The sequence below is a fragment of the Dyadobacter sp. CY356 genome (genome assembly GCF_021440195.1).
Classification (GTDB): domain Bacteria; phylum Bacteroidota; class Bacteroidia; order Cytophagales; family Spirosomataceae; genus Dyadobacter.
This window is the reverse complement of record NZ_JAJTSZ010000013.1, coordinates 57,672-161,943: the sequence shown is the minus strand read 5'-3', so window position 1 is coordinate 161,943 and position 104,272 is coordinate 57,672. Positions and strand designations below refer to the sequence as shown.

General features: G+C 40.4%; 80 protein-coding genes and 1 riboswitch (1 of these 81 running past the window's edge). Of the genes, 50 read left to right on the top strand and 30 right to left on the bottom strand.

Annotation, left to right across the window (positions count from 1 at the left end):
• Nucleotides 1-360: 360 nt before the first annotated feature.
• Complete coding sequence (locus tag LXL81_RS28475; protein ID WP_234651441.1) at nt 361-1,131, top strand: glycerophosphodiester phosphodiesterase family protein; 771 nt, start codon at nt 361-363, stop codon at nt 1,129-1,131.
• Nucleotides 1,132-1,205: 74 nt separating this feature from the next.
• Here the strand turns inward: LXL81_RS28475 and LXL81_RS28470 are convergent, their stop codons facing one another.
• The 5 genes from LXL81_RS28470 to LXL81_RS28450 form a co-directional block, all read right to left on the bottom strand.
• The gene (locus tag LXL81_RS28470) at nt 1,206-1,970 is read right to left on the bottom strand and encodes an SDR family NAD(P)-dependent oxidoreductase (RefSeq protein WP_234651439.1); all 765 of its coding nucleotides are present in this window, start codon (nt 1,968-1,970) and stop codon (nt 1,206-1,208) included.
• 94 nt (nt 1,971-2,064) lie between these two features.
• Nucleotides 2,065-2,799 carry a helix-turn-helix transcriptional regulator gene (locus tag LXL81_RS28465; protein ID WP_310589615.1) on the bottom strand — a complete coding sequence of 245 codons (735 nt, stop codon included), beginning with the start codon at nt 2,797-2,799 and terminating at the stop codon, nt 2,065-2,067.
• Nucleotides 2,800-3,006: 207 nt separating this feature from the next.
• On the bottom strand, nt 3,007-3,786 hold the full coding sequence (locus LXL81_RS28460) for a M48 family metallopeptidase (RefSeq protein ID WP_234651437.1): 780 nt from the start codon (nt 3,784-3,786) through the stop codon (nt 3,007-3,009).
• A gap of 162 nt (nt 3,787-3,948) precedes the next feature.
• On the bottom strand, nt 3,949-5,001 hold the full coding sequence (metX, locus tag LXL81_RS28455) for a homoserine O-acetyltransferase (protein ID WP_234651450.1): 1,053 nt from the start codon (nt 4,999-5,001) through the stop codon (nt 3,949-3,951).
• 76 nt (nt 5,002-5,077) lie between these two features.
• On the bottom strand, nt 5,078-6,382 hold the full coding sequence (locus LXL81_RS28450; protein WP_234651436.1) for an O-acetylhomoserine aminocarboxypropyltransferase/cysteine synthase family protein: 1,305 nt from the start codon (nt 6,380-6,382) through the stop codon (nt 5,078-5,080).
• A gap of 186 nt (nt 6,383-6,568) precedes the next feature.
• Nucleotides 6,569-6,678, bottom strand: a riboswitch (SAM riboswitch).
• Nucleotides 6,679-6,883: 205 nt separating this feature from the next.
• On the opposite strand from LXL81_RS28450, the gene LXL81_RS28445 reads away from it, so the two are divergent.
• The 3 genes from LXL81_RS28445 to LXL81_RS28435 all read left to right on the top strand — a co-directional run bounded on the left by LXL81_RS28445 (nt 6,884) and on the right by LXL81_RS28435 (nt 9,030).
• The gene (locus tag LXL81_RS28445) at nt 6,884-7,210 is read left to right on the top strand and encodes a DUF721 domain-containing protein (RefSeq protein ID WP_234651434.1); all 327 of its coding nucleotides are present in this window, start codon (nt 6,884-6,886) and stop codon (nt 7,208-7,210) included.
• Nucleotides 7,211-7,278: 68 nt separating this feature from the next.
• Nucleotides 7,279-8,214 carry an LD-carboxypeptidase gene (locus tag LXL81_RS28440; RefSeq protein ID WP_234651431.1) on the top strand — a complete coding sequence of 312 codons (936 nt, stop codon included), beginning with the start codon at nt 7,279-7,281 and terminating at the stop codon, nt 8,212-8,214.
• A gap of 15 nt (nt 8,215-8,229) precedes the next feature.
• A complete protein-coding gene (locus tag LXL81_RS28435; protein ID WP_234651430.1) occupies nt 8,230-9,030 on the top strand; it encodes an SDR family oxidoreductase in 801 nt (266 codons plus the stop codon).
• Nucleotides 9,031-9,260: 230 nt separating this feature from the next.
• On the opposite strand, the gene LXL81_RS28430 is transcribed toward LXL81_RS28435, so the two are convergent.
• Nucleotides 9,261-9,800, bottom strand: a complete 540-nt coding sequence (locus LXL81_RS28430) for a hypothetical protein (protein ID WP_234651428.1) — start codon at nt 9,798-9,800, stop codon at nt 9,261-9,263.
• A 60-nt stretch (nt 9,801-9,860) separates the two neighbouring features.
• Nucleotides 9,861-11,165, bottom strand: coding sequence for an amidohydrolase (locus LXL81_RS28425; RefSeq protein ID WP_234651426.1), 1,305 nt, complete (start codon nt 11,163-11,165; stop codon nt 9,861-9,863).
• Nucleotides 11,166-11,372: 207 nt separating this feature from the next.
• On the opposite strand from LXL81_RS28425, the gene LXL81_RS28420 reads away from it, so the two are divergent.
• The 9 genes from LXL81_RS28420 to LXL81_RS28380 all read left to right on the top strand — a co-directional run bounded on the left by LXL81_RS28420 (nt 11,373) and on the right by LXL81_RS28380 (nt 30,148).
• On the top strand, nt 11,373-14,474 hold the full coding sequence (locus tag LXL81_RS28420) for a SusC/RagA family TonB-linked outer membrane protein (RefSeq protein ID WP_234651423.1): 3,102 nt from the start codon (nt 11,373-11,375) through the stop codon (nt 14,472-14,474).
• Nucleotides 14,475-14,498: 24 nt separating this feature from the next.
• Entirely contained in the window at nt 14,499-15,881 is a 1,383-nt protein-coding gene (locus LXL81_RS28415) for a SusD/RagB family nutrient-binding outer membrane lipoprotein (RefSeq protein ID WP_234651421.1), read from the top strand.
• A gap of 912 nt (nt 15,882-16,793) precedes the next feature.
• The gene (locus LXL81_RS28410) at nt 16,794-19,964 is read left to right on the top strand and encodes a SusC/RagA family TonB-linked outer membrane protein (RefSeq protein ID WP_234651419.1); all 3,171 of its coding nucleotides are present in this window, start codon (nt 16,794-16,796) and stop codon (nt 19,962-19,964) included.
• 38 nt (nt 19,965-20,002) lie between these two features.
• On the top strand, nt 20,003-21,568 hold the full coding sequence (locus LXL81_RS28405) for a SusD/RagB family nutrient-binding outer membrane lipoprotein (RefSeq protein WP_234651417.1): 1,566 nt from the start codon (nt 20,003-20,005) through the stop codon (nt 21,566-21,568).
• 11 nt (nt 21,569-21,579) lie between these two features.
• Nucleotides 21,580-22,488 (top strand): DUF1735 domain-containing protein, encoded by a 909-nt coding sequence (locus LXL81_RS28400; protein WP_234651415.1) that lies wholly within the window; start codon nt 21,580-21,582, stop codon nt 22,486-22,488.
• Between the two features lie 614 nt (nt 22,489-23,102).
• On the top strand, nt 23,103-26,387 hold the full coding sequence (locus LXL81_RS28395) for a SusC/RagA family TonB-linked outer membrane protein (protein WP_234651413.1): 3,285 nt from the start codon (nt 23,103-23,105) through the stop codon (nt 26,385-26,387).
• Between the two features lie 9 nt (nt 26,388-26,396).
• Complete coding sequence (locus LXL81_RS28390; protein ID WP_234651411.1) at nt 26,397-27,854, top strand: SusD/RagB family nutrient-binding outer membrane lipoprotein; 1,458 nt, start codon at nt 26,397-26,399, stop codon at nt 27,852-27,854.
• A 94-nt stretch (nt 27,855-27,948) separates the two neighbouring features.
• Nucleotides 27,949-29,193, top strand: coding sequence for a pyridoxal phosphate-dependent aminotransferase (locus tag LXL81_RS28385; protein ID WP_234651401.1), 1,245 nt, complete (start codon nt 27,949-27,951; stop codon nt 29,191-29,193).
• 160 nt (nt 29,194-29,353) lie between these two features.
• Entirely contained in the window at nt 29,354-30,148 is a 795-nt protein-coding gene (locus LXL81_RS28380; protein ID WP_234651398.1) for a queuosine precursor transporter, read from the top strand.
• Between the two features lie 70 nt (nt 30,149-30,218).
• Here the strand turns inward: LXL81_RS28380 and LXL81_RS28375 are convergent, their stop codons facing one another.
• A complete protein-coding gene (locus LXL81_RS28375; RefSeq protein WP_234651396.1) occupies nt 30,219-30,725 on the bottom strand; it encodes a hypothetical protein in 507 nt (168 codons plus the stop codon).
• A 201-nt stretch (nt 30,726-30,926) separates the two neighbouring features.
• The gene (locus LXL81_RS28370; RefSeq protein ID WP_234651394.1) at nt 30,927-31,682 is read right to left on the bottom strand and encodes an RNA methyltransferase; all 756 of its coding nucleotides are present in this window, start codon (nt 31,680-31,682) and stop codon (nt 30,927-30,929) included.
• On the opposite strand from LXL81_RS28370, the gene LXL81_RS28365 reads away from it, so the two are divergent.
• The 6 genes from LXL81_RS28365 to secG all read left to right on the top strand — a co-directional run bounded on the left by LXL81_RS28365 (nt 31,682) and on the right by secG (nt 38,955).
• Nucleotides 31,682-34,150 (top strand): BamA/TamA family outer membrane protein, encoded by a 2,469-nt coding sequence (locus LXL81_RS28365; protein ID WP_234651391.1) that lies wholly within the window; start codon nt 31,682-31,684, stop codon nt 34,148-34,150. The two genes, LXL81_RS28370 and LXL81_RS28365, sit on opposite strands and share 1 nt — an antisense overlap.
• Before the next feature lie 195 nt (nt 34,151-34,345).
• Entirely contained in the window at nt 34,346-35,803 is a 1,458-nt protein-coding gene (gene miaB / locus LXL81_RS28360) for a tRNA (N6-isopentenyl adenosine(37)-C2)-methylthiotransferase MiaB (protein WP_234651390.1), read from the top strand.
• A gap of 67 nt (nt 35,804-35,870) precedes the next feature.
• The gene (locus LXL81_RS28355) at nt 35,871-37,169 is read left to right on the top strand and encodes a sigma-54 dependent transcriptional regulator (protein WP_234651388.1); all 1,299 of its coding nucleotides are present in this window, start codon (nt 35,871-35,873) and stop codon (nt 37,167-37,169) included.
• A 9-nt stretch (nt 37,170-37,178) separates the two neighbouring features.
• The gene (gene lptE, locus LXL81_RS28350; RefSeq protein WP_234651386.1) at nt 37,179-37,760 is read left to right on the top strand and encodes an LPS assembly lipoprotein LptE; all 582 of its coding nucleotides are present in this window, start codon (nt 37,179-37,181) and stop codon (nt 37,758-37,760) included.
• A gap of 59 nt (nt 37,761-37,819) precedes the next feature.
• Complete coding sequence (locus LXL81_RS28345) at nt 37,820-38,497, top strand: hypothetical protein (RefSeq protein ID WP_234651384.1); 678 nt, start codon at nt 37,820-37,822, stop codon at nt 38,495-38,497.
• 62 nt (nt 38,498-38,559) lie between these two features.
• On the top strand, nt 38,560-38,955 hold the full coding sequence (gene secG / locus LXL81_RS28340) for a preprotein translocase subunit SecG (protein WP_234651382.1): 396 nt from the start codon (nt 38,560-38,562) through the stop codon (nt 38,953-38,955).
• Nucleotides 38,956-39,136: 181 nt separating this feature from the next.
• On the opposite strand, the gene LXL81_RS28335 is transcribed toward secG, so the two are convergent.
• Nucleotides 39,137-39,844, bottom strand: coding sequence for a hypothetical protein (locus tag LXL81_RS28335; RefSeq protein ID WP_234651379.1), 708 nt, complete (start codon nt 39,842-39,844; stop codon nt 39,137-39,139).
• Between the two features lie 232 nt (nt 39,845-40,076).
• On the opposite strand from LXL81_RS28335, the gene groES reads away from it, so the two are divergent.
• Complete coding sequence (gene groES / locus LXL81_RS28330) at nt 40,077-40,373, top strand: co-chaperone GroES (protein WP_090333639.1); 297 nt, start codon at nt 40,077-40,079, stop codon at nt 40,371-40,373.
• Nucleotides 40,374-40,427: 54 nt separating this feature from the next.
• A complete protein-coding gene (groL, locus tag LXL81_RS28325) occupies nt 40,428-42,059 on the top strand; it encodes a chaperonin GroEL (RefSeq protein WP_234651377.1) in 1,632 nt (543 codons plus the stop codon).
• 330 nt (nt 42,060-42,389) lie between these two features.
• On the opposite strand, the gene LXL81_RS28320 is transcribed toward groL, so the two are convergent.
• Nucleotides 42,390-43,052, bottom strand: a complete 663-nt coding sequence (locus tag LXL81_RS28320; protein ID WP_234651374.1) for an ABC transporter ATP-binding protein — start codon at nt 43,050-43,052, stop codon at nt 42,390-42,392.
• 88 nt (nt 43,053-43,140) lie between these two features.
• On the opposite strand from LXL81_RS28320, the gene sucC reads away from it, so the two are divergent.
• The 3 genes from sucC (at nt 43,141) to LXL81_RS28305 (ending at nt 45,163) form a co-directional block, all read left to right on the top strand.
• The gene (gene sucC, locus LXL81_RS28315; RefSeq protein ID WP_234651372.1) at nt 43,141-44,364 is read left to right on the top strand and encodes an ADP-forming succinate--CoA ligase subunit beta; all 1,224 of its coding nucleotides are present in this window, start codon (nt 43,141-43,143) and stop codon (nt 44,362-44,364) included.
• 98 nt (nt 44,365-44,462) lie between these two features.
• The gene (locus tag LXL81_RS28310) at nt 44,463-44,870 is read left to right on the top strand and encodes a HEPN domain-containing protein (protein ID WP_234651369.1); all 408 of its coding nucleotides are present in this window, start codon (nt 44,463-44,465) and stop codon (nt 44,868-44,870) included.
• Nucleotides 44,843-45,163, top strand: a complete 321-nt coding sequence (locus LXL81_RS28305) for a nucleotidyltransferase domain-containing protein (protein ID WP_234651368.1) — start codon at nt 44,843-44,845, stop codon at nt 45,161-45,163. The genes LXL81_RS28310 and LXL81_RS28305 overlap by 28 nt, the downstream gene beginning before the upstream one ends.
• A 19-nt stretch (nt 45,164-45,182) precedes the next feature.
• On the opposite strand, the gene LXL81_RS28300 is transcribed toward LXL81_RS28305, so the two are convergent.
• The 3 genes from LXL81_RS28300 to LXL81_RS28290 form a co-directional block, all read right to left on the bottom strand.
• On the bottom strand, nt 45,183-46,514 hold the full coding sequence (locus LXL81_RS28300) for a GntP family permease (RefSeq protein WP_234651366.1): 1,332 nt from the start codon (nt 46,512-46,514) through the stop codon (nt 45,183-45,185).
• 41 nt (nt 46,515-46,555) lie between these two features.
• Nucleotides 46,556-47,710, bottom strand: coding sequence for a S9 family peptidase (locus LXL81_RS28295; RefSeq protein ID WP_234651363.1), 1,155 nt, complete (start codon nt 47,708-47,710; stop codon nt 46,556-46,558).
• 202 nt (nt 47,711-47,912) lie between these two features.
• Nucleotides 47,913-48,788, bottom strand: coding sequence for a diacylglycerol kinase family protein (locus LXL81_RS28290; RefSeq protein WP_234651361.1), 876 nt, complete (start codon nt 48,786-48,788; stop codon nt 47,913-47,915).
• A 46-nt stretch (nt 48,789-48,834) separates the two neighbouring features.
• Between LXL81_RS28290 and LXL81_RS28285 the strand changes: the two genes are divergently transcribed.
• The 8 genes from LXL81_RS28285 (at nt 48,835) to LXL81_RS28250 (ending at nt 59,712) form a co-directional block, all read left to right on the top strand.
• Nucleotides 48,835-49,839 carry an App1 family protein gene (locus tag LXL81_RS28285; RefSeq protein WP_234651360.1) on the top strand — a complete coding sequence of 335 codons (1,005 nt, stop codon included), beginning with the start codon at nt 48,835-48,837 and terminating at the stop codon, nt 49,837-49,839.
• Nucleotides 49,840-49,852: 13 nt separating this feature from the next.
• Nucleotides 49,853-51,016 (top strand): PLP-dependent aspartate aminotransferase family protein, encoded by a 1,164-nt coding sequence (locus LXL81_RS28280; RefSeq protein WP_234651357.1) that lies wholly within the window; start codon nt 49,853-49,855, stop codon nt 51,014-51,016.
• A gap of 71 nt (nt 51,017-51,087) precedes the next feature.
• Nucleotides 51,088-51,774, top strand: a complete 687-nt coding sequence (locus tag LXL81_RS28275) for a response regulator transcription factor (RefSeq protein ID WP_234651355.1) — start codon at nt 51,088-51,090, stop codon at nt 51,772-51,774.
• A gap of 51 nt (nt 51,775-51,825) precedes the next feature.
• Nucleotides 51,826-53,193 (top strand): ATP-binding protein, encoded by a 1,368-nt coding sequence (locus LXL81_RS28270; RefSeq protein WP_234651353.1) that lies wholly within the window; start codon nt 51,826-51,828, stop codon nt 53,191-53,193.
• 80 nt (nt 53,194-53,273) lie between these two features.
• Nucleotides 53,274-54,521: a TolC family protein gene (locus LXL81_RS28265; protein WP_234651351.1), complete on the top strand. Its 1,248-nt coding sequence runs from the start codon at nt 53,274-53,276 to the stop codon at nt 54,519-54,521.
• Nucleotides 54,522-54,645: 124 nt separating this feature from the next.
• Entirely contained in the window at nt 54,646-55,698 is a 1,053-nt protein-coding gene (locus LXL81_RS28260; protein WP_234651448.1) for an efflux RND transporter periplasmic adaptor subunit, read from the top strand.
• 125 nt (nt 55,699-55,823) lie between these two features.
• On the top strand, nt 55,824-58,928 hold the full coding sequence (locus tag LXL81_RS28255; RefSeq protein WP_234651349.1) for an efflux RND transporter permease subunit: 3,105 nt from the start codon (nt 55,824-55,826) through the stop codon (nt 58,926-58,928).
• A gap of 205 nt (nt 58,929-59,133) precedes the next feature.
• Nucleotides 59,134-59,712, top strand: a complete 579-nt coding sequence (locus LXL81_RS28250) for a hypothetical protein (protein WP_234651347.1) — start codon at nt 59,134-59,136, stop codon at nt 59,710-59,712.
• 110 nt (nt 59,713-59,822) lie between these two features.
• On the opposite strand, the gene LXL81_RS28245 is transcribed toward LXL81_RS28250, so the two are convergent.
• The 5 genes from LXL81_RS28245 to rpoN form a co-directional block, all read right to left on the bottom strand.
• Complete coding sequence (locus tag LXL81_RS28245) at nt 59,823-60,542, bottom strand: type II CAAX prenyl endopeptidase Rce1 family protein (RefSeq protein WP_234651345.1); 720 nt, start codon at nt 60,540-60,542, stop codon at nt 59,823-59,825.
• Between the two features lie 139 nt (nt 60,543-60,681).
• Nucleotides 60,682-62,115: an ATP-binding protein gene (locus LXL81_RS28240; RefSeq protein ID WP_234651333.1), complete on the bottom strand. Its 1,434-nt coding sequence runs from the start codon at nt 62,113-62,115 to the stop codon at nt 60,682-60,684.
• 25 nt (nt 62,116-62,140) lie between these two features.
• Nucleotides 62,141-63,634, bottom strand: a complete 1,494-nt coding sequence (locus tag LXL81_RS28235) for an ATP-binding protein (RefSeq protein ID WP_234651331.1) — start codon at nt 63,632-63,634, stop codon at nt 62,141-62,143.
• A gap of 4 nt (nt 63,635-63,638) precedes the next feature.
• The gene (locus tag LXL81_RS28230) at nt 63,639-65,096 is read right to left on the bottom strand and encodes a sigma-54 dependent transcriptional regulator (RefSeq protein WP_234651329.1); all 1,458 of its coding nucleotides are present in this window, start codon (nt 65,094-65,096) and stop codon (nt 63,639-63,641) included.
• A 21-nt stretch (nt 65,097-65,117) separates the two neighbouring features.
• A complete protein-coding gene (rpoN, locus tag LXL81_RS28225) occupies nt 65,118-66,569 on the bottom strand; it encodes an RNA polymerase factor sigma-54 (protein ID WP_234651328.1) in 1,452 nt (483 codons plus the stop codon).
• 251 nt (nt 66,570-66,820) lie between these two features.
• On the opposite strand from rpoN, the gene LXL81_RS28220 reads away from it, so the two are divergent.
• The gene (locus tag LXL81_RS28220) at nt 66,821-68,263 is read left to right on the top strand and encodes an ATP-binding protein (RefSeq protein WP_234651327.1); all 1,443 of its coding nucleotides are present in this window, start codon (nt 66,821-66,823) and stop codon (nt 68,261-68,263) included.
• 6 nt (nt 68,264-68,269) lie between these two features.
• Here LXL81_RS28220 and LXL81_RS28215 read toward each other — a convergent pair whose 3' ends face one another.
• Together LXL81_RS28215 and LXL81_RS28210 are read right to left on the bottom strand one after the other, a co-directional pair.
• Nucleotides 68,270-68,590, bottom strand: coding sequence for a hypothetical protein (locus LXL81_RS28215; RefSeq protein WP_234651326.1), 321 nt, complete (start codon nt 68,588-68,590; stop codon nt 68,270-68,272).
• Between the two features lie 63 nt (nt 68,591-68,653).
• Entirely contained in the window at nt 68,654-68,941 is a 288-nt protein-coding gene (locus LXL81_RS28210; RefSeq protein ID WP_234651325.1) for a YtxH domain-containing protein, read from the bottom strand.
• A gap of 426 nt (nt 68,942-69,367) precedes the next feature.
• On the opposite strand from LXL81_RS28210, the gene LXL81_RS28205 reads away from it, so the two are divergent.
• Nucleotides 69,368-69,733, top strand: a complete 366-nt coding sequence (locus tag LXL81_RS28205) for a response regulator (RefSeq protein ID WP_234651324.1) — start codon at nt 69,368-69,370, stop codon at nt 69,731-69,733.
• Between the two features lie 118 nt (nt 69,734-69,851).
• Here the strand turns inward: LXL81_RS28205 and LXL81_RS28200 are convergent, their stop codons facing one another.
• From LXL81_RS28200 to pgmB, 4 genes are all read right to left on the bottom strand, one after another.
• On the bottom strand, nt 69,852-72,125 hold the full coding sequence (locus LXL81_RS28200; protein WP_234651322.1) for a hypothetical protein: 2,274 nt from the start codon (nt 72,123-72,125) through the stop codon (nt 69,852-69,854).
• A gap of 126 nt (nt 72,126-72,251) precedes the next feature.
• Nucleotides 72,252-72,977: a DUF1080 domain-containing protein gene (locus LXL81_RS28195; RefSeq protein WP_234651320.1), complete on the bottom strand. Its 726-nt coding sequence runs from the start codon at nt 72,975-72,977 to the stop codon at nt 72,252-72,254.
• Nucleotides 72,978-73,051: 74 nt separating this feature from the next.
• Nucleotides 73,052-75,361 (bottom strand): glycoside hydrolase family 65 protein, encoded by a 2,310-nt coding sequence (locus tag LXL81_RS28190; protein WP_234651318.1) that lies wholly within the window; start codon nt 75,359-75,361, stop codon nt 73,052-73,054.
• Nucleotides 75,362-75,425: 64 nt separating this feature from the next.
• A complete protein-coding gene (gene pgmB / locus LXL81_RS28185; protein ID WP_234651315.1) occupies nt 75,426-76,082 on the bottom strand; it encodes a beta-phosphoglucomutase in 657 nt (218 codons plus the stop codon).
• Nucleotides 76,083-76,306: 224 nt separating this feature from the next.
• Between pgmB and LXL81_RS28180 the strand changes: the two genes are divergently transcribed.
• The 4 genes from LXL81_RS28180 to LXL81_RS28165 all read left to right on the top strand — a co-directional run bounded on the left by LXL81_RS28180 (nt 76,307) and on the right by LXL81_RS28165 (nt 82,436).
• Complete coding sequence (locus tag LXL81_RS28180; protein WP_234651312.1) at nt 76,307-78,049, top strand: alpha-amylase family protein; 1,743 nt, start codon at nt 76,307-76,309, stop codon at nt 78,047-78,049.
• A gap of 304 nt (nt 78,050-78,353) precedes the next feature.
• Nucleotides 78,354-80,345 carry a site-specific recombinase gene (locus LXL81_RS28175; RefSeq protein WP_234651310.1) on the top strand — a complete coding sequence of 664 codons (1,992 nt, stop codon included), beginning with the start codon at nt 78,354-78,356 and terminating at the stop codon, nt 80,343-80,345.
• A 189-nt stretch (nt 80,346-80,534) separates the two neighbouring features.
• Nucleotides 80,535-81,371, top strand: coding sequence for an N-acetylmuramoyl-L-alanine amidase-like domain-containing protein (locus LXL81_RS28170; RefSeq protein WP_234651308.1), 837 nt, complete (start codon nt 80,535-80,537; stop codon nt 81,369-81,371).
• A gap of 3 nt (nt 81,372-81,374) precedes the next feature.
• On the top strand, nt 81,375-82,436 hold the full coding sequence (locus tag LXL81_RS28165) for a mechanosensitive ion channel family protein (RefSeq protein WP_234651306.1): 1,062 nt from the start codon (nt 81,375-81,377) through the stop codon (nt 82,434-82,436).
• A 519-nt stretch (nt 82,437-82,955) separates the two neighbouring features.
• On the opposite strand, the gene LXL81_RS28160 is transcribed toward LXL81_RS28165, so the two are convergent.
• The 3 genes from LXL81_RS28160 to LXL81_RS28150 form a co-directional block, all read right to left on the bottom strand.
• Nucleotides 82,956-84,326: an ATP-binding protein gene (locus LXL81_RS28160; RefSeq protein WP_234651305.1), complete on the bottom strand. Its 1,371-nt coding sequence runs from the start codon at nt 84,324-84,326 to the stop codon at nt 82,956-82,958.
• A complete protein-coding gene (locus tag LXL81_RS28155; RefSeq protein ID WP_137338875.1) occupies nt 84,323-85,000 on the bottom strand; it encodes a response regulator transcription factor in 678 nt (225 codons plus the stop codon). The genes LXL81_RS28160 and LXL81_RS28155 overlap by 4 nt, the downstream gene beginning before the upstream one ends.
• 220 nt (nt 85,001-85,220) lie before the next feature.
• Nucleotides 85,221-85,781, bottom strand: coding sequence for a DinB family protein (locus LXL81_RS28150; protein WP_234651304.1), 561 nt, complete (start codon nt 85,779-85,781; stop codon nt 85,221-85,223).
• Nucleotides 85,782-86,105: 324 nt separating this feature from the next.
• On the opposite strand from LXL81_RS28150, the gene LXL81_RS28145 reads away from it, so the two are divergent.
• Genes LXL81_RS28145 through LXL81_RS28135 form a run of 3 tightly spaced genes read left to right on the top strand, consistent with a single transcriptional unit; the run spans nt 86,106 to nt 89,636 of the window.
• Entirely contained in the window at nt 86,106-86,711 is a 606-nt protein-coding gene (locus LXL81_RS28145; RefSeq protein ID WP_234651302.1) for a DUF4136 domain-containing protein, read from the top strand.
• 56 nt (nt 86,712-86,767) lie between these two features.
• Nucleotides 86,768-87,427, top strand: a complete 660-nt coding sequence (locus tag LXL81_RS28140) for a hypothetical protein (RefSeq protein ID WP_234651291.1) — start codon at nt 86,768-86,770, stop codon at nt 87,425-87,427.
• Nucleotides 87,428-87,479: 52 nt separating this feature from the next.
• Nucleotides 87,480-89,636 carry a hypothetical protein gene (locus tag LXL81_RS28135; protein ID WP_234651288.1) on the top strand — a complete coding sequence of 719 codons (2,157 nt, stop codon included), beginning with the start codon at nt 87,480-87,482 and terminating at the stop codon, nt 89,634-89,636.
• 49 nt (nt 89,637-89,685) lie between these two features.
• Here the strand turns inward: LXL81_RS28135 and pheA are convergent, their stop codons facing one another.
• Nucleotides 89,686-90,765 (bottom strand): prephenate dehydratase, encoded by a 1,080-nt coding sequence (pheA, locus tag LXL81_RS28130; protein WP_234651286.1) that lies wholly within the window; start codon nt 90,763-90,765, stop codon nt 89,686-89,688.
• A 47-nt stretch (nt 90,766-90,812) separates the two neighbouring features.
• Nucleotides 90,813-92,687 (bottom strand): DNA topoisomerase IV subunit B, encoded by a 1,875-nt coding sequence (locus LXL81_RS28125; RefSeq protein WP_234651284.1) that lies wholly within the window; start codon nt 92,685-92,687, stop codon nt 90,813-90,815.
• A 270-nt stretch (nt 92,688-92,957) separates the two neighbouring features.
• Between LXL81_RS28125 and LXL81_RS28120 the strand changes: the two genes are divergently transcribed.
• The 9 genes from LXL81_RS28120 to LXL81_RS28080 all read left to right on the top strand — a co-directional run.
• Nucleotides 92,958-95,459, top strand: a complete 2,502-nt coding sequence (locus tag LXL81_RS28120; RefSeq protein ID WP_234651281.1) for an SLBB domain-containing protein — start codon at nt 92,958-92,960, stop codon at nt 95,457-95,459.
• 20 nt (nt 95,460-95,479) lie between these two features.
• A complete protein-coding gene (locus LXL81_RS28115; protein WP_234651279.1) occupies nt 95,480-96,553 on the top strand; it encodes a hypothetical protein in 1,074 nt (357 codons plus the stop codon).
• Nucleotides 96,554-96,556: 3 nt separating this feature from the next.
• Nucleotides 96,557-97,384 (top strand): ABC transporter permease, encoded by an 828-nt coding sequence (locus LXL81_RS28110; protein ID WP_234651277.1) that lies wholly within the window; start codon nt 96,557-96,559, stop codon nt 97,382-97,384.
• An 18-nt stretch (nt 97,385-97,402) separates the two neighbouring features.
• Nucleotides 97,403-98,668: an ABC transporter ATP-binding protein gene (locus LXL81_RS28105; protein ID WP_234651275.1), complete on the top strand. Its 1,266-nt coding sequence runs from the start codon at nt 97,403-97,405 to the stop codon at nt 98,666-98,668.
• Entirely contained in the window at nt 98,661-99,743 is a 1,083-nt protein-coding gene (locus tag LXL81_RS28100; protein WP_234651273.1) for a DegT/DnrJ/EryC1/StrS aminotransferase family protein, read from the top strand. The genes LXL81_RS28105 and LXL81_RS28100 overlap by 8 nt, the downstream gene beginning before the upstream one ends.
• A 4-nt stretch (nt 99,744-99,747) precedes the next feature.
• On the top strand, nt 99,748-101,808 hold the full coding sequence (locus tag LXL81_RS28095) for a glycosyltransferase family 39 protein (protein WP_234651270.1): 2,061 nt from the start codon (nt 99,748-99,750) through the stop codon (nt 101,806-101,808).
• A 101-nt stretch (nt 101,809-101,909) separates the two neighbouring features.
• The gene (locus LXL81_RS28090) at nt 101,910-102,608 is read left to right on the top strand and encodes a WbqC family protein (RefSeq protein WP_234651268.1); all 699 of its coding nucleotides are present in this window, start codon (nt 101,910-101,912) and stop codon (nt 102,606-102,608) included.
• Between the two features lie 2 nt (nt 102,609-102,610).
• Nucleotides 102,611-103,270, top strand: a complete 660-nt coding sequence (locus LXL81_RS28085) for an acetyltransferase (RefSeq protein ID WP_234651266.1) — start codon at nt 102,611-102,613, stop codon at nt 103,268-103,270.
• Nucleotides 103,271-103,326: 56 nt separating this feature from the next.
• Nucleotides 103,327-104,272, top strand: partial view of a glycosyltransferase family 4 protein gene (locus tag LXL81_RS28080; RefSeq protein WP_234651265.1) — the 5' portion only. It continues 278 nt past the right edge of the window; the window shows 946 of its 1,224 coding nt (coding positions 1-946); it begins with the start codon at nt 103,327-103,329; its stop codon lies off the right edge, out of view.

Here is a 104,272-nt window from a genome sequence, read left to right as displayed (position 1 = left end):
AAAATAAGGCAGAGACAATATTAAATTGCCCTGCCTAACGTGCATGGAATAAATTCCTGCTTCTGAAAGCGTAATTTATAAAAATATTTAATCTTTTACTTGACTTTTAACACAGCACCTTGGGTTAGTATTCTCGCACCAAAAAAAACTAACACAGGGTTTCAACCCTGGGTGCAACAAGGCTCAGTAATTCCAGGGCTTTAGCCATTGCAGTATCAATCCCGAATATCAACATAACATTTCTTAACACACACCTAACACCGCCATACGCAAAATACACTACTTTCGCGACTGGTTCCAAAAACCTGATGGTAGAAATCGCCACATGATGACTTGTATTAACAGTTAAAGTTTATTGAAATGAAAAAAAGTATTCTGGCATTTGCCATTTCGCTATTTTGCCTGATCTCAGTTGAAGGTATGTCCCAAGATAAAACAAGAGTTATCGCCCATCGCGGCGCATGGAAAAATACGGGTGCCACAGAAAATTCCATAGCGGCCCTGGAGCACGCCATTAAGTTGGGCTGTTATGGCAGCGAGTTTGACGTGCATATGTCGGCAGATTCTGTACTTTTTGTTAACCATGATCACACAATTCAGGGGACCGATATAGAAAAAGCCACTTCCGGGGAACTATCAAAAATAAAATTGGGTAACGGTGAAGCCTTACCAACGCTTGAAGCTTATCTGAAAACGGGAGGAAAACAGAAGAAAACGCGTTTGATTCTGGAAATCAAAACTTCTTCCATCAATAAAGAGCGTTCTCTGGCTTTGACAAAAAAATGTGTTGAAATGGTAAAAAATCTGAAAGTTGAAAAGATCACAGATTATATCGCTTTTGACTATGATGTTTGTCTGAAAGTAAAAGAGCTGGCCCCAAAGGCACATGTGGAATACTTGAATGGAGATAAAACACCGGCAGAAATTTTAGCTGCGGGTTTATCAGGAATTGATTACCATTATTCCGTTTACAAAAAGAATGAGCATTACATCGAAGAAATGCACAAGGAAAAGCTGACAACCAATGCCTGGACTGTCAATGATAAACCGACGATGCAATGGTTCATTGACAAAAAAGTGGATTTTATTACCACCAACGAACCTGAACAATTGCTTGAATTATTAAAATAAAAATATTCAAAAACTAAAAAGAGCAGCGTTATCAATTGGATATCGCTGCTCTTTTACTTTCTCATTAAATGAGGTTATAAATTCATTCCACCTGACGCTTCAATTCTTTGCGCGTTGACCCAACCTGCTTCTTTTGAACAAAGAAATGCTACGACACCGCCAATATCTTCCGGCTGTCCTACTCTACCAAGTGCCGTAATAGCGTTCATATGCTCCTCCATTCCTTCATGGGAAGCAAAGGCACGTTTAGTAAAATCGGTATGGATGATTCCGGGAGCGACCACGTTGGCGGTGATCCCACGGTGACCCAATTCCTTTGCAAGGTATCGGGTAAATACCTCAATGGCACCTTTCATGGAACCATAAGCCGCGTAACCGGGAGTTGCAAACCGGGCCAAACCACTTGACAAGTTGACAATCCTACCACCATCTGCCAGCAAAGGCAAAGCTTTTTGAGTAAGGAAATAAACACCTTTGAAATGCACATTAACCAGTTCATCAAAATCCTCTTCTGTGGTATCAGCAAAGGCAGAATAACGGTCGATACCTGCATTGTTGATCAGGAAATCGAAAGTTTCACGACCCCATTTTTCCTTTAATAAAGTTGCGACGGTGTCAAAAAATCCTGTGAACGCTTTGGTATCAGCAACATCAAGCTGGATAGCAGCGGCAGATCTGCCAAGTTTTTCTATTTCAGAAACTACTTCATTGGCTTCATTTTCATTGGTACGATAAACGATGATAACGTCGTTACCTTTTTGCGCCAAAGTAAGTGCCATATTTTTTCCAAGTCCTCGGCTCCCACCAGTTACAAGAGCAATTTTATTTGTCGATTCCATATCTGTTTTTGTTTATATTTTGATAAAACAAAGGTACATGCGTATGAAATTCTAAACATTGCAGATTTCAAATCAGGAATTACAAAAATCAAATCTATGCTCTAAAAGATTTCGGTGTCAGACTGGTATGTTTTTTAAACAGATTATTAAAATGGGCAGGTTCTTCAAATCCCAGACTATAAGCGATCTCTGAAATATTCCAGTCCGTATGTTTCAGCAAGATTTTGGCTTCCTGCACAATCCTATCCAAAATGAGTCCTGTGGTAGTTTTTCCAGTCACTTCTTTCAAAACCTTATTCAGATAATTCACATGAATTGATAATTGATCTGCATAGTCTTTAGCCGATCTAAGTTTCAATTTCTGATGTGGAGGTTCAACCGGGAACTGTCTTTCAAGTAATTCCATAAACAAGGAAGATACCCGGCGAAATGCGTTTGTTTCTGTATTTAAAGCAGAAACAGGCTGCAACTTTTGTCCGGTATGGATCAGTTCCATGACATAATTCCGGATCAGGTCATACTTGTAAGCATAATCCGATTCCAGCTCACGAATCATTTTATTGAAAATTACTTTCACCTCATCCATCTGTTCATCAGTAAGAAAGAAGATAGGATTTCCGCCTGGTTGAAAAACCGGCATATCAGGAATTACAATGCCTGTATTACTTTGCACAAAAAAATCCTCTGAAAAAATACAGAAAATCCCAGTCTGGTTATCGTCCAGTGAATGATAATTGTAGGGAATTTGCGGCGTTGCGAACAGCAGCGCATTTTTTTCAATCTCTATCACCTTATCCGCATACTCTGCCCGGTTTCTCCCGATGATCAAACTTATTTTATATAAGCTCTGCGGTTATATGGCATTTTTATTTGCTTTGCGCCAAATATTTCCTCGGTTTTAAACACATTAAAGTGACCGATTTCCTTCTGTATCCTTTCCGGAATAAGCAGAGAGGCCTCTTTGTAAAAATCCTGTAAGTTCGTAAGTTCTGGCATGAGTCAAAATTACGAAATTCAAATCTGTAATAAAATAAATTTAATTTTTAGATAACTTCCTGACAACGCTTTTTAAATTTTCGATTCTGCTTTCTGTGACTGGATGTCTGTCTAAAAAATCAGATACATTTAATTCTTCCTGTTTTTTATAAAGTTGTTCCAGCGTTTCCGGTAAAATGTTCGCCTTGTATCCTGCACCAATCAAATATTTCAAAGCCAGTTCATCCGCTTCGCTTTCTTCATTTGCGTTGAACGTTATTTTTAGAAGATCGGAAAGGTATTCCGGGATTTGATTGGAATTTAATTCCCGCGAGGTATCGGTTGAATCGCTAAATTCTCTCAAAATATTAAATCCCGCCAATTTCTCAGCACTGTGCCGGCCTATTACATGACCGATTTCATGACTTAAAACAGCAGCAATTTCACTTTCCGTTTTTAGAAGTTTGAACAATCCTTTTGTTATAAAAACCTGTCCGCCGGGGAGAGAAAGAGAGTTAACAATTTGCGAATCAGAAAGCACATGAAAATCAAATTGAAATGGGGATTTGCTTACCTGCTTTACCGCCACCAATTTCTGACCAATGTTTTTTACTTTATTTTGAATCTCAATATCAGCATCAAGTCCGCCATATTTCGCTGCCATATCCGGCGCACATTGCAAGCCAAGTGTTATTTCTTGTTGAACAGTCAAGGTAATATGCTGCTTTTTTCCGGTTACCGGATTGATCTCCGTTTTTCTAAAAAATAGAAAACAGGAAACAAGCAGCATGATGGTAACCAGAATAATCGCTATTGCGTATTTACGGTTTTGGCTGATCAAGAGGAATTATTTTAAAAATTGATTGAAATAAAAATTGGTGACAAACATGTCAGCGGGATAAAATGGATTCATTTCCAGTGGATTAAAAATCTACGGCAATGGTTTTATAAACGAAAAGTCCTGCGTTTTGCACAGGACTTTTCGTTTATACTGTTCTTATAATCAGCCAATTTTTGCGGTTTGCAATTGACCGTTGGTTTCCCGCCATGCGCGTATTACTTGTGTTAATTGTTTGTATTCGATCAAAAATCCGTCGTGCCCGTACAGAGAATCAATTTCCTGAAAAACTGCGTCAGGAATATGTCTTGCCAAAAACTGTTGTTCAGAAATTGGAAAAAGTAAATCTGATTTTATACCTAAAACAAGAGTTTTGGCTTTTACAAGTCCTAATGCATGCACAATTCCGCCCCGGTTTCTTCCAACATTATGTGAATCCATAATCTTGGATAGCGTCCAGTAAGAATATGCATTAAATCTTTTCACAAACTTGTCACCCTGATACTGCTGATAAGATGACGCGCGGAAATCGTCGATCTGATCGGGATTATCGCGGGCCTGGGTAAAGTTATAAGTGTCATAGTTCCGGTAAGAAAGCAAAGCCATGGAGCGTGCTGCCCGCATACCCATTTTCCCGGAATCTTCATGATCTTCTTTCCAGGTCTGATCCGCTTCAATGGCCATTCTTTGTGATTCATTAAAAGCAACTCCCCAGGGCGAATGCAAGGCATTGGAAGCAATCAAAATCATTTCTTCAAAAAGATCCGGAGCTTCAACCGACCATTCCAGAGCTTGCTGCCCACCCAGCGATCCGCCAATGCACAATTTAATTTTTTGTATGTTAAGCTCCTGACGAAGAATTTCCAGCGTCCCTACAACATCCTTTACCGTAATGGTAGGAAAATCCCGGAAATAGGGTTTCAGTGTTTTTGGATTGATTGACAACGGCCCTGTGGAGCCATATGCCGATCCGAGAACATTCACACAAATAATAAAATCCTTTTCAGAATTGATGTACTTTCCATCACCAACCAACCCGTCCCACCATTCGGCAGCATCAGAATTGCCGGTCAGGGCATGACAAATCCAGACAATATTATCATCCTCCGCATTTCTGGTACCGTATGTTGAGTACGATAATTCAAAACCTGGTAGTTCACGACCCAATTCCAAAGGATAGGAATAAGGATATCTAAAAATCTTATGTTCCGCTTGCATACGTGCCAAAGCACTAAATTTAAATACTAAAACTATTAAAAATCAGGAAGTTACATCCGAATTCCTGATCACATCATCACTTCGCAGCTTCGAAAGCCTGCTGAAGATCTGCTTTTATATCATCAATATGTTCAATCCCAACGGATAGACGTAACAAACCGGGTGCAACGCCGGCCTGCTCCTGCTCTGCTTCCGAAAGCTGGGAATGTGTTGTACTTGCCGGGTGAATAATCAGTGTTTTAGAATCACCAACATTTGCTAAATGACTTGTCAGTTTCACAGAATTCACGAAAACATCTGCTGCTTCTTTTCCTGCTTTTAGTTTGAAAGAAAGCACAGATCCGGCTCCGCGCGTAAGATATTTTTCAGCCAGTGCTTTGTATTTATTACTGGCAAGGCCAGGATATTTCACAAATTCCACATCCGGATGTCCTTCCAGCCAGGTTGCCAAAGCCAATGCATTTTCACTTGCACGTTCCACGCGAAGTGTAAGCGTTTCCAGTCCTTGCAATAACAAAAAGGAATTGAACGGACTTTGAGATGGTCCCCAGTCGCGAAGACCTTCCACACGTGCACGAATAATAAACTGAATATTCCCGAATGGTCCGTTTTTACCAAAAACATCATTCAAAACCAGCCCGTGATAACTTGGAGAGGGCTCGGTAAATTGTGGGTATTTTCCATTTCCCCAGTCAAAAGTTCCGGCATCAACGATCACCCCGCCCATAGTAGTACCATGTCCGCCGATCCATTTTGTGGCGGATTCAACAATAATATGTGCTCCCCATTTAATCGGCTGGCAAATAGCACCACCGGCACCGAAGGTATTGTCAACAATAATCGGCAAATCGTATTTAGCCGCAAGGGCAGAAAAAGCTTCAAAATCCGGAATGCTGTAACTCGGGTTACCAATCGTTTCCAGATAAATCGCTTTTGTTTTATCATCAATCAACTTTTCAAAACTTGAAACATCATCGCCGTCCGCAAAACGTGCTTCAACACCGATATTTTTGAAGGAGTTCTTAAACTGGTTGAAACTTCCTCCGTATAAAAATGAAGTAGAAACAAAGTTGTCGCCTACCGTTGTGATATTATTAATGGCTAAAAATTGCGCGGCATGGCCCGAGGCAACACCCAAAGCTGCAACTCCGCCTTCCAACGCTGCCAGTCTTTTTTCAAAAACATCCGTTGTCGGATTCATGATCCGGGTGTAAATGTTTCCGAATTCTTTCAATGCAAACAGGTTCGCACCGTGTTCTGAGTTATTGAAAGTATAAGACGTTGTCTGATAAATGGGAACAGCGCGGGAATTTGTAACCGGATCCGGTTCCTGGCCTGCGTGCAGCTGAAGTGTTTCGAATTGATAAGATGAGTCTGACATACTTTTTTGAAATGTTTATTTGTGCGGCAAATATTAACTGACTACAAAAAATTCAGGAAAACGGGCAAAAAACCTCATCAGAAAAACCATATGGAAATTCTGTTGAGAAGCTTTGCTTATCAATTGGAGATACGAGGATAAAGCCCTCCGGCTTGCGGAAATAGTAATTAAGTTCATGCGCGTTTGATTTTATATCTCCTAAAACAGCTTAGGTAGGAATTAGCACCTTTCTCCAACGCCGGAGTAGGTTGCCAGAGGTTCATAGAGCCTATTCTCTCGCCTCTTCTTTATAAATCAACCGCTAATTAGTGAAGCAAATTGACTTGATAATGCAATATTAAGCCCGGAAGCCGGGAAAAACAAATATCGATGCCAAATTTTAGTCAAACCTTCCATCGCTCACGAATTCGTCACACCGGTTTTACACTTTTTCAGCATTCTTTTCTTTTACCCTTCCGGCGTTCCTCCCTTTGTTCTATCTTTGTATAAAGTACGTTCCCTATGGCAATACATTATCGTTTCGACAAAGAAAAATCTTCCCGAAAACCGGGGATTACTCCGCTTAAAGAAGCGATTGATATGATGATTGACCGTTACAAACTGAGAAGCCGTTTTGATCAGTCGTATGTTGTGGCACATTGGGACAAAATTATGGGAGCCGCCATTGCTTCCAGGACAAAGAACATTTACATAAAAGACAATATTCTCTTCCTCCAGATTGAATCTGCTCCGTTAAGAAACGAGCTGGTTCGCGCAAAATCTAAAATCATCGAATTGATTAACCGTGAAATGAAATCTGACCTCGTGAAAGATGTAGTTTTTGTTTAGGAAATCATATCAACATCATCCGAAAAATCAACCACCAGACGCATACCAAAACTGCGCACTCACTTAATATGCCCACGATACAAATTCCACCATTTTTACAGCCAGGTGATAAAATTGGGATAGTTGCGCCCGCCAGCGTGGTCCGATATGAAGATCTGCTTCCCGGAATTAGCTTATTTCGCGATGAATGGAAACTTAATGTTGTTGAAGGAAAAACTTTAAAATCTTCCTTTAACCAATTTTCTGCAACGGACGAAGAGCGTCTGGCTGATTTACAGGCCATGCTGGACGATCCGTCGATCAAGGCCATTATTGCAGCCCGCGGAGGATATGGTTGTTCAAGAATAATTGACAGGCTTGATTTTACTGATTTTATAAAATCTCCAAAATGGATTGTTGGATTTAGCGATCTAACAGCGATTTTGTCACAATTATATCAGCTTGGTTATGCCAGTGTTCATGCTCCTATGACAAAATCTATCATGCAGGAAGGTGGAGAAACAGCGGCAGAATCACTGAGATCGATACTTTTTGGTGAACTGCCCGGATATTCTGTTGAGCCAAATCCCCTGAATAGAAATGGCAGTGCTGTCGCAGAAATTGTAGGCGGAAATTTATGTTTGCTGGCTCATTTGATCGGCTCCAATACTCAGATCGATACAGAAGGCAAAATACTTTTCATTGAAGATCTTAATGAATATTTATATAATCTGGACAGGATGATGATCCAGATGAAACGTGCCGGAAAACTGAGTCATCTGGCCGGTTTGATTGTCGGGCAATTTTCAGATATGAAAGATAATACGAATCCTTCTTTTGGAAAAACTGCCTATGAAATCATTCATGAACACGTTGCGGAGTACGATTATCCCCTGACGTTCAATTTCCCAATTGGCCATGTGGCGGATAACCGGGCTATTGCTGTTGGCATGAATGCTTATCTTGATGTGAACAAAGAAGGCGTGGAACTCCACTTTTTATCCTCCGCTCCTACCATTATATAAAGTTGAATTTTCAGCATGGATACATTTCAAAATAAAGTAGTCTGGATTACGGGTGCATCTTCCGGAATCGGAGAAGCCATAGCCATGGCCTTTGCAAAGGAAGGTGCGAAACTGGTTTTGACAGCAAGAAGAAAAGAAGAACTGGAACGTGTAAAAATAGCGACGGGCTTACCGGATTCTTCCGTTTTAATTCTCCCCTTTGACGTAACTGAATTCGAAAAAGCCGAAGGCGCAACTGCCGAAATCATTGCCAAATTTCAGAGAATTGATATCATGGTACATAATGCCGGTATCAGTCAGCGTTCATATATTAAAGATACCGATCTTGACATTTATAAGAAATTGATGGATGTTAATTTTTACAGTACCGTGGCCATTACAAAAGCTGTTTTGCCTCATATGATCAAACAGCAAAGCGGACATTTCATCGTGATCAGCAGCGTGGCAGGGAAAATCGGGACGATTATGCGGTCCGGGTACAATGCTTCCAAACATGCATTACAAGGTTTTTACGATTCTCTTCGTGCGGAATCTTACAACGACAATATCAAAGTAACTACGATTTGTCCGGGTTATATCCGAACCAATGTTTCTGTTAATGCGATTAATGAAAAAGGCGAGAAATTTGGTAAAATGGACTCTAACCAGGAAAAAGGAATCGCCCCGGAAGAATGCGCCAGACAAATTTTGAATGCTGTTAAAAAAGATAAAAAGGAGATTTATATAGGCGGATTTAAGGAAGTTGCTGCGATTTATTTGAAAAGATTCTTGCCAGACTTATTATTTGATCAGGTTAGAAAAAATATTCCAGAATAATTGTTAAGGATTAATTGCCCGGAGACTTTAAGTTTTTTCAACCTTGCATTCTTCAAAATGTGTAGTATTCCGCCCTTTTTGCTTGTAAGTAGACAAGATTGAAAAACAGAGACAATTAATCGAATTGTGGAATTGCGATTAACTGTCTCTGTTTTTATAAACTTCCAACAAGTTTTCTAGTTTTAAGGTGAAAAGAAAATTACTTGATGATTTTGATACAGTCAGACAACTTAATGACCTACCGCCTCTATCAACCGCTTTCCCGCAATCGAATTAAAATACCATTTCTCGTCATAAATAGACGAGAATAATATTCTATACTGGATATTTCCTTTATCCATTTCATCACGAAGCGATTGAGCTCCCGGGCCTGACAGCTTGATCCAATTAAATTGCTCGCCGGGAGAAATCACACGCCCCTTCCATAGACTGGAAAAAATGCGGGAAGTGACTGTATCGTTATTGATCAATGCCCTGATCAGAGCACTTTCATTTTCCACTTTTCCCTTCTTATACCAAATTTCCAGCTTCTCAACTTTTGCTAAGCCAACACCTTTATTACTAACTTCCAGCGCATACTCCGGGGTTTTATCTTCGGAAAAGTTAGTGATTGAAACCATCAAATAAGGTAACGCACCAGCATAATGCTCTACCCGCTGTAGGTAAACCTGATAGAGCGTTATACCTATTGCGCAAAAGCTGGAAACCACCGCCAGAATGCTTAGAGAAGTTTCTAAACTAAAAGGAAATTTTTGGAACCGAGAAGCCATGTTGTTGAAATTCAGACAAAATTTTTGAAACAAGCTATCTATTTAATATTACAATAATATTTATTTCTTCGTTTTCTTCTCCATATAATCCACCGTTAATCTACTCAGCGAGCGAACACCCAGCAACATTCCGCTATCATCGATATAAAAATCAGGTGTATGATGAGCTGAGGCAGTCAGCGGATCTTTTCCTACCGGCATTCCACCTAAAAAGAAGAAAAAGCCAGGTACTTTTTGCTGGAAGAAAGAGAAATCTTCTGCTCCGGATGCGGCCGGAACCAGTTTTACATTATCCTTCCCGGCAACATCCTTTAACGTACCGATCATTTCTTCTGTCAACGGAATATCATTGTAAGTTACCGGATAAAGAATTCCGATTTTAACATCTGCTTTGGCACCTGCACTTTCGGCAATATTGGTAGCGATTTCAGTAATTCGTTTGTGAACTTTCACATGCATATCTTCATCAAAAGTCCGGATGGTACCGATCATTTTTACTTCTTCCGGAATGATATTCTGACGAATACCGCCATTGATCGCGCCAATTGTCACAACCGCCGGTGCTTTTGTAAGATCAAGATTTCGGCTGACAATCGTTTGCAAACCCATTACAATTTGTGAAGAAGTTACAATGGGATCCACACCCGACCATGGATATGCGCCATGTGTTTGTTTTCCTTTCACATCAATACTAAAAAAATCAACCGCGGCCATTGTTGCACCAGGCTTATAGCCAATTTTTCCAACTTCTGTTTGAGAGTTAATATGCAGACCGAAAATTGCATCCACTTTCGGGTTTTCCAGTACGCCTTCTTTGATCATCAGTTTTGCACCGCCCTCTTCTCCTTCCGGAGCACCTTCTTCTGCCGGTTGGAAAATGAATTTGACAGTTCCTTTCAAATCACTTTTCATGGATGCCAGAACTTCGGCCACGCCCATCAAAATGGAAATATGCGTATCATGTCCGCAAGCGTGCATTACGCCCACTTTTTGTCCATTATAATCCGTTGTAACGGTAGATTTAAAAGGAACATCCACGCGTTCAGTCACAGGCAAACCGTCCATATCTGCCCGCAGTGCCACAACCGGACCAGGTTTTCCGCCTTTTAGTAAACCTACAACACCGGTATGTCCCACACCCGTCTGCACCTCAATGCCCAGACTTTTTAAATGTGCGGCGATTTTCTCTGCCGTTTTAAATTCACGGTTTCCTAGTTCAGGATTTTTGTGGAAATCACGGCGCCATTCGATAACCTTAGGTTCCAGTGCTTTCGATTTCTGGTCAATTTTTGCACTAAGCGGGGATTGAGAAAAGGAAGTAAATCCAGCAAAAGTCAAGCTGGTGAGAAGTAAAAGCCTGCGCATAATAAGAGTGACGTTTATAAATTAGGTAGAAATAATTCTTTACTCATCCAAAGTAATCAGAAATTATGATTTTTCCGATTTGATCAGATCGAACGAGCACAAATCTTATTTCGGAGAAAACACCCTTATACGTTGTAATAGATAAAGTAAATATTATTTTTGTAACAAAAGTTATTTTCATTTTAGCACAATCTTAATCGTTACTGTATGAGGAAGTTTCTATTATCACTATTGGGTATTTCACTGCTGCTTAGCCATCAGCTTTATGCCCAGAATGTCACCGTAACCGGAAGGGTTACAGCAGACGACGGCTCCACACTGCCGGGAGTTAATATTGCTGTCAGATCAACAACAAACGGCACAACGACCGACGTCCAGGGGAATTACAGCATACAGGTGAGCCAGGGCGCTACATTGATATTCAGTTTTATAGGTTTCGGATCAAAGGAAGTGGTTGTCGGCAACCAGTCTGTTATCAATGTAATACTAGCCGCCGGGCCTAACCAATTGAGCGAAGTTGTCGTGACAGCTTTGGGCGCTGTCCGGGAAAAACGGTCACTTGGATACGCAGTTTCAGATTTGAATGGCGACCAGCTTGCCAAATCCGGAGAAGCCAATATTGTACAAAGCCTGGCCGGTAAAACTGCCGGGGTTATTGTTACAGGCTCATCTGGTTTGCCGGGTGCTTCCAGTAAAATTGTTTTACGAGGTCCTGCAACATTTACCGGTGAGCAGCAGCCTCTTATCGTCGTGGATGGTGTTCCTATCAACAACGAAACTGTCACTTCTTCGGCAGGCGATTATCCATTCAATGCCAATTTGGGTGGTGTAAATAACTCAAACCGGGCACTGGATATCAATCCTGATGATATTGAATCTGTCACCATTTTGAAAGGACCGGCCGCTTCTGCCCTTTACGGAGCCCGCGCCGGAAATGGCGCCATTCTGTATACTACCAAAAGAGGCAAAAAACAAAAAGGTATAGGCGTGACAGTTAACTATCGTCTTGAACTTTCAGACGTCAACAAATTACCTGAGCTGCAAAAAGAATATGCACAGGGAACAGGTGGCAATTACTTAACAGCAGATCCAGGGCCGGATTTAAGACATGGGACCGATGATGACGTTTCTTTGGGAACAGCCAGCAGCTGGGGACCAAAAATCTCTTCCGATCCATCTTTGAAAGCATACGACAATCCTGGTAACTTCTTTAAAACCGCCGTTTCTCATAATACTAACGTAACACTTTCCGGCGGGAACGATAAGTCGTCTTTCCGTTTGTCTCTGGGAAATCTGACACAAAACGGTATTATTCCAAACACGGATTATAAGAGAAACTCAGTCCGTTTGACTGCGGACAGTTATCTGACTGATAATTTCAAGGTGGGTGGAACTGTGAACTATATCAATTCGGGCGGGATCAAATCCCAGAACGGAAGTAATGTGGCAGGAACCATGCTAAGCCTTTTACGGACGCCGGCTTCTTTTGATATCAGGCAATATAAATATGATAATGGTTACAACAGGACCTATTTCTCTGCTTATGACAATCCTTTGTATTCAGCTTATGAAAATCCTTTCAGAGACGAAATCAACCGTGTTTTAGGAAATATCTATTTGAACTATCACCACAATAAATATTTTGACGTAACCTATAAACTGGGCGTCGATTCATACTCCGACCGTCGCCAGCAGATTTATGCGATCAGCTCGAATGGTGATGACAACTCGGTTGGTTATGGCCAGGTTAATTTTGATAATGTGAATAGTCGTGATATTTACGGGGATTTGATTTTCCGTGGAGAAGTAAAAGCTTCCGACAAATTTGGTATCAATTATACAGTAGGTCACAATGTTACCTCTGCCAATTTCTACGATAATTTCCAAAGAGGCCGGAACCTGACCGTTCAGAATTTCTATAATCTTGGAAATGCTTCTGAACTTTATGCTTCCAACGATACGCAGCGGAAGTTTACCACGGCGGTATTCGGACAGCTGGATTTTGATTATGCAAGTCAGTTTTATGTATCGCTTACCGGAAGAAATGAATGGTCTTCAACTTTCGGGAAAAGCAAAAACAATTTCTTTTACCCATCGGCAAACGTTTCCTGGGTTTTCAGTGAATTGTTCAGTTCAGATATTGTCAGTTTTGGAAAGTTACGCTACGCATATTCAGAAGCCGGTATATCCCCATCCGCTTACAGAAATCAGACTTATTTTGGTAAACCATCTTTTACCGACGGATTTACAAACGGTTTGAGCTTCCCTTATAACGGCGTTAACGGTTACTCTTACTACAACCAGATTGTTGGAAATAAGAATCTTAAACCGGAACGTGTGATCGGGAATGAAATCGGGTTGAATATGAAATTTCTGAAACAACGTTTTGATTTGGATCTTACGGTTTACAACCAGAAAACGGAGGATATTTTACTGGACAGACCCACGGCACCCGCATCAGGTTTTACAGCAGAATATACCAACTCAGGCCAGTTGCGCAACCGCGGTGTGGAAGTAATGATCTCTGCCAATGCAGTAAAAACGCAGAATTTCAGCTGGGATATCAGTTTAAACTGGTCTAAAAACGTAAGCAAAGTTTTAAAACTGGCCGAAGGCGTACAGGAATTAAGTCTTGAAAATGCGTTCACAGGTATAGGCGGTTATGCCATTGTTGGAGAACCGCTGGGTGTGCTTTATGGTACAAAATGGCAGCGCAATGACAAGGGAGATCTGATTATTGGTTCAAACGGAATTCCATTACAACAAGCTGCGCAGGGAAATATTGGAAATCCATATCCAAAATGGCTTAGCAATTTACGCAACACATTTACTTACCGCGGCATAAGCCTCACTGCCCTGATCGATGTCAGACATGGCGGAGCAATCTGGAATGGAACCTATGCACGTCTGAACCGTATCGGTGTGACCAAAGAATCTGCTGACCGTGAGAGAACTTACGTCATACCAGGTGTTACCGCAAGCGGTGAAGCCAATACAAAAGAAATTACAGCACTGAGTTATTTCAGCAGTTATGTTGGTGATGGCGGTGCGGCGGCAGAACAATTTGTGGAAAACGTTAACTGGTTCCGTTTGCGTGAAGTGGGTTTGAGCTACCGTTTCAAATTCAAGAAATATGTCAATTATGTTGATGTCTCTTTCACAAGCCGCAATTTATACCTCAATACAAACTACAAAGGTGTAGATCCGGAAACGAGCTTAACGGGTGCCGGTTCCAACTTGCAGGGCTTTGATTACTTCAATAACCCAGGTAGCAAATCTTATATTTTCGGCGTAAACATCGGATTTTAATTTCCACAAAGCATTGTAACTATTATGAAAAAGATATTAATAACATTTCTTGCCCTGACCGTTGCCGCAACGTCGTGCAAAGATAAATTTGATGAATACGGCGTTAATCCAAACGATCCGGAAACGGTAACGGCCGCTTCGCTTCTGACGGGCGCGGAGGTTTCAACTTTTGCAGCTTATGGCGGACAGCTCGGCCGTGTTTCAAGTATGCTGGTCCAGCAAACTGCCGGAACTTCTGAAGGCTCGCAGACACAGGCTTTTGCAAATTACACCATTACAGAAGCGGATGTAACCAACGAATGGGCCAATTTGTATAATGGTTCATTAAATAACACACTTACACTGATCAATGATTACGGCGCTGAAAATCCTTATTATGCAGGTATGGCGAAAATTCTAACTGCATTGAATATTGGCGTAGCAACGGATCTTTGGGGTGATGTCCCTTATACGGAAGCCATTAAAGCACTTTCCGGAAACTTTAATCCAAAATATGACAAACAGGAAGATGTGATTAAAAGCATCCAGACATTGCTTGATGAAGCGATTGTCGCGCTAAGCACAGCGCCAACAGCCAATAAATTTATTCCCGGCGCGGACGATCTGATTTTTGGAGGTAATACCAAAAACTGGATTAATGCAGCCTATATCATCAAGTCGCGTTATGCAAACCGTTTGAGCCAGAGTGATCCTTCCGGAAGTGCCACAAAAGCATTGGAATATCTTGCCAAAGTAGATTCGTCTGCCAGTGACATGAATGCAATGTTTTACAATACCGGAAATACCTACAATCAGTGGTACGATTACTATAACAACCGTACAAATTACCTGAAAATGGGTAAATTTTTTATTGATTTTATGGCGACAACCAAAGATCCCCGTTTGCCATTTTTTGCTACGCTTGATGAAGACGGAAAGTATTCAGGCACACCTGTGGATGATCAGGACCAGACTACTACTTCGGATCCGGGACCAGCCATTGCTTCTGCTGATTCGCCGATTCCATTGGCTACCTATACGGAAGCTAAATTTATCCAGGCAGAAGCGCAGTTAAGATTAGGCAAAACGGCAGAGGCTGCGGCAGCTTACAACATTGCCGTTACTTCATCTGTTAAACGTGTAACGGGAAGCACCATCTCAGCTGATTTTGCCAAAACAACTGCCTCTGAAACTGCCTCGTCTTTGACCTTGGAGAAACTGATAACTCAGAAATACGTTGCGCTTTTCACACAGATTGAACCATATAATGATTTCCGCAGAACAGGTTTTCCAAAACTTACAGCAAATCCGAATTCATCAAAACAGCAGATCCCGCTACGCTTACCAACTTCACAGGACGAACGGGTTAACAATCCGAATGCAACTGTGGTGAGTGATATTTACACGCCGGTTTGGTGGGATAAGTAGTATTATTCAAAGAATTGAGCAAAAACAAACGAGTTGCTTCCAAATGACGAGGCAACTCGTTTGTTTTTATACTAACCCGGAAAATTATCTATGAAATAAGAAATAAGTAAAATATTTTATCAATGCTATGCGAACCAAATAAAATTCCGTTTTAGTCCTCAAAATGTAACTATAAACGATGTTATGGTTAACAATTACTTTACAACCTATATCCATAAACGTAGATTATACCAAATCATCAATATTTCGCCCAATATTTTAAAAATCAGCAACAATTGAATCAGTTCTTATAACAAATTGCAATATTAATCAAGTGATGCTTTCAATCATATATAAAAGTACGTTACCGCCAGTATTGAAAATATTCAATTTAAAAATGTTTTAATTGTATTAACTTTAAAATTCGAAATGTCAGATACATATTGCTAAAAGACAACTTTTAATGAAATAATTGCAGTCAAAATAACATTATGCCAAAGTATATTTTGACATATTCAAAAAAAACCTTGTGTAGGTTAAAACAATCCATACTTTTGTAACGTTAAGACACAAAAAGTAAGCTATCTACCTATACTCAACAATGACAAAAATTATACTTTCTTCAATGGATGTCTTGTGCCAGTATGCACAGATCCATCTGCAACTTAGGGGTGCTCCACGCAATCATTGCGGTAAGGAACAGCGTTTAAGAATTTAAACCGGCTTTCCCCTTCCTCGTAATTCCCTTCCTGTTACAATATTTTTTTACCTAAAAACTAAACCGTTTTAGTTTGGTTAATCAGGAAATTAGAGATGGACTTTTAAATTGTGTTATTTCTTTATTTCAGATTGAGCACGAGCTTATCTGTCAAGGCCGTTTTACAATACCTTTTACCAATGATTTTGTATTTCCAACCTAACTTAAATTTATAAATGAAGAAAGTTTTACTGTGGAGCATCCTCTTGGTATGCTCCTGCTCATCTTTACTGTGGGCTCAGGAAAGACAAGTTACAGGTACTGTAACATCCGGAGAGGACGGGTCATATTTGCCCGGTGTTAACGTCGTATTGAAAGGGACAAGTGTAGGAACAACGACTGATACAAAAGGTACCTATAAAATCAGTGTACCAGCGGGAGGCAGCCTGACATTTTCTTTCATTGGTTTTAAAACGCAGGAACTTGTTGTTGGTAACAAATCGGTAGTGGACGTTGGTCTGGCACCTGATTTTCAACAATTGGGTGAAGTTGTCATCACAACAGCAGGAGGTTTTCAGACGAAGACAAAGGAACTGGGTACTGCCGCTTCGGTGGTGACTTCCCAGGTTCTGACTGCCGGTAAAGCTGTTAATATTGCCAGCGGTTTGCAGGGCAAAGTAGCAGGTTTCCAGATCAGCGGAACAAGCAGTGGTGTGAATCCGGAATTTCGTCTGGTTCTGCGTGGACAACGTTCTTTAACGGGTAATAATCAGGCACTTGTTGTTTTGGACAACGTGATTGTCCCGTCAAACGTATTGAGTAACCTGAACCCGAATGATGTTGACCAGGTCGTAATCCTTAATGGATCAGGTGCGGCTGCGCTTTATGGTTCGCAGGCATCTAATGGTGCCGTATTGATTACCACGAAAAGAGGTAAAAACGGAAGAACCGAGATCAGCGTATCACAAACAGTTCAGGCCCAGCAAGTTGCTTTTTTACCAAAAATTCAGAAAAAATTTGGCGCGGGCGGATCTGCATACGGACTCAATGGCGTGGGCTCTCCTACTTATAGCTATTTGGAAAACCAATCCTACGGACCAGCATTTGATGGTGTCGTGAGGCCAATCGGCTCTCCGCTTGAAGATGGAAGTCAGGATTCTACGTCATATTCTTACAAGGATGGGCACAACAAGTTCTGGAATATCGGACTTACAAGCCAGACTGACTTTTCCCTAACCAGCGGCGACGACAAATCCAGCCTTTATGTATCAGGCCAGTTTGTTAAAACGCAGGGAACTACGCCGGGCGACAAATTCAATCGTGCCAATATACGTGTTAACGGTTCACGAAAAATTGGAAAAATCGTGAATGTGACTTACAGTACTTCTTTTGCTCCAAACCGCTATGACATCACATCTCAGACGGGATCTATTTATTCAAGTATGTTGAATATGCCGTCGAATGTGGACATTACGAAATACAAAAACTGGCGTACTGATAAGTTTGCCAATCCGAATGGATTTTACAACCCATGGTATTTAAACCCATATTTTGTAGCTGAAACCAATCGTGAAATTGACAAAAACGATTATTTGACTGGTAACCTTGAAATCAAAATTTCACCCATCAAAGGTTTGGATCTGATCGCGCGCCAAGGTATTTCCAGCAGATACTACACCAATAAGTATACAACTGAGGGCTTCACCTATACCGACTACGCGAAAAATACGGAGTCAAGTTCGAAGTCAGATATTCCTTCTTCTGTGACGGAAACGAGCAACAATACGACACAGCTTTTAACGGATGTTCTGGCACAATTTAACAAAACGGTTGGCGCATTCAACTTCAATGTGATCGGAGGCGGCCAGTTAACACAGAACGACGCTAAATATTTAGTAACCGGAATCAGCGGTCTTGTCGTAAAAGATCTGTATAACCTGAGCAATGGTACCGGCTCACCTACTTACTCCGAAGCAGATTTCAGAACACGTCAGGTGGGTGCATATGGAAAAGTAACTGTTGGTTTTAAAGATTACCTTTTCCTTACCGCAACGGGCCGTAACGACTGGGATTCCAGACTGGCTGTAAACAACCGATCTTTCTTCTATCCATCTGCTGAACTGGCATTTGATGCATATGAAGCAATTCCACTGATCCGCGAAAGTAAAGTGATAAACTATTTAAAATTGCGAGGTGGTTTGTCGAAAGTTGGGCAGGTAAACCTTGGTAATGGCTCGGATCCTAACAACTTTGGTGCGTATCAGCTTTTGCCAACTTTTAGCAGTAACACGAGTTATGGTACCGCCAATGGTTTCCCTTATGGCAGCCTTGCCGGTTATTCATTAAGTAATACCCTGGTATCAAATAATCTGAAACCTGAAATTACAAAAGGTTATGAATTCGGTTTTGATTTAAATCTTCTCAGCAACCGCGTTACAACCAACGTTACCTGGTACAACACCAAAACCAATAACCAGACAGTAACAACTTCTTTGTCAAACAGTACAGGTTTCAGCAATTTGCTTACCAACGTGGGCCAGACACAAAGTAAAGGACTTGAATTAAGCCTACACGTAACGCCGGTACAAACAGAAAACTGGAATGTGACTGTGGGTGGAAACTATACTTATCTGAAAAACACAGTAAATTATATTTCCGCAGACCTGCCAACTTTGACACTTTCAACTTCTGGTAATGCTATATCATCGGCTGTTGCAGGTATGTCGTTCCCGGTTATTATGGGTTATGATTATGTAAGAGATCCACAGGGCCGCGTGATTGTGAATTCTTCATCCGGACTTCCTACACAAACTGAAAACCTTCAGGTACTTGGTAACGCAACGCCAAAAAACCGTGTGGGTATGGACGCAAACATCAGCTACAAATCAATTCGTTTTTCTGTTTTGTTTGAATACCGCGGCGGATACAAAGTGTTCAATGGTATTGGCCCTGAATTGGACTGGTCAGGAACAGGTTACAGAACTGCTGTTTACAACCGCGAAAGTTTTGTGTTCCCAAACTCGGTTTACCAGGCTGCTGACGGAAGTTATGTAGAAAATAAAACAATTTCTATCGCCAATGGAAACGGAAACAACGGATTCTGGTCTGATGGTATCAACCGTAATGTTACTTCAAACTATGTTACTTCCGGTAATTTCATCAAACTGAGAGAGATCTCCCTTTCTTATTCGCTGCCTTCTTCACTATTGAGCAAAACAAATTTCATTAAAGATGTTACCATCAGTGCTCAGGGAAGAAACTTGTTCCTATGGATGGCGAAAGACAACTTGTATACAGATCCTGAATACAGCAGTGCAGGTGCAGGAAATAACGGCGGTGGTCTTAACAGCTTAAACCAGACGCCTCCTACACGCTATTTTGGTGGAACTGTGGCGTTTAAATTTTAATGATCCAATTCAGATCTTGAATTAATAAAATTGAAAAAATGAAAAAATTACATATAGTTACTTTTCTGATATTAACTGTGCTTGGTACGTCATGTAATGACTATCTGGACGTAAATACCAATACCAATCAGGCAACAACCGTTTCACCGGAGCTCGTGCTACCGCAGGCAATCGCGGCAACTGCCCAGGTTTTGAACCGGTATAATACCTACGGAATGGAAACCGGTGGTTATGGAGCCAATGCCGGTGGATACGGAGGTTTTAATGAATTGGTTACTTATAACTACAATTCAAATAACTTCTCAGATCTATGGCCAAACAGCTATGACAATCTTCAGGATTTTCAATATATCATTGACAATACCGAAGGAAACGAGACTTACAGTTTTTACAATGCGGCAGCAAAGATCATGAAAGCACATGGATTTCAGTTGCTGGTTGATACTTATGGTAATGTTCCGTATACAGACGCTTTAAAAGGAGCCAATCTCCTGACGCCTAAATATGATGAAGCAGCAGCAATTTACACTGATCTTGCAGCACAGCTCGACATTGCCATTGCGACCATCAATTCAGGAAATGCAGCAAAAGCAGCAGGTAAAACCATGATCAACCTCGGTGCGGCCGATGTACTTTTTAAAGGTGATATGACCAAATGGTTGCAGCTGGCAAATACAATCAAACTAAGACTTATTGTACGCGCAACCGGTAAAACAACTTTTGCAAATTCAGCATTTGATGCGGCAGGTTTTTTAACGGACGACGCACTAATCAACCCTGGTTATACAAGAGATGCCAACAGACAAAATCCGCAATGGAACCAGTGGGCATATACTTACACGGGATCTGCGGCAACAAAATCCTGGATTCCGACCAATTTCATCCTGAGTTTTTATGATGGAAGTAAGTTGAAAGACGAAGGAAGAGGTGCTGCCATTTACTACAAGTTTCCCGCAACTGGTGTAAACCAGCTTGGTGTTGAAAACAACACAGTACCATCAAGCCCAACTGGTGGATTCTGGTATTCTGGTACCGACCGTACCGGAACAACTGCGGGTGATGTACCCGGCACTTTGAAAGGTCCTGATGCCGGCTACCCTGTCATTACTGCTGCTGAAAGTTACTTCCTGCAATCCGAAGCGGTTGTAAGAGGAATTTTAAAAACCGGAGATGCAAAAGTTCTTTTTGAAAATGGCATCAAGGCTTCCTTTGATTATATATATCAATTACCGGACGAAACACTTTCAGGTGATGCGGCTGGTGATGCAGCAAAATACATCGCTGAAAACCAGACAAATTATCTTGCAAACTTCACTTTGGCAACAACGGATGCACGTAAGATCGAAGCAATCGTTACGCAGAAATATATTGCATTGAATTTTGTGAACAGTAATGAAGGCTGGAACGAATACCGACGGACCGGCTACCCTGCCGTGAGCGGAACAAGTGCACGCGGAACATTTGCTTCCACCGTTTCGCAAAGTCCGCGCCCTGACAGGTTACCTACAAGAATTTTGTATCCTGCTTCTGAGGCATCGTTTAACGCTGCGAACTTACCACAAGGAATCAGTCCATTCACAACACTTATTTTCTGGGCAAAATAAAAATGACATTCATGAAACGATCCATCATAAAATCAATTTTCTTTCTGGCCGCGGCATTGAGTTTAACATCCTGCCTGGATGGCGACGAGCAGAATATCCCGGCAGACTCCTCACAGTCGATACTTGAATTGCTGTATATCCCTCCGGGAGGAACTACGATAAATTCAGGGCTGACTTATTATGCCAATGCAGCACTTACTTATCCGGCAACAGATGAGGCCGATACTGCCACATTTGTAGTTTCCCTTCAGGGCTCTAAAGAACTGAGCAAAGATCTGACCATCAATCTGACGGTTAATGGAAATGCTGCAAACGATAATTTTGCCAGCGATTCTATTAAGTATGTTTTGATGCCGGATAGTCTTTATACTTTCATTAATAAAACAGCGGTAATCAAAGCAGGTGAAAGATCAGCAGAGTTCAAAGTGATTTTCTATCCTTCTAAAATAGATGCTACCAAAAATTTCGCTTTGCCGGTTACTGCAACAAATGATGGTAATATTGACATCAGCTCAAATTTTGGCCATATCTATTTCCACGCCATCGGCAACCCGATTGGTGGTGCTTATTCGTGGGATTACGATCGGTATGACAGCCAGGATAAATCTGTTGCCAGCACTTCATCTTTTAAGGGGAAGTCAACCATTTTTTCTCCTGTGGATCCTACCACAATCAAAGTATCAACAGGATACTATAACACCCATTATCTAATTTCCTTTACCAATACAAATGGAGTGTTATCCGACTTTACTGCTGTTATCGATCCTGATGATGTGGCAGAAGTTTATCCTGTTGGAACTATAACTCTGGTCACGGCTCCAAAAATTACCGTAACTGAAAACAACACCAAATTTGTGATTAATTATGTAGTGTTTAACGGCTCAGCTTATAGAAATATAACAGACACTTTTTATAAATAACAGAAGCATTTTTTGACTAGCGGGAGTAGCGGCACATCATATGTGTTGCTACTCCTGCTCTTTTTTGTAACCCAAAGTTGTAATATGTAAACTATTTAAAATGAAAATTTCAGTAATTACTTTTATTCCATAAAAAATCTCAAACTCCAAATATAATTTTGAATAACTGTTCTCATTATGCTTTTTCAATGATAAGTATCCAATCTTGGAAGAACAAATTATACCATTAAACGTAGATTATAGAAGTTTAATGCTTTTGTTAAAATTAAATTAAAAATTGGCAATGTTTACGCTCATTTTTTGGACAATTCGCAATGTTGTCTACAAAATCCTGTTTTACGTATCTTCTGTACCGTTCTGAAAATACGACTGATTTTTCTTAACATTATAGTAATAATCCTATTTTATTTATACCAAAACCGGCATCAGACATAATTGCAATTTTCGCATTTAATACTAGATAATTACTAAGAATTATAATATTATATCAGGAAACCACGTCTAGTGCCAAAGTAAATTTTGAATTTTTGCAAAAATACCTTGTAATGGTTAAAACAATAATTACTTTTGCAACATTAAATTTTCTTAATAAAACCTAACTTAATTTTTAAAGTATGAGGAAGATTCTATTATCGTTATTGGGATGCTTGCTGCTCTTGGGCACACAGGCGTACGCCCAAGATCGCTCCCTGACTGGTAAGGTCATTGCAGAAGACGGCTCAACATTGCCGGGTGTGAATATTTCCGTAAAAGGAACTAACCGGGGATCGACAACAGACGCTAAAGGAGAGTATTCGATTGCAGTTTCACAAGGAGCTACACTTGTTTTCAGTTTCATCGGATTTCAAACACTGGAAGCAACTGTTGGATCACAATCTGTTTTAAATGTTACCCTTAAAAATGACGTTAGCCAGCTTCAGGAAGTTGTGGTAACGGCACAGGGGATTGAAAGAAAACGTAACGAGCTTGTTTATGCAGCTCAGGGTGTTTCTGCTGAACAAATCACGCAGTCTCGTAACCCTAACGTTATGAACGCTCTTGCTGGTAAAGTGGCTGGTATGGATATTAAATCTTCGAATGCAATGGGTGGTTCTACCAACGTTGTTATTCGTGGTTTTAAATCGATGACAGGTAACAACCAGGCACTTTGGGTAATTGACGGAGTTCCTGTTTCAAATGCAAACAATAACTCTACAACACAACAAGGTGGTGGTGCAGGTGCTGACTACGGTAATGCTGCGCAGGATATCAACCCGGACAACATCGCGTCTATCAACGTACTGAAAGGTGCTGCTGCTTCTGCGCTTTACGGTTCACGTGCTGCGAATGGTGTGATCATGATCACAACTAAAAAAGGAAAGAAAAACAGTTTTGATGTAACTGTTAACAGTGGTGTTACATGGGGTACGATCGACAAAAGTACTTTCGCAAAATATCAGAATGAATACGGTGGAGGTTACGGCGGGGACAAATTGTCTACTGGTGCTGTAAACCCTGCAAGATTCTACACAGGTAACCTTGGTTCAGGAACTGGTCCGATTGCCCGTTTCGATGATGATGCTTCTTTTGGAGCAAAATTTGATCCAAGTCTGATGGTTTATCAGTGGGATGCACATGATCCGTTCTCTCCAAATTACCAAAAAATGAGACCATGGGTTGCAGCTTCAAACGGACCCGTTAAGTTTTTTGAAACAGCTGTTACTTCAAACCAAAGCATTAATATCAGCGGTGGTGGAGATAAAAGCACTTTCAAAGTTGGTTTTACAAGAAATGACGAAAAAGGTGTATTGCCAAACAGTACTTTAAAGAAAAACCTTTTCAACTTCGGTGGTTCTTATGATTTGACTTCAAAATTAACAGCAACAGCTGCGGTTAACTTCAGCCAGATCACAGGTATGGGTCGTTACGGAACTGGTTATAGCGGTAAAAACCCTAATCAGGCTTTCAGACAGTGGACACAAACTAACGTTGACCTTCTTGAACAAAAAGAAGCATATTTCCGTAATTCACAAAACGTAACCTGGAACTGGAACAATCCTACAAAACCAACAGGTCCTATTTATGCGGATAACGCTTATTTCAACCGTTACCAGAACTACAACAACGATGCGCGTACGCACATCCAGGGTAATGTTGCTTTGATGTACAAAATCGCTGACTGGGTTGACGTAATGGGACGTTATTCATACGACGGAACTCAGGATTTCCAGGAAGAACGTACAGCTATCGGTAGCTCAGGAACTTCTTCTTATTCAAGATTTGACCGTACTTTCTACGAAACCAACCTTGACTTTTTGGCTAACTTCCGTAAGGCTATTAACAAAGACCTTAGCTTTACAGGAGCCTTGGGAACAAACATGAGAAGATCAAAAATGTCTTCTATGCGTTCTGCTACCAATGGTGGTCTTGTTGTTCCAAATCTTTATTCTTTATCAAACTCAGTTAGTGCTATTCAGGCACCGACAGAAGTCGTTGAGAAAATTGGTGTGGATGGTATTTTTGCCAATGCTGCATTTGACTACAAAGGTTTAATTAACCTTGAACTTGCTGCAAGACAAGATAAATCAACAACGCTTCCAACATCGAACAACACATATTTTTATCCATCTGTTGGAGCTAACTTTAACTTCTCAAACCTTGGCTTCCTTAAAACAAGTACTTGGTTGACAGCTGGTAAAATCCGTGCTAACTATGCTGAGGTTGGTAACGACGCTCCTCCTTTGTCTATCTACAATACGTATGACAAACCAACAGGTATCGGTTCTGTACCTTACTTCTCACTTCCAAATACGAGAAATAATGCTGACCTGAAATCTGAAAGATCAAAAAGTTATGAAGTTGGTTTAGAAGCTTCTTTCCTTCAGGATCGTATTGGTTTCGATTTGACAATGTACAAAACGAACACGCTTGACCAGATTATCCCGGTAACAATTTCATCTGCGACTGGTTACACAGCAAGATATGTTAACTCAGGAGAGATGCAGAATAAAGGTGTTGAAATCTCTGCCTTCATAACACCTATCCAGACTTCGAACTTCTCATGGAAAATGAATGTTAACTTTACAAGAAACCGTAATGAAGTTTTAAGTCTTTATGGTGATGTAACAAACGTTCAGATTAACTCTTTCCAGGGTGGTGTAACAGTGAACGCAGCACTTAAAGTTGATCCTGTAACAGGAAAACCAACAGGCGGTGGGTATCCTTACGGTATTATCAGAGGTACAGACTTTAGCTATACTGACGCTGGGCAAAAAATTGTTGGAACAAACGGTATCTACAAACCTACCGCGGCTTCTGACAAAATCATTGGTAATCCAAACCCGGATTGGTTAGGTGGTGTTTCCAACACATTAAGATACAAATCCCTTGCACTTAGCTTCCTTGTTGACGTTCGTAAAGGTGGCGATATCTGGTCACTGGATCAGTGGTATGGCGAAGGAACTGGTCTTTATCCTGTAACAGCTGGTTTGAACGAACTTGGAAATCCTAAAAGAGATCCAGTTTCACAAGGTGGTGGTGTATTGTTCCCAGGTGTACAAGCTGACGGAACTCCAAACACAGTAAGAGCGCAGAATATCGACGGTAACGGTGCAACTGCTTATGGTTATGCTGCAAATGGTCCTCGTGCTGCTTACATCTACGATGGTAGCTATGTGAAATTGAGAGAAGTTTCTCTTAACTATTCACTTCCAAACGCTATTGTATCTAAACTACGTGCATTCAAAGAAATCAACGTTGCCCTTATTGGCCGTAACCTTTGGATCATTCACAAAAACATGGAATATTCAGATCCTGAAGACGGGCTTAGCTCAGGTACAGGTAATGGAGCAGGTGGATACCAAAGTGGTGCTTATTCAGCTGTTAGAAGTTATGGTTTCAATGTTAAATTCCGTTTCTAAGAAATAATTATGAAAAAATTATCAATTCTTGTTGCGTCCATCTTCATGTTAACCGCTTGTGTTGACAGTCTGGACGACTACAATGTGGATACAAAAAAGGCTACGGAAGTTCCTGCGGCAACTTTGTTCTCCAATGCCTTAAAAGGGCTGATCGATGATATCACGACGCCTAGTGTTAATACTAACAATTTCCGTCTGTATGTTCAGCAGTGGTCCACGACCACGTATTTAGATGAGCCTCGCTACAATTTGACTGCGCGTACAATTCCTCAGTCGTTCTGGCAGGCAATCTACCGTGATGTAATTTCTGATATTACAGAATCAAAACGCATTCTGAACGCAAATACTCTGGTAGCTGCTGATGCAAAAGCTAACCAACTGGCACAGTTGGAAATTACAGAAATCTATGCATGGTCTATCCTTGTAAACACTTTCGGTAACATTCCTTATACTCAGGCCATGGATCCAACTAATCCACTACCTGCTTATGACGACGCAAAAACTGTTTATTATTCTTTGTTAGACAGATTGGATGCATCTCTTGCAACAATCAATACAACAGGTGCTGCTTTTGGTGCTGGTGATTTGATCTACAAAGGTGACATGACTAAGTGGAAAAAATTTGGTAACTCGCTTAAATTGAAAATGGCTCTTATCATTGCTGATAGTGACGAAGCAAAAGCAAAAGCACTTGTTGCGGCCGCTGCGCCAAACGTTTTCACTTCCAATGCAGACAAAGCTGCTTTCGCTTATGTGAGCACACCACCGAACTACAACCCTGTAGCTCAAAATTTGAACGCTTTGTTCTCAAGCCGTCAGGATTATGTAATCGCTTCTACTTTTACTGATAAGCTTAACGCGCTTAACGATCCAAGAAGACCGATTTACTTCACGCCTACTACTGCCGGAACTTATGTGGGTGGTAACTACGGATTCCTTAACACATATTCTGATTTCTCTCACCCAGGTACCAAGATCATCGATCCAACATTGGAAGGTCTTTACATGGATTACAGCGAAGTTGAATTTGATTTGGCAGAAGCTGTTGAAAGAGGTTTTATCACAGGAAGTGCAGAAGATCATTATAACAAAGCCATCACTGCTTCAATTACATATTGGGCAAGCCAGGCAAGTTTGACAACTGGCCCTGCTGATGCTGCTGCTTATCTTGCACAGCCAGGAGTTGCCTATACAACTGCAACTGGTGACTGGAAACAAAAAATCGGTACGCAGAAATGGATCGCTCTTTACAACAGAGGATACGAAGCTTGGGTTGAATGGAGAAGATTGGATTATCCAAAATTGTCTCCTCCAACAGGCGGAAACGCTCAGGCTGGTTTAGCTATTCCAGTGAGAATTATCTACCCGATCAACGAACAAACGCTTAACCCGGCAAGCCGCTCAGCAGCTGCAACGGCAATTGGCGGTGACCTTGCAACGACTAAACTTTGGTGGGACAAATTCTAATCACGAGTTAATACTACAATAATTGAAACGGGCAAAATTTAATTTTGCCCGTTTTTTTATATATTTGGACCTCGTACTTTATTATCAAAAACGCATGGAATTCTTAAAAAGTCAGCGCCTTAACAATCTCAAATATGAAATTCGTGGGGCTACTTATGAAAAAGCATTAGAGCTGGAAAGCCTTGGCTTCAAAATTCATAATCTGAACATTGGGAATCCCGCGCCATTCGGTTTCGATTCTCCTGATGAAATTGTGCATGATATCATTATGAATATCCGTAATGCACAAGGTTATTCCGATTCCCGCGGATTGTTTTCAGCCCGGAAAGCGGTGATGCACTACACCCAGACCATCGGAATTCAGGATGTTGAGATCAATGATATATTTATTGGTAATGGCGTTAGTGAACTGATCCTGTTATCCATGCAGGCCCTGCTGAATCCTGGTGATGAAATTCTTGTTCCTTCTCCGGATTATCCATTATGGACGGCAGCAATCGCATTGAGCGGTGGCAAACCTGTACATTATGTATGTGATGAAGAAGCGGACTGGAACCCGGATCTGGAAGATATGGAAAGCAAGATCACTTCCCGCACAAAGGGAATTGTACTAATCAATCCTAACAATCCTACCGGCGCAGTATATGAAAAAGATGTGCTGATGCGCATCGCGAAAATGGCCGAAGAACATGGTCTCATTATTTTTTCTGATGAGATCTATGACAAAATATTATATGACGGAGCGGTGCATTATCCAATGGGATCTTTGGTGCATGATACATTATGCGTTTCCTACGGCGGACTTTCGAAAAACTACCGGTCGGCAGGTTTCCGTGGTGGCTGGATGATTTTGAGCGGGGCCAAACAAAAAGCAAAGTCTTATGTGGAAGGTTTATTGCTTTTGGCCAGTATGCGTCTTTGCGCCAATGTTCCTACACAATATGCAATCCAGACTGCTCTGGGTGGTTATCAAAGTATAAAGGAACTTGTCGTTCCAACCGGAAGATTACACAAACAGATGAATCTGATTTACGACAGGCTGGTAGCCATTCCGGGGATTACCTGCGTGAAACCAAAAGGTTCTTTATACGTTTTTCCAAAAATCGATCTGAAAAAATTCGGTCTGGAAAATGATGAGAAATTTGTATATGACCTGCTCAGCGAACAAAGAGTTCTGGTAGTAGCCGGTACCGGTTTCAATTATATTTCCGACGACCATTTCAGAATTGTTTTTCTTCCGACAATGGATGAGTTAAACCAGGCCATGGACAAACTGGAATATTTTCTTGAAACAAGACGGGTATTGTCAACCCGCACAGTGGAAGAAGTGATCGCCTGATAGGTAGCTTTTAGCAGTTAGGAATTTAGCTATTGGCTTTTTACGGCTAATGGCTATTTTTTTGCCAATATTTTACAACTTAAAATTCTCCTGTTAACTAACTTAAAACAAGCCGAAAGCTAACGCCCAACCGCGAAAAGCCAACAGCTGACCCAACCCTATGATCCAACAATCAGTGGCAGAGCAAAAAAGACAACGACTCTTTCTTGTGCTCTGCGGAATTTTTCTGACCAATGCGCTTATCGCAGAAATTATCGGCACAAAAATATTTTCCGTTGAATCCCTTTTGGGAATAAATCCTGCCCAGATACCGATTGGCGGCACCAAACTGGATTTCAACATGACAGCAGGTGTAGTAAACTGGCCGGTTGTTTTTATTACGTCCGATATTATCAATGAATATTTCGGAACAAAAGGTGTCAAAAGAATTTCCTATCTGACTGCGATATTTATTGTTTACACTTTCCTGACCATTTTTGTTGCTACAAAATTACCTCCTGCACAATTCTGGCTGGATGTAAATAGTACGGATAGTCATGGAAATCATTTCAATATTAACGACGCCTTTAACAAAATTTTTAACCAGGGATTAGGGATCATGATCGGTTCGATTGTGGCATTTCTCTTGGGCCAGATTCTGGACGTTTTTGTTTTTTCATGGTTGAGAAAAAGAACAGGCAGCAAGCATATCTGGCTCCGTGCCACGGGCTCAACCATGTTTTCCCAGCTTGTCGACAGTTTTGTGGTTTTGACTATTGCCTTTTATATTTTCGGCAATTGGGATATGAAACAGATTCTTTCAGTGGGTAGTATTAATTATTTATACAAAGGTAGTGTCGCGATTTTGCTGACTCCGATTTTGTATATCGCCCACTATTTTATTGACGGGTATTTGGGTAAGGAATATGCTGAGGAGCTGGCGCATCATGCTGCGCATGATGGGGAGGTCTTGTGAGTTCGCTGTAAGTCCGAACCAATAATTAAAAAAAATGGAGTTCAATTCAATTTGAACTCCATTTTTATTATCATTTTATGATTTCAAAGCTACTTTCTGTTCCCTTTCCTGCATACCACATCAACTGATCATTAAACCAAACTCTTTCAGAGATCACACTTGCACCAGTGTTCTCCATATATTTGCACTTAATTGCATCAATTTCTCCATTTTCTACCTGAAGATAAGTCGTTGTCTCCTTAACACCCTTTCCCCCATCAAGCAAAACCTTCAAATAATAGTAATTTTCCAGACCATGTTTTACAATTTGGTAACCCATTGGATGATCCAGGTTTGGCACTAAAAACAATTTTTTCTGTCCATCCCTCACATAGAAAACTTTGAAATCTTTTATCCTGTTTTCATTCGCAGGATTCAAAAGATCATTTCCAGCCTTATCACTGATTCTAATATTTGTACTTTGCACCACAATAACACCTCCAAGGAAAATATCCTTACTTTGCACATTATCCTCCTTACAACCAACAGATAGTAAGAAAATCATCAACAGGGATATGCAGGATAACAGATTTTTCATGATACGAAATTGAGAAATGAGTTTATATAAATCCAGACAAGTAAACCTATCAAATAGTTGTAACCAGATTATAAATAATCAGTTTTTAAAACCCGTCGGACGGCAGAAAAAAGCCGTCCGACGGGTCGCCCGGTCCGACGGTTTTTTCACCGTCGGACCGGCTTTAAAAATACCAATCTGAAATTGATTATGGTTAGCTCCTCACCCAACAATCCTCCTCATATTATCCAGCATTACCGCAGTCGCGATCCCAACATTTAAAGATTCCGCCTCTCCTACCCTTGGAATTGTAATCCGGTGTGTGATAAAAGCTTCAACTTCCGGGCCGACACCATTGGATTCATTGCCCATCACCACATAACCACCCTCTGCTGAAAATTTATGCTCATAAATGGAATCTCCGTCCAGAAAAGCACCAATAATTGTACGATCTTTTGCGTTTTGGGAAAGGTATTCCGGAAGATTGGTATAATAAAGATCAATCCTGGTGAACGAGCCTTTACTTGCCGCTATAACTTTTGGATTGTAAAAATCAGTCGTATCCGGTGAGCAGATTATTTTCTTTACACCATACCAGTCTGCAATCCGGATGATAGTTCCTAAATTTCCGGGATCACGAATATCATCTAAAATCAATGCATATTCCTGCATATCTGCGCTTAAAAAAACGTTATCTTTCGTCTTTGCCACAGCCAGACAAGAATCATTGGTTTGAAATAATCCCAGACCTTCCAGTTCTTTTGGCGTAACAGTTTCGACAAGAGTTTTATGGTCAGATAAAATACTTGAGTATTTTTGTTGAAAATCCGGAGTAGACAATACAAATTCAACTTCAAACTCTGAGGCTAATAATTCAAGTACACTTTTAGCACCTTCAATGATAAACGCCTCTTGAAGCTGACGGTACTTCTTGATTTTCAGAGAATTAATATATTTTACACGATTTTTAGACAACATTGAATATTAGTTGTAGGGTTACATATTTCGGATATTTCTTCCTTTTCTTCCTGGGAGTGACAGGTTGCGCCCGGAAAACAAGCACTTCGACAGGTCAGTACTTTTTGGGCACTTCTACTTTCAAAGGTAACAAAGTCATCAGCGATTCTGACCTGGATGCCCTGATTCCGCAGAGACCAAACAGCCGTTTCCTTAGTTTGCCAATTTTTCCAAAAGTTGGGATTTACCAGTTTGGAGAGCTTTTTTACAAAAAAGAAGAAAAGCAGCGTAAGGTCATCGAGGTGACGCAAAATTATCAGAAAGAATCTCGTTTACACGAAAATAATGTCAGGCAATTAGAAAAGATTCAGAGAAGATATGCCAAAAAACTGGCCCGCGCTCAAAAACGGGTTGACGAAGGTAATTTCTGGATGCGTGTTTTGGGAGAAGCGCCGGTATATTACATCCGTAGTGAGGTTGTGAAGAATGCTGAAAAGATGCAGAAATATCTTTACAACAATGGTTTTTTCCAGAGCTCGGTTACTTTTAAAAACGATACAACATTCAAACGGATTCAGGTAAAATATTTTATTGATGAAAATCGTCCTACAATTCTGGACAATATTAATTATCAGGTAAGAAACCAGATGATTGACAGTCTGCTGAAATCTTCTTCAAAAGACGCTGTATTAATCAGTAAAAAAAGATATGATGGCGACGCTTTTGAAGAAGAAAGAGTAAGGATCGAAACCTTGCTGCGTAATCAGGGATACTTCGGCTTTTCCCGTCAGAATGTTTCTTTCCTGATCAATGATACCATTACCAAACCAAAAACTGACAGCATTTTCAGAACGGTAGATGTAAATGTGAATGTCAGTTTGCCTGCAAAAGAAAAAAATCCGGTTCCTTATACCATTGAATCGGTTCGTTTTGAAGTACTGCCTCCGGCCGGATTACCTGATTCTCTTTTTAAAAAAGATACCGTTTATTCTCAGGGAATCCAATATATTTTTGCAGATAAAAAGTTTGCTCCACGAATACTGGATACCAAAATCGTTGTCCGTCCGGGTCAGCTATATAGCCAGAAAAACGAAAGAGACACACAACGACAGCTTTCTTTGACCGATCAGTTCAGGTTTGTAAATTATAGTTTTGATTCAACGGGGCATAATCTGAAAGTGCATTATCAGGCAGTTCCTCTGGAAAAATACCAGGTTTCTGCGGATGTAGGTTTAAATGTGATCCAGCTTCAGGGTGCTCCCGGGCCCTTTGCCAATTTATCCTACAAGATCCGAAACGTATTTAACGGTCTTGAAAACTTCGAGGCCAACCTTCGCGGCGGTATCGAGCTTGTGCCCGGTTTTGTTGAAAACAACGGCATTTACAGAAGCCAGGAAATCGGGCTGAACACCTCGCTGACTTTTCCCCGGTTGCTGATTCCTGTCCATTCCTTCCAGAGAAAATCGGCCCTGTACAATCCGAGAACGCAGATTGGCTTAGGTTATAATTATGTGGAGCGTCCTGAATATACCCGGACAAATGTCAAAGTTGCTATGAGTTATTCCTGGCAGCCAACAGCTAAAACACTGTGGACTTTATCCTTCATCGATCTGAACATTCTTAATACTACTAAAAAAAGTACGGATTTCCAGATTCTTCTTGATACCTTATTTGATCAAGGGAATAACCTTAAATACAGTTTTCAGCCCTCATTTGTATCGGATGTAAACCTGACATTTGTTCACAATACCAATTCTATTATCGGACCGCAGAAAAATGCACACTACCTGCGCGTTGCCCTGGAATCAGGTGGAACAACGCTGAATATTTTACCTGGTCAGCAACGCTGGATACAGGATATATTTGGCGAACTTCAATTTTACAAATATTTAAGAGCCAATATTGACTATCGCCGTTACTGGCCAACAGGCCGGCGATCCTCCTTTATTGCCCGGGTAAACAGCGGGGCTATTTACAGTTATGGCAGCGGCAATGTTACCCCTTATGAAAAATACTTTTTTGCAGGTGGTTCCAACAGTTTACGCGCATGGCTCCCAAGACGTCTTGGACCCGGATCTGCCGCTCCCCGTGTGATATCAAGTTCAACCTCTTCCAACCTAACCTTCGAAGCACCGGGAGATCTTTTGCTGGAAGGAAATCTTGAATGGCGCGGGCATCTTGCCAAATTCTTCGGAGATATCAATTATGCTCTTTTTATTGATGCCGGAAATGTATGGAGCCTGAGTAAATCAGCTCCTGAAGCTCAAAAATTAAAACCCGATACTTTTTTAAAGGAAATTGCAGTCGGAACAGGTTTTGGTATCCGTTATGACCTTTCCTTTTTTATATTAAGATTTGATTTCGGAACAAAAATTTATGATCCCTACACAAATAAATTCGTCCTCGACAAACTGGAATTTAATAAACTGTTCAATAGAAGACAGGAAAACTTCCTGAACGTCAACCTCGGCGTTGGCTACCCCTTTTAATCAGTCCTGACTAGGCCACACTTTGAACTATCAACCTATTTAAGAAATCTTAACATCCAACTTCACTGCCAGTTTGTCAGTTTATGCCGTTTTATTTGTAGCTTTGTAGTTCGTCCCCGGAACAAATCGTGATTACAAATCATTATAAGAAGACTTCCGAACAAAGAAATACATATCGTTCAATTTCACGGACAAATGGAGAACAGAATTGCGCAGAGCTTAAAAATATTGACTGAAACGGATAAAGAAGCGTGTGAGACAGTGCGTGTTTCAGAAAATGAGCCTATATCTAATAAAAAACGTTTATTCATAGAAAGTTACGGTTGCCAGATGAATTTCGCAGATAGTGAAATTGTGGCTTCCGTGATGCGGGAAGCAGGTTTTGCTACAACATCTGATGTGGAAAATGCGGATCTTGTGTTCCTGAATACCTGCGCGATCAGAGATAACGCTGAGCAACGCGTAAGAACACGCCTCAAACAGCTGAATGTATATAAGAAAAAAAGACCGGGTATGCTGATCGGCGTATTGGGCTGCATGGCAGAACGACTTAAAGCCAAACTTCTTGAAGAAGAGAAAATGGTGGATATCGTAACCGGCCCCGACGCATACCGTGACCTTCCAAGATTGGTTGAAGAAGCAGAAACGGGACAAAAAGGAGTAAATGTCTTTCTTTCAAGAGAAGAAACTTACGCTGACATTTCTCCGGTCCGTTTGAATTCTAATGGTATCACAGCACTGATTTCCATCATGCGTGGCTGTGATAATATGTGCAGTTTCTGCGTGGTACCTTATACCCGAGGACGAGAACGAAGCCGTGATCCTGAATCAATTTTGAAGGAAGCGCAGGATTTGTTTAACAATGGCTACAAAGAAGTAACCTTGCTCGGACAAAATGTGGATAGCTATAAATATGCTAATCCTGATAACAAAACAGAAATCTTTTCTTTTGCAAAACTACTGGAAAGAGTCGCGCTGATCAGCCCGGAACTTCGCGTTCGTTTTAGTACTTCCCATCCAAAAGACATTACGGATGAAGTGCTTTACACGATCAAAAAGTACGATAACATTTGTAAATACATTCACTTACCCGCACAAAGTGGCAATAGCCGTGTGCTGGAAATTATGAACCGGACTTATACCCGCGAATGGTATCTGGAAAGAATTGACAGCATCCGGAAAATTCTGGGTGAAGAATGCGGAATTTCCCATGATATGATCGCCGGATTTTGTACCGAAACCGAAGAAGAGCACCAGGATTCACTTTCGTTGCTGGAATATGTGCGATTTGATTTTGGTTATATGTTCTCGTACTCTGAGCGTCCGGGAACACCAGCTGCGAAGAAATTTGCTGACGATATCCCGGCCGATGTAAAACAAAGGCGTCTGGCTGAAATTATAGAAATACAGCAAAGAATTTCTACCGAAAAAAATCAGAAACTGATCGGAACAATCCAAAAAGTTTTGGTTGAAGGCACCTCAAAACGCTCAGATCAAGATTTTTCAGGCAGAAGTGACCAAAATAAAGTGGTTATTTTCCCAAGAGAAAATTTCAAAAAAGGTGATTATGTTAATGTGTTAATTACAGATGCAACCTCAGCTACCCTGCGTGGAAAAGCAGTAGTTGAGGAAGAAATAATACAGTTAGCTTAATTAAAATAGTCCGTTGCATTAACCAACAAAAGGCTAATTGCCAAAAGCTAACAGCCAATCGCTATTAATGAATCCAACAGAAATACAAGCAATAAAAAACCGGTTCGGGATCATAGGGACGTCGCCTGCGTTGAATCATGCCATTAATGTGGCGGTTCAGGTGGCGGCAACTGATCTTACGGTTTTAATAACAGGAGAAAGCGGAAGTGGAAAGGAGTCATTTTCGAAAATTATACATAGTATCAGTGCAAGAAAACACGGTCCGTTTATAGCCATTAACTGTGGAGCGATTCCGGAAGGCACGATTGATTCAGAACTTTTTGGTCATGAAAAAGGTGCTTTTACCGGTGCGCTGGATTCAAGAAAAGGTTATTTTGAAACGACAAACGGTGGAACCATTTTTCTGGATGAAGTGGGAGAAATGCCATTAGGTACGCAATCCAGATTACTACGTGTTCTGGAAAACGGTGAATATATCCGTGTAGGTTCTTCCAAAGTTTTAAAAACCAATGTACGTGTTGTGGCTGCCACAAATGTGAATCTTCTGGAAGCAGTCAATAACGGAAGATTTCGGGAAGATTTATATTATCGTCTGAATACCGTTCCGATTTACGTACCACCTTTGCGCGAACGTGGTGAAGATGTACTTTTACTTTTCAGAAAATTCACCAATGATTTTTCTGAAAGATACCGTACCAAAGCGGTCAGGCTTGATGTTGATGCGCGTGAATTGTTGATGCGATATGAATTTCCTGGAAATATTCGTCAGCTTAAAAACATTGCCGAGCAGATCACAATCCTTGAAACAGATAAGGATTTGCCTATCAACGGAGCGACTTTGAATAATTACCTGAACCCGTTGCAGCCTTCTAGCCGAAAAGCACTTGTTCCGCTCAGACAGGGCGACGATTCTTCGACCTCTTTTTCGGAAAGAGAATTGTTGTATAAGGTTTTATTCGATATGCGCCGCGATATGACGGAGCTTAAAAAGCTGGTTCGTAACGTGTTGGAAAATGAAAAGTATGGTGGTGATATATTGAAAGATCATCAGGAATTGTTCAGCTCAATAAACAATCCTGAACCTGTTGTTTCTACACCAACTTCTGAACCGACAAGATTACTCACGCCCCCGCAGCAACCGAGAGTTGTTGATTTGGACAGATATTCTGACGAACGTGGTGAAATTGAGGATGTTTTGCATGTAGCAGCCGAAGAAGAATCGCTTTCTCTGGAAGACAAGGAGAAAGAAATGATCATTAAAGCACTGCGCAAAAATAATAACAAACGAAAATACGCAGCCAGTGCATTGGGAATTTCCGAACGTACGTTATATCGGAAAATCAAGCAATACGATATTGAAGAATAAGTGTTTGTTATGAAAATTGAAATGTCAAAAATGAATTTTTCAGGTAAAATTTTATTGAATAAATTAAGCACATCCTCTCTTGCGACTAAGAGATTACTGTCGCTGTTTTTTATTTTAAATGTTTCTCTTCTTGTTTCTAGCTGCGGTGTTTATTCTTTTACGGGAACAAGTTTATCTCCTGATATTAAGACATTTACGATCATTAACTTTAATATGGCAACAGCCGGGGGGCCTTCAAACTTACCACAGCAGCTGACTGAACAGGTCAAAGAATATTTCCAGAAAAATACAGATCTTACTTTGCAGCAAAATGGAGGTGACCTGCTCATAGAAGGAACAATTACGGGTTATGATGTATTGGCGGCCGCTCCAACCGCCAATGACCAGGCAGGCCTTAACCGTTTGAATGTGACTGTACAAGTGAGGTTTACGAATGCAAAAGATGAAACCAAAAACTTTGACCAGTCATTTACTTATTTTGCGGATTTCCCACAAGATCAAACACTGAACCAGAATGAGGCGAGGTTGTTACCTACGATAAGGGAGAACCTTGTTCAGCAGATATTCAATAAATCTGCTGCGGACTGGTAAGCGGTTTATCTTTGTTTTAAATTCAGTTATTATTTTTCAAAATTAAAATATTACGGTTAATGGCAATTGTTGATAAGGAAACGTTCAGTCGTCTGGTAAAATATCCTAATGACCTTGACGTGTCGGTAATTCCCGGTCTTGAAGCTACTATCAAGGCTTTTCCGTATTGCCAGATTTCATATTCTTTACTGGCAAAAGCATCAGTTCAAACGGATACAGATCAATTAAATGATAATACGCCACGTGCTGCCGCTTATGCTTTGAGCCGGATTGCACTACAACAGCTTGTTGAAGGAAAGTACAAATCAACGGATCCCGGAATTTCGTCTGAACAGGTTGATGTTTTAACCGAAGAATTACCTGCAACTGTGAGTGAAGATATTCTTGAAGTACTGGAAGCCAAAGAAATAAAGGTTAATCCGGTATCCAGCATTTCTGAGCTACAAAAAAAACAGCAGCAGATCATTGAAGGTTTTATCAAAAATAATCCAAGAATGGGTGCGATAAAACAGGATATGAACGCTGAACCGCTGGCTTTGGACCTTACCGGAAGGGTGGCTCAATCCAATTCTTCTGATTCTTTCGGGGGAGGAATTGAGACAGAAGCATTTGCAAAAATTCTGGTTCGTCAGGGCAAAACGGATAAGGCAATTGACATTTATCAAAAATTGATTTTGAAAAAACCAGAAAAAAAGGATTACTTTGCGAAAAAATTAAGTGAACTATATCATTTGTAAGGACTAGTTGGTTCGTATTCATTGAAAATTCACACATTCATTCATTCAATATTGGTTCAGGCATGTATTTGGGTTTGATTATTCTGGTTGCGATCGTCGCAGTATTATTGATTTTGGTGGTATTGGTTCAAAATTCAAAAGGAGGAGGTCTTTCCAGCGAATTTAGTGGCGCAGGTACTGCACAAATGTTCGGTGTTAAGAAAACCACAGATTTGCTAGAACAAATCACGTGGGGATTGGCAGCGGGCATTATCGTAATTTCACTTGTTTCCTATATCGTTGCAAGCGGAGGCGCTTCTGATGCAGGCGGAATCAATAGTGTGAACATTGAAAAAGCACAAAACACAGTAGTTCCCGGGGCAAAATTGCCAACAGCTCCGGCTCCTGGTGCCGCTGCTCCGGCTTCAACAGCTCCCGCAGAAACTGCACCATCAGCACCTGCAGATACAACAAAATAAAAAAAACGTAGCGTTTTTACGTGCAGCTAATATCGACAGATTGATTTGTCTTTATTAGCTGCATTTTTTTTGTGGTACTATTTTGTCAGAAAAGAGATATGAAAAGGATAACTGTATTTTGCGGATCAAGTTTTGGAATTGATTCCGTTTACAAAGACCAGGCAGCCGACGGCAATCTTTATTATGCTACATTCATTTGCTTCACCATCAGCCGCTGCACAACCGGCAGCAAGGTTTCTTCCAAAGGATAATCGTATTTTGACTGGATCATATAAGTAGCCGGGTTCGGCCAGGCCTGGAATTTTCTTGTCAGGTCAATCTTAATTTGCTCCAATGTCGTTCCAACACTTGTGCGCACAGAATCTACATAAACCGTTTTCAGACTTCTTTCCCGCATCTGATTATAAAGCGCAAGCTCATATCTAAAAATGGTGATCATTCTTTCATAGTTATTCAAAAAGAAAAGATAACCTTCTTCAATACGTAGCGGTACGATCCCAACCGGTGAAATTTTAATATTCTCTCCAACTTCAGAAAAGCGGTCAGAGCCTTCTTCCATTGATTTTGAGAATCTGGGAATGGCAAAATCCAGGATGTAATTCAACTGAGACAGATAAGCATCGTCGTGAAGTGTGTCCTCATACACCAGCTTTGCAACAGATAAATCCATTCCTTTCAACTTTTTGGGAAAAGAGCCCTGAATCGCATTTTTATTTGCCTGCAGGTTCTGGCAGGAATCCAGGTGTATTTTAAGTTCCTGCAAATAAGGATACAGGCGATTGGAATTAAATTCCTTATCAATATGCTGAAGATATGCCATCAGCACATACTTTTTATATTCAAAATCAAAAATACCTTCCGTCAACCAATCGTTATGAAGCTTCGTCATTGTATTTACCTGTTTTGATGCCTGCTAAAATTTAGTCAATTCTGACGATATACCAAACGAAAGTATTTACCTGACATATATATTATTATAAAATTCATATCGAAGCCGGTTTACATACAAAATTGTCATACAGCCCTGTAAAAATGTCAGAGGAAACGGGCTGGCATAGATTGTGCTTTACGGTTGCAAGTCATATCAATACTGACAACATAAAAATAAACGTTTAATATCTATGTCAACTTTAGCAGAAATACAAGTGAACGTACAACCTCTGGCTGATCGTGTTCTTGTAGAACCAGCCCCAGCCGAAGAAAAAACAGCATTTGGTATCATTATTCCTGATACTGCAAAAGAAAAACCACAACGCGGTACAGTAGTAGCAGTTGGACCAGGCAAAAAAGATGAGCCTATGACTGTTAAAGTAGGAGACACCGTATTATACGGAAAATATTCAGGTACTGAATTGGCATACGAAGGAAAAGATATCCTTATTATGCGTGAATCAGATATCTATGCTATTATTGGCTAGTCATCTGACAACCTCGGTAATTAAAATCTTTAAAAATTAAAATCAAAAATTGAAATGGCTAAGAAAATATTTTTTGACATTGAAGCCCGCGATAAAATAAAAAAGGGTGTTGACACATTGGCTGACGCCGTAAAGGTAACTTTGGGACCTCGTGGTCGTAACGTAGTTATTGACAAAAAATTTGGTTCACCAAGCATCACAAAAGATGGTGTATCTGTTGCGAAAGAAATCGATTTGAAAGATCCTTTCGAAAACATGGGTGCACAATTGGTTAAAGAAGTAGCTTCTAAAACTGCTGATTCAGCTGGTGATGGTACTACAACGGCAACAGTTCTGGCTCAGGCTATTTACTCTATCGGAGTGAAAAACGTAGCTGCCGGTGCTAACCCAATGGATTTGAAACGCGGTATCGAAAAAGCTGTTGCAGCCGTTGTTAAAAATCTTGAAACTCAGAAAAAAGATATTTCTACTTCAAAAGAAATCGCTCAGGTTGCTACAATTTCAGCTAACCATGATGAAGAAATCGGTAATATGATTGCCGAAGCCATGGAAAAAGTAGGTAAAGAAGGTGTTATCACTGTTGAAGAAGCGCGTGGTACTGAAACAGAAGTTAAAACTGTTGAAGGTATGCAGTTTGACCGTGGATACCTTTCTCCATATTTCGTTACAAACACTGAGAAAATGGAAGCTGATCTTGAGCGTCCATTCATTCTTATCTCTGAGAAGAAAGTTTCTTCTATGAAAGAACTTCTTCCGGTACTTGAAGCAGTTGCTCAAACAGGTCGTCCTTTGCTTATTTTGGCAGAAGATGTTGACGGAGAAGCGTTGGCTACATTGGTAGTGAACAAAATCCGTGGCGCTTTGAAAGTTGCTGCTGTTAAAGCTCCTGGTTTTGGTGACCGTCGTAAAGCTATGCTTGAAGACATCGCCATCATCACTGGCGGTACTGTAATTTCGGAAGAACGCGGTTTCAAATTGGAAAGCGTTACTTTGGATTACCTTGGTACTTGCGAAAAAGCGATTATCGACAAAGACAACACTACTTTGGTTAATGGTTCAGGTAACTCTGAAGACATCCAGAGCCGTGTTAACCAGATCAAAGCGCAGATCGAAAACACAACTTCTGATTACGATCGTGAAAAACTTCAGGAACGTCTTGCTAAATTGTCAGGTGGTGTTGCCATCTTGTACATTGGTGCAGTGACAGAAGTTGAAATGAAAGAGAAAAAAGACCGTGTTGACGATGCATTGCATGCAACCCGTGCTGCTGTTGAAGAAGGTATTGTAGCAGGTGGTGGTGTTGCTTACATCCGTGCAACTTCTGCCCTTGAAGGACTTGTTGGAAACAACGACGACGAAAATACAGGTATCAACATCATCCGTGTAGCGCTTGAAGCTCCATTGAGAACAATCGTTTCTAACTCTGGTCAGGAACCATCTGTTGTTGTTGCAAAAGTAAAAGAAGGAACAGGTGCTTATGGTTACAATGCTAAAGACAATGTTTATACAGACTTGTTAGAAGCTGGTATCATCGATCCTAAGAAAGTTTCACGTCTTGCTTTGGAAAATGCAGCGTCTATCGCAGGTTTGTTGTTAACAACAGAATGTGTAATTGCTGACGATCCGGAAGAAAGTGCGGCACCAATGGGTGGCGGACACGGCGGTGGAATGGGTGGAATGATGTAATCATCCCTCAGTCATATAGATCAGGCAAAAAAATAGCCGTCCGGAAACTCCGGACGGCTATTTGCTTTACTCAACGTTATGAAAATCTCCAACCCTAAGGAAATTTAAATATTAGACGGGTTGATAATAATTTGGTCACACTACCTCTGAAATTATTTTTAAAAATATTTTTTCGATAACACATTGATAAAAAAAATGGCCGTCCGGAAAATCCGAACGGCTATTTACTTTACTCAACGTTATGAAAAACTTCCCCATTATGACGGGGTCATATCAGGGAAGTCACAGTTAAAACAAAAAAAAATAACAATTTGTTTACGTAACTGTATTTTACAATATCATTTTCCCATCCTGCATCACGATACGCCTGTCTGCCATTTCCGCTAAATCCTCATTATGAGTGACTATGATGAATGTATGACCAAGCTCGTCTCTCAGTTTAAAAAACAACTGATGAAGATCCAAAGCATTTTGCGAGTCAAGATTTCCGCTTGGTTCGTCAGCTAAAACAATGGCAGGTTTATTTAATAAGGCACGTGCAACGGCAACTCTTTGCTGTTCTCCACCAGAAAGCTGTGATGGCAAATGATTGATCCTGTCAGATAAACCCAATAATCCCAGCAACTCCTCTCCTCTTCTTTTTATTTCCTTTTCACTAAGCCCGGCATTGATATATCCTGGCATACAGGCATTTTCCAAAGCAGTAAATTCAGCAAGCAGATTGTGGAACTGAAAGATGAATCCAATCTTTTCATTCCGGAATTTTGCAAGATCCTTATCTCCCAGGGAAGAGACATTGGTATCACCAATAAACACCTGTCCTTCGTCAGGCCTGTCGAGCGTTCCCAGTATGTGCAGCAAAGTACTCTTCCCGGCTCCCGATGCACCAACAATGGCAACAACTTCGCCACTATTGACCTCAATATCTATTCCTTTCAGAACCTGCAAGGCGCCATACGTGCGCTTTATTCCTTTTGCGCGAAGTAAATTCATATTATGAAAAGATAATTAGGTAAAAAGCTACCCCCGTTTTGATTAATTCCTTAATTTGCCGTGAAAATACCAATTTACTTTTATACTCATGAATATTCACGAATATCAAGGCAAAAGTGTCCTTAAAAAATACGGCGTACGTATTCAGGAAGGACTTGTTGCCGACACCCCTGACAAGGCGGTGGAAGTCGCCCGTGAGATTAGCCAGCAGACAGGTACCAAATGGTATGTGGTTAAATCACAGATTCACGCGGGTGGGCGTGGTAAAGGCAGAATTGTTGGCAGCGAACAACGTGGTGTTGCTTTGGCAAAATCTGTTGAAGATGTCCGTACAATCGCAAATAACATTCTGGGAAAAGTACTTGTTACACACCAGACTGGCGTTGAAGGCAAGCGAGTGAACAAGGTTTTGATTGCTGAGGATGTATATTATCCTGGTATCAGTGAACCCAAAGAGTACTATCTGTCTATTCTGCTTGACAGAGGCAGAAACTGTAACGTCATCATGGCAAGTACAGAAGGTGGTATGGATATTGAGGAGGTTGCTGAGCATTCTCCTGAAAAAATCATGAAAGAATGGATTGATCCAAAAGTTGGATTACAACCTTTCCAGGCGCGTAAAGTTGCTTTTGCCCTTGGTCTGGAAGGCGACGCTTTCAAAGAAATGGTGAAATTTATCGGTTCTCTTTACAAAGCATATATTGAGAGCGATGCCGCGATGTTTGAAATCAACCCGGTTTTAAAAACATCAGATAATAAAATTCTTGCAGTTGATGCAAAAGTGGATCTGGATGACAACGCTTTGTACCGTCATCCTGAACTTGCAGAAATGCGTGATACCAATGAAGAAGATCCTTTGGAAGTAGAAGCAGGTGCTAACAACCTGAACTATGTAAAACTGGATGGAAACGTAGGTTGCATGGTAAATGGTGCTGGTCTTGCGATGGCTACTATGGACCTTATCAAGCTTTCAGGCGGCGAGCCGGCTAACTTCCTTGATGTTGGAGGTGGAGCGAACGCACGTACCGTAGAAGCAGGTTTCCGTATCATTCTGAAAGATCCAAATGTTAAGGCTATCCTAATCAATATCTTTGGTGGTATCGTTCGTTGCGACCGTGTTGCGGCAGGTGTTGTTGAGGCTTACAAAGCAATCGGCGAAATTCCTGTTCCAATCATTGTTCGTCTGCAAGGAACAAATGCTGAAGAAGGAGCGCGTATCATTAACGAATCAGGTTTGAAAGTTCAGTCGGCGATTGAATTTAAAGAAGCTGCTGCGAAAGTTTCTGAAACACTTGCTCGTTTGGGTGTATAGTTCTTTTGAAAATATTTGAGAAAAAGGGCGATCGTGAGGTCGTCCTTTTTTGTTAATTTACACAATAAAATTCTCCAGGTAATTACATAGTTTTTAATATGGAACAAGGAGGCTTTGATCAGAAAAAAGTTATTGATCATTGGATCGAATCTTCGGATGAAGATTTTCTGACTATGTTAGCTATGTTTGAAAGTAAACGATATAGCTGGAGTCTGTTTGTTGGACACCTGATGATAGAAAAATTATTAAAAGCTTATTTTGTCAAGGTACATAATGAATTTCCACCGTTAATACATAACTTACTTAGGTTATCCGAAAAGTGTAATATGGAATTGAGTGGGAGTCAAAAATTATTCTTGATTTCCGTTACTGCTTTCAATATAAACGGCAGGTATGACGATTACAAAATGAGTTTTCAAAAAACCTGTACACCGGAATTTACAAGTATTTGGATTGAACAGTTGAAAATGCACAGACAATGGATAAAAAGCTTATTAACACCATAGAGAAATATATCTCTTCTGTATCCGAAAACCAGCCAGGGTTTTTAAAAGCATTTTTATTTGGGTCCTATGCCAAAAATAATTATGAAACAGAAAGTGATATTGACATAGCTTTGGTCATTGATAATTTAAATGACCTCGAAAAATTCAATGTTCAGGTAAATCTTATGTTGCTTGCAGCGCAAATAGATACACGCATTGAGCCTCATCCAATTTCAATGCAGGATTTTATGTCCGAAAACAATCCCTTTGGTACTGAAATCAGAAAAACCGGAATCGAATTTCATTTGAGTTAATCAACATTAAATTCCTGCTTCAAACCAATATCAAATACAAAACCAAAGTTATCAAAAAACTGACAACACCCTGCAATCCCGTCAAAATGGTATGCGTCCGGTATGTATCCCTGGCGGAAATTCCTGTAAACTGAGAAACCACCCAAAACCAGGCGTCGTTGGTATGCGAAACGATCATGGCCCCACTCCCGGTCGCCATCACCAGTAAGGTAATTTGTAACGGTGTCACAAATCCAAGCGTTCCCAACAATGGTGCAATAATACTCGTTGTCAAAACCATCGCAGAAGTAGTAGAACCTTGTGCAGTTTTAAAAAAGGCTGCGATGAAAAAGGTAATTATCAACAGAAAAACTCCTGACATTTCATTTCTTGTCAGCCATTCACTCACCATTTCTTTCAATGGCGTTTCTTTTAAAACGGCTCCAAAAGCACCGCCTGCTCCAACTAACACGAGTGTCGTTCCGCAATGTTCGATGCCACTTTTAAAACAGGAAATCATTTTCTCTGATGCTTTTTCCGGGAAAAGAGAATAGCTGAAAAATATGGCAAGTAAAAATGAAACCAACGGACTGCCAAAAAAGCTTGTCCAGCGCATAACACTTTCCGGGAATTGTAAAATCCTGGCAAAAGAAGCGAGGGTAATTAGTAGTATTGGAAGTAAAATCGGCATGAAGGCTTTCCAGGCCACAGGTAATTTCCTGTCTTCAATTTCAATTGTCGTTGGATTGATGTCTTCAATAATTTTCACATCTTTTGCATACTTCGCAGCAAACCATGTTGATAGAAAAAGACTTGGAATCGAGACGATCAAACCGATCAGAATAACCAAACCGACAGAATCAGCAATACCCAGATTCCCGGCTGCTGAAAGGGGGCCCGGCGTTGGCGGGACCAGGGTATGCGTTGCAAAAAGTCCGCCTGAAAGTGATAGTGAAATCACCGCCAGTGGTTTGTTAGTTCTTTTGGCAACGATCTGGTTTAATTTATGTAAAATAATATAGCCCGAATCACAAAAAACCGGAATTCCGACAATGGCACCAATCATTGACATCGCAAATGCCGGCCGTTTTTCACCAAACAATTTCAAGATTACATCAGCTACCTTTATCGCTGCGCCGGACTGATCCAGAATTGCCCCGATCACACAACCCAGGATAACCATCAAACCAATTTTTGACATCAGTTCTCCAAAACCTTTCCCTATTGTTTCGGCCAGTTTGTCAATTGGTAAGCCTGCAAAAATCCCCACCCCCAAAGCTGCCAGCAGTAGTCCTGCTAATGGGTGCATTTTTAAAACTGTCGAACTTAAAACTATAAAAACTATGGCAAGTAAAACGATAACAATGATCATACTCTCAACTCGGCAGATTCCGGAATTTCTTGTTGAATTAATTACAATTGTTTCAAAACAGCTTCATCACCCATGATTGCATTTGCCGGCCGTGGATGCGCTGCATTAAAAACTTCCAGATCTTTCTGATCCAATACTTTTGACGGAATTTCATCAATATTCCCCTGTGCGTCGGAAACTGCTTTTATATCCAGCTTCAAATGTTTTGCCATAAAGATATACATCGCTTTCCGCTTACTTGGCCCGTAATCATGCTTTTCATCTGCCAAATGGACATTTTCAACTTCGTTCTTTTTCCCGTAAAGAGAGTAAATATTCTGAATAAAGGGGAACTCCACTTCCGGTGTATTTTTTGTCCAGTCGCCGCCATCAGAAGTTAACAACATGGGTCTTGGTGCGGTTAACGCTGCTATTTCTACATTATTTGTTTGAAAATCTCCATGTTTATGAATTGGCATACCACTTTCACACACGCAGCCACCGAAAAAATGTGCTGAAACCATTACCGTAGGTGCAGAAACCTTTACACGCGAATCCAATGCCGCCAGCAAAAAAGTCTGAGTACCCCCACCCGATTCGCCGGTAACCCCAATACGTTCAGGATCGACGCCTGGTTGAGATATCAGAAAATCCAGCGCACGAATGTTGTCGATCGTATTTAGTTTTAGTGCTTTGGAAAACTTATGTTCTGTCTGTTTGGCATCTCCCTGCCCGACCATATCAAGCACAAAAACGACAGCACCCATACGTGCCAGCGTTGCACATCTTTTCTGGGTCTGCTCGCGGAAACGACCATGCGGATTTTCTCCATGACCATGCGGACAAAGTATTCCGGCATAAGATTTTTGCTTTTTTATGGGTCGATATAAATTCCCCGTCACATAAATACCGGGAAGACTTTCAAACGCAACATTTTCGATGGTGTAACCGTCCATCGTCCGTTTGCTGTGAATAATCGGGGTAGACTTTGGTTTTGCAGGAATAGTTTCCAATTCCATTCCCACCTGAATTTGTGCCTTTATTTTTTGAGCTCTTGTCTCCCACGCCAACCTGGAAGCAGGCACATGGCTATCCAAAAATGCTTTCCCCTCTGCCTCAGTGAAGTAGGCACCCTGGCAAAGTTCTGCTTTTTGGGCAAAAGAGTTTATCGACAAAGTAATTGCCGTGCTGAACAGGACAGTTGTTAAGATTTTCATTTTCAGGAATTACCGGTTTTGTAATTACCTGAAAAGACAAACAACTGGTTTGGACTACTTATTAATAGTCAGAAATGAATTCAAGCTTTCGGCAATCGGCTGTCGGTTGTCAGATTGTTTGATGAAGAACATTTAGAAAAAAACAAACGCCGTGGAAAGTTTTTTCTACAACTAAAAACCGAATGCTGATTACCGAAAGCTATCACGGAATTGCAATCCGTACAAAGCCTTTCAGGATTTCAGCATTGAGCTCTTTCACTTCGCCTTTATATTCCCCATCAACCTGAAAATAAACTTCCCGGTCAACACATTCAATTTTTGCCTTTTCGACGGAAAGAAATTCCATGACCTCAGGATTGAATTCGGTGTTGCCTGTCAGGAATTTAGCAGTTTCGATGAAGTCAATTTTCTTGGCGATCACCAGTTCAAACTTTCCATCCGACATATCTCCGAAAGGGTTGATACTAATTCCGGTACCATATTTTTTTGCATTGGCAATAATTACCACCAGCGCTTCCGTTTCTAAAACGCCCTGATCTGTTGTAATTCTTACCTGAAAGTTCTCATGCTCATTCAGCGTTTTGAACATTTCCAGTGCATATCCCAGTTTCCCACGGACATCCCCGTTTTCATAATTTTTTACCAAAAGTGCGTTCAAACCAATGTCACTCAGGTGAAGGCTGATATCTTCATTGATTTTTACAGCATCAATTTGAACAGAGTTGTCGCCAAAAGCCACTTCAATTGATTCCTCAATGGATACCGGAAGTCCAAAATCCGCAGACAAGCCATTGGCTGAGCCCGCAGGGATGATACCGAAAATCACATCCTGCCCCTGCAAAGCTTCGGCTACCATCGATATTGTCCCGTCACCACCGGCTACTAATACACGACTGGGGCACAGGTTTTTTACCAATTCCCGTATCTGAGCCAGATCATCATCTCCGGTTGTTGAAAAAACGCTCAAAACATAACCATCCTCTTCCGCCCTGGCGGTAACTTTTGAAAGAATTTCCTGTTTATCCTTATCTCCTGATATTGGGTTTACAACCAACAAAACTTTTTGTTCTGACAACATATTCTCTAATTTAGGCACTTCAAGTGAATAAGGATCTTGTAATAATATGAAACGATGCGACTTAAAATTATACAGAGGTTACGCAAATAAAAAAGAAATAGTTGTTTTCGGCCATATCGTTGAAAAATATCCCGAAGGTGATAAAAAATACACCCGGACCGGTTTCAGATATGCCCGAACCATTATTCAGTTGTTTTCAATAAAAACTATACCAAATTTACGGGTAGTCCTGCGGGTGGGATCAGTGGTGGCAGAAACGGTGGCAGAAGAAGATGGATATTTTCGTTTTCAGATACCTTTTCATGAACCTATGGAAGGCGGATGGCATCCCTATGAGGTAAGCGTAGACGAGGAAATTGGCAAACATAAGTATAAGGCAACCAGGCAGGAAGAATTTTTCATACCTTACGAAAGTTCATATGGAATCATTTCTGATATTGATGATACTTTTCTGATCTCTCATAGCAGGCGATCGTTCAAAAAATTATTTGTGCTGCTGGCAAAAAACGTTCAGGCCAGAAAACCTTTTGATGATGTGGTGAAACATTACCAGCTTTTGTCTCTGGCAAGCCGTACACATCCGCAGCAGCAAAATAATATTTTCTTCTACGTATCCAGCAGTGAATGGAATCTTTATGATATGATCGTTCGCTTTGCAGAACTGAACGGATTACCAAAGGCAATACTTAAACTTAAAAAAATCAAATCGGGTCTGGATGATTTTATTATGACCGGCGCGGGCTCACATGGGCACAAATTTCGTAAAATTCAGAATATTGTCGAATTTTACCCTGAATTACAATTCATTTTGCTTGGCGACGATTCTCAAAAGGATCCTGAAATTTACGCAGAAATCTGCGCTATGTATGCACCCAATATCCGGAGTGTTTACATACGGCAGACACGTAAAAGAAGTAAATCAGAGGTAACAGCGCTTTTAAAGGGAATACAGGAAATGAATATTGACACCTGCTATTTTTCTCACAGCAATAAGGCTATTATTCATTCCATCGAAACCGGAATTGTATTCAGACAGCCTACGGAAAATTAATAAATTCAAATAAATGGACATCTCTTATATTCTGAATGAACTTGGTGAAGACCGCAGCCAATATTTTAATGCAGTGGCCCCACCGATCGTTCAGACTAGTAATTTTGCATTTGATACTTTTGAAGAGTTAAGAAATGCTTTTGCCAACGAAGATTCAAACTTTCTTTATTCCCGCGGAAATAATCCTACCGTAGATATTCTTAGTAAAAAACTGGCCGCACTGGATGGCGCAGAGGATTCTCTGGTATTCAACAGCGGTGCATCAGCAATATATTGTTCTGTAATGGCCAATGTCAAGTCTGGTGACCATATTATTTCTGTTCAGAAACCATATAGCTGGGCTACACGTTTATTTGACAATATTCTGCCGCGTTTTGGTGTGCAAACCACATACATCGATGGTACTAAAATTGAAAATTTCGAAGCTGCCATCAGACCGGAAACAACCGTTATTTATCTGGAAACGCCCAATACGCTGACTTTCGAATTGCAGGATTTGAGAGCCGTTTCAGCACTTGCTAAAAGTCGCGGGATTGTTACCATTGTTGACAACAGTTATTGCACGCCCATATATCAGAAACCTCATGAACTGGGAATTGACCTAAGTCTGCAATCCGGCACAAAATACCTGTGCGGACATAGCGATGTGCTGGCAGGTGTGCTAACCGGTTCAAGAGAAATGCTTAAAAGAATTTTTAACGAACAATTGTTAAATACAGGATCAGGAATTTCTCCTTTTAACGCCTGGCTTTTTTTAAGGGGAATGAGAACGCTGCCGATGCGGCTCGAACATATTTCAAAGTCGACACGCAAGGTAATCAGCTATCTGAAAACGCATCCAAAAATCGAAAAAGTGATTTTTCCCTTTGACGAAGACTTCCCTCAACTGGAACTTGCGCACAGACAAATGTCGGGAGCCTGCGGACTTTTTACAATTTTGCTGAAAGTTGATACCCTGGATCAGATCGAGTTATTTACTTATTCGTTGAAACATTTTCTGGTGGCCGTATCCTGGGGCGGGCATGAGTCGCTCATTATGCCGCAGGCCGCTGCGCTGACGCCCGAGCTTTTCGATTCAAATAATGAGCAGCACCGCTTAGTACGGATTTATATCGGTTTTGAAGATCCTGATTATCTTATCAAAGACTTTGAACAGGCGCTGGAAGTTTTAATTTAATGATTAATTATAAATGTCACCCGGCTTAATCATTACCTTACTTTAATTTTAAAGAAACGACCTGACCATACATGAAAACCATACTCATTGTCGAAGACGACAGGCGTATTGCCCAGAATATTTACCGCGGATTACATGCCGAGAATTTTGAAGCAGAAATTGCATATGACGGTATTACAGGTAAAAATCTGGCTTTGAGTAAAAAATTTGATCTTATTTTGCTGGATGTTAATCTTCCGGGATTAAAAGGTTACGACGTTTGCCAGCAAATCCGGGTTTATAAACCTTCCATTCCCATCATCATGCTGACAGCCTATGGTGAAATTGAGGACAAAGTTGAAGGATTGAATAAGGGAGCGAATGACTATATCGTAAAACCTTTTGATTTCAGAGAACTTATGGCCCGGATCAATGCTGCATTGCGTGTTTCTGAACTCAATAATCCCGAAACAGAAAACCAGACTTTGCGTATTGCCGATCTTGAATTAAACGTTGGGACCAAGGAAGTTATCCGTGCAGGAAAATCCATTGAACTTACCGCAAAGGAATTTGCCTTGCTTGAATATTTTCTTTTGCACCGCGGGCGTGTGGTTTCAAAGATGGATCTGGCAGAACATGTCTGGCATCTGAATTTTGATCCGGGCACCAATGTGGTAGAGGTTTACATCAACTATTTGCGAAAGAAAATTGACAAAAATTTTGATACGAAACTGATCCATACCCGGCCAGGACTGGGTTATATTATGAAAGAGGAATAGGTCATTGAATAAATATAAATCCAAAAGCACTCCCTGAAATAAGAATAAAAAGTGAAAATAAAAGATCGGATCGCCCTGCAATTTACCTTGATGGTCGCTGTGATATTACTGCTATTTTCAGCAGCAATTTACAGTTTATCAGCACGTTATCGTCAGGAAGAATTTTATGACCGGTTAAAAAGCAAAGCACAAACAACCTGCCGGCTTCTGGTTAAGGTGAAGGGTATTGACAAAGATCTCTTAAAGATCATTGACAAAAATACCCTCACAGAAATGCTGGATGAAAAAGTGCTGATATTCAACACCAAAAACGAACTGGTGTATTCCAGTGTGGATGATAAACTGATCACTTATCATGCCGAATTACTCAAAGAGGTCAGGGATAAAAAAGAAATTGAGTTTTTACAGGATGATAGTGAAACGATCGGTCTGTTATATAACGAGGGCGACGAGCCTTTGATCGTGCTGGCTTCTGCCTATGATAAATTCGGGCGAAACAAACTGGACAATCTTTTGCAAATTCTTGCCTGGGGGCTCGTGGGTGGTATTGGATTGACAGTTGCCCTTGGTATTTATTTTGCGAGTAATTCTCTGAGGCCCATCAGCTTATTTAATCAGCAGGTTTCACAGATTACTGCACATAATCTTGCCCAAAAGCTCGATGAAGGAAACCGGAAAGATGAAATTGCCCAGCTTGCTATTAATTTCAATACGGTACTGGACCGGCTCAACAAAGCTTTTGAACAGCAAAAAAGTTTTGTTTCCCATGCATCCCACGAACTCCGGACACCTTTGGCTGCTCTAAAATCAGAAATACAACTCGGCCAGCGCTTTACCAAAAATAATCCTGAACTGGAAGAAGTTTTTGAAAACCTGTTTTCTGATACGGAACGGCTGATCAGTATCACTAATAATTTGTTATTTCTTGCGCGCTCCATCGAAAATATGGGCAATATGAAATCAACTTCGGTCCGGATTGAAGACATTGCTTTTCTGGCCAAGGAAGAAATCCTTTCCTCTTTTCCAAATTACAATATCCTGATCGACTATATTTCCATTCCTGAAAACGAGAACGATACGGTGATTGACGGAAATGAAGAATTGCTGAAACGCGTACTGCTTAACCTGATCGATAATGCCTGTAAATATTCATCCAACCATACAGCGCGTGTATTGATAGATACAAATGAAACTGAATGTTATGTCAAAGTAATTGATGAAGGAATCGGAATTAGTCAGGAAGACATCCCCTATCTTTTTGACCCTTTTTATCGTTCGTCGCACACCAGCGAAGTGCCTGGTTTTGGTATTGGTCTTTCCATTTGTCAGCGTATTATTGACCTGCACCACGGCACCATAAAAGTGACCAGCGAACTGGGCAAAGGCAGTGAATTCCAGGTCAGTTTAAAGCACGTTTAGCATTCTAATTTTTTTCTAAGGTTATTCTAAGCCTCCTGTAATGCCCGGTGACGAATATCGCATCTTTCTAAAATGGAATTATGCGAACTTACTTCACCGTAGTCTTACTCTTTTTTACTATCAGCTTACGAGCTCAGGATACACTCCGGCTCACGATCCGGCAAGCGGACAGTATCTTTTTACAAAAAAACCTTGACATCTTAGCGGAAAAATATCAGATCGATATTTCCAAATCTCAGGAAATTCAGGATAAACTCTGGGCTAATCCTACGCTGTCTCTTGAATTAAGTGCCTACAATCATTCACGTGGTGCTTTTGACGTGGGCCGTCAGGGACAAAAAGCGGTAACAATCCAGCAATTGATTACCACTGCCGGAAAAAGAAACAAGCGTGTTGCACTGGATATGGAGTCAACCAGAAAAACTGAATATCAGTTTTACGATCTGATCCGGACGCTGAAATTTGAACTCAGGGAAATGTTTTTTGAAACCTATTATCTGAGCCAGACCATTGCGCTTTACGATACGCAGATCGCGACACTGAACACCACCGTGACTGCCTTTGACAAAGAATATAACCGCCAGAATATCTCCCTGAAAGAAGTGGTTCGGTTAAAAGCGCTTCTTTTTCAACTTACCAATGACCGGGCTAATATCGTCTTTGAACTGTCCGACAATCAGCGCGATCTTCGGACATTGCTTAATACAGAACTTCCGGTAAAACCGGTTGTGGACAGTACGGATATCAGCCGGTATCAGTTAAGAAATTATGATCTGACGCTGCTTCGCGACAGAGCTATACTAAGCCGGTCTGATTTGAAAGTTGCTGAATCTGCCACCAAACAGGCGGAACTGAATTATACGCTGCAAAAATCACTGGCTGTTCCGGATCTGCAAATCGGCGGAGTGTATGACCAGGCCAGTAATTATGTCAATAATTATTTCGGTTTAAATCTTGCGATGGATTTGCCATTTTTCAATAGAAATCAGGGAAATATCCGTGCGGCAAAAAGTAACATAACCTACTTCAAAACGGCTGAAACTGCCAAACAAAATAGTATTAACAATGAGGTTAATGCAGCCTTGCAAAAAGTTTTTGTAGCTGAAAAAGCTTATAAGGGCGTAGAAAGTGAGTTCAGTAATCAATTCAAATTACTGAGCAAAGGTTTCTATGATAATTTCCAGAAACGGAATATTACCCTGCTAGAATTTATCGACTTCATCGAAACTTACAACGAAAGCATCAAAGAATTTAACCGGCTGCAAGCGGACCGGATTAAGGTATATGAGGAGCTCAATTTCGTAGTGGGCGAAGAGCTTTTTAATTAATAAACGAATTCAATTTCTTACATACATACGGATGAAAGCTGAAACAAAGCAATTAGATCTATCAATTATCGGCAAAAGGCCAGGCCCGGGGAAAAGTTTGGTGTACGTGTGCTCACTGGCTTTTATGAGTCTTTGGTTTTCGTCATGCCACAAAACAGAGGAGAAACAGGAAGAATCAAAAGCTTTCATGTTGTCGGATACGATGATGAACCGCATCAAAATCGATACAGTAAAAACAGAAATTGTCAGAAATGAGCTGACGTTGGTAGGCAAAGTGGTTCCCGACGAAAATCAGGTGATCAAAATTTTCCCATTGGTGGGCGGGAACGTGGAAGATGTGAATGTGGAACTTGGTGATAATGTAAAAAAAGGACAAAAACTGGCAACCATCCGTTCGGGAGAAGTTGCTGACTTTGACCGTCAGATGATCCAGGCGCAATCCGATTTACTGATTGCCCAGAAAAATCTTTCCTCAACCGAAGACTTGTACGAAAGTAAACTGGTACCGGAAAGGGACGCGATTACCGCCAGACAAATGGTGGATAAAGCGCAGGCAGAAGTGAGTCGCATGAAGGAAATATTTTCTATTTACGGTTTAAGTAAATCGACAAATTATACCGTAAAATCACCTATAAATGGTTTTATCATTTCAAAAAATGTAAACCGCGGTATGCAGTTGCGTTCCGATAATTCGGAGGCGTTGTTTACAGTCGGACAAATTGCTGATGTATGGGTTTTGGCTAATGTGAATGAAAGTGATATTCCACGGATCAAAGTCGGAATGAGTGCTGACGTGCATACGATCAGCTTTCCGGATGAAACTTTCAAGGGAAAAGTTGACAAAATATATAACGTACTTGACCCGGAAACCAAAGCGATGCAGATAAGAATCCAGCTCAGCAATGTTGGTTATAAACTGAAACCGGAAATGCATGCAACCGTAAATCTGAATTTTGAAGAAACGGACAGAATGACGGCCATTCCATCTCAATCGATCATTTTTGACCGCAGTAAAAACTGGGTTATGGTTTTCCACAGCCGCACCAAAATTGAAGCACGCGCAGTTGAAGTTTACCGTACTTTAACTAACCGTGCATACATCAAAACCGGTTTGAAAGACGGTGAACAAGTCATTTCCAAAAATCAGCTTCTGGTTTACAATGCTATTAATGATTAATAAAATGATAGAATGAGTGAATGATAGAATGAGTGAATGTTGACCCATACTATCATTCTATCATCACACCGTCGACCCGGTCAATATTCTATCATTCAAAATTCACTCATTCAAAATTTATTTTAATGAATAAATTCATTCGGGGAATCGTAGGTTTCTCTCTCAAAAACAGGTTTTTCATCTTCTTCCTGACAGGCCTTATGATCGTGGCTGGGGTGGTCAGTTACAGAAGTACGCCTTTGGAAGCATTTCCGGATATTACCAATACGCAGATCATTATCGTCTCACAATGGCATGGCCGGAGTGCAGAAGAGATAGAGCGTTTCGTAACGCAGCCAATCGAAATTGCGATGAACTCAGTGCAGCGAAAAGCCAATGTGCGCAGTGTTACGATGTTTGGTTTGTCTGTTATTAAAATTATTTTCGATGACGATGTGGAAGATTTTTTCGCCCGTCAGCAGGTAAATAATCAATTAAGAACAGTTTCTCTCCCCGATGGTGTTGATCCGGAAGTTCAGCCTCCATACGGGCCAACGGGAGAAATTTTCAGATATTCCCTGGAAAGTAAAGACCGCGATAGCCGGGAATTATTAACACTTCAAAACTGGGTGATCGACCGCCAGCTTCGCAGTGTTCCGGGTGTAGCCGATGTGGTTGCTTTCGGTGGCCGTGAAAAGATATATGAAGTTCAGGTAAATCCTACCAAACTGGTAAAATACAATATCACGCCGCTTGAAGTTTATGAAGCGGTTACAAAAAGTAACGTAAACGTAGGTGGTGATGTGATCGAAAAAAACGGCCAGGCTTATGTGGTACGGGGAATTGGTTTGCTGGAATCGACGCAGGATATTGAAAATATCATTGTTGAATATGTAAAGGATTATCCGGTTCTGGTAAAAGATGTTGCCGATGTAAAAGAATCAGATCTGCCACGTGTTGGTCAGGTTGGTTTGGGAAAAAATGATGATGTCGTTGAAGGAATCGTGGTACAACGCAAGGGTGAAAATCCGAGTGAGGTACTGGCCAGGATCAAAGAGAAAATCGGTGAGTTAAATACAAAAATATTACCACCGGACGTCAAAATGGTCACTTTTTACGACCGTGATAATCTGATTGAGTTTTGTGCCGATACCGTTAAACATAACCTCGTTGAAGGAATTGTTTTCGTAACCGTCATCGTATTCCTCTTCATGGCCGACTGGCGGACCACAATTATCGTTTCCATCATTATTCCACTGGCGCTTCTTTTCGCTTTTACCTGTTTGAAACTGAAAGGAATGTCTGCCAATTTACTATCGATGGGGGCGATTGACTTCGGTATCATTATCGATGGTGCCGTGGTGATGGTCGAGGGAATATTTGTGGCGCTTGATCATCTCGCCCACAAAAACGGAATGGATCGGTATAACAAACTTTCCAAGCTCGGACTGATCAAAAAGACGGGTGGTGAAATGGGAAAAGCCATATTTTTCTCAAAACTGATTATCATCACTGCCCTTCTGCCTATTTTCAGTTTCCAGAAAGTGGAAGGTAAAATGTTTAGTCCGCTGGCATTTACGTTGGGTTTTGCCTTGCTAGGCGCTTTGTTCTATACGCTTACGCTGGTTCCTGTTTTGTGTTCTTTTCTGTTGAACAAAAACGTTCGTGAGAAAAATAATCCGATTGTTAATTTCTTTGACAAAATTGTCATGGGCGGTTTCAACTGGTGTTTTGGTCATAAAAAGATCAGCTTCATATTCGCTACTGTATTTTTAAGTGTCTCACTTTTCTCATCAACCTGGCTTGGAACCGAGTTTTTGCCACAGCTGAATGAAGGTGCTCTTTGGGTTACTGCCGAACTACCGATGAGTATGTCGCTTCCTGAGAGTGTAAAAATGGCAAGTGATATCCGGAAAGATCTGGCCACTTTTAAAGAAGTGAAACAGGTACTTTCACAGGTTGGCCGTTCCAATGACGGAACTGACCCGAACGGATTTTATTTCTGCCAGTTTCAGGTGGATTTGGTTCCGAAAAAAGAATGGAAACGTAAGATCACCAACGAACAACTTACGGATGAAATGAACAAATTGCTGAGTGTTTATCCTGGTGTTTTATACAATTACTCACAGCCGATTGTGGATAATGTGGCAGAAGCTGTGGCTGGATATAAGGCAAGTAACGGTATCAAAATCTTCGGTCCAAATTTGGAAGAACTTGAAAAATATGCGAACCTGTCTATGGATGCGGTTCGGGATGTGAATGGTATCAAGGACCTGGGACTTATCCGTAACATCGGTCAGCCGGAGATCAGCGTAATTTTACATGATCATAAAATGGCTCAGTATGGTGTAAGTACTGCTGATGTTCAGGCGGTTATCGAAATGGCGATTGGTGGAAAAACGGCTTCTATATTATACGAAGGAGAGCGGAAATTTGATATTCGTTTGCGTTATCAGCAACAATATCGCCGCGATGAACAGGATATCCAGCAACTGATGGTACCGACATTAACAGGTGGTAAAATTCCTTTAAAAGAAATTTCAACGATCCGTAAAGTGACCGGTCCTGCTTTTGTTTATCGTGATAATAATAAACGATTTATTGGTGTAAAATTCTCTGTTCGTGGCCGTGATCTTGGAGGTACAATCGCAGAAGCCCAGCAACGGGTAAGAGAAAAATTGCCCAATCTGCCAAAAGGGTATTCCATTGAGTGGGTTGGTGAATTTGAAAATCAGGTTCGTGCTACGGACCGATTAGGCCAAGTGGTTCCGATCAGTCTTGTTGGTATTTTCATTCTGCTCTTTATCATGTTCAGCAACGCAAAAGATGCCGGTCTGGTTTTGGTCAATGTGCCATTTGCGCTGATCGGAGGTATACTTGCGCTACATGTTACGCATATGAATTTCGGAATTTCGGCCGGCGTAGGTTTTATCGCACTCTTTGGATTATGCGTCCAGAACGGGGTAATTCTGATTTCCGTCTTTAATAAAAATCTCGCAGCCCATATGCCCCTCGACGACGCCATTCGTGAGGGTGTCAAGTCAAGAATCCGGCCGGTGGTCATGACCGCACTCATGGCCGCCATTGGGCTGCTTCCGGCCGCTACTTCTACCGGTATCGGATCAGAAACACAAAAACCGCTGGCGATTGTGGTAATTGGAGGATTGATCACGGCAACTGTTTTGACCTTATTAATTTTCCCGATCATTTACGGATTCTTCAATAAAAAGAAAACACCGGTACATTCCTGATTTAACCCGGACTTATTTCTCCCTGCTCTGAATTTTATCCTGAGCAGGGATTTTTTTTGTTTCATGATTCTCAGAGCTTATACGGCTGTACGTCGACAAAAAGTAACTGTATGTCGACATTGCAAATCATTGATTAAACAATCGGGTTATTCTTGTATCATAGAATTACAAAACGCAGAAATTAACCTTGTAAACATCAGAAATCATGAAAAAGATAATCGTAGTAATGTTCGTTTTTATTGCAGCTTTCTCTGCTCCAAAAGTAAATGCACAAATTAGTTTAAGTATCAATATTGGCCAGCAACCGGCATGGGGGCCAACCGGTTATGACCACGTAGATTTTTATTACCTGCCGGATATCAATGTTTATTATGATGTGGCCAGAGCGCAGTATGTTTATCCAAATGGAAATCAATGGGTATATGGCCAGAACCTTCCGGCACGCTACCGCAATTTTGATATCTACAACAGTTACAAAGTGGTTGTAAACGAAGCAAGACCTTATTTACGCAATAATGTATATGCTGCAAAATATGCGAAATACAAAGGTCAGCACAATCAACAGATCATTCGTGACAGCAGAGACCAGAAATATTTCCAAAGTGCTCAGCACCCGCAACACCAACAATGGGAAAAACAACAAACAAAGGTTATTGTAAAATCAAATAACAATAACAGAGATAATTCAAGAAATAATAATGCAAGAAACAATAACAACAATGGTCGTGACAACAACGGTCGTGATAACAAAAACGACAAACGTGGAAATAACGGAAGAAATTAAGCCGGGTCAAATCAGCTTTTAGAATCCTTTATTTCTCTAAATACAAATCCCTCAACTGAAAACAGTTAGAGGGATTTTTGTTGTATTAGTATGGTTTTGAAGTGATCATTTCAAATCTGAAAACATAAAAGAGACAGGTTAAATCCTGCATGAAGTAAGATGGCGTATAAAAACCCATATTTAAGGCGGACATAACCTAACATAAAACCCAAAGATGTTTGAGGAAGGGTAAGGACAGGAATTAGTAGAAGTGTAGATAAACGCCAGTCAAAATTTGTAATATGAAGGAAACCGAAACCAATGACTGAAAGATAAAAAATTACTTTATAACGTTTGCGCCAAAATTTCTCCAGCCGATTATTTATGTCTCCGTTTTCATGCAGAAAACTATAAATCATAGCCATAAAAATCAGACTCAATCCAACTGCCAAAGAGGTATGATTTAATTCTCCAAAAAGGCCATATCCAGTCATAAATTTCTTTAAAAAATAAAATAACCATATACCTGAAAATGCTGCGAAATTAATTTTGGAATATTTAAGGCAAAGACGAAATTGAAGTTCTTCCACAATGGGCGCATATAAACAGGCCAGTGCAATTTGGTAAACCCAGGATTTTTGCCTGAAAGAATTCAGGAAAACATTTACAGGTTTTTCTATGTTGAAAACTTCAAAAAAAGTGAAAAGCAGTATTCCGGAAAAGAAACTGAGCAGTAATGCCAGCAGATATATGCGAAGAAATTCTATCAACCGAAGGTAAAACTGATTCTTACCGGAAATGACTTTCCCTTCCGATAATAGAATACTTAACTCTGAAATAATCATTTTCATAACAACAGGATTTATAGAGGAGATAACGTTTCTGTTGTTTGACACAGAATTACATCTCCCGTCACTGTGTTAAATAAAAAAATCCCTCATTTGAGGGATTTGGAATCTTGATAGTTATCGTGATCTGAAACGACTTTCGTTAAGACGGCTTATCAGAAAAACTTACGGTAAAGGTTGTTCCCTCTCCTACTTCCGACTGGACATCGATACGTCCATGATGTGCGTGAAGAATGTTTAACGTTGTGGCCAAACCAAGTCCCATACCATTTTTCTTTCCGGTAAAATAAGGCTCGAAAACCTTATCCATATTTTCCTGACTGATACCGGAACCGTTGTCTGCAAAAATAACCTGTAAAGAATCCGCCTGAATTCTGGTTGTAATTCTTAAAATCCCCTTGTCCTCATCCATTGCCTCAATGGCATTGGTAATCAGATTCAGAAATGCCATTTGCAGTGAAACTGAATCCAGCGGAATGAAGAAATCCTCTTCCGCATAGGCTTTGACAATTTTAATTCTTTTGAGCTGTACACGGTCATAAGCGGTTGCGATGGCTTCATCCAGAACAGAATGAATGGATTTCTCAACCAAAACAATGTCCGAAGAACTTGAAGGTTGCAGCAACTGCGTGATCAGATCGTTGATACGGGTACAATTTCGCTTGATGATCTGGGTGTAAAATTTCTGATCTTCATCCACCAATTCCATTTCCAGCTGTTCTGCTGAAAGGTTTACATTGGTTAACGGATTTCTGACCTCGTGCGCCAACATCCTGACAAGTCTGCTGGTAACAGCCAGTTTCTCAGAAAAAAGCCTTTCTCTTTCTGACTGCTTTCTGGCCGTAATATCATGTAATCTTCCCTGTACATAAGGATTGTCCTCATCCATTTCCATAGAAGCAGAAAAAACACAATATTTCTTTTCCCCGTCCGTAGTAGCTATTCTTACCTCAAAATCCTGTATTGCGCGATCCTGAATACCATCCCAGACCATGCCGAAACTTGGATCGTCTACGATTTCGAGGATGTTTTTCCCTTTCAATTCTTTTGGCAAATAACCGGTGAGTGTACAGGCTGATGTATTAAAGTCAGTAATGACACCTTCCAGATCACTGATGAAAAGGAAGTCGTTAGATTCCTCAAAAACTCTGCGATACCGTCTTTCACTGTGACGCAATGCTTTTAAAACGGAAGTTCTTTCCAGTGCATAACGTATCGTACGTTCCAGCTTTTCAGGATCCAGTTCATTTTTGATCAGATAATCAACTGCACCCAGGCGTAATGCTTCAACTGCAATTTTCGTATCTCCTTTTCCTGTGAGCAGGATCATTGGCTCCTCACATTCAAGCGTTGTGGCTTCTTCGATCAGGTCAATCCCGTTGCGTTCACCCAACAGATAATCGAAAAAGTAAAGATCAAATTTCTTATTTTGGATGGCGTGAATCGCTTCCTTGTAGGTTGCGCACCAGGTTATATCAAATTTCCAGTTTACAAGATCATTGAAATACTCCCTCGTAAGAAAGTAATCATCTTCATCATCGTCAACCAGAAGGACGCTAATCAATTTACTATTCATTAAAATTATGAGTATAAATCTATAATTAATTTTGGCTTACCGGAAGAATAATTTCGAACGTGGCACCCTGATCCGGGACACCAAATGCTTCGATAATTCCGTGATGCCCTTCAACAACTTTTTTGCACACAGAAAGACCAATGCCTGCTCCTTCATATTCAGACCGGCCTCTCAGACGTTGAAAAATCGTAAAAATCCGGGATGCATGTTCATTTGAAAATCCTATACCATTATCCTTCAAAGTAATCCTGATATAATTTTTATCAACCGGCAATTTTCTTTTAAGAACCTCGGCAACCGGTAAATCTGATACACGAAGGGAAATTACAGGAACCGTATCCGGTTTTGTAAATTTCAAAGAATTAGAAATCAGATTGATAAAAAGCTGAGACATCTGGGTTGGATTGGCATCGATTACCGGAAGTTTATCAACCTCTATTATGGCCTGATTTTGCTGAATACTTACTTCCAGATCACTTAGTGTACTTCTTAAAATACTATTCAGGTCTGTTGGCTCAAAAATGTTTGACAAACTCGAAACTCTTGAAAATTCCAGCAGGTTGTTAATCATCTTTTGCATGCGCCTCGTAGCACTCAAAATCCTGCTTAGATAAACCCCCTGCTCCTGATCCAGAACATCCTTCGTTTTACTTTCAAGACGCTCGCCAAATGAAATAATTTTGCGAAGCGGTTCCTGCAAATCATGTGAGGCGACGTAGGCAAACTGTTCAAGATCTTCATTGGATTTATTGAGGTCACTAACTTTCCTTTCCAGTTCGCTCTGAATTTCTCTTAGCGTGGTCACGTTAAACGCGGTTCCGATCGAAATGTTATGACCTGTTACTTCATCGATTGAATTGTGTCCGCGGACATACAGATATTTCTCTTCTCCATTTTCAGCTATAATCCTGAATTCAAGAATGTATGCATCGGTATATGAAAGTACATTTTTTAGCTTTTCTGTTATAAACTCAATGTCATCCGGATGGATGTTCTTTTTGAAAGTGGCACTGGTTAATTTTTCAAGAGGTATACTTTCAGGGCTATAACCCATGAGCTTATACATTCCTTCTGTCCACTCATATCGGGCGCTTTGTATATCCCAGATCCAGCTGCCAAACTCCATCGTTTGTTCGGCTTCGGCAGATAATTTTTGAAGATATGCCAGTTGATTCTGCGTCTTTTTCTCAGCAGAAATATCAGTAATGGTGTATAAATTATATTCTTTACCAATGGCCGACTTATCAATTCTGCACCAGATTCCTGATCTGTTAAATTGAAAAGTTACAGTTCCATTCTGTCTTAAAGCGTCAAAGTCGAAATGCGTCCCGCAAATCGACTTCAACGTTAATCCTTCAAAATCCGTTAATCCTGTCAACCCACCAGCCGCATCATTTGCATAAAAACATGCAGGATCTGCGTTTGGCAATAATTCATCATCGCTTCCGCAAACTAGAAATCCGGTTGGCGAGGCACTTAATATATCATGAAATGAAAATGGATATAACTGATTTTTCAATCTATTAAATATCAAATTGTTTCATCTTGTTATATAACGTCTTGCGGTCGATATTTAACAAACGCGCAGCTTTGCTTTTGTTAAAATTAACATCCCTCAAAACCTGCATAATCATATCATATTCAGCTTCGTTAGCAACCGTTTTAAGGCTTGGTTTCGTATCATCTGTATCAGCAGGTTCAAGTATAACCGGTGCCGCAACAATTGGCGAAGGTGCAATTTCATCGTCCAGATCTTTCAGTTTGCTATGATTCACAATCTCAAAAGGAAGCGATTTCTCTTCAATTAATTCCCCGTCAGAAAGTAAAGTGGCACGTTTGATGACATTTTTCAGCTCACGTAAATTACCCGGCCATGAATAATTAACAAAATCCTTCATTACCTCCTCTGAAAAGCCTTTTACATTTTTAGACAATTCAGCGTTGGTAGTATCAAGGAAAGTTGTTGCAAATAGCAAAAGATCATCCTTACGGTTTCTCAGCGCCGGAACTTCAATCGTAAATTCATTGAAACGATAATAAAGATCTTCTCTGAATTTACCATTTCGGGCTGCTTCAAGCAATTTCTCATTACTTGCCACAATGATCCGGACGTCAAGTTCAATTTCTTTTGAAGCACCAATACGACGCATCTTGCGCTCCTGCACTACGCGAAGCAAAGCAACCTGAATTTCATAAGACAAATTGGAAACCTCATCCAAAAATAAAGTACCTCCGTTTGCCATTTCAAAATGACCGATCTTGGTTTGCAAAGCTCCTGTAAAAGATCCTTTTTCATGACCAAAAAGCTCACTGCCTGCCAGTTCTTTTGAGATAGCACCGCAATCCATAGCCACAAACGGCATATCTTTTCTGCGCGATCTGTTATGGATTTCCTGAGCAATAGCCTCCTTACCAGAACCACTTTCCCCGTAAATAATTACACTGAAATTGGTAGGTGCTACAAGATCAACCTGGCGGAAAAGATTATCAGAAACCTCGCTTTGGCCCATTACATAACCCGCCTTCATTTTATGAGAAGTCTTGCGGACAGCTTTCGGAGAAGCAACATCTGAGCTATTTCCAGAAGGAACAAATTCTGTTTCTCCTGTTCTTTCAGCTTCGGCATCTGCCAAAGCCTTTTTTACTGTCACTAATATTTCATCCGGAAAAAGAGGCTTTGTGATATAATCATAAGCACCCAGTTTCATAACGTTCACCGCAATTTTTATGTCAGAATAACCCGTGATGATCAAAACCGGCACATGGGGGCGCTTGGATTTGATCGTATTCAGAAGTTCTGTACCGGTAATATCGCCTAAACGGAAATCCGTCATAACCAGATCCGGCTCAAAAGATTCAATTAACGCAAGCCCGTCTTTTCCGGTTAAAGCCGTTTCAACAATAAAATCATTCTTTGATAAAAATCTTTTTAACAGGAAGCAAATATCCGCTTCATCATCGACCACTACTATTTTTTTCATGTGGAATAAGTGCTTTCTTAATTAAATGGTAACCCGCAGACGTGCGGTTGGAATATTTAGTTGCTCTCTGTATTTAGCTACAGTGCGGCGGGCAACAGAATAACCTTTCTCTGACAATAAGTCGGTAATTTGCTGATCATTGTATGGATGACGCTTATCTTCGGCAGCCGTTATTTCACGGATTGCTTCCTGAATTTCACGGTTTGAAACTTCCGTACCATCCTCATTTGTAACACCTTCCGTAAACAGATCTTTTAAAAGAACGATACCGAAAGGAGTCTGGACATATTTATTTGTCGTAACGCGTGATACTGTCGATATATCCATATCAATTATTTCCGCAACGTCTTTAAGGATCATTGGACGGAGTTTTTTGATATCACCGGTTTGGAAATAATCATACTGCAATTTAACAATCGCTCTTAAGGTACTGAGCATTGTATTTTCACGCTGCTTGATGGCATCAATAAACCATTTGGCAGAATTCATTTTATTTTTCAAAAACTGATTTGTTGCCTTATCAATTTTTTGTTCAGCCATTTGTGTAAACAATTTGTTCAGACGCAATGCCGGGCTATTTCCCCACGTAAGCTGAACCTCAATTTCGCTATCTTCAATATAACGAAGCATGAAATCCGGTTTTATGCTTTCGTTGACAAGCGAATCATTTCTTAGGCCAGATGCAGGTTTTGGATTCAGCGTTGTGATAAGCTGGATTGCCTTTTTCAAACATTCTTCATCCAGGTTTAAAACACGCATTATTTTGTCATAATTGCGCGAACCCAGTTCATCAAACGTATCAGAAACAATCTTATATGCCCAGCCCCAAACCTCATCCTGATTTTCAATACGATGAAGCTGAATCAGCAGGCATTCACGCAAATCTTTGGCAGCTATTCCGGGAGGATCCAGCTGCTGGATAACTCTGAGCATCATCTCAACCTCTTCGGTATCGATAAACATGCTGTTTGCAAAAGAAATATCGTCCGCGATAACCTCGCTCTCACGCCTCAAAAACCCATCCTCATCCAGTGAATCAAGAATAAAATCAGCAACAAGCTGTTGTCTTTCGTCTAACCGTAAAAAATGAACCTGTTGTTTTAAATCGTCCCTGAAACCGATAGACTCAACCATCGGGCGGGTATATAGCTCATTATCAGCCGACTGATTATTAGCATATGTTTTATAGTCAGGAATATCATCATCTCTGAATTCGTCCCAATCCTGATAGTCCTGAACCGATGGATAATCGTCTTCACCAGAGCTGCCACTATCATCAGAATCCTGAAATTCGTCCGCTGTATCTTCCGAAGCTGTATCTTCCTTTCCCTCTTCCAGTATAGGATTTTCCTCTAATTCTTCTTTAATTCTTTGCTCAAGCTCCATAGTTGTCAGGTGCAACAAATTGAGCATCTGAATCTGAAGAGGAGAATATTTAAGGGTTTGTCGTTGCGTCTGCGTTTGTCTTTGCATATAGCAATTAATTGTATTATTAAAAGTTCTCTTTACTGATATCGTTCATTGAAACCTTAAATATTCGGATTATTTCCGAAACTTAACATCAAAAGGGTCCCTTTGTTGAGTAACTACATACATCTTATAAATTTACTATACTTTATTCTAACTTACTTAACTCTGAATGGCAAATTGCTAATATTGCGTACTTATTTCCACAGACTGAGTATATTCATTTGAAATGTAGATTTTTCTCACAACGCTAATTCATGAAACTCTCTACCTTTTATCTCCTCAACCGTACACTTAGCGAGCATTCGCTTTCTTTAATAACCAGATTTCTCTTCGGCACTTCGCTGATACTAATTATCGCTCTATCATACAGTTACAACGAAATTAACCAGGAACTGATCAATTATTCCGAAAAGGTAAATCAGACGCAAAGGGTTATCAGCGGGCTTCATCAGCTTTCATCCGCAATTTATGAAACGGCTCAACATACCAATAGCTATTTATCCTTAAAAGATACCGCATATGTAAACAAAACTCTTGCCTCATTAAAAACGATAGTTCCACTTACGATCAGAACAGATACGCTAATAGCCGAAAACAAAGCGCAGCATAAAAGGCTAAGTGCGTTCCGGGATCATTATACTCAATTTGAAATTAATACGAACAAATTAATAAACGGAGGTAATTCTTTAAACCCGGCTATTGTTTATGTTCTTTCAAAAAGAAGAAATGCAGAAGTTGATTCGATGACAAAACTGGTTGTCAGCATGAAGCGTGTTGAAGATCAACTGATGTATAACCGCGTACGGAGCAGGGAAAATTATACCGCCCAGGTTTTCAGATATAACTGGATAATCATGCTCGTGGCTATTGTTTTTCTTTCCTCTGCTTTTGTTCTTTTGGATCGTGAGCTCAGACGCAACAAGTTTTACCGGGTTGATCTTGAAAATAAAATTGAAAACCTGAACCGTTCCAATAGTGAGCTTGAACAATTTGCTTATGTGGCCTCGCATGATTTGCAGGAACCGTTAAGGAAGATACGGTCATTTTCTGACCGGCTTATGACGAAATATCAAAATGAATTTTCGGAAGAAATTTTTACCATGTTGAGTAAAATTGATGTATCTGCTCAACGTATGCAGCTACTCATTAATGATCTGCTGTCATTTTCAAGAATTGTGAAAACCGGAACGGAGGTGAAGATGATAAACCTTAATACTGCCCTTTCCGACGCCCGATCCAATCTTTCAGAAATGATTCTGGAAAATAAAGCAGTAATTCATTCCGACAACCTCCCGACCATTGAAGGTTATGGTTCACAGATGATTCAGCTTTTTCAGAACCTGCTTTCCAATTCTTTAAAATATCACAAAGAAAATGTCCGTCCGGTTATTCGCATAACCCACAGACTCGTTGATGGGGAAATTATTCCTGGAATCAAACCCTCTCATAGTGATATTCAATTTCACCAGATAAGGGTCAGCGACAATGGTATTGGATTCAAAAAAGAGTTCGCAGAGAAGATTTTTGTAATTTTCAAAAGGCTTCACGGACAAAATGAATTTGCCGGAACAGGTATTGGGCTTGCAATCTGCAAACGCGTTGTGTCAAATCACAACGGCTATATCTTTGCAGAAAGTATGGAAGGCAATGGTGCAAATTTTTACATATACCTTCCATCAGAATCTTTACTTAACTGATAAATTCTATTTATCAAAAACCGGCTCAAACGGAATTTTCTCGTCAGTCGATTTTTTTATCCATCTCAGTCCTTTCAATAAAACCTCGCGGCCCTCTTCAACACCATATTTAAGAATCACCTTTTCTACGATGATAGGGGCGATATAATTAAAAGGAACAGGGAGGCGTTTCAAAACTGTTTTTGCAAGTGCGGCACCTACACCCAATTCAAGACCTTTACCTGCCAGTCCGCCGGGAGCAGTAGCACTAAACAGTTCCTTTACGTAAGAAGATGCCGTATGCAACGACTCTTCTACTTTTTCTTTTTTTGTGTTGTTCGTATTCATGTGTTGAAGTGTAATAAGTATGGAAAAAAATCCGGGCGATATTTAATATCACCCGGACCTTAATTAGTTATATTTTTCGAATTCGTCGGCAGCAGCATCTTTAACTTCTTCTGCTTTGTCTTTGAACTCATTTTTATATTCTTCACCTTTTTCTTTCAAATCTTCGGCAGTCTCGCCAGCTTTTTGTTTGCTTTTTTCAAGTGCATCAATCAATTCACTTGCAAGACTATTTGTTTTTTTCTTGATTTTTTTACGAGTCTGCGTTCCTTCTTCCGGAGCGAAAAGCAACCCTATCACAGCACCCGCAGCCGCAGCTGTTACAATTCCCCAAAACACTTTACTATTTACCATGATAATGTTTTTTTAGATGATGGTTTAAAAAAATTAATTGATGACTCATAAATATAAGCTAAAATCTTGTACCCAAGAACAGCAAATCGATCAATATTTTTGATAAAATATTTAAAATCAACGAATTATACAAAGAATTTAAAATTAGCAAAAAATAAGAAGGGGATTTAAGTTATAAAAACCAAAAGTCCTACTATACATAATTGGGATGGGGTTCTACAAGATGGGGAAGAGCTTTCCGAAAACCACACTTGAATCAACCTATGCTGATTTTTGATTTGAATTTGTAAGAATATTATGGCAAGGTTATTGTCTATTCAACATTATCAATATTAGAAAAGTAATACAGGTTATTCAATTGTAAACTGAAAACTACTAAGCGCAAATTCCAAAACTTTACTGACTGTTTATTTTAGATTGGAGACCATGAAAATTGTAATAATAGAGGATGAAAAAGATTTGGGGATATTGATGCGCAATTTTCTGGTTAAACAACTTAATGTAAAAACTCCTGATACAGTTAAAATTGCCACTACATTGCTTGAAGGCATTAATTTCATCAATCAGTTAAATCCCGATTGGGTATTTATTGATAATAATTTACCTGACGGAAAAGGAATTAACGAAATTGAGCAGATCAAGAACAGCGGAAAACTTTATAACCGAAAAGTGGTGATGATGAGTGCCATGACCAACCTTCGCGAAGAGGCATTAAGGAACGGTGCAGATTATTTTCTTGACAAACCCATCAGTTTTGTCGAGGTTAAGAACCTTTTCCCTGAATATGAGTAGTTAATTTATATAATCAGTCAGGAAATCAACTTTCCATCCCGAAATGGGTAACTGAGGCATAGCACTGTGGAAATTATTACACACCCGGTTGATCTGTTTGATTCCAGACGTCTTTGAGTCAAAAAACAGGGCATTGCGTCCCACTCTTCCCCTTTTTACCCGGCATTTTCACTTTCTGAGATTTATATCTGACCCGCCTTGTTTTAACCATATCCTTATGTTTAGGATAGGGTAAGAATTTGAAATCGTATTCCGGTATGAAATAATCTTCCTTATACTCTGCAACCGGCAAAGGCATATAATGTCTCCCCTTAAAGGCCAGCGTATCGTACTCATAATCATAAAGATAAATTGTTACGAAGCCGTCACGACTGTATTTGATACCAATGTCGGCAAAAGGACCGTCATCACCTGACGATGCCACCAGCTTCATCATTTCTTTTTGTTTTCCTTTGACCAGAACGTTCATATTGTATTGAAACACACGGTGTAAAGAATCAATTTGTATCGCAACGCCAAGATAATATTTAGCATCTTTCATTCTTTCCTGTCCGGCATACATCACCGCGGTATTATTCAGCGCGCTTTTGTCCTGATAAGTTTGATAACTTAACGATGCCTCATCATATTTTTGCCAGTATTTATAAACATTTCCCTGGTTGACATTATAGAATTTCCGCGCTGGTGCAACTTCCATGGCCGTCTTAAAATCCTGAAACGAATTTTCGTAACGCACATTCGCATCTTCAACCTGCCGCCGCTGTTCATGACGGTTACCAAGATATGCCTGCACGATACCGCGGTTGTTATACAAATAGGGCAGCTCCGGATTCTCCTTTATCAAACTGTCAAACAATACCATGGATTTGTCAAGCTGATCGTTTTCAAGCAACGTAACACCCCAGCCGTTTTGTGCTTTTATATTTTTGGAATTGAGAGAAATGGCTTTTTTAAACACGTTATAACTCTTTTTAAACATGTCAAAATGAAGAAGCAGATTTCCATAATTACTCCACATCCGGTCGTAATTCTGTTCGTAATTCAGTGCCTTGCTCAAAAACTGTCCCGCTTCTGAATATCTTTTCTGGTCGATCATGATACTGCTCATGCCCGCCAACGCTTCATAACGTGCACCATCAAGACGGATTGCAGTTGTAAAATCTTCCTGCGCTTCCTTTGATTTTTTTAAATAATACTGTGTAAAACCACGCGTCACAAACAAATCAGCAAAAAACTTATTGTCCGGGTCCATAATAGATTCAGCTTTTTTGAAGTCTGCCATGGTCAGCTCAAACTGCTTCATACCATAATGCGCAACGGCCCTTCCCAGATATGCCGGCAGGTATGAACTATCCTTTTTTATGGCGCGGTCAAAGGAATTATATGCAGATTGATAATCATGATTTGATAAATGCGTATTACCGATTCCGGATAACAAAGCAGGTGTTTCCCGTTTTAATGTAGATGCCAGGCGATAATATTGCTGCGCTTCCCTGATCTGATTTAATCCGTAAAAGGCGTGCGCAATACCCAGATAAGCATCCCCGCGGAATGTTTTGTCATCGCTTTCAAGATATTTTTCAAAAACTGCTTTGGCATTTCCAAACTGGTTCAGCGATAGCAGCGCATTGGCATACCGGATCTGAGCCTTGGCATGTTTACGGGCCACTTTTTCAAAATCCTTGACTGCTTTTTTCTGATTGCCGGTACGCATTAAAATATCGCCCCGTTGTAATCGATACGCCATGATCTCATCCTTTTGGCGAATAGCAGTGGAAAATTCGTCGGTAGCTTCGGGAAGCAGGCCGGTATATTTGTACATCAAACCTACATTATAACTCCACTTCCCCGCAGAATTTTTTTGTTGATTTCCCTGGGCAAAACTCAAACCCTCGGAGAATTTTTTCTCTTTTCCATAAGCTACAATGGAATTTACGATACTATAAGAATGGTTGGAAACATTGGAAAAATCATCTCGGGCAGCCTGAAATTTGCGGCTTAAAAGATTAAACAAACCTCTGTTATATTGTAGCTGAGCATCCTGACCCGACATTTCAAGTGATTCTACAATATGCAGTGCTTTGGGATAACTTCCGGATAATGCCAGCACAACAGCCTCATTGTTCAAACGCTGAACGGAGTCTGAGGGCATAAAAGATTGCTTGTCGTATTTTAAAAATTCAGTTTGAAGCTCCCGCAGCTGGTATTGATATTCAGGCGTTTTCAACAAAGCCGGATTGTTTTCTTCGAAGGAGCGGTTGAAAGTAACGAGAAGATCTTTAAGAAGTTTTTGGCAAGCACTAAAATCCTGCGCTGATGCCGGCTGTATTACACACACCAAAAACATCATCGGAATAACGATCAAGAACGAGCGGACAACTTTCCTTATCATGACCCATGGGCTAGCGCAATTACTAACGTACTATAAATGAACAACATTATCAAAAATTACTTATTGACCGTCATATTATAGTTGATTAATCTAATTTTTTCTTTTAATAAGCTTATTACTAATCTCTTATAATTTTTTCAGTTTAATGTTGCGATACCAAACCGTACTTCCCCAGTCCTGCAAGCCAATTCTTCCGGTAAAAGAACCTTTTGCTATTGGCGCAGCTTTCAGTCCGCTGCTGGCAATACGTTGTTTCCAGTCCGCTCCTGCCAGGTCATGTTCCTGAACCATAAACCCGTTTTGGTATACCGTCAGTTTATTTTTCTTAACGATAAAATGAATCTGGTTCCACTCGCCTTCCGGGTTTCCTTCTCTTAAACGCGCATTGGCCACACTAAAAAAATCACTGGCGCGGTGTGTATTCTCCTTGGCTCCTTCATAGATCTTGTCATCAATTACCTGAAGTTCCAGGCCGGTATCGTGCATATTTTTGTATTGAGGCTGTTCCTTAACAAAAAAGAATATCCCGCTGTTCGCATATTTACTGACCTTCCATTCTGCTTTAAATTCAAAATCACTGTTGATTTCTTCATCGATGACTATATCTCCTCCGCCCTTTGCTTTATTTCCGGCGCGCTCCGGCACATTAAGTTTAATAGCTCCCTGCTCAACGATCCAAGCCGGACCAACTTCTTTGGCGCCGTAGGCATGCCATCCCTTGTAATCCCTACCATCAAAAAGCAGTTTCCAGCCCTCCTTTTTTTCCTGTGCAGTAAGTGTATTTAAACTTTGAGAATTTACCTGAATACTTAGTAAGAGCAGAAAACAGAAGAGTTGAGGAAATTTGCGCATGATAAAATAAATTTATTGATCCGGTAAACACAAGTTAACCGGATCAATAAAATACTGACTTATCCCAAATAAAATTATTTTCTTTCTGTTGAATTCGCGGCAATAAGCAGCGGCTCATTATGGATCAAAATTGTAACGTCGTGATCTGAAATGTTTTCCACCGCCACGCCTTCCTGTGTTACCTCAACGCGAAGCAATGCACCCCGGAATCCAATCCTGAAAGAATACGAATTCCACTGTTCTGGGATGTATGGATTTAAAATCAACATCCCGTCTTTCACCCGCTGACCGGCAAAACCTTTTACAACGCTCATCCAGGTTCCGGCCATGGAAGTGATATGTAATCCGTCCTCAGTATCGTTGTTATAATCATCCAGATCGAGCCGGGAAGTGCGGACATACATTTCATATGCCTTTTCTTTCAATCCGATTTTTGCCGCAAGAATAGCATGGACGCAAGGCGAAAGTGAAGATTCATGCACCGTCATAGGCTCATAAAACTCAAAATTCCGTTTGATTTCGTCGACAGAAAAATCATCTTCAAACAAATACAACCCTTGCAAAACATCAGCCTGTTTGATAAAACATGATCTCAAAATTCTGTCCCATGACCACTTCTGGTTAATCGGGCGATGATCTGCAATATCACTTACTGTCAAAATTTCCTTATCGAGAAATCCCTGCTGCTGCAAATAAACCTGTCTTTCCGGATCGTACGGAAAATGCATATTGTCGGCAATGTTTTTCCAATCCGCCATTTCACCATTCAGGTTAAAATTCGTCTGGAAAATGATTTCATTCAAACGTTCAGAACCCCATAGTTTACTGATCACCTCCAAAGTATACCGGAGTGTCCAGCAGGCGATATAATTGGTATACCAGTTGTTGTTGACATTGTTTTCATACTCGTTCGGTCCGGTAACACCCAGCATTACAAACTGCTTTTTATCAGCAGACCAGGTAATCCGCTGTTTCCAGAATCTTGAAATACCAATTAGAACTTCCAGTCCGTATTGCGACAAATAACTTTCATCGCCGGTATATCTGGTGTAATCATAAATGGCAAAAGCAATGGCTCCGTTCCGGTGAATTTCCTCAAATGTGATTTCCCACTCATTATGGCACTCTTCCCCATTCATCGTTACCATAGGATAAAGTGCAGCACCGCCGCTGAATCCTAATTTTTCAGCATTTTCAATGGCTTTCTGCAAATGTTTGTGACGATACACAAGCAGATTTCTGGCAACTTTTTCGTCTGCCGTTGAAAGATAGAATGGAATACAATAAGCCTCGGTATCCCAATAAGTACTTCCGCCGTATTTCTCACCGGTAAAACCTTTCGGGCCAATATTCAGGCGCTCGTCTTCTCCGGTATAGGTCTGATTTAAATGGAAAATATTAAACCTGATCCCCTGTTGGGCAGCAATATCTCCTTCAATGGTAATATCATTTTTCTCCCATTTATCCGCCCAGGCCTGCACATGTTCAGCATAAAGTTGTGCAAATCCTTTTTGCGAAATACGCTTAATATAGGCTTTGGCTTCGGGAATCAGCTGGTCTTTTGCATAATTGGTTGAAGACAAATTAACTGCATACTTAAAAATCGTCAGCTCGTCTCCTTCTTTCACTTCAATATGTACAACACCGGCCACATACTTTTCACGACGCGCAGGCAACGATTGGTAATCGGTTTTCAGGCCGTTCATTTTTATATCAAAAGCCATCCCTGTTGCCACCTGAAACTGCTCAACACCGTATGGATTTTCTTTTGTTTCTAAAACAAGATAACCTTCTGAAAAACTGGTTTCTTTGTGGATTTCATTCCAAAAAGTTTCATCGTAGTTAGAATCCCTATTACTGATATTTCCATCCAGATATGGCGTAATCGTAAAAGTATCCGTGAAGTCCAGCGGCGTGACAGCATACTGGATTGCCGCGGATTCATCATCAGCCATGTTACAAAACCTTTTGGAATAGATTTTCAAACGCCGTCCGCCAGGAAGCTGAACCGTTGCGATACGTTCCAAAGTCCCTTCCTTCATATTCAGGACCCGGCGAAAATCTTCCACCTGACAGGTATTCAAATCCAGCGTTTCGTCTCCGATTTTTATATCAATTCCTGTCCAGTTGCAGGCGTTAAGTACTTTGGCAAAATAATTCGGATAACCGTTTTTCCACCAGCCTACACGTGTTTTATCAGGAAAATAGACACCGGCTACATAGTTTCCCAGTAAAGTTTTTCCGGTATATTGTTCCTCAAAATTCCCGCGCTGACCCATCCGGCCATTGCCGAGACTCATCAGACTTTCTGTAATTTCATTGTTCTCGGCATGGAAACCATCCTCCACAATGTTCCATTCGTCGTGTGTTATGTAGTTCTTCATTGATTCCAGCTATTGGCGATCAGCTCTTAGCGATTAGTTGTGGCGGTATAAATTCTGTTGAGTTTTATTTTAATTTATCGAATAGATCTTTTACCGTCACACCATCAAAACCCGGCATGACATAATCTGCTTCGGTCAAAACGGAGGCTTGCCCTATCCCGACACCGATCATGCCTCCTGCTTTGGCAGCCTGAATTCCGGCAACTGCATCTTCAAAAACCACACAATGTTCAGGCGCAACGCCCAGATCTTGGGCACCCATTAAAAAAACCTGCGGATCAGGTTTCCCTATGGTCGCGCGGTTTCCGTCGACGATCGTATCAAAATAAGTAAGCATATCCAGATTTGTCAGAATGGTTTTCGCATTTTTACTGGCAGATCCCAAACCTGTTTTTATCGCACCCTCTTTCAGTTCATCCAGAAAGTCACGAACACCCGGAAGCGCATCATCAGGAGTAATTTGTTTACAAAATTCCAGATACTGCGCGTTTTTCTCGGCAGCATACTTTAATTTTTCCTCTTCACTTAATTTCACCCCGCCAATTCCAAGTACAATTTCCAGAGATTCCATCCGGCTGATACCTTTCAGTAACTCATTTTGTTCCAGTGTTAAATCGAATCCCAGCTGATTGGCCAGCTGGCGCCAGGCGAGATAATGGTATTTGGCAGTATCTACAATCACTCCATCCAGATCAAAAAGGCAAGCTTGAACAGTCGGCATATTATTTCAAAATTTAATATCTTGCAAAATAGTAAAAAGAGCGTTTTCGCTCATGTAATCCAACGTTATTTCAAAAAAGTAATTCTATAATCAGCAATAAACCTGACATTAGTGCTCCATTTCGAATTTTACTTGTGAAAGAAACGTTCCTTTTCATTTTAAACAAATAATGAGCCCGGTGCCTGATATTTGTACTTTTGTTTTAACAACACCGAAAATTTCCTATGCCTGCGACCAATCAAGATAAACATATCATTTATCAGATTTTTACCCGATTATTTGATAATCAAAATACAACAAACAAAATATACGGGACAATCTCTGAAAACGGCTCCGGAAAATTTAACGGTATCACTTCCACAGCTCTGGAGGCGATTAAAAAATTTGGTATCACACATGTGTGGTACACAGGAATTATTGAACATGCCACGCTAACAGACTACTCCGAATTTGGCATAAAAACAGATCATCCGCTGATCGTGAAAGGAATGGCAGGCTCGCCTTATGCCGTGAAAGATTATTACGATGTGGACCCGGATCTGGCTGTTGATGTAGTAAACCGGATGCAGGAATTTGAAGATCTGGTAAAAAGAACCCATGACTCAGATCTAAAAGTTATAATCGATTTCGTCCCAAATCACGTTTCGCGTCAATACCATTCCGATACTGCACGCTCCGCCGGGATTAAAGATTTTGGCGAAGATGATGATACCTCAGTAAGTTTTAGTCCGAATAATAATTTTTACTACATTCCAAACCAGGATTTTATTGTTCCGGAAGGGCATAAAGCACCTGTTAACGTTACGGCTCCGTATATGGAGCGGCCGGCAAAAGCAACAGGAAATGACGTTTTTCGTGCGCAGCCAAGCCAGTACGACTGGTATGAAACGATCAAACTGAATTATGGAGTTGATTACCAGAACGGACACACCACCTATTTTGATCCGATTCCTTCGACATGGTTAAAAATGCGGGATATCCTGTTATTCTGGACGGGAAAAGGCGTTGACGGATTTCGCTGCGATATGGCCGAAATGGTGCCTGTGGAATTTTGGGGCTGGGTAATTCCGGAAATTAAAAAAGTAAATCCTGTCATCATTTTTATCGCTGAAATTTATAATCCGGCCCAATATCATAACTATCTGAAGAACGGTCAGTTTACTTATTTGTACGATAAAGTTGGATTGTATAATGCTCTCCGCAAATTGATGGAGGGAGGCGGATCCGTGGAAGATATCACAAGATTATGGCAGCAGGAATCTGGTGACATTTCTGAAAATATGTTGCGGTTTTTGGAAAATCATGATGAACAGCGGATTGCCTCCAAATATTTTGCCGGTGATCCATGGATTGCCATACCGGCTATGACGCTTAGTGCTACCTTACACACGGGACCTGTGATGATTTATTTTGGTCAGGAACTGGGCGTGAATCCAAACGTGTCAGAAGGTTTTCAGGGAGAGGATGGCCGGACAACCATTTTTGATTACTGGAGTGTTCCCGAATTCCAGGAATTTGCCAACGGCGGAAAATTTGACGGAGCACTGTTAGGCAGCGATCAGAAAAAACTTCGCGCTTTTTATGAAAACCTGAACAAATTTGTGACCCATAATGAAGCCGTTTATGCCGGGAATTTTTATGATCTTCAATATGTAAATATTGATGGGCAAAGCCTGGATTATGATAAAACCCGGATTTACAGCTATCTGCGCTACACTGATAAACAGAAACTTTTGTTTGTCTATAATTTTGACAGAGATAAAACCTGCCATACCAATGTTCGTATTCCACAGGATGCCTGGACTGACTCATTGAAGCTCAAATCAACAAGTTCATATACGCTCAAACAGGTTTTTCCATTGCTTAATCTGACACCGAATATTAAGCCATCAGAAATCACTTCTACCGGAATTGCGCTTACATTACCACCGGTATCCGTTTATGTTTTTGAAATTCTTATAAATTAGAATCAATACCTAATTGGAAAGCCTGCTTATCTTTTAGTTTTAAAATTAAGATAAGCGGGTTTTCTTTTGTCATATTGAAAATTTAAATATCCCAATACATCCTTGCACTATTGAAGCAAAAGTCCTATCCGAATTAAAAGAAGTATTAAATTTACTTCAATGGCACGGCATTTATTTATACTGGCCGGAAACGAAACAGCTAATTATTGAAAAGGAAAATATTATATCTTTTATCAAAATCCCGAATTTACGGATCGGCCAACATAATTCCTGACCGGCATAAACGCTTAAATCTTACTAACTTATGAGCAGCGTTTTAGATTCAAACCGTATTAATTATCTTGGGAAATTTATAGAGCTTATCAGAAGTTCATTTCAGGTAAAAGCCAGCGAGAGTAAACCTTTTTCCGAAATCCTCACAACTATCCTGATGGACCGCCGTGAAAAAGATCTTTTGGCTGAGCAAATTTATTCGGTTCTTATATCAACAAAATTTGTTTCATTACTTACTGAATCTGAAATCGGAGCTAACCGGGGCTTTTTCTCTGACGCATTTGCGCGTTTGGGTTTTAAATTCCTTCCGCCAGTTCATGAAGAAACTGAACTTCGTACGCAATTTGATAATCTCTTTGATCACAAAAAAGATTACATCTGGGTACAGGCCATACCGGATGAAAACTGGTGTAATTTCTTTGCCGATATTTTCAAAGAAAACAGTCCGACACTGATCCAGTATATCGAAAAAGAGCTTTTAAACTCGATTCTGGTTCTGGCACAACGCGCGGCAAATCTGGGAATAGAACCCGAAGTTGTCTCAAAAATCCCTCGTGTCGATGATCTGGACTCTCCTTTTCTTGGGTTGAATCGTGAAGTAATGATGTATGTTGAGAAAACATTAAACCAGTTTGATTATAAAAATGAAGACCGGGCTAATGATTACAAACATATTCTGGTGATGATCAACCAGTGCAAAACTCAGGTAACTTATATCTACAAACACAAAGATCTTTTTGGAATAAGTCTTCAGCTTACAGCCATTATCCGGCAGCTGGAACAGTACTTAAAAAGGTTAACCCAGTTACTTGATTTGTTGCAAACCAATGAAAAATCAAGACAATGGCTGATTATTACACAACTGCTCAAAGAGTTTGTGTACGCAGAAAATACAAAATACAGCCTGCGAAAACATTTTTCAATAAATCTGCAATTGCTGACCTTCAAGGTAATTGAAAATACTTCCAAAACAGGTCAGCACTACATTTCCTCGGACAGGGCCGGTTATTGGAAATTATTCCGGCGGGCTTTGGGCGGAGGCGTTATTGTAGGCTTATTATGCTGCAATAAAACCAGGTTATACTTCCAACACTTACCGATTTTCTGGGAAGCATTTTTTTACAGCATGAACTACTCACTCGGTTTCATGCTGATCCACATACTTGGTTTTACAATTGCAACCAAGCAGCCGGCGATGACGGCTTCAACCATTGCGGCAAATCTGAGCAATAACGGCGAAAACCCCAACTGGCTCGAAACGACTACCCAGCTCCTGATCCGGCTTATCAGAAGTCAGTTTATATCGTTGGTAGGAAATGCGGCAATCGCTTTTCCGGTTGCATATGGCTTGGACAGGATTTATTATTATGTCTATGGTTATCATATTGCAGATGCCGCAAAAGCGATCAAACTCATTGGAGAACTGAATGTCTGGGAAAGTCTGGCTATTCCGCATGCTGCAATTGCTGGTGTTTATCTGATGGTATCCGGTTTAATTTCAGGGTATTATGAGAATAAATGGATCTATGACAAGTATACTTTGAGGATCAAAAGTCATCCCGGTCTTATCCGGTTTTTCGGACAGGAAAAACTGAACAGGATAGCACTTTATCTTGAACATAATTTTGGCGCACTGGCCGGAAATTTTGCCCTTGGTTTTTTTCTGGGAGCTACCAGTGCTGTCGGTTTTACGTTGGGTATCCCCCTGGATATCCGTCACATCACGTTTGCATCCGGAAATTTCGGACTGGCTTTTGCAGGACTGCACAGCCAAATATCAACAGATCTCTGGATTAATTCCATCATTGGAATCTCCTGTATCGGTATCATGAACGTGCTCGTAAGTTTCGGGCTTTCGATTGCCTTTGCTCTAAAATCCAGAAATGCGAAATTTGGTGAGGTGAAAAGTCTGTTAGGAAATCTTTCCTGGCAATTTTTTCATCACGGCTCCGCGTTCTTTTTCCCGGTTAAAGAGCCCGCTGCCAGCAATGAAGAGCTACCCGAAGCGTTTGTTAACCGTTAGATGTGAAAGTTGTAAAAAGAAGTCGTTTTGAGGAAGACAATTATATTTCCAAAATATGATAAATTTGTCTTAAATAGCGGTTTTGGTGGCCTGAGCGATATAGATATTGCACAAAATTCACTTTATTGTCAAAAATAATTTCTCCCAAAAGATTATCACGTTATGAAGAGCGGTAAAGTATTACCTGCAATGAAAATAAGAATTGCTTTTTTAAAATTATTCACATTTTCATTACTGCTATTTTTTTCAAAAGAAACACAGGCACAGTTAGCCACGCAAAAAGTTTTTAACCAGAAAATGGATCTGCCCGGTAATGGCGATCTGGGTACGCAGACTTTACGCATGGCAGAATCTTTCCTGGGAATGCCTTACGTAGCAAGTACACTGGAAGGAAATCCGACAGAAAAGCTTGTGTGTAAGTTCGACGGACTGGATTGTACAACCCTTGTGGAAAGTTCAATTGCCCTTGCCATTGCAAAAAGTGAAAATCTGAATTATGACGGATTTAAAACAGAACTTACCAAAATCCGTTACAGAGATGGTATCATCGACGGTTATCCTTCCAGATTACATTATGTGTTAGACTGGATGTATGAAAATCAAAAACGTGGACGGCTGGAAGATATAACATCCAAAGTGGGCGGTATACCATATAAAAAGGAAATAAACTTTATGTCCACACACGCGAATTTTTATCCGGCTCTGGATAATACGGAGGTTTGGGAAAAAATTAAGGAGCAGGAAAACATCATCAACAGCAGAGAATATTCTTATATTCCAAAGGCATCGCTGCAAAAAACAGAACCTATGCTGCGTGACGGAGATATTGTTGCCTTCACTTCATCAGTAGAAGGTCTTGATTGCAACCACATGGGAATTATTACAAAAATAGGGAACCGTGCCTACTTGATACACGCATCGCTGGCAGGAAAAAAAGTAATCTTATCCAGCCTTCCATTAGCTGAATACGTGGCATCTGTTCCCAAACATACGGGCATGATCGTGGCGCGGCTCACAGAACAATAAACAATGAATAATTTTCTGGAATTACTAGATTACAAAAACTCTCCCTGGCTGATCATCTTATTGGCAGCAGTGATTGGTATTGTGATCAGTGCAATTGTAATTAAATCGATTGCGATAACCGCAAGAAAAAAGGAATGGCCGGTTGTCAGGGCAATTCATGAAAATCAGACCAGTGTTCTGTATTTTTTCATACCGCTACTGATCACTACATTAATAACAAAAATCTATTCGGCTTCTCACAAGGAATATTATTTCACCCACGGAATCAGTAAGATAGCGCTCATTGCGGTCAGCACCTGGTTGATGACGCGTATTGTGATCATTGTTGAAAAGATCCTGATCGATAAACTGGATTTTGATTCGCCGGATAATAATGAAGCAAGAAAACTTTACACCAAAATCAAATTTGTTAAAAGGATTGTAATCATTTTAACAATCGTTTGCGGCGTTTCAATCTTGTTGCTAAGTTTTGATAGTGTGCGCCAGTATGGTGTCGGTATTTTGACATCTGCCGGAATTGTCAGTGTGATCATTGGTTTTGCAGCACAAAAATCACTTGGAAATCTTCTGGCCGGTATTCAAATTGCCTTTACCCAACCGATCAAAATTGACGACGTTGTGATCGTAGAAGGCGAATGGGGACGAATTGAAGAAATAAATCTTACCTATGTCGTTGTCAATATCTGGGATTTGCGGAGGATGGTTTTACCAATAACTTATTTTATTGAAAAGCCATTTCAAAACTGGACCAGAAATGATAGTACATTAATCGGTACTGCTTTCTTCAATCTAAATTACCACACGCCGGTTGAAAAATTACGTGAAAAGCTTGAAGAAATTTTGTTGAATACGCCTCTTTGGGATGGAAAATCCTGGGCATTGCAGGTAACTGATACGCAGGCTCAATTTATGGTTGTCCGTGCGATCATGTCTGCCCGAAATTCCTCACAAGCATTTGATCTGCGTTGTCTGGTCCGGGAAAAAATCATTGAATTTATACGGGAAGAATATCCGGAATCATTGCCAGGATTGATGATTGAAGGAAAATTACCAACCACGGAATAACCCGTTTCTTGTTTTACCCGCGGAAAACATGAAAATCAAAAAAAATGGCCATCGAAAACCGATGGCCATTTTTTGTCTTACTACTCACCTCTCAATTTAACTTATTACAAGTTAAGCGTTGAATCTTAAAGGCCGCCAAAATGATATTTGACAGCTACGATAGCATTTAAAAACTATCAATCTCGTTTTCCCATTTAACAATCCATGTTAAAATGGTTATATATCAACTGCGGCAACTATTTTGCCGGTATATATTATGTCAGTTCTTTTACAGATATAATAGCACAGCTTCTGGTGAAAATCCGGCAATAAGTCTTGCGGCCTGACTATCCTTTGCCAATAATTAGCAGAAACTAATATGCTATATCCGAAACTACACAAGCCATTGTAAAAATTTGGCTGTAACATAAGCCTCCATATCACAAAATGCCTTAGAGCAATTTTATGATACAAATGACCTCAGACCTTGTTAAAGTCAGATTAACGCCAAATTAAAAACGAATTAAAAAGAAATAATCTTTAAAAAGGGGGGAATTTCAATGTGAAAGTACTTCCGAGGCCAATTTTTGATTCCACCTCAATACTTGCGCCCTGCATGTTAATAATGCGTTTTGTTAATGCCAGACCTATACCATAACCGGCCTTGCTCATCGTAGTGGCACTCCTGTAAAAAGTATCGAAAACGTATGGCAATTCTGCTGCGGCAATACCCATCCCTACATCCTTGAAAGATATCTTGATGAGATCCTTATCAATTTCAAGAAATACATTAACACTATGATTATCAGAATACTTACAGGCGTTATCCATAAGATTCATAAACGCAGTTCTTAAAAGACTTTCATCACCATAACGTAGTAACTCTTCTTCATTTTCCGGAATCTGGTCATAGTTGATATGTACCTGATAGCCCGGATTTTTTTGCTGGATCGATGATTGTGCCTGCCACAAAACCTCGTCTATCCTGATTTTGGAAAACGTAACCCGAAACGCATGTTCCTCAGTTCTTGCCAGTTCCAGCAGCCTGCTCACCAGCTCGTTCATTTGCTTCACTTCTTCCAGAATACCTTTCAAAGCATCTTCATAGTAAGCACCTGTCCGTGATTTCATAAGTGCCACTTCAACCTCACTCATAATTAAAGCAAGCGGAGTGCGCAGTTCATGCGAAGCATGAGAAACGAAATTCTTCTGGGCCACGAAAGCAATTTCGAGCCTGTTGAGCATAAGATTGAATGTTTGGGCAAGCAAAGCCAGTTCATCCTTTTCCCGTCCCACCGTAACTTTGTCGTGAAGGTTTCCTGCTGAAATATTATTTACCTGAGCAATAATATCTGAAACCGGTTTTATGGCATCCGTAGCAAATTGCCAGCCTGCCACTCCCACCAAAACAAGAGAAAGAAGCCAGCCAATGACTAAAATTTCCCGCAATCGCTGCAATTGATTTGTGCCCAGGTGATCATTAGCAATAGCAACCACTACCCAGGGTTTGCGGTGATCCTGCAAAATATGTCGTATAACAATTACTTCCTTTTTCTCATGTTTGGTATGAATTTCCCGTCCACTCCGCGCTTCGTTCAGCATTTGACGGGAAAGGATAAACTCATAAGATCCGCTATTAAAAATTACAGAATCCGAACCGTTGTAAATCGTAATTTCTTCATCAAGCAACACGGTATTATTTTCCTTTTCAATTTTTGCAATATCCGCCTTACTTATCCCATTACTAGCCTCCACCAACTGTGCGATTGTCTGCCCGCGCTCATTCAGGAAAGAGTAAAACTGTTTTTCCCGGTACTGATCATAAAAGAAGTAAATCGCCAGACAGAAAAGAGCCATGATGGAACCAACCAACATGGTAAACAGTAAGGTAAGACGGGTTTTTATGTTCATTCTTCCTTAAAAATATAACCCATTCCAACAACCGTATGGATCAATTTAGTCGTGTAATCTTTATCCACTTTTTTACGTAAAAAGTTAATGTACACGTCAATAACATTTGTACCCGTATCAAAACGGATATCCCACACCTGTTCGGCAATGTCAACTCTGGATACCACCCTGCCACGGTTTCTCATCAGATATTCCAGCAAAGCAAATTCTTTGGCAGTAAGGTCGATGCGATTGCCAGCCCTTCTTGCTACTTTTTCATCAAGATTTAATTCCAGATCAGCCAGTTTCAATATCTGGCTTGACTGCTCGCGATTACTGTTTCTTTGGGATAAAACTTTGATACGTGCGATCAATTCGCGGAATTCAAAAGGCTTCACAAGATAATCGTCACCGCCCGCTTCAAAACCGTCCAGTTTGTCATCAATAGTACCTAATGCCGTTAAAAACAAAATTGGCGTCGCCAATCCGTCGTTCCTTAGCTGTTTAGCCAAATCATATCCATTGAGCAATGGCAGATTCACATCCAGAATTATTACATCAAACCTGTAATTCGACGCCATTTTCTTACCAACCTGACCATCGTAAGCTAATTCAACTTCCCAGGATTGTTCTTCAAGACCGCGTTTTAAGAATCCAGCCAGTTTTGGCTCATCTTCTACAACTAATATTTTCATACGCTAAGGGTTTTTCTGAAAAATCTATCAAATGTGGCACAGATTTCAGACATTTCATAAAAAAAGCCACTCGATGAACCGAATGGCTTTTTGACATATATCCACACCATTAAAGAGATGTATTCCAGGAATACTACCTTCAATTATTACGCAAAATAGAATTTTTTCTTAGTATTTAACACTATGTTTCTAAGAAATACAAAATATTCTGTAAGTGGGATCAATAATAATCGTCGCTGCCACCAAAATTTGCCCGGTCATCAAATGCACCGAAATCATCTTCCTCTTCCAGCTGCATTCCCTTTAAAGCCTTCTTGATCAGACCGATCTGGCCTGCATGGTATACGTCATGTTGTATCACACCATGTATCATGGTGTAGTAAGAATAATCTCTTCCCGGCACGAATTCCTCCAGGAAACTATCATCTTCCAGTTTTTCAAGTTCAGAAATAAGCTCTTCCTGCGACAAGCTAAGCTCCATCTGAATGGCTTCCCACTCAAACTCGTCCACCACAGGAATTTTTTTCCAGTCCTTATCCTCTGTTTTTATATCGAATTCTGCATCACCCTGGATTTTACGCACAGTAAATATTCGCCAGGTTGTCATATGATATACAATTTCTGCGATAGAATGTGTGTTTGTGCTAAGTCTTAGCTCCGCCATTTTTGGCGTAACATCCCGCAAAGCTTCTACTACGGACGGGCCATACCAGGCTTCTTCACTTTCATAAGTATCGTTGAGTACATCTATGATCCTTAAAATCTCTTCTTTTGTTTCCATATATAATTGGTTCGAATCCGGAAAATTACACTTAGGCTATGTAATAAATTTTTATTACTACTAAAATAAAACAACGAACGGGACAAATTCAAATAAAGTTCGGCATCAAGAATTTCATTCTCCCAAACTACATAATTCTCTCTGAATTAAACTTATTTACCAATGTTATTTTATTGAAATCGTTACAACCAAAATCTGTTCCTGATGGTCATAATTATAAAACGTGTTTGGCTTATATAAAAAAATAAATGTGTTAAATACGGAAAAGTAAAATGATCATTTTTAAAATTCGTTATTAGAAGACTAAAAACAGAAATAATCATCATGTTAAAAAAAGCTTCATTTCTTATCATTTTTGCCGCTATATGGCTTACATCCTGCACCAAAGATCCGGTCAACGATTTAACTGATCTGGATTCTCAGGTTTTCATTACAAATTTTGATAAAAGCGTAAATTTTAAGCAATTCAAGACTTTTAGTATCGCCGATTCCGTCATTGTTGTACAAGATGACAGATCAGGAACAGCACTGACCGACCTGGACAGGCAGATGTTATCCAGCGTCATAGCAAAAATGCAAAGCCAGGGCTACACTTGTGTCGCTGCCAGCAATAAACCTGATGTTGGAATTACCATAGCCCGAATCACAAATACATATTTGAATGTAGCCTCAACGCCTTATTCTTCATATTATGGCGGTTTTTATGGAGGTTACGGTTATGGCTATCCGAGTTATTACTCATATTACGAAACAAGCGAAAGCTATTGGTCCGTTTCCATGCTTGATCTGAAAAATGCAAATGCGACGACCAAAACCTTAAATGTGATCTGGAACGCCCAGATCCGTGGATCCGGATTGGCAAATACTGATTATTTTAGTGAGATGATCAATTCAGTTTTCGATCAATCCGCATATCTTAAAATTAACTAGACAAGCTTTTTTCTGATGTGATCAGAAAAAAAATATTTCAAAAACATTATTCCAAAATGAAAAAACTAATTATTGCTGCTTTTCTCTTAGCAGGTTTTGCGCCCGCTTTTGCTCAGGAACAAGCACCGAAGTTATATACCTTGCCCTCTCCATATGACCGTTACACCACTTATCTTGTAACGGCACGTTTAACGGGAGCTGTACCGATAGGGTCTTTCAAAAATGATTATATTGATAAAGCGTCCTTTGAAAATTACTCCATTTCTCTTGAATGGGTTCTTCAAAATTCTTTTTCAATAGGCGGTGAAATTGGATATTCTTATTTTAAACAGAGATTGCCAAGAGCACTTTACACGTCAGGTGATCAGACAATTTCTGCCATTCAGACCAGAACTGTATCTCAATATCCGATTCAGGCATTTGTGAATTATCATTTTTTACCGAAAAGTTCTGCCATTCAGCCTTATGTTCAGCTAAGTGCCGGAGGCAGTATTCTTGACTACACCGTTTATTACGGAAGTCTGGCAGATCAGAGGCAGAAAATCCGCCCGACATACGGCGTTGGCGTTGGTTCTAAATTTCTGTTTAAGAAAGACGGCTCTTTTGGTGCTGATGTACGGGTTAAATACGCTGCAACATCGTTTAAATATGATTATCTCACCAGCGGAATTTCATCACTCAATACTTCCATAGGTTTGTTTTACCGTTGGTGGTAACCTATATTTAGCGATTCACAGTTAATTTTCAGTTTTGCATAAAAAAAACATTTTGTCAAAATCAGCAATTATTTGGATCAGTACACTTCTTCTGGTTTTTTCAGGAGCGGGTATCTGGGCCTGGCAAAGATATGGGCCGTCGGAGGGTAAAGTTTTTACAGAGGTGCCGACTGAGGAGCTGCCTGTTGCCATCACGATCGATTCTGCGTCCAATGCCTGTGACCTGACGGTGCGGCGGTATCGGCAAATTGGTAAGGAAATGCAATTTGAACTCGCAGCCAATGCAGGAGGACTTGCGCCATATAATGTTGAAATTGTTCAAAACGGAAAAGTACAGCGATTTGAAAAAGTGCCGCATCGGCTTGGCCTTTGGCTTACTTTGAGCAACATTAATTTAAACGAAGGAAAGACTTCAATTAAAGTATCCAGTCTTGGACAGCCCGGTTGTGAGACAAAGGCAGAATTTAATTACAACATTTCCCTGAGAACCCAGATTCTGGATGAGTCCAAATGGGTGCGGCAGGGCAGCAAGGACAACTGGCTTGATGTTCGTCCGGTTGTTAAAAATAACCGCATTTACCTGAAAGATTTTGCCAACTTCCAGGATGGCCGAACGCATGTTGTCATGATTGATAATATTATGGTAACCGGATTGGAGAATGGTGTGGAAGTAAAGCCTGGTTATTTATATAATGTAACCGCCAAATGGATTGACGCGCCTTATAACGACTGGTGGAATAGTTTAAAAAACCGCAGCGTGCGCCAGCAAAATATCTGGATCAGCCCGAATGGTGTTACCCAAAAAGAAGAATCTACTCTGACGCGGATTGACATTCCGGTCTGGTATGCACCAAAAAAAGATATAAATGTCCATTTTGATACGGATTTCCCGGAATTTAAACCTATTGAAGGGAAACTGGTGATGCAATACCGGCTTAATAACTGGGTACCTGCGCAAAATTATTTTAATCGGGGGATTACACATTTACCGGCCTGGGAAAAAAATATCCCGAGCGACAAAATGCATTGGACCGCATCTCCGGGTCATTTTCAGGATAAAAATCAGGATTGGTTTGCAAGCTTGTCACAGGCAGAAGTTGAAAAACTGGGAAACGAAGTTCCTGGCTTCGGAGCTTATGCTTTTGACTTTGAATTCTGGAATCAGATATATACTCCGGAAGTAAAACAACGCTTAATCTGGTTTGCTCAAAAGATCAGAAAAAATAACCCAAACATGAATCTTTTCGATTATTGGGGAGGAAGTGCTTATACCAATCCGCATTTTAATACGATGAACGATAAAAAACCGGGTTCATTTCTGAAAGATTACGAAAATCCGGCTCCAAATCATACCAATTTTGATGTTTTACCAAATGGTGACAGTTTTCAAAATGTATATAATGTTTCTCCAACGGATGTATACCCGCGCCCTTCTTTTGGTGTGGACGAACAGGGAAATACACCTAATAATTTCACGTTACTTTCGGCAATCCATTCTTTGCGTATCAACGAACTGATTCCTTTTCAAAAGAAGAACAAATCTATATTTTACGCCTGGAACCGATATATGCCGCTTTATAAAGATCCGGTGGTGCCATGGCATTTGGAAACGACCAACCCAAAAGGAGATCTTATCTTTGGCCAGCTTGAAATGATGCCGGCAAGTCAGGCATTGAGTATGTCACTTTTCTCGCTGATCCTGTTTGATGGTTATTATATCTGGCATGATAGTCAGCCAGCGGGCAGAGGTGCAAATTCTTACCGTATCACACCAGAATCCATGGATTGGGGTAAAGAATGGTATCCTGCGGACGCTAAGACAAATATTTCGGTTTTCAATAAAACAATTCCGGATGGTGAAGCACCAAGGTACTGGGATTATCCGACGGAATTTTATGTACTTGGAAACTGGATGGCCAAACAGGTAGAAGATGTAATTGTTGGCGGAACAAATCAGGATCTGGCTTTTGAAATGAACGGAAGCTGGATTGAGCCTAAAAAAGGGCAGGCGGCCATTGTAGCGGACAAGAAAGAGCCATTTGTCTCTGCAATCGTGAAAGGAAATAAAATTGTTGTGTTGGGTGTGGATAGTTTTCAATCTCCAACAGCTACCAGAAAGCTTACGGTAAGATTGCCTGATGGACAAAAAACATCCATATCACTTTATGGAAACTGGCCTGCTTTATACCGCGGCACTTTGAAAAAATAAAATAGAAAAGCCTGAATTCGTCACAAATTCAGGCTTTTCTATTTCCTGATTATAAATCTGAAACTCTTACATAACTTCCCAGCCATTTCAGGTGCGTTCCATATTTGTGCATGATCTCCTGAACGCCCGGATCATTTACATGGCCTAAAAACTCTACCAGAAACCAGTTACGGAAAACAGATTCTCCGCGCAACGGACGACTTTCAATTTTTGTAAGGTTGATTCCTCTGTCGTTAAAATCTTTCAAAAATTCATACAAAACACCCGGACGGTTTGTATTTGGAAGGTTTGCGATAATGGTAGTTTTATCATCACCGCTTTTCTCGTTCAATACATCTTTTGACAGAATTAAAAAGCGTGTCCGGTTTTGATCGCTGTCTTCAATGTTGTCAAATAAAATCGGCACTCCAAAAATATGGGCAGATATGGATGAACAAATTGCTGCTGAATCAGGCTCGTTCGCAGCCAGCCTGGCTGCTTTTGATGTTGATTCAACCGGAATAAGCTCAACGCCCAACCCTTCAAGATATTCCCCAATAAATTTCCCGCACTGACGAAACGCGATATCTTTTGAATAGATGCGTTTGATATCTTTCAGAGAATCCGACTGCGTGGCAAAAGTAAAATGAACTTGTAATAATACTTCTGCAACTATGGTCAGGCCTTTTTCTCTTAAATAATCTGCGGTTTCAACAACTATTCCTTCCTGATTATTTTCAATAGGGACTACACCAAATTTGGCACGACCTGTTTCCACACTTTCAAAAACCGAATGTATTGTCGGCAATACCAGATATTCACTCATACCCCCGAAACGGCTTTCAGCTGCCTGATGTGTAAAACTTCCCTCCGGGCCGAGGTAAGAAATCCTTTCCGGCAATTCCAGATTTCGGGAAACGGCAAAGATTTCAAAAAAGATTGCATCAATGGCCGAACGTGTCAGAAGTCCTGTATTTCTCTTTTCAAGACGATCCAGAATTTGCTTTTCACGCTCCGGACGATAAATCATTGATTTTGAAGAGCGTTTCAAATCTCCGACACTTTTCACCAGTTCCATCCTTTCATTTAATATGTTAAGGAGCTCGTCGTCCAGTGTATCAATCCGTTCTCTTAATTGTTGTAAATCCACAAATAATCTAATTTATTAAACAGTATTATTCTTGTAATCAGAGCAGGTTAACTGACGATGGCCAACTCTTCAATATTATTTTCTATTTTAAGATTATCAATAATAAATCGCTGGCGTTCCGGTGTGTTTTTTCCCATGTAATACGTAAGCAATTTCTGAATTGAAGTTTCCTTTTGCAAAATGATTGGTTCAAGATGCATATCTTCTCCGATAAACTTACCAAATTCTTCCGGTGAAATTTCTCCCAGACCTTTAAAACGGGTAATTTCCGGCTTGCTGCCTAATTTCGCAATGGCAGCCTTTTTTTCATCATCTGTATAACAATAGTATGTTTCTTTTTTATTTCTGACACGGAACAAAGGTGTTTCCAAAACATAAAGGTGCCCGTTTCGTACAAGATCAGGAAAGAACTGAAGGAAAAAAGTCATTAACAACAAGCGAATATGCATTCCGTCAACGTCCGCATCAGTTGCAATCACGATCCTGTTGAAACGTAAATTTTCAACGCCATTTTCAATATCCAGTGCATGCTGAAGAAGATTGAATTCTTCATTTTCATACACGATTTTTTTGTTCAGCCCGAAACAGTTCAACGGTTTTCCCCGCAAACTGAATACGGCCTGTGTCTGGATATTTCTGGATTTGGTGATCGATCCGCTCGCAGAATCACCTTCTGTTATAAATAAGGTGCTTTCATGGCGCAGGTCATTTTTCAGATCTGTCAAATGCAGCCTGCAGTCACGAAGTTTTTTGTTGTGTAAATTTGCTTTTTTCGCACGGTCGTTGGCGAGTTTTTTAATTCCAGCCAATTCTTTGCGTTCCCTTTCAGACTGCTCAATACGCTTTTTCAGCGCATCCCTGGATTCAGGGTTCATGTGCAGAAAATTATCCAGCCGTTCTTTTACAAAATCATTAACAAAAGTTCTGATTGTGGTACTGTTTGGATCCGGCGTAATGGTATTGGATCCCAGTTTTGTTTTTGTCTGAGATTCAAAAACCGGTTCCTGAACTCTGATCGCGACAGCCGCAATAATCGAAGAACGAATATCTTCCGGTGCGTAATCTTTGCCAAAATGTTCCCTAACTGCCTTCACCACTGCTTCGCGAAAAGCAGATAAATGGGTTCCACCCTGGGTTGTATACTGACCATTCACAAAAGAATAATATTCTTCGCCATATTGATTACCATGGGTCATGGCAAATTCAATATCCTCACCTTTCAGATGTACAATCGGATAACGGATCGCTTCCGCATCTGATTTACTTACCAGAAGATCGAGCAAACCGTTGTGAGAAATATATTTTTGTCCGTTAAAATTTACCGTCAAACCTGCGTTCAGGTAACAGTAATTCCAGATCATGTTGTCAAGATACTGCGGTATATATCTGAAATTTTTAAAAATCAGACCGTCCGGCTCAAAGGCAATATGCGTTCCGTTTCGCTGCGTTGTTGCTTCTTCTTTGGATTCTTTCACCAAAACACCCTGCTGAAATTCGGCATTTTTGGATTTTCCCTCACGGAACGACTGCACTTTGAAATAGTTAGATAAGGCGTTCACCGCTTTTGTACCCACGCCATTCAAACCGACCGATTTTTGAAAAGCACCCGAATCATACTTTCCACCGGTGTTGATTTTAGAAACACAATCTACCACCTTCCCTAATGGAATCCCTCTGCCATAGTCCCGTACTTCCACACGATGTTCAGAAATTTTGATCTCGATGGTCTTTCCATTTCCCATCATGTGCTCATCAATGGAATTATCTACAATTTCTTTTACCAGTACATATATACCATCATCAATCGAAGAACCATCACCCAACTTCCCAATGTACATCCCCGGCCGCAGGCGGATGTGCTCTTTCCAATCCAGTGACTTAATGCTATCCTCGTCGTATTGTATGCTGACCGTATTTTCCATAATCTACGAATACTCTAGTTTGGATATTTATGATTTTAATGTTGTATTTTAATATTTTGGGTCATTTATCGTTACCCTATTGTATCTTTGCAAGTATGCTAGTTTCAAACCGAATACTAGAAATTCTTTAAAAATAAGAAAAATCTAATTTACTTTGCCTTAATTATACAAACAGCACATCGAATTTAAGGTTAATTTAAGTGTAAAAATAGCAGTACAAACACATATTATCACTGAACAGGTTGCATTTCATAGTACAATAAACTTCATATGAACACATTCAAGTTGGCTAAAAGCTGTAAATTTTTTTTACCTTATCTCTTAAGCCTAATTATTTCTTTACCCGCTTTAGCCCAGGTTGTAGCCCCATCAGCACCCACTAGCGCACCTACATCTACCGGAGCAGGAAATACCCAGAGTGGCCAGCCATCGGGTACTAATCCGCAGGGAACACAGGGTAACCAGCCTGCAAATTCCAATCAGCAATCTAACACACCGAAGGCCAGCGACGCACAGACAACAGAAAAGGCAAAAGCGGCAGCAGCAGCCAACGCAGATCCCAACGCACCAAAAGATGCTTCAACGGATCAAAGTAAAATAAATACTTCAACTACCGGAACATTGTCTCCGGCGGATCAGGAAAAACTTGCTTTTCGTCAGAAAATCTACGGTTATTCAATTTTCGCGGATAAAAAATTCGATCCGATCCCTGATTTACAAATTGCTACACCAACCAACTATGTAGTTGGGCCTGGTGATAATTTGAACATCTACCTTTACAACTACGCCGAGGCTACTTATAAAACAATTGTAAGCAGGGATGGTTTCATTACCATTGCCCGTCTGGGAAATATTTATGTGAGCGGAAGAACCATTGAAGAAGTAAGAAAAATATTAATTGATAAGTTTTCGAAATTTACCCCTGGCCTTATTGGCGAAAACGGTGAAACGGCAAGAACTAAATTGATGGTAACGCTTGGTGAGATACGAAATGTGAAAGTGTTTGTAACCGGGGAAGTTATCAATCCGGGAACATATGAAATTACTTCTCTGGCATCTGCATTCAACGCACTTTATCAGGCTGGCGGACCTAACGAAATTGGTTCGTTCCGTGATGTTCGCGTGGTACGTGCAGGTAAAGTAATATCGCATATGGATATTTACGATTACCTGGTCAACGGAAAAATTGACGGTGACATCCGTGTGCAGGACAATGACAATATCGTTGTTGGCTTTTATAAAAAGAGAGTTGAAGTTACAGGTGAAATGAAAAGACCTGGTATTTATGAATTGAAACCAGAAGAAAAACTGGCTGATGTAATTAAATATGCGGGTGGTTTTACGGATCAGGCCTACCAATCGCGTGTAAAAATTGAACGTATTACAGCGAAAGAAAGAAAAATTGTCGATGTCCCTCAGGATCAGTTTGCTACGGCAGAAGTTGTAACGGGTGATTTAATTGATGTTGAAACAGTTCTTGACCGTGTTGAAAATATTGTAACCATTGAAGGTGCTGTGATGCGTGCGGGAAATTTCTCACTTGACACGAGCCCTACATTAAAGACTTTGATTGAAAGTGCACAAGGTTTGAGAGAAGATGCTTTTACAGGAAGAATCTCGGTTTTAAGAACCAGACCAGACCTAACGATCGAAAGTATTCAGCTGAACCTTGGTGATGTCCTGAATGGAACTGTTCCGGATCTGGTATTGACTCGCCTTGATCAGGTAGTGATTCCTTCTAAATTCGATATGGCACAATCCGCCATCGTAACGGTTGAAGGTGAAGTTAACAATCCTAAATTTGGCGAAAACGATGGAAAATACCCTTACGTTGCCAATATGACACTTGAAGATGTTCTTGTTAAAGCAGGAGGTTTCAGAGAATCTGCTTTTACTACGGAAGTTGAGGTGATCAGAAGAAAAAGAAACAGTATTCCGGGAGCTGCAAATGCGCAAATCGCGGAAACCTTCAAATTTAATGTGAACCGTGATCTTTCTATCGGTAACAAGGAAACCAATTTTGTACTGCTGCCATTTGATCAGATTATTGTAAGAAAATCGCCGAACTACGTTGAACAGCAGTCCGTTTTCCTTGAAGGCGAAGTATTGGTGCCAGGCTCTTACACGATCATCAATAAAAACGATAAAATAAGTGATATCATCAAAAGATCAGGCGGTTTAACTGAGCTTGCTTTTCCGGAAGGTGCTACCTTATTGAGAAGAAGTATCGTGACAAATGTGACGGAGGCTACTAATTATGAGCAGGAAGAAGCAAGTCAGGAAACTATCAAAAAAGGCAGAGCAGCAGTTGCTCTTCCAAATGTAAAGGAAGAATCGATCGGTATCAAATTAAGTGTTATCATGAAAAACCCGGGTTCATTTGAAGACTTGGTTGTTCAGGAAGGTGACATTATTCGTATACCAAAAAGACTTGAAACGGTTCAGGTTACAGGTGAAGTGCTTTATCCGACAACTGTAAAATTCGGAAAAGGCTTGTCATTTGCTGATTACATTTCTCATTCAGGAGGATTCACGACAAGATCGTTACGTAAAAGTTCTTACATCAAATATCCAAACGGATCCGTGGACAGAACAAGAAAATTCATGTTCTTCAATGTTTATCCAAAAGTTCAGCCGGGATCTGAAATCTTTGTTCCGTCACGAGGAGCTCCTTCGTTAACTCCACAGCAGGCTATTCAGACAACTATTGGCGTGTTGAGTTCTGTAATGACATTAATTGTAACAATTCTCGCCTTCCGTACCTTAAAGTAAACCACAATAGAATGTCGAATATGACTAATCAAGTTTCTGAGGAACAAATTACACCGAGGGAAGTTATATTAAAAGTTGTTGCAGCAAAAAATGCATTAGTGAAAAGCTGGAAAGCTTTTATAATACTTATTGCGCTGGGTTTTGGAATCGGGTATGCCATGGATGTATATCTGATCAAACCAAATTCTTACGAAGCTACTATCGTTTTTAACATGGGAGGCAGTGCTCCTGGTAGCGATATGGGAAATCTCGGTGCTCTTTTTGGTATGAGCTCCGCAACAGATGCCAATATTTTTACAGGGGAAAATTTCTTCTATTTTGTTGAATCGCGCCCTGTTTTGGAAAGAACCCTACTGAAAAATGTTGTTGTTCATGGCAAACCTATGATTCTGGCAAATTTCGTAATTGATTCCAGCGGTATCAAGGATGACGAATGGGCAGACCGGGAGACACTTCATAATTTCCGTTTCACCAAAACCAATCCGGATTCACTCAGCATGGACGAACGTGTTGTATTAAATGAGTTGGTGATTAAATTAAAATCACTTACTGACATTGCAACGCTGGAACGTAAGTCATCCTTCATCGCACTTACAGCAACGATTCAGAATGAAACTTTGGCAGCTTTATGGGCAAAGACACTTTTGAAAACGGTGGAGGAAGTTTACACGGAAAAGCAGACTAAAAAATCGCGTAATACATTAACATTGTTACAAAGACGTGCTGATTCACTTGCCTTAATTCTGGGTAAAACTGAACATAAGCTGGCAAGAGAAATGGATTATAGCACGCAGCTGATCGTTCCTGAGGCAAAAATTTCTGTAAGTAAACTTGAAAGAAATACCAGTTTCTTACAGCAGCTTTACTACGAAGCCATGGGTAATGCAGAAAAAATGCGGGTATCTCTTGTAAGAGAAGCACCACTTTTCACATTGATTGAAGATGTTAAAGTTCCTTTGGATCTTAAATCTGAAAGCAAAAAAAGAGCAAAAATCGGGGCATTGGTTGGCCTGATGCTAGCCCTGATCTATGTATATGTGAAAAGCGTTTACAGCGCCATTGTTCAAGATACTACACCATTGCCTAAAGCATAAATAATGCAGCATACGACTACTATTAAAGCCGGAGGATCGGAAAAAGATTACTGGAAAGATTTATGGAAAAATAAACAATTGTTATTAATTCTCTCTAAAAGAGATATATCAGTTCGTTATAAACAAACTCTTTTAGGAGTTGCGTGGAGCCTTTTACGCCCAATAATGACGATGACTGTAATGGTTTTTGTTTTCAGTTACGTGGCAAAATTAAAAGGCGATGAAGGTATCCCCTATCCGTTGATGGTTTTATGCGGAATAACGATCTGGACTTTCTTTGCCAATACTTTTTCGCAGATCAGCAGCAGTATACTTATTAATTCCAATCTTGTTTCCAAAGTATATTTCCCAAGGCTTCTGATGCCGCTTAGTTCAGTGGCCGTAGGATTTGTTGATTTTTTGATAACACTCGGAATTTTTCTTGTTCTTACAGTATTTTTTCATCATCCACTTAGCTGGAATATCATTTTCCTGCCGGCATTTTTGTTATTGGCTTTTATTACTTCAATGGGTTTCGGCCTGTTCTTTGCAGTTTTAAATGTGCGTTTCAGAGATATCGGACAGTTGATTCCTTTTATCGTTCAGGTTGGCTTTTATGTTTGCCCTATCGCTTACAGCAGCAGACTTGCACAGGGAACGTGGTATGAAAAATACTATAATCTGAATCCAATGGTTGGGATTATTGATGGGTTTAAGTGGTGTTTGTTAGGTGACAAAGCTTATTTCAATCCTAATAGCGTTTACTCCACAGCAATAATTTCGATTGTTATTCTGATATTATCCTTAATTTACTTCCGTAAAAAGGAAAATACCTTCGTTGATCATATTTAGAACCTGTTACTTTTGGCCATGTCTGTAATCACAGCTGAAAATATCAGCAAGAAATATATTATTGACCACAAGCAAAAAAGCAGTGGTCCGTCAACTTTTCGTGACATTTTCAGCGAATCGTTTGACAAAATGTTTTCATCAAAAAAGAAAAGTCATTCTCACTTTGATGAAAAAGAAGAATTCTGGGCGTTAAAAGATGTAAACTTCACCATCGATCAGGGCGACCGGATTGGTATTGTGGGCCATAACGGAGCAGGGAAATCTACGTTGCTCAAAATCCTGAGCCGTATCACCGAACCAAGTACCGGACAAATCACTATCGATGGCCGCGTTGCCAGTTTGCTGGAAGTGGGGACAGGTTTTCACCCTGAACTTACGGGCCGTGAAAATATCTATCTGAACGGTGCTATTCTTGGCATGGCAAAAAGCGAGATCAAACAATCCTTTGACGCCATTGTTGATTTTGCAGGCGTTGAAAAATTTCTTGATACGCCGGTAAAAAGATATTCTTCAGGTATGTATGTGCGTTTGGGATTTGCCATCGCAGCGCATTTAAATCCGGAAATTTTGATCGTGGATGAAGTACTTGCCGTTGGTGATACAGAATTCCAAAAGAAATGTCTTGGTAAAATGCGGGATGTTTCAGAAAGCGGCAGAACTCTTTTATTTGTAAGCCACAACCTTACCGCCATTCAGGCACTTTGCAACAAATCGTTTTATTTTGAAAAAGGTAAACTGATTGATCAGGGCGATACTACGCATATTGTCACCAACTATTTGAGCAAGGTTTCGCACAAAACACTGGAGCGCCATTGGGATGATATCAACAATGCGCCGGGTAATGATCAGGTTCGTATTAAAAGTTTCAGACTTCTTGCCGACTATCAGGATAACCTTGTCCACATCGATGTGCGCACACCTATGAATTTCCAATTTGAATTTTGGAATATGGAAGAAGGTGCTAATCTGAATTTAAGTATGCACCTTTACACCTTCACCGGTGAATGTATATTTAACGTGGGAACAACATCACAGGAGTTTGGCAAAGGACTGGTAACAGGTACCTGTGAAATTCCCGGACACTTTTTAAATGATGGTTCTTACGTAGTTTCCATGATGATCGTGAAAGACACGAGTACTGTTGTTTACAACATGGAAGAAGCGCTGATTTTTGACATAGAAGATTACCGTGAAAACGTAACCTGGTATGGCAAATGGCCTGGGTATATTCGCCCGAAACTTAATTTTTCTATTCGTCAAACTGAACATATAGTGAATGATTAACGTCACTAAGGCATATTTACCAGATCAGGAGCAGTACATTAAATATGTTCGTGAGATTTGGGACCGTGGTTACCTGACCAACAATGGTCCGTTGGTTCAGGAACTTGAAGCCAAATTGAAAGAATATCTCGGCGTAGATTATCTTTATTTTTGTGGTAATGGCACCATTGTGCTTCAGATTGCCATGAAAGCTTTGGGAATAAAAGGAGAAGTGATCACTACGCCTTTTTCTTACGTTGCTACTTCAAATGTTATACTTTGGGAAAATTGTCTGCCGGTATTTGTAGATATTGATCCCGAAACTTTTAATATCAATCCGGATCTGATTGAAGCTTCCATAACGCCGGAAACTTCGGCGATTCTGGCAACACATGTATATGGAAATCCATGCGATGTTGAAAAAATTGAAGCAATTGCAAAAAAGCATAACCTGAAAGTAATTTACGACGGAGCGCACGCTTTTGGCGTCACTTACAAGGGTCGTTCTCTTTTTTCATATGGTGATTTAAGCACATGCAGTTTCCACGCGACCAAGGTTTTTCATACAACTGAAGGTGGTGCATTGATTTCAAATCATCCCGAACTTGATAAGGAATTACATCTTTTACGTGCATTTGGACACAAAGGAGATGAGGAATATTATTTTGCAGGAATCAATGGTAAAAATTCGGAATTCCATGCTGCCATGGGTTTGTGTAATCTGCCAAACGTCCCGGATATTATTGCTGCCAGAAAAGAAATTTTTGACTCGTACGACAGCCTGCTGAATTGGGATATTTTGTCAAAACCAAAAATAAGTTCCGAGATCGAATATAACTACGCATATTATCCGGTAGTTTTCCCCTCAGAACAGATTTTGAGAAAAGTACAGGCAGCCTTGGCAGCCGAAGACATAATACCTAGAAGATATTTTTACCCATCGCTGAATACTTTGGCATTTATGCCAAAACAAATACCTTGCCCGGTTTCGGAGGATATGTCCGAAAGAGTGTTAAGTTTGCCGCTTTATGTCGGCCTGCCTCTTCCGGATGTAGAGCGAATCAGTAAAATTATCAACGATCACATAGCTCCATAGTCTCATGGCTATTCTTTATCTGCTTTCTTTTTTTCTGTTTATATATAGTGTTGGTTACACTTCAAAAAAAATAGCACAACCATCACTGACCGAATGGCTCATCACATCATTTATTCTATTTGTCGGAAGCATAATCCCAACAGGGTTTGTGCTTTCGGCGTTGGATCTTACCGCAAATGTTCCTGCCTGGATTGCCGGTAATTTTATAGCAATCTGCCTGCATTTTATACTTTGGTCGAAAATTCTTCTCCCGAATAAACCGGTATTTTCTGTACGTGCAGTAATCAGTAACCGGATCAGTACTTTTAGATTATGGACCAGAGAATTATCACCATATCTGAAAATCATTTTTGTAATGATGTTCGGGACGCTCGCCATCATTGGAATTACCAATCTGATATTAGTACTTTTTACTGTTCCTAATGAATGGGATAGTATGACCGGGCATTTGAACCGCGCTGTCCGATATATTCAGCGGGGAACCATGGAACATTTCGGGGGCACGAACTGGAATATGGACACCTATCCCAAAAGTGTCACAACAATCCAGATTTATTCTTATCTGATCACAGGAAAAGTTGAAAATGCTTTTAAGCTGATCCATCACTTATCGTTCTGGATTACACTTGTTTCCGTTTTTGGAATAGCACAAAGAATTGGCAGAAATCTTTCAGCAAGTTTTTTCTGTGCGCTGGCTTACAGTATGTTCCTGAATTTTTTAATGCAGGCGGTTACTACTGAAACAGATATCGTTTTAACTGCATATCTGAGTTGCCTGCTTTATTTCATATTTACTTTTTACACTACCCGCGACAACCGGTATTTATATCTGGCCGGTATGGCATTTGGTATTGTATTCGGTCATAAAATCACGTTTGCATTTCTTTTGCCATCGGTTTTTGTGATTATGATTTATGCGGTTTTCATTTCACCAAACCTGAAAGTATTTTTTGACCGGTTTATCAAACTGGCTGCTGCTATATTCCTGGCTGTTTTAATTTATACGCTGCCAACCGGATATATCAAAAACATGCAGGTTTTCGGGCATCCGATCGGCCCTCCAACCGCTTTGAAACATCAATCCGTGGAACGTTTTGGATCGGTACGGAATCTTTTGAAACAAGGTACAAGAAATGTTTTCCGATATAGCTACGAGTTTGTCAATCTGGATGGAATCCGGAATGCACAATGGGGTTATGATCTCAACACACAAATCAGGAAACCGATCGTAGCACTGGAAGATAAAATGCATTTAAGGCTGGACGAAGAAACTACCTACGCCATTGTTCCTTTCTCATTCCAAAGACATTTTGACAATTATAACGCGAACCCATATTGGGGTGTGTTTGGCTTTGCTTTAATTCTGCCTTTGTTACTGCTGGTTTTTTTAAGAATATTTTCATCGCGTGTGCACTGGTTTCTTGCGCTTGCTTTTATTCTTGATTTTATAGCGATTTCTTATTCGGCAGTTTATGATCCGTTTAAGGGAAGATATTTCATAGAGCCTGGTTTATTCGGCGTATTATTCCTGCTTCTTCTTTTTTCAAATCATCGCTTATCCATTTTAAAACCAAGACGGAAAATCTGGAAAGGCTATGTTTTGATAGTGGTTTTGCTGGCCTGTACCTCCGCGATCATGGCTGTTTTTCTGAATATCCGTTGCCTGCCGTTTCCTGCTTATGGCGCAGAATCTGCGTTGACAATGAGTCGTATCAAATACCAGACATTTGCGCGTCCGGATGTTACAAAAGCATATGAAACGTATGATTCCATTGTCCCACAGGATGCAGTTGTTGCACTTGCTACAATTAATGATGATTTTGAATATCCATTATATGGAGCGAAATTAAGTCGCCGGTTGATCACCATAAACCCTTTTGAAAAAGGCTTAAAGCCAATTCCAAAAGAGGCCGATTATCTGTTTTACGACAGAAGTGTTGTAAACGATACCAGCAAAATCAAGGCATTGCCAACGGATTTGCGGTTAGGCAGCGATACCATTGCAGCCAAATATCGTGGTCTGGCAGTTAAAGGAGAGGATTATTACCTCAGAAAGCTGAAATAATGCACAGGTAGAAAAAGATTTCAGTAAACCGGGAAATTATTTTAATAACGCCGCAGAGTTAAACAGCACACATTTTTATTATTCATCATAAAATTCCTTCCATGACCATTGCCATCATGCAGCCTTATATATTCCCGTATATCGGGTATTTTCAGCTGATCAATGCTGTTGATAAGTTTGTTATATATGACGATGTCAATTTCATAAATAAGGGCTGGATCAATAGAAACAACATTTTGGTTTCTGGTCAGGCACATCTTTTTACTATTCCGCTCAAAGATGCGAGTCAGAATAAGCTGATCAACGAAGTTGAGCTGTCGATTAACGACCCGTGGAAGAAAAAGTTTCTGAAGACTGTTCAGCAATCATATCTGAAAGCGCCAAATTATCAAAAGGTTTTTCTTCTGATTGAAGAAATCGTAAATTCGAATGCAGAAACGATATCAGAATTTACGCTTCATGCCTTACAGAAAGTTTGTGCGTATATGGAAATCATGACAGAAATTGTTCCGTCCTCTTCCATTTATCAAAACACAGAGCTGAAAGCACAGGATCGGATTCTGGATATTTGCAAACAGGAAAAAGCTGATCATTACATTAATCCGATTGGTGGAATGGAATTGTACGATAAGAATAAATTTGAAAATGAGGGTATCAAGCTGAATTTCATAAAAAGTACGGCCAGTGCTTATCCTCAATTTAAAAATGCTTTCGTACCTTGGCTATCCATTATAGACATACTTATGTTTAACGATGCAGAAAGTATCGGTAAACTTCTAAAAGAATTCGAACTTATATAAGAATGGCAAAAGTTATTATTTTTGGAGTTCTGGATACAGCGGAACTTGCGCACTATTATCTGGAACACGACTCGGAACATGAAGTAGTAGCTTTTTCAGTAAATCGGGAATATATACAGGAAGAATCATTTCGCGGCCTGCCTTTGGTAGCATTTGAGGATGTTGAAACGATTTTCCCTCCGGCTGAATTTTCTTTTTTTGCTCCTATGACTGGACGCAATATGAACAGAAACCGGGAAGCTGTTTACAACCAGATTAAAGCCAAAGGATATCAACTTATATCCTACATAAGTTCGCACGCCACAATCCTGGACAGAAATGTGATTGGCGACAATTGCTTTATTCTCGAAGACAATACCATTCAGCCCTTTACAACGGTTGGAAACAACGTGGTGATGTGGAGTGGAAATCATATTGGTCATCACGGCCAGATAAAAGACCACGTTTTTTTTACTTCACATGTGGTCATGTCCGGACATTGTGTAATTGAATCCTATTCATTTTTCGGAGTTAACAGTACAATCAGAGATTATACAAACATTGCTCAGGGAACGCTTGTCGGAATGGCGTCAGCTATTACGAAGGAAACTGAGGAATGGGGAATTTATATTGGAAATCCCGCCAAAAAAGTACCCGGGAAAAAGAGTTTTGAAGCATACTAAGCAACCCTCCAACGCGACTTTGAGATCTGATTTTTGAGATATCAACTTATTACCGAATGACCCAAAAGAAAGTACTTTTTATAAGCCACGATGCAAACCGCGCAGGAAGCCAGTTATTACTGCTTCAACTTCTGCGTTTGCTGAAAGAGCGACAAGTTCCCATGCATTTGCTGCTATGCAATGGCGGCGAGCTTGAAAAGGAATTTGAGGAAGTAGTAACCATTACGCGGTTATTCAGTACGGACAATATCGTATCCAGACCTTTGTCCGGAAAAATTCTCAGGAAGATCAGACTTCATAAATTATACGAACAACATACCGGCCAAAAAGACCGTGAGCGTGTTGTTGCAGAACTGGAAAGTCAGAATATTGGACTGGTCTTTGTAAACTCGATTGCCAATGCCGAAGTTTACTGCGAATCTTTAAAGTTTTTACATCATTTACCTGTCGTCCTGTTTGTTCATGAACTGGGCATGTCGGTCAAAATATATACATTCGAAGATCACCTCAAATATTTACTAAAAAAGGCTGATCATTTGATTGCAGTTTCGCACGCAGTAGCCGATCATTATGTTTGTGATTATGGCTTTCCGGCTGATCAGGTCAGTACTTTTACACTGATTGATCACGATCATATTGATGAAAAGCTAAAAAATGCACAACGTAATCTTTTGGAAAAAACCTATAACATACCACACGACGCCGTCATTATTGGAGGCTGCGGAAATGCGGAATGGAGAAAAGGAAATGACATTTTTAACTGGATCGCCCGTCGGGCTATTCAAAAAACCAGCCCGTTACCTGTTTATTTTGTCTGGGTTGGTGCTGGTCCGCAACATCAGATTTATGAATTAATAAAAAGTGACATTCACCTGATGGGATTGGAAGATCGTATCATTCTGATACCTCCTACTCCGCAGGCCCTGGATTATATCAGTCGTTTTGACGTGCTTATGTTAAGCTCCCGTGAGGATCCCTATCCACTCGTAGTGCTGGAAGCTG

Excerpts from the sequence above, each read along its gene's own strand:
- LXL81_RS28355 (WP_234651388.1), top strand. The coding sequence starts at position 35,871 with ATGAATCCAACAGAAATACAAGCAATAAAAAACCGGTTCGGGATCATA.
- LXL81_RS28385 (WP_234651401.1), top strand. The coding sequence starts at position 27,949 with ATGGAATTCTTAAAAAGTCAGCGCCTTAACAATCTCAAATATGAAATT.
- pgmB (WP_234651315.1), bottom strand. The coding sequence starts at position 76,082 with ATGCCGACTGTTCAAGCTTGCCTTTTTGATCTGGATGGAGTGATTGTA.
- sucC (WP_234651372.1), top strand. The coding sequence starts at position 43,141 with ATGAATATTCACGAATATCAAGGCAAAAGTGTCCTTAAAAAATACGGC.
- LXL81_RS28230 (WP_234651329.1), bottom strand. The coding sequence starts at position 65,096 with ATGAAAAAAATAGTAGTGGTCGATGATGAAGCGGATATTTGCTTCCTG.
- LXL81_RS28090 (WP_234651268.1), top strand. The coding sequence starts at position 101,910 with ATGACCATTGCCATCATGCAGCCTTATATATTCCCGTATATCGGGTAT.
- LXL81_RS28285 (WP_234651360.1), top strand. The coding sequence starts at position 48,835 with ATGAAACGATGCGACTTAAAATTATACAGAGGTTACGCAAATAAAAAA.
- LXL81_RS28415 (WP_234651421.1), top strand. The coding sequence starts at position 14,499 with ATGAAAAAGATATTAATAACATTTCTTGCCCTGACCGTTGCCGCAACG.
- LXL81_RS28215 (WP_234651326.1), bottom strand. The coding sequence starts at position 68,590 with ATGAATACGAACAACACAAAAAAAGAAAAAGTAGAAGAGTCGTTGCAT.
- LXL81_RS28305 (WP_234651368.1), top strand. The coding sequence starts at position 44,843 with ATGGATAAAAAGCTTATTAACACCATAGAGAAATATATCTCTTCTGTA.
- LXL81_RS28440 (WP_234651431.1), top strand. The coding sequence starts at position 7,279 with ATGCCCACGATACAAATTCCACCATTTTTACAGCCAGGTGATAAAATT.
- LXL81_RS28125 (WP_234651284.1), bottom strand. The coding sequence starts at position 92,687 with ATGGAAAATACGGTCAGCATACAATACGACGAGGATAGCATTAAGTCA.
- LXL81_RS28095 (WP_234651270.1), top strand. The coding sequence starts at position 99,748 with ATGGCTATTCTTTATCTGCTTTCTTTTTTTCTGTTTATATATAGTGTT.
- LXL81_RS28120 (WP_234651281.1), top strand. The coding sequence starts at position 92,958 with ATGAACACATTCAAGTTGGCTAAAAGCTGTAAATTTTTTTTACCTTAT.
- LXL81_RS28160 (WP_234651305.1), bottom strand. The coding sequence starts at position 84,326 with ATGAACATAAAAACCCGTCTTACCTTACTGTTTACCATGTTGGTTGGT.
- LXL81_RS28200 (WP_234651322.1), bottom strand. The coding sequence starts at position 72,125 with ATGATAAGGAAAGTTGTCCGCTCGTTCTTGATCGTTATTCCGATGATG.
- LXL81_RS28175 (WP_234651310.1), top strand. The coding sequence starts at position 78,354 with ATGAGCAGCGTTTTAGATTCAAACCGTATTAATTATCTTGGGAAATTT.
- rpoN (WP_234651328.1), bottom strand. The coding sequence starts at position 66,569 with ATGCAAAGACAAACGCAGACGCAACGACAAACCCTTAAATATTCTCCT.
- LXL81_RS28345 (WP_234651384.1), top strand. The coding sequence starts at position 37,820 with ATGGCAATTGTTGATAAGGAAACGTTCAGTCGTCTGGTAAAATATCCT.
- LXL81_RS28255 (WP_234651349.1), top strand. The coding sequence starts at position 55,824 with ATGAATAAATTCATTCGGGGAATCGTAGGTTTCTCTCTCAAAAACAGG.
- LXL81_RS28240 (WP_234651333.1), bottom strand. The coding sequence starts at position 62,115 with ATGAATAGTAAATTGATTAGCGTCCTTCTGGTTGACGATGATGAAGAT.
- LXL81_RS28280 (WP_234651357.1), top strand. The coding sequence starts at position 49,853 with ATGGACATCTCTTATATTCTGAATGAACTTGGTGAAGACCGCAGCCAA.
- LXL81_RS28085 (WP_234651266.1), top strand. The coding sequence starts at position 102,611 with ATGGCAAAAGTTATTATTTTTGGAGTTCTGGATACAGCGGAACTTGCG.
- LXL81_RS28335 (WP_234651379.1), bottom strand. The coding sequence starts at position 39,844 with ATGACGAAGCTTCATAACGATTGGTTGACGGAAGGTATTTTTGATTTT.
- LXL81_RS28150 (WP_234651304.1), bottom strand. The coding sequence starts at position 85,781 with ATGGAAACAAAAGAAGAGATTTTAAGGATCATAGATGTACTCAACGAT.
- LXL81_RS28450 (WP_234651436.1), bottom strand. The coding sequence starts at position 6,382 with ATGTCAGACTCATCTTATCAATTCGAAACACTTCAGCTGCACGCAGGC.
- miaB (WP_234651390.1), top strand. The coding sequence starts at position 34,346 with ATGGAGAACAGAATTGCGCAGAGCTTAAAAATATTGACTGAAACGGAT.
- secG (WP_234651382.1), top strand. The coding sequence starts at position 38,560 with ATGTATTTGGGTTTGATTATTCTGGTTGCGATCGTCGCAGTATTATTG.
- LXL81_RS28205 (WP_234651324.1), top strand. The coding sequence starts at position 69,368 with ATGAAAATTGTAATAATAGAGGATGAAAAAGATTTGGGGATATTGATG.
- LXL81_RS28475 (WP_234651441.1), top strand. The coding sequence starts at position 361 with ATGAAAAAAAGTATTCTGGCATTTGCCATTTCGCTATTTTGCCTGATC.
- LXL81_RS28260 (WP_234651448.1), top strand. The coding sequence starts at position 54,646 with ATGAGTCTTTGGTTTTCGTCATGCCACAAAACAGAGGAGAAACAGGAA.
- LXL81_RS28420 (WP_234651423.1), top strand. The coding sequence starts at position 11,373 with ATGAGGAAGTTTCTATTATCACTATTGGGTATTTCACTGCTGCTTAGC.
- LXL81_RS28310 (WP_234651369.1), top strand. The coding sequence starts at position 44,463 with ATGGAACAAGGAGGCTTTGATCAGAAAAAAGTTATTGATCATTGGATC.
- LXL81_RS28250 (WP_234651347.1), top strand. The coding sequence starts at position 59,134 with ATGAAAAAGATAATCGTAGTAATGTTCGTTTTTATTGCAGCTTTCTCT.
- LXL81_RS28100 (WP_234651273.1), top strand. The coding sequence starts at position 98,661 with ATGATTAACGTCACTAAGGCATATTTACCAGATCAGGAGCAGTACATT.
- LXL81_RS28400 (WP_234651415.1), top strand. The coding sequence starts at position 21,580 with ATGAAACGATCCATCATAAAATCAATTTTCTTTCTGGCCGCGGCATTG.
- LXL81_RS28370 (WP_234651394.1), bottom strand. The coding sequence starts at position 31,682 with ATGTTGTCTAAAAATCGTGTAAAATATATTAATTCTCTGAAAATCAAG.
- LXL81_RS28445 (WP_234651434.1), top strand. The coding sequence starts at position 6,884 with ATGGCAATACATTATCGTTTCGACAAAGAAAAATCTTCCCGAAAACCG.
- LXL81_RS28210 (WP_234651325.1), bottom strand. The coding sequence starts at position 68,941 with ATGGTAAATAGTAAAGTGTTTTGGGGAATTGTAACAGCTGCGGCTGCG.
- LXL81_RS28275 (WP_234651355.1), top strand. The coding sequence starts at position 51,088 with ATGAAAACCATACTCATTGTCGAAGACGACAGGCGTATTGCCCAGAAT.
- LXL81_RS28395 (WP_234651413.1), top strand. The coding sequence starts at position 23,103 with ATGAGGAAGATTCTATTATCGTTATTGGGATGCTTGCTGCTCTTGGGC.
- lptE (WP_234651386.1), top strand. The coding sequence starts at position 37,179 with ATGAAAATTGAAATGTCAAAAATGAATTTTTCAGGTAAAATTTTATTG.
- LXL81_RS28435 (WP_234651430.1), top strand. The coding sequence starts at position 8,230 with ATGGATACATTTCAAAATAAAGTAGTCTGGATTACGGGTGCATCTTCC.
- LXL81_RS28115 (WP_234651279.1), top strand. The coding sequence starts at position 95,480 with ATGACTAATCAAGTTTCTGAGGAACAAATTACACCGAGGGAAGTTATA.
- LXL81_RS28245 (WP_234651345.1), bottom strand. The coding sequence starts at position 60,542 with ATGAAAATGATTATTTCAGAGTTAAGTATTCTATTATCGGAAGGGAAA.
- LXL81_RS28105 (WP_234651275.1), top strand. The coding sequence starts at position 97,403 with ATGTCTGTAATCACAGCTGAAAATATCAGCAAGAAATATATTATTGAC.
- LXL81_RS28470 (WP_234651439.1), bottom strand. The coding sequence starts at position 1,970 with ATGGAATCGACAAATAAAATTGCTCTTGTAACTGGTGGGAGCCGAGGA.
- LXL81_RS28180 (WP_234651312.1), top strand. The coding sequence starts at position 76,307 with ATGCCTGCGACCAATCAAGATAAACATATCATTTATCAGATTTTTACC.
- metX (WP_234651450.1), bottom strand. The coding sequence starts at position 5,001 with ATGCAAGCGGAACATAAGATTTTTAGATATCCTTATTCCTATCCTTTG.
- LXL81_RS28300 (WP_234651366.1), bottom strand. The coding sequence starts at position 46,514 with ATGATCATTGTTATCGTTTTACTTGCCATAGTTTTTATAGTTTTAAGT.
- LXL81_RS28145 (WP_234651302.1), top strand. The coding sequence starts at position 86,106 with ATGTTAAAAAAAGCTTCATTTCTTATCATTTTTGCCGCTATATGGCTT.
- LXL81_RS28110 (WP_234651277.1), top strand. The coding sequence starts at position 96,557 with ATGCAGCATACGACTACTATTAAAGCCGGAGGATCGGAAAAAGATTAC.
- LXL81_RS28220 (WP_234651327.1), top strand. The coding sequence starts at position 66,821 with ATGAAACTCTCTACCTTTTATCTCCTCAACCGTACACTTAGCGAGCAT.
- LXL81_RS28165 (WP_234651306.1), top strand. The coding sequence starts at position 81,375 with ATGAATAATTTTCTGGAATTACTAGATTACAAAAACTCTCCCTGGCTG.
- LXL81_RS28405 (WP_234651417.1), top strand. The coding sequence starts at position 20,003 with ATGAAAAAATTACATATAGTTACTTTTCTGATATTAACTGTGCTTGGT.
- LXL81_RS28290 (WP_234651361.1), bottom strand. The coding sequence starts at position 48,788 with ATGTTGTCAGAACAAAAAGTTTTGTTGGTTGTAAACCCAATATCAGGA.
- LXL81_RS28320 (WP_234651374.1), bottom strand. The coding sequence starts at position 43,052 with ATGAATTTACTTCGCGCAAAAGGAATAAAGCGCACGTATGGCGCCTTG.
- LXL81_RS28170 (WP_234651308.1), top strand. The coding sequence starts at position 80,535 with ATGAAAATAAGAATTGCTTTTTTAAAATTATTCACATTTTCATTACTG.
- LXL81_RS28155 (WP_137338875.1), bottom strand. The coding sequence starts at position 85,000 with ATGAAAATATTAGTTGTAGAAGATGAGCCAAAACTGGCTGGATTCTTA.
- LXL81_RS28295 (WP_234651363.1), bottom strand. The coding sequence starts at position 47,710 with ATGAAAATCTTAACAACTGTCCTGTTCAGCACGGCAATTACTTTGTCG.
- LXL81_RS28390 (WP_234651411.1), top strand. The coding sequence starts at position 26,397 with ATGAAAAAATTATCAATTCTTGTTGCGTCCATCTTCATGTTAACCGCT.
- groL (WP_234651377.1), top strand. The coding sequence starts at position 40,428 with ATGGCTAAGAAAATATTTTTTGACATTGAAGCCCGCGATAAAATAAAA.
- LXL81_RS28380 (WP_234651398.1), top strand. The coding sequence starts at position 29,354 with ATGATCCAACAATCAGTGGCAGAGCAAAAAAGACAACGACTCTTTCTT.
- LXL81_RS28195 (WP_234651320.1), bottom strand. The coding sequence starts at position 72,977 with ATGCGCAAATTTCCTCAACTCTTCTGTTTTCTGCTCTTACTAAGTATT.
- LXL81_RS28375 (WP_234651396.1), bottom strand. The coding sequence starts at position 30,725 with ATGAAAAATCTGTTATCCTGCATATCCCTGTTGATGATTTTCTTACTA.
- LXL81_RS28190 (WP_234651318.1), bottom strand. The coding sequence starts at position 75,361 with ATGAAGAACTACATAACACACGACGAATGGAACATTGTGGAGGATGGT.
- LXL81_RS28410 (WP_234651419.1), top strand. The coding sequence starts at position 16,794 with ATGAAGAAAGTTTTACTGTGGAGCATCCTCTTGGTATGCTCCTGCTCA.
- LXL81_RS28425 (WP_234651426.1), bottom strand. The coding sequence starts at position 11,165 with ATGCGCAGGCTTTTACTTCTCACCAGCTTGACTTTTGCTGGATTTACT.
- LXL81_RS28430 (WP_234651428.1), bottom strand. The coding sequence starts at position 9,800 with ATGGCTTCTCGGTTCCAAAAATTTCCTTTTAGTTTAGAAACTTCTCTA.
- groES (WP_090333639.1), top strand. The coding sequence starts at position 40,077 with ATGTCAACTTTAGCAGAAATACAAGTGAACGTACAACCTCTGGCTGAT.
- LXL81_RS28265 (WP_234651351.1), top strand. The coding sequence starts at position 53,274 with ATGCGAACTTACTTCACCGTAGTCTTACTCTTTTTTACTATCAGCTTA.
- LXL81_RS28140 (WP_234651291.1), top strand. The coding sequence starts at position 86,768 with ATGAAAAAACTAATTATTGCTGCTTTTCTCTTAGCAGGTTTTGCGCCC.